This is a genomic window from Veillonella parvula (genome assembly GCF_002005185.1).
Lineage (GTDB): Bacteria > Bacillota > Negativicutes > Veillonellales > Veillonellaceae > Veillonella > Veillonella parvula_M.
Genome location: NZ_CP019721.1, coordinates 883,015 through 998,357, shown reverse-complemented (window position 1 = coordinate 998,357; position 115,343 = coordinate 883,015). Strand labels below are relative to the sequence as shown.

Annotated in this window: 102 protein-coding genes, 2 pseudogenes and 2 riboswitches (2 of these 106 only partly in view); of the genes and pseudogenes, 24 read left to right on the top strand and 80 right to left on the bottom strand. The window is 38.9% G+C overall.

What is annotated here, in order from left to right; translation table 11 throughout:
- The 3 genes in view from thiM to thiW are tightly spaced (at most 13 nt apart) and all read right to left on the bottom strand, a layout consistent with a single transcriptional unit that may run on beyond the window.
- Positions 1 to 1,353: the 5' portion of a hydroxyethylthiazole kinase gene (gene thiM / locus B1A77_RS04425; protein WP_077708082.1), read on the bottom strand. It extends 168 nt beyond the left edge of the window; 1,353 of the gene's 1,521 nt are visible here — the first part of the coding sequence; its start codon is at positions 1,351 to 1,353; its stop codon lies beyond the left edge, outside the window.
- A gap of 13 nt (positions 1,354 to 1,366) precedes the next feature.
- Positions 1,367 to 2,200, bottom strand: a complete 834-nt coding sequence (gene thiD, locus B1A77_RS04420) for a bifunctional hydroxymethylpyrimidine kinase/phosphomethylpyrimidine kinase (RefSeq protein WP_077708081.1) — start codon at positions 2,198 to 2,200, stop codon at positions 1,367 to 1,369.
- On the bottom strand, positions 2,200 to 2,679 hold the full coding sequence (gene thiW / locus B1A77_RS04415; RefSeq protein WP_077708080.1) for an energy coupling factor transporter S component ThiW: 480 nt from the start codon (positions 2,677 to 2,679) through the stop codon (positions 2,200 to 2,202). Before thiW ends, thiD begins: the two co-directional genes overlap by 1 nt.
- 63 nt (positions 2,680 to 2,742) lie before the next feature.
- Positions 2,743 to 2,837, bottom strand: a riboswitch (TPP riboswitch).
- An 81-nt stretch (positions 2,838 to 2,918) separates the two neighbouring features.
- A riboswitch (TPP riboswitch) is annotated at positions 2,919 to 3,024 on the top strand.
- A gap of 52 nt (positions 3,025 to 3,076) precedes the next feature.
- Between thiW and cytX the strand changes: the two genes are divergently transcribed.
- Positions 3,077 to 4,273: a putative hydroxymethylpyrimidine transporter CytX gene (cytX, locus tag B1A77_RS04410; RefSeq protein ID WP_077708079.1), complete on the top strand. Its 1,197-nt coding sequence runs from the start codon at positions 3,077 to 3,079 to the stop codon at positions 4,271 to 4,273.
- Positions 4,274 to 4,440: 167 nt separating this feature from the next.
- Here the strand turns inward: cytX and B1A77_RS04405 are convergent, their stop codons facing one another.
- The 3 genes from B1A77_RS04405 to modA form a co-directional block, all read right to left on the bottom strand.
- Complete coding sequence (locus B1A77_RS04405; RefSeq protein ID WP_077708078.1) at positions 4,441 to 5,070, bottom strand: ATP-binding cassette domain-containing protein; 630 nt, start codon at positions 5,068 to 5,070, stop codon at positions 4,441 to 4,443.
- 8 nt (positions 5,071 to 5,078) lie between these two features.
- On the bottom strand, positions 5,079 to 5,747 hold the full coding sequence (gene modB, locus B1A77_RS04400) for a molybdate ABC transporter permease subunit (protein ID WP_077708077.1): 669 nt from the start codon (positions 5,745 to 5,747) through the stop codon (positions 5,079 to 5,081).
- Positions 5,748 to 6,000: 253 nt separating this feature from the next.
- Positions 6,001 to 6,789: a molybdate ABC transporter substrate-binding protein gene (gene modA, locus B1A77_RS04395; RefSeq protein WP_077708076.1), complete on the bottom strand. Its 789-nt coding sequence runs from the start codon at positions 6,787 to 6,789 to the stop codon at positions 6,001 to 6,003.
- Between the two features lie 391 nt (positions 6,790 to 7,180).
- Here modA and B1A77_RS04390 point away from each other — a divergent pair, with 391 nt between their 5' ends.
- Positions 7,181 to 8,170, top strand: a complete 990-nt coding sequence (locus B1A77_RS04390) for an AEC family transporter (protein ID WP_077708075.1) — start codon at positions 7,181 to 7,183, stop codon at positions 8,168 to 8,170.
- Between the two features lie 57 nt (positions 8,171 to 8,227).
- Here the strand turns inward: B1A77_RS04390 and B1A77_RS04385 are convergent, their stop codons facing one another.
- The 10 genes from B1A77_RS04385 to glmS form a co-directional block, all read right to left on the bottom strand.
- The gene (locus B1A77_RS04385; protein WP_232054999.1) at positions 8,228 to 9,103 is read right to left on the bottom strand and encodes a DMT family transporter; all 876 of its coding nucleotides are present in this window, start codon (positions 9,101 to 9,103) and stop codon (positions 8,228 to 8,230) included.
- A gap of 119 nt (positions 9,104 to 9,222) precedes the next feature.
- Positions 9,223 to 9,513, bottom strand: coding sequence for an ArsR/SmtB family transcription factor (locus B1A77_RS04380; RefSeq protein ID WP_004693850.1), 291 nt, complete (start codon positions 9,511 to 9,513; stop codon positions 9,223 to 9,225).
- 185 nt (positions 9,514 to 9,698) lie between these two features.
- Complete coding sequence (locus tag B1A77_RS04375) at positions 9,699 to 10,145, bottom strand: universal stress protein (RefSeq protein WP_004693853.1); 447 nt, start codon at positions 10,143 to 10,145, stop codon at positions 9,699 to 9,701.
- A gap of 169 nt (positions 10,146 to 10,314) precedes the next feature.
- Positions 10,315 to 11,586, bottom strand: a complete 1,272-nt coding sequence (locus B1A77_RS04370) for a hypothetical protein (protein ID WP_077708073.1) — start codon at positions 11,584 to 11,586, stop codon at positions 10,315 to 10,317.
- Between the two features lie 8 nt (positions 11,587 to 11,594).
- A complete protein-coding gene (locus B1A77_RS04365; RefSeq protein WP_077708072.1) occupies positions 11,595 to 12,350 on the bottom strand; it encodes an amino acid ABC transporter ATP-binding protein in 756 nt (251 codons plus the stop codon).
- A gap of 153 nt (positions 12,351 to 12,503) precedes the next feature.
- Positions 12,504 to 13,160, bottom strand: coding sequence for an amino acid ABC transporter permease (locus B1A77_RS04360; protein ID WP_077708071.1), 657 nt, complete (start codon positions 13,158 to 13,160; stop codon positions 12,504 to 12,506).
- A 123-nt stretch (positions 13,161 to 13,283) separates the two neighbouring features.
- Positions 13,284 to 14,096: an amino acid ABC transporter substrate-binding protein gene (locus B1A77_RS04355; protein WP_004693860.1), complete on the bottom strand. Its 813-nt coding sequence runs from the start codon at positions 14,094 to 14,096 to the stop codon at positions 13,284 to 13,286.
- A gap of 259 nt (positions 14,097 to 14,355) precedes the next feature.
- Positions 14,356 to 14,832 carry a hypothetical protein gene (locus B1A77_RS04350; RefSeq protein ID WP_077708070.1) on the bottom strand — a complete coding sequence of 159 codons (477 nt, stop codon included), beginning with the start codon at positions 14,830 to 14,832 and terminating at the stop codon, positions 14,356 to 14,358.
- Between the two features lie 36 nt (positions 14,833 to 14,868).
- The gene (gene trpS, locus B1A77_RS04345; protein ID WP_077708069.1) at positions 14,869 to 15,855 is read right to left on the bottom strand and encodes a tryptophan--tRNA ligase; all 987 of its coding nucleotides are present in this window, start codon (positions 15,853 to 15,855) and stop codon (positions 14,869 to 14,871) included.
- A gap of 58 nt (positions 15,856 to 15,913) precedes the next feature.
- A complete protein-coding gene (glmS, locus tag B1A77_RS04340; protein ID WP_077708068.1) occupies positions 15,914 to 17,746 on the bottom strand; it encodes a glutamine--fructose-6-phosphate transaminase (isomerizing) in 1,833 nt (610 codons plus the stop codon).
- Between the two features lie 524 nt (positions 17,747 to 18,270).
- Between glmS and B1A77_RS04335 the strand changes: the two genes are divergently transcribed.
- Positions 18,271 to 19,791, top strand: a complete 1,521-nt coding sequence (locus tag B1A77_RS04335; protein ID WP_077708067.1) for a superantigen-like protein SSL4 — start codon at positions 18,271 to 18,273, stop codon at positions 19,789 to 19,791.
- 119 nt (positions 19,792 to 19,910) lie between these two features.
- Here the strand turns inward: B1A77_RS04335 and B1A77_RS04330 are convergent, their stop codons facing one another.
- The 13 genes from B1A77_RS04330 to B1A77_RS04270 all read right to left on the bottom strand — a co-directional run bounded on the left by B1A77_RS04330 (position 19,911) and on the right by B1A77_RS04270 (position 33,261).
- On the bottom strand, positions 19,911 to 20,933 hold the full coding sequence (locus B1A77_RS04330; RefSeq protein WP_077708066.1) for a tetratricopeptide repeat protein: 1,023 nt from the start codon (positions 20,931 to 20,933) through the stop codon (positions 19,911 to 19,913).
- Positions 20,934 to 21,168: 235 nt separating this feature from the next.
- A complete protein-coding gene (gene glmM, locus B1A77_RS04325) occupies positions 21,169 to 22,521 on the bottom strand; it encodes a phosphoglucosamine mutase (RefSeq protein ID WP_077708065.1) in 1,353 nt (450 codons plus the stop codon).
- A gap of 186 nt (positions 22,522 to 22,707) precedes the next feature.
- Positions 22,708 to 24,306, bottom strand: a complete 1,599-nt coding sequence (locus tag B1A77_RS04320; protein WP_077708064.1) for an NAD(P)/FAD-dependent oxidoreductase — start codon at positions 24,304 to 24,306, stop codon at positions 22,708 to 22,710.
- A gap of 216 nt (positions 24,307 to 24,522) precedes the next feature.
- The gene (locus B1A77_RS04315) at positions 24,523 to 25,449 is read right to left on the bottom strand and encodes a CdaR family protein (RefSeq protein ID WP_077708063.1); all 927 of its coding nucleotides are present in this window, start codon (positions 25,447 to 25,449) and stop codon (positions 24,523 to 24,525) included.
- Positions 25,446 to 26,258, bottom strand: a complete 813-nt coding sequence (gene cdaA / locus B1A77_RS04310) for a diadenylate cyclase CdaA (protein WP_004697909.1) — start codon at positions 26,256 to 26,258, stop codon at positions 25,446 to 25,448. Before cdaA ends, B1A77_RS04315 begins: the two co-directional genes overlap by 4 nt.
- A 117-nt stretch (positions 26,259 to 26,375) precedes the next feature.
- A complete protein-coding gene (locus tag B1A77_RS04305) occupies positions 26,376 to 26,690 on the bottom strand; it encodes an XdhC family protein (RefSeq protein WP_004693881.1) in 315 nt (104 codons plus the stop codon).
- Complete coding sequence (locus B1A77_RS04300; protein ID WP_004697774.1) at positions 26,680 to 27,408, bottom strand: XdhC family protein; 729 nt, start codon at positions 27,406 to 27,408, stop codon at positions 26,680 to 26,682. The genes B1A77_RS04305 and B1A77_RS04300 overlap by 11 nt, the downstream gene beginning before the upstream one ends.
- Entirely contained in the window at positions 27,392 to 28,204 is an 813-nt protein-coding gene (gene yqeB, locus B1A77_RS04295) for a selenium-dependent molybdenum cofactor biosynthesis protein YqeB (protein WP_077708062.1), read from the bottom strand. The genes B1A77_RS04300 and yqeB overlap by 17 nt, the downstream gene beginning before the upstream one ends.
- Positions 28,201 to 28,923: a nucleotidyltransferase family protein gene (locus B1A77_RS04290; RefSeq protein ID WP_077708061.1), complete on the bottom strand. Its 723-nt coding sequence runs from the start codon at positions 28,921 to 28,923 to the stop codon at positions 28,201 to 28,203. The genes yqeB and B1A77_RS04290 overlap by 4 nt, the downstream gene beginning before the upstream one ends.
- Before the next feature lie 6 nt (positions 28,924 to 28,929).
- The gene (yqeC, locus tag B1A77_RS04285) at positions 28,930 to 29,688 is read right to left on the bottom strand and encodes a selenium cofactor biosynthesis protein YqeC (protein WP_077708060.1); all 759 of its coding nucleotides are present in this window, start codon (positions 29,686 to 29,688) and stop codon (positions 28,930 to 28,932) included.
- A 41-nt stretch (positions 29,689 to 29,729) separates the two neighbouring features.
- Positions 29,730 to 32,027 (bottom strand): xanthine dehydrogenase family protein molybdopterin-binding subunit, encoded by a 2,298-nt coding sequence (locus B1A77_RS04280; protein ID WP_077708059.1) that lies wholly within the window; start codon positions 32,025 to 32,027, stop codon positions 29,730 to 29,732.
- Positions 32,027 to 32,479 (bottom strand): (2Fe-2S)-binding protein, encoded by a 453-nt coding sequence (locus B1A77_RS04275; protein WP_004693892.1) that lies wholly within the window; start codon positions 32,477 to 32,479, stop codon positions 32,027 to 32,029. The genes B1A77_RS04280 and B1A77_RS04275 overlap by 1 nt, the downstream gene beginning before the upstream one ends.
- Positions 32,479 to 33,261 (bottom strand): FAD binding domain-containing protein, encoded by a 783-nt coding sequence (locus tag B1A77_RS04270; RefSeq protein WP_004693894.1) that lies wholly within the window; start codon positions 33,259 to 33,261, stop codon positions 32,479 to 32,481. Before B1A77_RS04270 ends, B1A77_RS04275 begins: the two co-directional genes overlap by 1 nt.
- Positions 33,262 to 33,416: 155 nt before the next feature.
- Here B1A77_RS04270 and B1A77_RS04265 point away from each other — a divergent pair, with 155 nt between their 5' ends.
- Positions 33,417 to 34,301: an epoxyqueuosine reductase gene (locus tag B1A77_RS04265; RefSeq protein WP_004693896.1), complete on the top strand. Its 885-nt coding sequence runs from the start codon at positions 33,417 to 33,419 to the stop codon at positions 34,299 to 34,301.
- A gap of 194 nt (positions 34,302 to 34,495) precedes the next feature.
- On the opposite strand, the gene yfbR is transcribed toward B1A77_RS04265, so the two are convergent.
- The 3 genes from yfbR to B1A77_RS04250 are packed head-to-tail and all read right to left on the bottom strand — an operon-like array spanning position 34,496 to position 36,924.
- Positions 34,496 to 35,086: a 5'-deoxynucleotidase gene (gene yfbR / locus B1A77_RS04260; protein ID WP_004693898.1), complete on the bottom strand. Its 591-nt coding sequence runs from the start codon at positions 35,084 to 35,086 to the stop codon at positions 34,496 to 34,498.
- A 25-nt stretch (positions 35,087 to 35,111) separates the two neighbouring features.
- Positions 35,112 to 35,969 (bottom strand): D-alanyl-D-alanine carboxypeptidase family protein, encoded by an 858-nt coding sequence (locus tag B1A77_RS04255; RefSeq protein ID WP_077708058.1) that lies wholly within the window; start codon positions 35,967 to 35,969, stop codon positions 35,112 to 35,114.
- 25 nt (positions 35,970 to 35,994) lie between these two features.
- Positions 35,995 to 36,924 carry a mechanosensitive ion channel family protein gene (locus B1A77_RS04250; RefSeq protein WP_077708057.1) on the bottom strand — a complete coding sequence of 310 codons (930 nt, stop codon included), beginning with the start codon at positions 36,922 to 36,924 and terminating at the stop codon, positions 35,995 to 35,997.
- A 175-nt stretch (positions 36,925 to 37,099) separates the two neighbouring features.
- On the opposite strand from B1A77_RS04250, the gene B1A77_RS04245 reads away from it, so the two are divergent.
- A complete protein-coding gene (locus B1A77_RS04245) occupies positions 37,100 to 37,876 on the top strand; it encodes an adenosylcobinamide amidohydrolase (protein WP_004697710.1) in 777 nt (258 codons plus the stop codon).
- Positions 37,877 to 38,151: 275 nt separating this feature from the next.
- Here the strand turns inward: B1A77_RS04245 and B1A77_RS04240 are convergent, their stop codons facing one another.
- The 3 genes from B1A77_RS04240 to B1A77_RS04230 are packed head-to-tail and all read right to left on the bottom strand — an operon-like array spanning position 38,152 to position 41,395.
- Positions 38,152 to 39,129 carry an asparaginase gene (locus tag B1A77_RS04240; protein ID WP_077708056.1) on the bottom strand — a complete coding sequence of 326 codons (978 nt, stop codon included), beginning with the start codon at positions 39,127 to 39,129 and terminating at the stop codon, positions 38,152 to 38,154.
- Between the two features lie 38 nt (positions 39,130 to 39,167).
- Entirely contained in the window at positions 39,168 to 39,935 is a 768-nt protein-coding gene (gene nadE / locus B1A77_RS04235; protein WP_077708055.1) for an NAD(+) synthase, read from the bottom strand.
- A gap of 8 nt (positions 39,936 to 39,943) precedes the next feature.
- A complete protein-coding gene (locus tag B1A77_RS04230) occupies positions 39,944 to 41,395 on the bottom strand; it encodes a nicotinate phosphoribosyltransferase (protein WP_004697792.1) in 1,452 nt (483 codons plus the stop codon).
- A 301-nt stretch (positions 41,396 to 41,696) separates the two neighbouring features.
- Between B1A77_RS04230 and B1A77_RS04225 the strand changes: the two genes are divergently transcribed.
- From B1A77_RS04225 to B1A77_RS04210, 4 genes are all read left to right on the top strand, one after another.
- Positions 41,697 to 43,145 carry an aminoacyl-histidine dipeptidase gene (locus B1A77_RS04225; protein WP_021147705.1) on the top strand — a complete coding sequence of 483 codons (1,449 nt, stop codon included), beginning with the start codon at positions 41,697 to 41,699 and terminating at the stop codon, positions 43,143 to 43,145.
- A 424-nt stretch (positions 43,146 to 43,569) separates the two neighbouring features.
- A complete protein-coding gene (locus B1A77_RS04220) occupies positions 43,570 to 44,439 on the top strand; it encodes a CobW family GTP-binding protein (protein WP_008602960.1) in 870 nt (289 codons plus the stop codon).
- Complete coding sequence (locus tag B1A77_RS04215) at positions 44,436 to 45,971, top strand: permease (RefSeq protein ID WP_077708054.1); 1,536 nt, start codon at positions 44,436 to 44,438, stop codon at positions 45,969 to 45,971. Before B1A77_RS04220 ends, B1A77_RS04215 begins: the two co-directional genes overlap by 4 nt.
- Positions 45,972 to 46,029: 58 nt before the next feature.
- Positions 46,030 to 46,794, top strand: a complete 765-nt coding sequence (locus B1A77_RS04210) for a TIGR03943 family putative permease subunit (protein WP_008602964.1) — start codon at positions 46,030 to 46,032, stop codon at positions 46,792 to 46,794.
- 199 nt (positions 46,795 to 46,993) lie between these two features.
- Here the strand turns inward: B1A77_RS04210 and B1A77_RS04205 are convergent, their stop codons facing one another.
- The gene (locus B1A77_RS04205) at positions 46,994 to 47,560 is read right to left on the bottom strand and encodes a biotin transporter BioY (protein ID WP_077708053.1); all 567 of its coding nucleotides are present in this window, start codon (positions 47,558 to 47,560) and stop codon (positions 46,994 to 46,996) included.
- Between the two features lie 394 nt (positions 47,561 to 47,954).
- Here B1A77_RS04205 and B1A77_RS04200 point away from each other — a divergent pair, with 394 nt between their 5' ends.
- On the top strand, positions 47,955 to 48,542 hold the full coding sequence (locus tag B1A77_RS04200; RefSeq protein WP_008602968.1) for a PepSY domain-containing protein: 588 nt from the start codon (positions 47,955 to 47,957) through the stop codon (positions 48,540 to 48,542).
- A 482-nt stretch (positions 48,543 to 49,024) separates the two neighbouring features.
- Here B1A77_RS04200 and B1A77_RS04195 read toward each other — a convergent pair whose 3' ends face one another.
- From B1A77_RS04195 to B1A77_RS04165, 7 genes are all read right to left on the bottom strand, one after another.
- Positions 49,025 to 50,296: an O-acetylhomoserine aminocarboxypropyltransferase/cysteine synthase family protein gene (locus B1A77_RS04195; RefSeq protein WP_077708052.1), complete on the bottom strand. Its 1,272-nt coding sequence runs from the start codon at positions 50,294 to 50,296 to the stop codon at positions 49,025 to 49,027.
- A 291-nt stretch (positions 50,297 to 50,587) separates the two neighbouring features.
- Positions 50,588 to 51,547 (bottom strand): homoserine O-acetyltransferase MetA, encoded by a 960-nt coding sequence (gene metA, locus B1A77_RS04190; RefSeq protein WP_004697897.1) that lies wholly within the window; start codon positions 51,545 to 51,547, stop codon positions 50,588 to 50,590.
- 43 nt (positions 51,548 to 51,590) lie between these two features.
- Complete coding sequence (locus B1A77_RS04185) at positions 51,591 to 52,775, bottom strand: MalY/PatB family protein (protein WP_077708051.1); 1,185 nt, start codon at positions 52,773 to 52,775, stop codon at positions 51,591 to 51,593.
- Positions 52,776 to 52,785: 10 nt separating this feature from the next.
- Positions 52,786 to 53,919, bottom strand: a complete 1,134-nt coding sequence (locus B1A77_RS04180; protein WP_077708050.1) for a trans-sulfuration enzyme family protein — start codon at positions 53,917 to 53,919, stop codon at positions 52,786 to 52,788.
- Positions 53,920 to 54,071: 152 nt separating this feature from the next.
- On the bottom strand, positions 54,072 to 54,575 hold the full coding sequence (locus tag B1A77_RS04175; RefSeq protein ID WP_077708049.1) for an ECF transporter S component: 504 nt from the start codon (positions 54,573 to 54,575) through the stop codon (positions 54,072 to 54,074).
- Positions 54,576 to 54,633: 58 nt separating this feature from the next.
- Complete coding sequence (locus B1A77_RS04170; protein WP_077708048.1) at positions 54,634 to 55,038, bottom strand: PACE efflux transporter; 405 nt, start codon at positions 55,036 to 55,038, stop codon at positions 54,634 to 54,636.
- A 398-nt stretch (positions 55,039 to 55,436) separates the two neighbouring features.
- Positions 55,437 to 56,903, bottom strand: coding sequence for a DASS family sodium-coupled anion symporter (locus B1A77_RS04165; protein ID WP_077708047.1), 1,467 nt, complete (start codon positions 56,901 to 56,903; stop codon positions 55,437 to 55,439).
- Between the two features lie 208 nt (positions 56,904 to 57,111).
- Between B1A77_RS04165 and B1A77_RS10230 the strand changes: the two are divergent.
- Positions 57,112 to 57,333: pseudogene (locus B1A77_RS10230) on the top strand (hypothetical protein); the annotation flags it as partial.
- Between the two features lie 59 nt (positions 57,334 to 57,392).
- Here B1A77_RS10230 and B1A77_RS04155 read toward each other — a convergent pair.
- The 6 genes from B1A77_RS04155 to B1A77_RS04130 all read right to left on the bottom strand — a co-directional run bounded on the left by B1A77_RS04155 (position 57,393) and on the right by B1A77_RS04130 (position 62,653).
- On the bottom strand, positions 57,393 to 57,602 hold the full coding sequence (locus B1A77_RS04155; protein WP_012863840.1) for a hypothetical protein: 210 nt from the start codon (positions 57,600 to 57,602) through the stop codon (positions 57,393 to 57,395).
- A gap of 312 nt (positions 57,603 to 57,914) precedes the next feature.
- Positions 57,915 to 58,739 carry a MetQ/NlpA family ABC transporter substrate-binding protein gene (locus B1A77_RS04150; protein WP_077708045.1) on the bottom strand — a complete coding sequence of 275 codons (825 nt, stop codon included), beginning with the start codon at positions 58,737 to 58,739 and terminating at the stop codon, positions 57,915 to 57,917.
- A 54-nt stretch (positions 58,740 to 58,793) separates the two neighbouring features.
- A complete protein-coding gene (locus B1A77_RS04145) occupies positions 58,794 to 59,393 on the bottom strand; it encodes a methionine ABC transporter permease (protein ID WP_423837869.1) in 600 nt (199 codons plus the stop codon).
- Between the two features lie 71 nt (positions 59,394 to 59,464).
- Entirely contained in the window at positions 59,465 to 60,487 is a 1,023-nt protein-coding gene (locus B1A77_RS04140) for a methionine ABC transporter ATP-binding protein (RefSeq protein WP_077708043.1), read from the bottom strand.
- A gap of 253 nt (positions 60,488 to 60,740) precedes the next feature.
- On the bottom strand, positions 60,741 to 61,607 hold the full coding sequence (locus B1A77_RS04135; RefSeq protein WP_077708042.1) for a DMT family transporter: 867 nt from the start codon (positions 61,605 to 61,607) through the stop codon (positions 60,741 to 60,743).
- A 173-nt stretch (positions 61,608 to 61,780) separates the two neighbouring features.
- Positions 61,781 to 62,653, bottom strand: a complete 873-nt coding sequence (locus tag B1A77_RS04130) for a helix-turn-helix domain-containing protein (RefSeq protein ID WP_077708041.1) — start codon at positions 62,651 to 62,653, stop codon at positions 61,781 to 61,783.
- 519 nt (positions 62,654 to 63,172) lie between these two features.
- On the opposite strand from B1A77_RS04130, the gene pflB reads away from it, so the two are divergent.
- From pflB to pflA, 3 genes are all read left to right on the top strand, one after another.
- Complete coding sequence (gene pflB, locus B1A77_RS04125; RefSeq protein ID WP_077708040.1) at positions 63,173 to 65,290, top strand: formate C-acetyltransferase; 2,118 nt, start codon at positions 63,173 to 63,175, stop codon at positions 65,288 to 65,290.
- Positions 65,291 to 65,365: 75 nt separating this feature from the next.
- Complete coding sequence (gene grcA3 / locus B1A77_RS04120; RefSeq protein ID WP_004693956.1) at positions 65,366 to 65,602, top strand: autonomous glycyl radical cofactor GrcA3; 237 nt, start codon at positions 65,366 to 65,368, stop codon at positions 65,600 to 65,602.
- 12 nt (positions 65,603 to 65,614) lie between these two features.
- Entirely contained in the window at positions 65,615 to 66,391 is a 777-nt protein-coding gene (gene pflA / locus B1A77_RS04115; protein WP_004693958.1) for a pyruvate formate-lyase-activating protein, read from the top strand.
- A 119-nt stretch (positions 66,392 to 66,510) separates the two neighbouring features.
- Here pflA and B1A77_RS04110 read toward each other — a convergent pair whose 3' ends face one another.
- Positions 66,511 to 68,406 carry a heavy metal translocating P-type ATPase gene (locus B1A77_RS04110; RefSeq protein ID WP_077708039.1) on the bottom strand — a complete coding sequence of 632 codons (1,896 nt, stop codon included), beginning with the start codon at positions 68,404 to 68,406 and terminating at the stop codon, positions 66,511 to 66,513.
- 200 nt (positions 68,407 to 68,606) lie between these two features.
- Here B1A77_RS04110 and B1A77_RS04105 point away from each other — a divergent pair, with 200 nt between their 5' ends.
- On the top strand, positions 68,607 to 69,170 hold the full coding sequence (locus B1A77_RS04105; protein WP_077708038.1) for a TetR/AcrR family transcriptional regulator: 564 nt from the start codon (positions 68,607 to 68,609) through the stop codon (positions 69,168 to 69,170).
- 14 nt (positions 69,171 to 69,184) lie between these two features.
- Here B1A77_RS04105 and B1A77_RS04100 read toward each other — a convergent pair whose 3' ends face one another.
- Positions 69,185 to 70,135: a 2-hydroxyacid dehydrogenase gene (locus B1A77_RS04100; RefSeq protein WP_077708037.1), complete on the bottom strand. Its 951-nt coding sequence runs from the start codon at positions 70,133 to 70,135 to the stop codon at positions 69,185 to 69,187.
- 299 nt (positions 70,136 to 70,434) lie between these two features.
- Here B1A77_RS04100 and alr point away from each other — a divergent pair, with 299 nt between their 5' ends.
- The gene (alr, locus tag B1A77_RS04095; RefSeq protein WP_004693964.1) at positions 70,435 to 71,547 is read left to right on the top strand and encodes an alanine racemase; all 1,113 of its coding nucleotides are present in this window, start codon (positions 70,435 to 70,437) and stop codon (positions 71,545 to 71,547) included.
- Positions 71,548 to 71,948: 401 nt separating this feature from the next.
- Here the strand turns inward: alr and B1A77_RS04090 are convergent, their stop codons facing one another.
- From B1A77_RS04090 to B1A77_RS04080, 3 genes are all read right to left on the bottom strand, one after another.
- Positions 71,949 to 72,227: a PepSY domain-containing protein gene (locus B1A77_RS04090; protein WP_004693966.1), complete on the bottom strand. Its 279-nt coding sequence runs from the start codon at positions 72,225 to 72,227 to the stop codon at positions 71,949 to 71,951.
- A 158-nt stretch (positions 72,228 to 72,385) separates the two neighbouring features.
- Positions 72,386 to 73,006 (bottom strand): ribonuclease E, encoded by a 621-nt coding sequence (locus B1A77_RS04085; RefSeq protein WP_077708036.1) that lies wholly within the window; start codon positions 73,004 to 73,006, stop codon positions 72,386 to 72,388.
- Positions 73,007 to 73,522: 516 nt separating this feature from the next.
- Positions 73,523 to 74,086, bottom strand: coding sequence for a PepSY domain-containing protein (locus tag B1A77_RS04080; protein ID WP_077708035.1), 564 nt, complete (start codon positions 74,084 to 74,086; stop codon positions 73,523 to 73,525).
- 160 nt (positions 74,087 to 74,246) lie between these two features.
- On the opposite strand from B1A77_RS04080, the gene fliB reads away from it, so the two are divergent.
- Entirely contained in the window at positions 74,247 to 75,158 is a 912-nt protein-coding gene (gene fliB, locus B1A77_RS04075) for a flagellin lysine-N-methylase (RefSeq protein ID WP_077708034.1), read from the top strand.
- A 54-nt stretch (positions 75,159 to 75,212) separates the two neighbouring features.
- On the opposite strand, the gene B1A77_RS04070 is transcribed toward fliB, so the two are convergent.
- The 4 genes from B1A77_RS04070 to B1A77_RS04055 form a co-directional block, all read right to left on the bottom strand.
- Complete coding sequence (locus B1A77_RS04070) at positions 75,213 to 75,842, bottom strand: hypothetical protein (RefSeq protein WP_077708033.1); 630 nt, start codon at positions 75,840 to 75,842, stop codon at positions 75,213 to 75,215.
- A 72-nt stretch (positions 75,843 to 75,914) separates the two neighbouring features.
- The gene (locus B1A77_RS04065; RefSeq protein WP_021147683.1) at positions 75,915 to 76,598 is read right to left on the bottom strand and encodes a hypothetical protein; all 684 of its coding nucleotides are present in this window, start codon (positions 76,596 to 76,598) and stop codon (positions 75,915 to 75,917) included.
- A gap of 299 nt (positions 76,599 to 76,897) precedes the next feature.
- Positions 76,898 to 77,569 carry a hypothetical protein gene (locus tag B1A77_RS04060; protein WP_077708032.1) on the bottom strand — a complete coding sequence of 224 codons (672 nt, stop codon included), beginning with the start codon at positions 77,567 to 77,569 and terminating at the stop codon, positions 76,898 to 76,900.
- A 351-nt stretch (positions 77,570 to 77,920) separates the two neighbouring features.
- The gene (locus B1A77_RS04055) at positions 77,921 to 78,835 is read right to left on the bottom strand and encodes a metal ABC transporter substrate-binding protein (protein ID WP_004693983.1); all 915 of its coding nucleotides are present in this window, start codon (positions 78,833 to 78,835) and stop codon (positions 77,921 to 77,923) included.
- 147 nt (positions 78,836 to 78,982) lie between these two features.
- Between B1A77_RS04055 and B1A77_RS04050 the strand changes: the two genes are divergently transcribed.
- The 3 genes from B1A77_RS04050 (at position 78,983) to B1A77_RS04040 (ending at position 81,262) form a co-directional block, all read left to right on the top strand.
- Positions 78,983 to 79,810 (top strand): metal ABC transporter ATP-binding protein, encoded by an 828-nt coding sequence (locus B1A77_RS04050; protein WP_077708031.1) that lies wholly within the window; start codon positions 78,983 to 78,985, stop codon positions 79,808 to 79,810.
- The gene (locus B1A77_RS04045; protein WP_004693987.1) at positions 79,803 to 80,621 is read left to right on the top strand and encodes a metal ABC transporter permease; all 819 of its coding nucleotides are present in this window, start codon (positions 79,803 to 79,805) and stop codon (positions 80,619 to 80,621) included. Before B1A77_RS04050 ends, B1A77_RS04045 begins: the two co-directional genes overlap by 8 nt.
- A gap of 230 nt (positions 80,622 to 80,851) precedes the next feature.
- Positions 80,852 to 81,262: a Fur family transcriptional regulator gene (locus B1A77_RS04040; protein WP_077708030.1), complete on the top strand. Its 411-nt coding sequence runs from the start codon at positions 80,852 to 80,854 to the stop codon at positions 81,260 to 81,262.
- 81 nt (positions 81,263 to 81,343) lie between these two features.
- On the opposite strand, the gene B1A77_RS04035 is transcribed toward B1A77_RS04040, so the two are convergent.
- The 4 genes from B1A77_RS04035 to B1A77_RS04020 form a co-directional block, all read right to left on the bottom strand.
- Positions 81,344 to 82,684 carry an anaerobic C4-dicarboxylate transporter gene (locus tag B1A77_RS04035; RefSeq protein ID WP_008603031.1) on the bottom strand — a complete coding sequence of 447 codons (1,341 nt, stop codon included), beginning with the start codon at positions 82,682 to 82,684 and terminating at the stop codon, positions 81,344 to 81,346.
- Positions 82,685 to 82,871: 187 nt separating this feature from the next.
- Positions 82,872 to 84,260, bottom strand: coding sequence for an adenosylmethionine--8-amino-7-oxononanoate transaminase (gene bioA / locus B1A77_RS04030; protein WP_077708029.1), 1,389 nt, complete (start codon positions 84,258 to 84,260; stop codon positions 82,872 to 82,874).
- A 201-nt stretch (positions 84,261 to 84,461) separates the two neighbouring features.
- Positions 84,462 to 85,214: a dethiobiotin synthase gene (bioD, locus tag B1A77_RS04025; protein ID WP_077708028.1), complete on the bottom strand. Its 753-nt coding sequence runs from the start codon at positions 85,212 to 85,214 to the stop codon at positions 84,462 to 84,464.
- Between the two features lie 515 nt (positions 85,215 to 85,729).
- Positions 85,730 to 86,275: a beta-class carbonic anhydrase gene (locus B1A77_RS04020; protein ID WP_012863820.1), complete on the bottom strand. Its 546-nt coding sequence runs from the start codon at positions 86,273 to 86,275 to the stop codon at positions 85,730 to 85,732.
- A gap of 347 nt (positions 86,276 to 86,622) precedes the next feature.
- On the opposite strand from B1A77_RS04020, the gene B1A77_RS04015 reads away from it, so the two are divergent.
- Positions 86,623 to 87,663 (top strand): YeiH family protein, encoded by a 1,041-nt coding sequence (locus tag B1A77_RS04015; protein WP_077708027.1) that lies wholly within the window; start codon positions 86,623 to 86,625, stop codon positions 87,661 to 87,663.
- Between the two features lie 135 nt (positions 87,664 to 87,798).
- Positions 87,799 to 88,413, top strand: coding sequence for a LysE/ArgO family amino acid transporter (locus B1A77_RS04010; protein ID WP_004694005.1), 615 nt, complete (start codon positions 87,799 to 87,801; stop codon positions 88,411 to 88,413).
- 139 nt (positions 88,414 to 88,552) lie between these two features.
- Here B1A77_RS04010 and B1A77_RS04005 read toward each other — a convergent pair whose 3' ends face one another.
- The 10 genes and pseudogenes from B1A77_RS04005 to B1A77_RS03960 all read right to left on the bottom strand — a co-directional run bounded on the left by B1A77_RS04005 (position 88,553) and on the right by B1A77_RS03960 (position 101,362).
- Entirely contained in the window at positions 88,553 to 89,437 is an 885-nt protein-coding gene (locus B1A77_RS04005; RefSeq protein ID WP_008603042.1) for a LysR family transcriptional regulator, read from the bottom strand.
- Between the two features lie 204 nt (positions 89,438 to 89,641).
- Positions 89,642 to 90,837 (bottom strand): annotated as a pseudogene (locus tag B1A77_RS04000) (MFS transporter).
- Positions 90,838 to 91,127: 290 nt separating this feature from the next.
- Positions 91,128 to 91,733, bottom strand: a complete 606-nt coding sequence (locus tag B1A77_RS03995) for a hypothetical protein (RefSeq protein WP_012863818.1) — start codon at positions 91,731 to 91,733, stop codon at positions 91,128 to 91,130.
- Between the two features lie 138 nt (positions 91,734 to 91,871).
- Positions 91,872 to 93,143: a putative porin gene (locus tag B1A77_RS03990; protein ID WP_077708026.1), complete on the bottom strand. Its 1,272-nt coding sequence runs from the start codon at positions 93,141 to 93,143 to the stop codon at positions 91,872 to 91,874.
- Between the two features lie 253 nt (positions 93,144 to 93,396).
- Positions 93,397 to 93,999 carry a ferric reductase-like transmembrane domain-containing protein gene (locus B1A77_RS03985; protein WP_077708025.1) on the bottom strand — a complete coding sequence of 201 codons (603 nt, stop codon included), beginning with the start codon at positions 93,997 to 93,999 and terminating at the stop codon, positions 93,397 to 93,399.
- 321 nt (positions 94,000 to 94,320) lie between these two features.
- Positions 94,321 to 94,992 (bottom strand): respiratory nitrate reductase subunit gamma, encoded by a 672-nt coding sequence (gene narI, locus B1A77_RS03980; RefSeq protein ID WP_004697658.1) that lies wholly within the window; start codon positions 94,990 to 94,992, stop codon positions 94,321 to 94,323.
- Entirely contained in the window at positions 94,989 to 95,513 is a 525-nt protein-coding gene (gene narJ / locus B1A77_RS03975) for a nitrate reductase molybdenum cofactor assembly chaperone (protein WP_077708024.1), read from the bottom strand. Before narJ ends, narI begins: the two co-directional genes overlap by 4 nt.
- Positions 95,513 to 96,940 (bottom strand): nitrate reductase subunit beta, encoded by a 1,428-nt coding sequence (narH, locus tag B1A77_RS03970; protein ID WP_077708023.1) that lies wholly within the window; start codon positions 96,938 to 96,940, stop codon positions 95,513 to 95,515. The genes narJ and narH overlap by 1 nt, the downstream gene beginning before the upstream one ends.
- On the bottom strand, positions 96,930 to 100,604 hold the full coding sequence (locus B1A77_RS03965) for a nitrate reductase subunit alpha (protein WP_077708022.1): 3,675 nt from the start codon (positions 100,602 to 100,604) through the stop codon (positions 96,930 to 96,932). The genes narH and B1A77_RS03965 overlap by 11 nt, the downstream gene beginning before the upstream one ends.
- A 71-nt stretch (positions 100,605 to 100,675) precedes the next feature.
- Positions 100,676 to 101,362: a Crp/Fnr family transcriptional regulator gene (locus tag B1A77_RS03960; RefSeq protein WP_077708021.1), complete on the bottom strand. Its 687-nt coding sequence runs from the start codon at positions 101,360 to 101,362 to the stop codon at positions 100,676 to 100,678.
- Between the two features lie 356 nt (positions 101,363 to 101,718).
- On the opposite strand from B1A77_RS03960, the gene B1A77_RS03955 reads away from it, so the two are divergent.
- Complete coding sequence (locus B1A77_RS03955) at positions 101,719 to 103,056, top strand: MFS transporter (protein ID WP_077708020.1); 1,338 nt, start codon at positions 101,719 to 101,721, stop codon at positions 103,054 to 103,056.
- Between the two features lie 701 nt (positions 103,057 to 103,757).
- Here the strand turns inward: B1A77_RS03955 and hemQ are convergent.
- The 6 genes from hemQ to B1A77_RS03925 all read right to left on the bottom strand — a co-directional run bounded on the left by hemQ (position 103,758) and on the right by B1A77_RS03925 (position 112,736).
- Positions 103,758 to 104,489, bottom strand: coding sequence for a hydrogen peroxide-dependent heme synthase (hemQ, locus tag B1A77_RS03950; RefSeq protein WP_077708019.1), 732 nt, complete (start codon positions 104,487 to 104,489; stop codon positions 103,758 to 103,760).
- A gap of 229 nt (positions 104,490 to 104,718) precedes the next feature.
- Positions 104,719 to 106,335, bottom strand: coding sequence for a protoporphyrinogen oxidase (gene hemG, locus B1A77_RS03945; protein WP_077708018.1), 1,617 nt, complete (start codon positions 106,333 to 106,335; stop codon positions 104,719 to 104,721).
- A complete protein-coding gene (locus B1A77_RS03940) occupies positions 106,332 to 107,336 on the bottom strand; it encodes a ferrochelatase (protein ID WP_077708017.1) in 1,005 nt (334 codons plus the stop codon). Before B1A77_RS03940 ends, hemG begins: the two co-directional genes overlap by 4 nt.
- Before the next feature lie 4 nt (positions 107,337 to 107,340).
- Positions 107,341 to 108,384 (bottom strand): uroporphyrinogen decarboxylase, encoded by a 1,044-nt coding sequence (gene hemE / locus B1A77_RS03935; protein WP_077708016.1) that lies wholly within the window; start codon positions 108,382 to 108,384, stop codon positions 107,341 to 107,343.
- A 208-nt stretch (positions 108,385 to 108,592) separates the two neighbouring features.
- On the bottom strand, positions 108,593 to 111,475 hold the full coding sequence (locus B1A77_RS03930; protein WP_077708015.1) for an ATP-binding protein: 2,883 nt from the start codon (positions 111,473 to 111,475) through the stop codon (positions 108,593 to 108,595).
- Positions 111,465 to 112,736: a metallophosphoesterase family protein gene (locus B1A77_RS03925; protein WP_077708014.1), complete on the bottom strand. Its 1,272-nt coding sequence runs from the start codon at positions 112,734 to 112,736 to the stop codon at positions 111,465 to 111,467. The genes B1A77_RS03930 and B1A77_RS03925 overlap by 11 nt, the downstream gene beginning before the upstream one ends.
- A 326-nt stretch (positions 112,737 to 113,062) precedes the next feature.
- On the opposite strand from B1A77_RS03925, the gene bioB reads away from it, so the two are divergent.
- Positions 113,063 to 114,091: a biotin synthase BioB gene (gene bioB, locus B1A77_RS03920; protein ID WP_077708013.1), complete on the top strand. Its 1,029-nt coding sequence runs from the start codon at positions 113,063 to 113,065 to the stop codon at positions 114,089 to 114,091.
- A 120-nt stretch (positions 114,092 to 114,211) separates the two neighbouring features.
- Here bioB and B1A77_RS03915 read toward each other — a convergent pair whose 3' ends face one another.
- Both B1A77_RS03915 and cooS read right to left on the bottom strand, forming a co-directional pair.
- Positions 114,212 to 114,574, bottom strand: coding sequence for a hypothetical protein (locus B1A77_RS03915; RefSeq protein WP_008603073.1), 363 nt, complete (start codon positions 114,572 to 114,574; stop codon positions 114,212 to 114,214).
- 594 nt (positions 114,575 to 115,168) lie between these two features.
- Positions 115,169 to 115,343, bottom strand: the final stretch of a protein-coding gene (gene cooS, locus B1A77_RS03910) for an anaerobic carbon-monoxide dehydrogenase catalytic subunit (RefSeq protein WP_077708012.1). 1,985 nt of this gene lie beyond the right edge of the window; the window shows 175 of its 2,160 coding nt (coding positions 1,986-2,160); the start codon falls outside the window, past its right edge; it ends in the stop codon at positions 115,169 to 115,171.

Sequence of the window (115,343 nt, the reverse complement as noted above, 5' to 3'; positions counted from 1 at the left end):
GCCTTCTGCTCGTAACTCAGTAATACAATCTGGTCCGCATGGCTCTTGTGCATCAGGTTTGCTACTTGTAGCATACATAGGACCTACACCGACACAATCTGCATACACTACATCAGTCTTATGAAGTTCCTCCACAGAATGAATGGATATACCAACAACCTTATTTCCTACAAGATTACGAACGTCTTCTAAACGCATATCCTCTTGTCCTACGTGAACACCATCAGCATTAACAGCCACTGCTAAGTCTACATCGTCATTAATAATATAAAGCACATTATACATAGCACAAATTTCTTTTAACTGCTGAGCTAATTCTAGTTTCTGTTGTCCTTCTAATGTTCCTATGCCCTTCTCTCTAAACTGAAAGCATGTAACGCCACCCCGACAAGCAGCTTCAACAGTGTCCAATAAATGTCTTTCATTAAATCCTACATCCTGTGTACCACTAATAAAATATACCTTTAATTGATCAGGTACAACTACGGGGCGTATTCGATTTTTAGATAAAAGCATCGCATCATCGAATTCATATAAGGCATCCATAAATGCCACACTAAAGATGCCAGGTTTTACACCGCTCACCTTAACCGCACTTTCACCAGCAAGTCCATAGTAAGCCAGTGCATACGCAAGAAACTCACCGATAGACAGGTTATCCATAAATGGATAATAGGAACTAAAGAATGCAGCTAAGACAGCTCCTAATAGACAGCCGGTCCCTGTTACCGCTGTCATGATTGAGTGACCATGAGGAACTGCAAATACGCGAGTTCCATCAGAAACGTAGTCCTCTTCCCCCGTTGCGACGACAGGACAGTTAATTTGGCGTGCAAGACGATACGTTATAATTGCGCTATCCTCAACTTGTTCTCCATCTACACCCTTACCCGAAAGAGAACTATCAATCTTATGATTTGTATTAAGAGCATCATAGATGGCTTTAATTTCACTTTGGTTCCCTCGTAGCAACGAAATAGCACCAGTTTTAATCAAGTCTAAAACAACAGATAATCGATAAGCCCCGGCGTGACAACCCACAGGGTCTAGTATAATGGGTACCTCATGAGCCTTCGCTAATTTAACAGCCTCTTTGTAATAAGTAACCTTATCTGGTGTAACGGTCCCAATATTGATGAGCAGTGCAGAAGCATGAACGATAAGGTCTTTTAAGTCTTCGCTACACTCACTCATCACGGGTGATGCACCGATGGCTAGCAAACCGTTAGCTGTAAAGGTCCGCACCACATCATTGGTAATACAAATAACAAGAGGATTTTTTTTGCGTAGAGACTCTAATATATTCAGTTCGGACCAATTTGAACCATTTATATTTGGATTGTTGTAGGTCATATAACTATCTCCTCTAGTCATTTTTCAAAAGTTCATCCATCGTTTGAGGGCCATTTACCAATAACCCATAAGCCATATGATTAACAGGTCCACAGCCATTTCCAAGTGCTGGATTATGCTTAATCGCAAGGGAAATATAGTTCTTTGCAATGCCAATTGCATCCATTACATCACGCCCTTTGGCGAGCTCTGCCGTAATAACCGCCGAGAAGGTGCAACCCGTACCGTGAGTATGAACAGTATCATATTTAGGACTTGTCCACGTACGCACATCTCCATCTTTGGTGAAAGCATAATCCGTTGCATCATCTCCAATATGCCCACCTTTAATGATGACCACTTGAGGTCCTAATTCACGTAAAATACGGTTAGCAGCTGTTGTGATGTCACTTTTACAAGAGATAGACATGTCCGCTAACACCTCTGCCTCGCTACGATTAGGTGTAATGACTGTAGCGACCGGAATGAGTTTAGATTTTAAGAAATCGACAGCCTCATCCGATACAAGTCGATCACCGCTGGTGGCAATCATAACTGGATCCATCACATAAGGGATGTTCTTACTCACATACGGATAAATGAGATCCATCATCTCTGGTAAAGCAATCATGCCCGTCTTAACGGCTTGTGGTGTAATATCTGAATATACATCGTGTAACTGTTTTTCTATGCTTTCTAGCGATAGATGTTCTACGTGGTGCACCCCCGTTGTATTTTGAGCCACCACAGAAGTAACAACGGCCATGCCATATACATTTCGGCTTTGGAAGGATTTCAAATCGGCCATAATGCCAGCGCCACCACTAGGGTCGGTACCGGCAATTGTTAATGCAGTATGTAGTTTCATTATGCCTCCTTGTGTAACAGATTACGTCGAGATAAGATTTGTAATACTACGAAGCCAATGCAAGCACCTCCGATAGAGCTCATAGAAAAGGATGTAATCAAGATCAACAATGCCAATGGTTTGCCTAGTAGGAAATGAGCAATTGGATAGCTTACAAGAGCACCAATAAGTCCAGTGCCAATGATTTCGCCTAAAGCCGCTGCCCAGATGGCGTTGTATTTTTTATATAAATACGCAGATAACCAAGCGCCAATCATACTACCTGGAAAGGCTAAGGGAGAACCTAGTGCTAGTACATTACGTAAGCAAGAAGTACTAAAGGCAGCGCCTACAGAGAATCTCGCCCCAACTATAACGGCTAAGATTACATTTATCATATGTTGAAATGGAAAAATACGAGCAGGGCCAATAGGTATCGACGTAGTCGATAAGACGACACCTAAGGCCACACATATGCTAGCAATAATCATTTTTTTCATAATACCTCCAAGTAAATAAAAATGAGACCACCTCAAATGGAATGGTCTCGTAATAGTTTGGTATCATGTTTCATTCCACTTCCCTACGCCAGTATTATCTGGATCAGGTCTAGGGTTTTGAATGGTCAATCTCAGCAAAAGCACCCCTAGTGGCAATATATTTTTATAATCTAGTTATAACATTATTATACAATCTATGCAACAAAATAATTGACGGTTCCCGTAGCACCTCGTATAATGAAGCCATAATGGGGTGCTCACACAAGTGGGCTGAGAGTAAGCTAAAGCTTTAACCCATAACCTGATTTGGATAATGCCAACGTAGGGAACATAGAGGATTAATGGCCGAGTTCCTGTGAGCTCGGCTTTTTCTATGACTTCCTGGCAAGGAGGACGTATGAAAAATACACACATCACGCAACCACAATTTGCCATGATATGGTTCGGTGCCGCTCTATCGATTGCAGAAATTATGACCGGTACCTATCTGGCTCCCTTAGGACTTACACAAGGTCTCTATGCCATCATCTTAGGTCATATTATCGGCGGCATATTACTCTTTGGGGCTGGTCTCATCGGTGGTCGGCTCCGGCAAGGTAGTATGAATACTACCGCTTTTAGCTTTGGACCATTAGGAGCAAAGGGCTTTGCTGTTTTAAATATGCTCCAACTCATCGGTTGGACCAGCATCATGATTTACGATGCCATGTTAGCCTTACAAGCACTGGCACCTCTATCACCTATGATTTGGACCATTGCCATCGGAGCCCTCGTCATTTTGTGGCTCTTCATCGGCCTCCATAATACGGGTTATGTGCAAGCCATCGTATCTCTTTTATTACTAAGTCTTACCTTTTATATGGGGATGCATATGATCGCTCAATGGCCTAGTGAAAGCAACCTTGTTTCAGATGGCTCAATGAGCTTTATAGCCGCCCTCGAATTATCGATTGCTATGCCATTATCTTGGCTGCCCCTCATCAGTGACTATACGCGTGAAAGTAAACATCCTTTCACCGCATCACTTACAAGTGCTACAATCTACACTATAACAAGTATCGTCATGTATACCTTAGGTCTTAGTGAGGCCATCTTTGGTGGTGGAGACTCTATTATTACCATTATGATGAATGCAGGCCTTGGCCTAGCAGGGCTCCTCGTAATTATCTTCTCTACTGTCACTACAACCTTTATGGACGCTTACTCTGCAGGTGTTTCTAGCACCACAATCTATAATAGTGCATCTAGTAAGGGCATTGCAGTTATTGTTACAATCGTTGGCACTATTGCAGCTATCTTGTATCCGATGGACGATATTACAGACTTCCTATACCTCATCGGCTCTGTATTTGCGCCGATGATTGCCATCTTATTGGCGGACTACTTTATCAATCGCCAACAAGTACAAACACTATCGGCTTATCTCGTACGAGGTCTTATTTGGGCGGTATCTGTTGGTTTATACCACTATATGTTACATAGTGAAAGCACAATAGGTGCTACATTACCAACCTTTACAATGGCATTTATCGTTACAGCTATCATTGGATTTATAAGTAAAACAGCACACACATCTGCAGGAATTAAACAGTAACAACAACCAAAACGTAATGTACATATACTAAATCAATAATAAAGATTATAGTAATAGCAAAAACACCTTCACAAATAGTCATCAAAATGAGACCCTATTCAAGTTGAATAGCATATATCATATGATAACGTTTATGAAGGTGTTTTATATTTTTATTAGACTTCTCCTTATTTAGGAATTGTAATGATTCCTTCTTCACAGGTCCAGTGCCGATCTCCAACCATTTCGGCTTCGCTTTCATCATGGGTAACCCATACGCAAGGTACATCCCACTCGCGAATAATGGACACCAAATCTTCGCGCACATGCTTTCGCAAGTTCCAATCTAAAGCAGATAAAGGCTCATCAAGAAGCAAGATAGTCGGTTTAGAGTAGAGCGCACGTCCCAAAGCAACTCGTTGCTGTTCGCCACCAGACAGACTGCCAGCCTTCGTTTTGCGATATTTCTCAAGGCCTAAACGCTGCAATAAACTATTGCACATGTCAGGTGTGCCTCGTTTGCTATAGGTAATATTATGTTCCACAGACAAATGCGGGAATACGATATTGCCTTGTGGCATATAGCCTACCTGACGTTTTTGAGCGGGAACCCAAATCTTATTATCTCGATCCACCCACGTTGTTTCATTACAGTGAATACTACCTGTAGTGGGTTTTACCAGTCCTGCAATGCATTTAATGAAAGTACTTTTACCACTGCCAGATTGACCTGTCAAAACGGTAATACCAGAAGGAAGTACCCCATCGGCTTTCACAGTCACAGAAGGTCTAGCTACGGTAAAGGAAAATGTAATCATCGGACCTCCTAATTATTATCAATGTGACGGAACAAGGACCCCTTTGTGATGAGGTGAATCCCACTCAACAATGCCAATGTGAGCACACAAATATAGATAACTAATTCAAAAGCATCCATGTACTGTCCTGCCTCTACGTAAGAGTAGATAGCAAGTGGCATGGTGCGCGTTACCTTTGGAATATTGCCTGCAATCAAAATGGTAGCACCGAACTCGCCCATAGCACGACAGAAGGCTAAGATACTGCCCGTCAAAATGCCTTTCCAAGCGAGTGGTACGGAGATAGTAAAAAAGATACGTAACTCTGAAGCACCCAATGTGCGCGCTACGTCCTCCATATTATGATCGACAGATTGTAATGCAGAACGCACCGTCTGATAAAATAATGGAAACGCAATAACTGAAGATGCTACCACCGCACCAGATGCCGCAAACACAACGCTCATACCATGCGTCTCAAGCCATGCACCAAAGGCATAGCCTGGCGTAAACACCATGAGAAGAGCAAAGCCAACAACAACTGGTGGCAATACAAGCGGCAAGGTAATAAGTGCATCAATAATAGCCATGCCACTCCATTTACAGCGATTCATCCAATAACATGCGGCTAAACCACTTACAATCACTATGATAAGAGCTATACTTGCTACCCATAATGATAGCCAGAATGGACTCATGTCACGCCCCCTTTCTATACACAACAACTCTACAATATGTGCTATATCCATTAATCCCAAAATATTTTTAAGCAAATTATATGCCTAAAATCATATCATATACTAGATTATTTAACAGTCATCACTACAAATGAGCTAGAAATTACATACAGTTAAAAATAGCATACCCTTCGAAATAATGTTATTAGTAATACCAATAATGTCTCTATTGTATCATAAGAAAACGCTAGCCCTGAAAGCTAGCGTTTTACTCTTATTTAGAAGTAGAGAAACCGTATTTTTCTAATACTTTTTGGCCTTCTGGGCTCATTACGTATTGGTAGAAGTCTTTTGCCAATGCGTTGTCATATTTTTTAATAATACCAATTGGATAGATAACTGGATCATGGGAATCAGCCGGTGTTACTGCAGAGATTTCAACTGCATCGCCCGCTGCGATAGCATCAGTTTTATAGATGAAACCAGCATCTCCAGCACCTTGGCTAATGGAAGCTGTTACAGCTTTTACATCTTTAGCGTATACTACATTAGGTTCTACCTGTTCCCAAACGCCTAGTTTTGTTAATACTTGTTTACCATAGTTACCAGCTGGTACTGTTTCAGGATTGCCCAATACGATACGCTTTACTGTAGCGATTTGATTTAGCTCAACCTTAGGTTGACCTTTTGGAACTACGAGAACGAGTTCATTAGTTACGAATGGTTTTACATCAGTTACCAAATCTTTTTCTTGTAACATTTTCATATTTTTCTCGTCAGCAGAAATAAATAAACTAGCTGGTGCACCTTGTTCGATTTGTTGACGTAATGTACCAGAACCAGCGAAGTTAATAGCGATTTGATCATCCGCTAAGTTATGGCTTTTTTTGTAAGCATCAGCCAATTCTGTAAGAGCACCTTTAAGGCTTGCTGCAGCTTGTACAGTAATCTTTTCAGATGTACTTGGTTTAGCTGACTCAGTTGGTTTACTTGCATCATTACCACAACCTACTAAAAAAGCAAGCATGAAAACGCTTATTAATACTAATAAAATTCGTTTCATAATTCCTCCTGTGCATCCCTTAAAACGCCATACTGTAAACGCCATGGTAATACCTAGAGACACTTCGCGTACTAACAAACTGAAATATACAACATATACAACATATACATATTATACTATAAATCAATGATTGAAATCGTATACTAAAATCACATTCTACATAGATATTTCTGATGATTATGATAAGTAATAATAATCAATAAATTTTTAAGCCCCAAACAATAGATACTATGGTATGATAATACTATAAAGGATAAAAATATTTTAGAAAACTTATTCACTTACAGCTTATATAAAACAACTGTATATTTACTACATATAGTTATACGATAAACTAAAATTATGCCTTATATATTAACTAATATATTAAAGAAAAACTCTAGGTGAGATGATGAATCTATTCGAATTAGTAGGCCATATTTTTATGAATTCTATGGTCCCTATCTTAGTACTTATAGGCGTGGGATTTATATTAGATAGAAAATTTAAACTCGATCTATATACGCTGAGTAAACTAAACTTTTATATATTGTTACCTACCTTTATATTTCGAGCGATGTATGAAGCTAAACTTAACTCAGGTACTTTGGAGATTGTATTCTGTGCGCTCTGTGTACTCATACTAAACTCCATCCTTTCAGATGTGGTAGGTAAGATACAAGGATATGATGTGGCTAAGATTGCAACCTTAAAAAACTGCGTTATGTTTAATAACGTTGGGAATATGGGTGTCGCCCTTGCTATCTTTGTATTTACTAACATTCCATATGTCATCGATGGTGCTACCCCCTATGCTAATCTAGGTTTAGTGAGTGTTGTATCTATCATGATCATACAAACTATTAGCAGTAATACCTACGGTTTCTACCAAGCGGGAGCAGGACGATTAACCCCTCGGGATGCACTAAAAGTCGTATTCCACATGCCTATGGTATATGCCATCCCACTGGCACTACTTTGCCACCTACTCCCTTTCGATTTACACGGTCTCTTCTTCTTTGCACCGCTCAATATATTTGCCAATGCCTTCGTTGGCGTCGCTATGATTGCCTTGGGTGTTCAAATTAATAGAACACCGCTAAACTTCTTTAAGATGGATGTCATGCTTGCTACCACATTACGGCTCGTTGTGAGTCCACTCCTAGCAGCTGGTATTACTATATTATTCATTATGTTCTATGGACCTATGCATCCAATAGCGGCGCAAACTATCATCATAACCTACAGCGTACCTACCGCTATCAATATGTCTCTTATTGCTATTGAAATGAAGAATAATCCAGAATATGCTACACAAATCGTAATGGGCACAACTATTTTATCCGCTATAACAATGCCACTGTTTATTACTATAGCCTATTATCTATTCCCATTATATTAAAATAAAAAATCATAGTTATAAAAAATCACTCATAGCCATATGACTATGAGTGATTTTTTATGCCTTAGCATTTAGCCTTGTTAAACAAGTTACACAAGCTGTAACAATTATAGCACCAATAATTTCATTCAAGGCTAAATTATGATTAAGAATAACTACATCTAAAGCTAAAGTAACTATTGGTCCCATTGCACTAATAACGGCTGCAAGAGATGCATTAATTCTTTTAAGACCAAAAGACATCAAGTATGAAGGAATGATAGAACAAAAAATGGCCAAAAATACTAAATAAATCATAGTATGCGTTTGGAGTGTTGAAAATGTAGTAAAATTTTTGCTATCAATTATAAAGCCGAGAAGTAAAAGTACTGTAGTTATACACATATAAGTACTGGTAAAAATAGTAGAACTAATATTCGAAACAGCCCTCTTACTATAAATAATAAACAACGCCCAAAAGATTGCAGAAAGCAAGACTAGTGAAATGCCTATTAAAGTATCTGTAAGGTGGTTATCAACGGTAGGATTAAACATAATTGCTAATCCTAGCACAGTAGATACAATTAAAACTACTTTTGAAAATGTAATGCGTGATAAATCTGATGATAACAGAAAAACGTAAATTGGAAATGTAAATAGAACAGCACGTTCTAATGAGGCAGATATATATAATAATCCTATGAAGTCCGTTATAGATGAAGATACATAAAGAATAGCCCCCAAAAATGAGTATTTAAAAACCTTACTTTTATTCACGCTATTCCAATCAAAGCGAATCATTGGTATAAGAAAAAAAGGTAATGATAAAACAGCCCTACACACAAGAACATTCAAAGGGCTCAGTGAATCTAAATAAATTAGTTTTGCCCATATAGATTTTGTTGATAAGAATACAGTAGCTAAAAACACCACTAATATTCCTATATTTTTCATTAACAGATTCACTTTATATACTTCTCCATAATCAAATACAACTCAAATAAAATATATAAAATATAAAAACACAATTCATCCTAAGTAGGACGAAATGTGTTCATTATAAAAAATTTAAATTATTGATGAGCTACGTGTTCCATCCCCATGCGAACTAAACATTCAACATGATCATCGTTTAGAGAATAATATGCTGTTTTCCCATCTTTACGATATGTAACAAGACGTGCTTGGCGCAATACACGCAATTGATGAGAAATAGCAGATTGTCCCATCTCCATGGTTTCTGCAATGTGATTAACACACATTTCATTTTCTAGTAATAGCTCTACTATTTTAAGGCGTGTAGGATCACCCAAGATTTTAAACAGTTCTGCTAGCTTCAGCAATGATTCTTGTTTGTCGGTCATATAATCCCCCTTTTTTAATCCTATCCATTCTTTTTTGTAGCTCTTCTATGTCACTAATCGATACGTCTTAACGTATAACACCAATATGTATGGCACACATATAGACATTATATCATTTTTAACATAAAAAAGAGACTTTGAGAAACCAAAGTCTCTTTTTTTATCATATCTATATAAGATATAAATTATTTAATGATTAATACAGGGCAAGTGGAGTGGCTAGTTACATAGCTACTTACGCTACCCATGAATAAGCCTTTCAAAGGGCCAAGACCACGGCTACCCATTACGATGAGATCAGCATTATATTTTTTTGCCACTGCAAGTAGTGCAGGTCCAGGGGAGCCAACTTCAAATACGCTTTTAACTTTTACGCCTGCAGGAATTTCTTTCACTACATCATTAAGAATTTCCTTACCAGTTTCTTCCATATCCTCAGCAATTTGCTCAGATACATATCCACCAGAAATTGGTGTTTGATCAAAATTGGAAATAGCAGACACAATATTTGCAACGTGAACAACAATCAATTCAGCTTGGTTGCGATCCGCTACAGCGAGAGCATGTTCCAACGCACGTTTAGCATTTTCAGAACCATCAGTAGGTACGACAATAGTTTTGTAGGTAACCATAATAACCCCTCCTATTCCTAATCCCTCAAAGGGGATATGATCAAATATCGTTTAGCCTATACTAATATATTCTAGACCATCAAGGAAAACTCCTCTTTTTTCTGAGGATTTATTACATTATAGCACAAATCGTACAGAATTATACAAATAAAAGAATATTATGCGTATATTAAAGAACCTGAGACGATTGGTTTGTATTAAGTGTAGTAGTCAATCTAAAACCATCTAATACATCTATAAGTTCCTGAGTAGCAAGATTACTACCGGATGGACCAATCATTCGAGCTACTGCTACATTACCTTCATTGCCAAGAATAATTGTTGCGCCAAAGGATACTGGTTCCGCTACAGCTGTATCAGACGTATTTGGATTTTTCATATGGCCCGCCAAATAGAACATTACATTACCGTCAATGATATGCGTTTCATAACGAGTAATCGTGGCCTTGTTCACATCAACCAATTGTTTAAGATAATAGTCACCAAGCATTTGCTTGCCCATCATTGTCGGCATACCGGAGCTGACAGCTTGTACTGGGATTGTAAAGGACTCAATGTCGAGGCGTATATTATGTTTAGTGAAAGCAATCTTACCCTTTTCATTAAGACGGGTGAAACCTTTTGGATAGGTAAATTTGATACCTTCTGCAACACTGATATCGCTTGTGCCGGTTAATATTTTTTTTACCCCTTTAATAGCATTAGAACCGCGCTTATTGATCAATTCAAAGGATGGAATTGTATGCTCCATCAAACCTAGCTCCATAAACTCTGCACGAACAGGTGCATACGTACTAGACAAATTGTACCGATGAGTTGGATCTTTCTCCATGATAAATTCTGCTTCAAATACAGACTGAACCGGCTCTGTAGATGTCATATCTGCATAAGATTTTGGTGTACTCTTATCCCAGCGTGCGGAAACTGCACCTTTCTTAGCAAAGAACCCACCAACAATATCATTATGCTCAAAGTTATTGCTATGTTGGCGCCAGATATTTAAATACTCCTCATTAGACATGCCCTTAATAGGTACACCATACCAAGTCGTATTCCATTCTTTTTGAGATATTCCTTCTTGTGGTGTATTATTGCGCTTAGTAAAAGATACTGTATAGGAATCCTCTTGCGTAGGGCCCGCTAAATTGAAGGAATACCCTTGAATATGTTCACTTTCACTACGCACATCCATATCTAACATAACGCCATCAGCTACACGCCAAGGAATCGAGAACATATAACCATTTTTGTAATCCTTCACCACCGTGTTCATCTTAGTAGCATAGGATTTGTATTGTTCTGGCAAAATAGATGCGGAATCCTTCTGAGATTCCACAATAGATAAAGGTGTATCAGGCGTCTTCTGTAAATCTTCTGCCATAATAGAAGTCGTTCCCAAAGCCATGACAGCTAAGGTTGCCGCAAATAAACGTAACTTCATAGAACCTCCTATAACATATTATCCAAGAACGCTTTCGTTCTTTCGTTCTGCGGATGACTAAAAATTTGTTCTGGTGTTCCTTCTTCTTGAATAACACCATCAGCCATAAAGATAACACGATCCGATACTTCACGAGCAAAGTTCATTTCATGAGTTACGATAATCATCGTCATGTGATCGTCCGCTAATTGTTTGATTGTCTTAAGAACCTCACCAGTAAGCTCAGGATCAAGAGCAGATGTGGGTTCATCAAAGAGCATAATTTCTGGATTCATCGCTAGCGCACGGGCAATAGCTACACGCTGTTGCTGACCGCCAGACAAGCGAGATGGATACATATCTCGTTTTTCCCATAATCCTACTTTATTGAGTAATTGCTCTGCAATCGGTGAGATTTCGTCATCTTTCATACCTTTTACCATACGTGGAGCAATCATAATATTATCTAATACCGTCATATGCGGGAACAAATTGAAAGATTGGAATACCATACCCATGCGGAGCAATAATTCATGCTGAGTTTGAGGAGAAGCGTATTTTACAACCCCATTTTCAGTACTAGCAAGAATCGTACCATCAACGGTAATAGAGCCTCCATCAATCGTTTCTAACTGACCTAAGCAGCGCAAAAACGTGGATTTACCAGAACCAGAAGGTCCGATAATAGAAACAATTTCTCCTCTATTCATTTTGAGCGACACATCGCGCAATACGGTTTGATTATTAAAGCGTTTTTCAATACGCTCCATATTTACAAATGTCATAAGTACCTCTTACATCGTCATATTAAGTATATAACTAGCGCCTCAAGTAAAGATATCTCATCTATAAAATCGCATCTATAGACATCAAATAAAAGTATCTCACCTATAAAACTAGCTACATCATTACATATGACAAACTACCATAGAATTAGATTAATCTTCGTATACAGCAAATCTTCGTTCTAAGTAGCTGAAGATATTCGTCAAAATAAAGGTAAAGATTAAGTAGAATAATGCTGCCACGAGGAATGCAGAAATATCAAAATCACGTTGTACGATAGATTTTGTAATACGCAAGATATCATTCATCGCCAATACATACACGAGAGATGTATCTTTCAATAAGTTAATCGTCTCATTCGCAAGAGGAGGCAATACACGTTTAAACATTTGTGGCAAGATGATCTTACGCATAGTTTGTGCATAGGTAAAACCAAGAACCTTTGCCCCTTCATACTGACCACGAGAGATAGATTGAATACCACCGCGGAATATTTCACATAAATACGCTGCGTAGTTTAATACGAAGGTAAGAACTGCTGCCGTCGCATCATCCATTTGAATGGCACCGTCTGTGATGATTGGCAATGCATAATAGACGAATAAAATTTGTAGCATCAACGGTGTGCCCCGCATCAAATACACGAAAGCATCAACAAACTTATCTACTAAAGGCAATTTAGATAGACGTAACATAGCCATTAAAATGCCACCAGGAATAGATAAAATCCATACAATACAGAATAGCGATACGGTTACCTTTAAGCCATCAGCGATGGTTGGGATAATCTGCAATAAATAATCTAACATGAAAGACTCCTTCAAACCACGACTAGAGAAGGGCCATCTGGCCGCTTCTCTAGTGTACATTTCGTTCTTTAATTATCAGTTGTACCTACTGACCATAGTACTATTAGTATATCACGAATTGTACTATTTAGCATCGCTCTTATCTAAGTCTGCGCCTGAGCCTAACCATTTTTCAGCAATTTTATCAGCAGTACCGTCTTTTTTCATTTCAGCTAAGATACCATTAATTTTGTCACGCAAAGCAGTATCATCTTTACGGAAGCCAACAGCGAAATTATCAACACCGTAGTCAGTACCTTCTACGATTTTGTATTTACCAGGTTCTTTTGTCATAAGATAACGAGCGATTACACCGTCAGCAATAACCGCATCAACACGACCAATACCAAGATCCATGAAGGCACTTACAAAATCCGCATAGGATTTTGTTTCTTTAACAGTCTTACCGCTTGGATCGTTTTGCAATGCTGCTTCACCAGTACTAGCTTGTTGCACGCCTACTACCTTACCAGCTAAATCGGCTTTACCTTTAATGGAATCATCGTCATTACGAACAATGACATATTGTTTATCCTTCATATATGTATTGGAGAACAAAATATTTTTCTCGCGCTCAGGAGAAACTGTTAAGCCATTCCACAACGCATCAATTTTTTTAGATTTTAGTTCCGCTTCTTTACTAGACCAGTCGATAGCTTTGAACTCTACATCCATGCCAGCACGTTTAGCTGCTTCTTTAGCCATGTCGATATCAAAGCCAACGATTTCACCTTTTTCATCTTTAAAGCCCATTGGAGGGAAACTATCATCTAAACCGATAACAACTTTCTTAGGCAATTCTGTATTAGCTTTTTTAGCGTCACCACCACAACCTGTTACAAATGCCATCATAGACACGGCTGCAAGGCCAACGGCCATCATCTTTTTCCAATTCATAACTATCCTCCACGGCGATTATCGCCCATTTACTACTTAATAATATGTTCAATACAGATTTAGATTCTGTACTTAATGATTGTATTATACTTTAGTTCATTAAAGTTGTAAATAGTTAATTCGATGAATTTTGCATTTTTTATTTTACAGACTCTCCACATATATAGTTTATGATTCTAGATTCATTTGCTTTATGTTTCTGTAGTCCTATATTTATATTTCTGTATGCCTATATTGTATGACGCTACGTACTTATACTTTATGACTGCGTATGTTTATGAATGGCCTCAATCATCGCCATTTTATCCTTGTACGCCACCTGATGCAGATCAAGTGGTATCACATAGATCCCACCATGACCATTCATTGCTTGCAACTCACGCCATTCCTCGGTGAATCCAATAATATGCTCATAATCAACAAAGACGAAATATTCATCCCCATAGAATAAACTGTGAAAGTATTCTTTCACAGAAAAAGGCCTACGTTTTAACACGAGGCCCTTTTCACAGATAAAAGCTTGACTTTCACCTAATCTATGAAGGGTCCATAATATCACGAGCAACAACAGATAATACCATACACGTTCCGCCCAGTCTGAGGGCATATATTTTACAATCAACGCACACACAACTAGGCCGATGATGCGACCGGTCCACTGTATACCGCGATGTATTTCTAAGCTCTGTTGTACGGCACCTGATGAAAAGCGTTCCATCGCCTCTTGTTTCGTCATGGCTTACCTCACAAATTGAAAGTCTACTATATGATTTTATTTACGGCACAAGCCCATAGCTTGTTCTACCTTACGATACATTGCACTTGCTTTAGCATGCGCCTTAGCAGCCCCTTCATCAAGGATTACATCCAGTTCAGGGCTTGTAATCAATTCATTGTAACGTTGTTGAATTGGTTCAAGGGTTGCTACTAAAAGGTCGGCAATATCGGATTTGAACACGCCATAACCTTTGCCTGCGTACATTTCTTCGATAGCTTCGTAGCTATCTTTTGTAATAGCACGGTAGATTCCCATCAAGTTAGAGATGCCTGGTTTATTTTCTTTATCATAGCGAACTGCATTATCAGAATCAGTTTGAGCTCGTTTCAACTTTTTCACGATTAAATCTGGTGCATCCAAAAGACGGATTGTAGCATTTTGGTTATCATCAGATTTACTCATTTTCTTAGTTGGTTCTTGCAAGCTCATAACGCGAGCGCCACCTTCGCCGACCTTGATATCAGGTACTACAAAAGTTTCACCGAATCTACGGTTAAAACGCTCTGCTAAATTACGAGTCAACTCGAGATGTTGCTTTTGGTCTTCCCCTACAGGAACATAATTCGTACCATATAGCAAAATATCTGCCGCCATCAACGGTGGATACGTAAGCAATGCAGTTGGAATAGAATCCCCTTGCTTTTGAGACTTATCCTTGTACTGAGTCATACGCTCTAATTCGCCAACATAGCTAATAGATTGCATAACCCAACCGAGCTTAACATGCTCAGGTACTTCGGATTGAACAAACAATGTTACCTTTTTAGGGTCAAGGCCAACCGCAAGGTACAATGCAGCCAAATTACGAGTGTTTTGAAATAATTCTTTTGGATCTTGCGGTACCGTAATCGCATGTTGGTTAACGATACAATAGTAACATTCTTCAGTATCTTGATAATCTAAGAAATTACGTAAAGCCCCCAAATAGTTACCAAGTGTTAACTCCCCACTTGGTTGGATGCCGGAAAATATAACTGCCATAATAGTCTCCCTATATTGAAATAAACCAACAGTGCCAAAGCACTGTTGGTTATATATATTATTCTACGGTTACAGATTTAGCCAAGTTACGTGGTTTATCTACATCTGCGCCGCGTGTAATCGCTGCATAGTACGCTAATAATTGCAATGGTACAACTGCTAAGATTGGAGCGATGAATTTATTCGCACGAGGAACATAGATTGTATGGTCTACGTGTTTAGATAATTCTTCGTCACCTTTCATACCAATACCGATTACAATAGCTTCACGAGCTTTTACCTCTCGGATGTTGCTGATCATCTTATCGTACACATCCTCTTGTGTAGCCAATGCGATAACAGGTACGCCCTCTTCGATAAGAGCCAATGTACCATGTTTCAATTCGCCACCAGCATATGCTTCAGCGTGGATGTAAGAAATTTCTTTCAACTTCAAAGCACCTTCCATCGCTACTGCATAGTCGATAGCACGGCCCAAGAAGAATGCATCAGATTTGAAACCATAATGTTTAGCAAAGGCTTTCATATCTTCGTCTACTTCAAAGATTTCATGAATCAAGGATGGTAAGTTTTTAACGCCGCTAAGAATTTCTTCGGCTAAGGCTGGATTTAATTTACCATTTAATTGACCTAGGTATACGGCGAACAACAATCCCGCTACTAATTGAGTAGTATACGCTTTTGTGGACGCTACAGAAATTTCAGGGCCAGCCCATGTGTAAACTTTGTTATCTGCTTCACGAGAAATGCTGGAACCAACAACATTGGTAATGGCCAATGATTTGGCGCCAAGGCGTTTAGCTTCTTTCAAAGCCGCCAATGTATCGGATGTTTCACCAGATTGACTAATAACGATACATAATGTTTTATCATCAGTCAACGGGTTGCTGTAACGGTATTCAGATGCTATTTCCACATCAACTGGAATACGCGCCAAGTTTTCAATATATTGTTTTGTTACAAGACCTGCATGGTATGCAGTACCGCATGCAACGATGAGAATTTTATTGAAAGCTGCCACATCTTCAGCAGTCCAATTCAACTCATCAAAGATTGCTGTTTTACCATCTTCAGAGATATGTGTACCGAATGTATCGCGTACAGCCTTAGGTTGGTCATGAATTTCTTTCAACATGAAATGCTCATAACCACCTTTTTCTGCTGCTTCCGCATTCCAGTTTACATGGAATACTTCTTTATCAACAGGGTTACCTTCACGGTCAAATACGGATACATTATCGCGAGTAACGATAGCTAATTCACCATCGCTCAAGATGTATGTATCGCGTGTGTAGTTAATGATAGCTGGAATATCGGATGCTACAAAGTTTTCACCCTTGCCAAGGCCGATAACCAATGGGTTTTCTTTTTTAGTACAAATGATTTTATCCGGTTCATCGGCACAGATGATTTCGAGAGCATACGCACCATCAACACGAGCTAGCATGCGGCGTACTGTGCCCACGAAATCGCCATCGTACATATCCTCTAACAAATGAGCTACAACTTCTGTATCAGTTTCAGATTTGAAATGGTACCCTTTTGTAATAAGCTCTTCTTTTAAAGGCATGTAGTTTTCAATAATGCCGTTGTGTACAACAGCAAATTTACCATCTTCAGATGCATGAGGGTGGGCGTTCATGTCGGATGGACGACCATGTGTAGCCCAACGTGTATGACCAATACCTACAGTTCCCTCATTAGGATCTGCTTTCACAACTGCCTCAAGATTAGCAAGACGGCCAACCTTCTTTTGAATTTTAATTACATTTTCAGGGCCGATAACAGCAATACCTGCAGAGTCATAACCACGGTATTCTAACTTTGCCATACCGTCCAACAAGAAATCAGATGCTTGATTAAAGCCAATGTATCCTACGATACCGCACATACGTATATCCTCCTATAACTGGGGGTATTTCTAGCCCCAGCAAAAACTAAGGCTAACTAATTAATGTTCTAGATTAATATTCTATTTAATGTATTAAATATTAGTTCAATACAATTCATTCAGATATACTTTGTCCCCATCGTTACCGATGGGCTTTTTAATACCTGTTACGACATGAATATGCCGGAAGAGCATCCGCTGATGACTCGATCACTCTTCACCTCGTCTACCCTAACGACTGCCTTCGCGGGTACTTGCGCTATTCGCCTTTACGAATTCGGAATTCCTTTCTGTGATATATGGCAGAATCAGTACAAAATAAAATATGTACTGACGTATATTATACTAAAAAAATCGATAAAAAGTAAACCACCTCAGATAATTCAAAAGGAATAAAAAAGATTGTTTCTATGCTTCACATCCTTTTCATTGTAAGAAATTATACTTCTATCATTCTAAATTTTACGCAATTAGATTTTGTTGTATTTTCAAAATGTATGTATATAATTTGGGAGATATTAATCATGAATAAAACAACTATAAAGAAACAACATAAAACTAAAAAGAATAGCTTATCATATAGAAAATTACGTCGTTGGGTGTTACCTGCAGTCCTTGGTGCCGCTTTATCGACATTAGCAGTTATCCCAACATTAGCTGCAGAGACTCAAACTAATACCAACGTAGCAGTTGTAACCACAACAGAACAAACTAAAACAGTACCATCTGCACAAGGAAGCACACCTCCAAACGGCGCACCTCACGGCAAAGCACCTGCGGGTCAATCACCTACAGGCACGTCTAACCAAATGCCTCCAAATGAGACTCCACCTTCTGGTACTCCTAACGATATGCCTCCAACAGCTATGCAGAATGGAGCCCCTAATGGGATGACACCACAAGCTGATGTAGATCCTAGTACTTTCAAAGGCACAACTATCGTTACAGAAAACAAATCCATTGCACATGAGTTGATGACAAACACAACGGCCGATCAGAATGCTTTCATCGGTAAAAATAAAGCGGTAATTGATATTGAAAATAGCGTTTTCGACAAAACAGGCGACACTACAAGCGATGACAACAGCAATTTCCGCGGTCAAAATGCAGTAGTCCTCGGTATCGAGGGTAGCCAAATTAACATCAAAGGTAGCAATATTACATCTAATTCTAAAGGCTCTAACGCAGTCTTTGCCACTGGTGAAGGCTCTGTTATCAACGTAGAAAACACTAATATTCACACAAAAAGCGATTCCTCTCGTGGCTTAGATGCCACTTACAAAGGCACTGTAAATGGCAAAAATCTAACTATCACCACTGAAGGTGCTCATTCTGCCACACTTGCTACAGATCGCGGAGAAGGCACTATCAACGCAGAAGCAGCCAAACTTACGACATCTGGCGAAGGCAGCCCTGTTATCTACTCCACGGGTAATATTATAGTGAACAATGTCAACGGCATAGCGAATAACAGTGAAATTGGCGTCGTAGAAGGTAAGAACTCCATTACCCTTACAAACTCCAATGTAACAGGCTACAAAGATAATGGTTTCATGCTATATCAAAGCTTCTCTGGTGATGCTGAAAGCGGTATTGCTCGTCTGAAAGCAGAGAATAATACACTTACAACTCACGCTACGGGTGCGTTCCTCTATGTAAACAACACTACTGCTGAAGTAGACCTGTCTAACAATGCCATCTCTATGCCGAACACTTCTACCCTAGTGAAAGCAGCTGCCGACTCCCGTTGGGGAAAAACTGGTGAGAACGGCGGTCATCTTACACTCCGCACATCTAATCAAGAACTAAGCGGTAATATTATGGCTGATTCAATCAGTACCATCGCACTAGACATGACAAATGGATCTAGTCTTGTAGGCGCTGTAAACACAGACAATGCTGCTAAAGAAGTAACTGTGAAACTCAGCAAAGACTCCAATTGGATATTAACAGGCGACAGCTATGTAAAATCCTTGAACAACGAAGACACAACAGGTAGTAACATTCACTTAAATGGATACAAACTCGTTGTGGCTGATAAATAATAATAAAAGCACTACTTTGAATTATTCCAATCCAAAGTAGTGCTATTCTTTTTCAATCAAAACTATAAAACTTCAACTATATAAATATTCTTTAGCCCTATCACTATGAAGTTAGCGTATTATAAGTTATGAGTTAAACGGTCTATCAAATAGCATCCATATTCTGGCCATAGTTGCAATTCAATTATAGGTATAAAATTTTCATTTTTAATCTTATACACCAATATATCTAAATCTTCAATATCCTCTTCCCAACTTTTTATACAGTTTTGTTTTTCTTCTTCATTAGAGAAATCTTCATCTACTTTTGTTTCCTCAAGAGACAATATTAGTTCTTCTCTCTTTTCAGCAATTTCTTTCTTAAAATAATCATGCTGATTATTAAGCCAAAGAGCAAAGTAATACGGAGGTCCAGAAACAATACAATCTACTTTTGCCTTTTCACATTCCTCTAGAAATAAGGTATACTCACCTAATACATAATAAGCTTCATATACTTGAAAATCATGAATAATGTCAGAATCATAATATTTGTCTTTATATTGTTCATCCTGACCAAGCTTAATTTGTTTTAAACGATTCATCGCTTGATCTTTATAGCCCAAATACACATCACAATAAGCAATAGAGAGTAATAATCGCATTCTATTTGGGTAGTCTTTTAATAACTCTTCAAAAGTAGTCTTTGCTTTCTCATATTCCTTAAGCTCAAACAAACACACTGCATAGCCAAAGTTCATTTCATAATCATCGGATACTGTTGTTCCCTTTTCAAAGGTATGTAAACTTTTCTTTAATTCCTCTACAGAACCCTTCTCTCTATAAGCTGAAAAATGATATAAAGCCAACCCTCTGTAAGTCTCTATATATGGAGACTTTAATTTTACAGCTGCAGATAGATAGTTATATTCTTTTATATTCTCCTCATCGCTATAATAAAAAGCTAGATTGGTATAAACTTTAGCTTTTTCAACATCACTCAATTTATCTCTATATTTTTCTAAGAAGGCCTCTAATATAAGCTGTGAATTTCTTTCTCTCCTTGATTGTGACTCAGCATATGCAAGCTCACAAGCAGAATTTACACTATTTGGACACTCATTAAGGAGATTTCCAAGTTCCCGTTGATTTACAATCTTCATACGACACCTTAACTATTTACCAATAAGACTTAAACTATATAGCTATAATAACATATAGTGATGGTTCCATTCGGTAACCATCCTAAATAAATATAAAATAAATACCCTCCTATATATGTTCCTGCAGTGACTTTACGTAGGACGGAGCAAAGGGACATATATAGGAGGGTATACCTTTAATATAAAAGTTGTAGAATGGAACCAAACGGAATGGTATCAAACTACTCATCAAGAGTTATTCAGCTAACCCTTGTTCTCTACCGATAATATCAGCGATTTCTTCACATAATGATTGTAATGTTTCTTGGTCTGGACCTTCTGCCATAACGCGAATGAGTGGTTCTGTACCAGAGGCACGTACAAGTACGCGACCTTCGTCACCAAGTTCTCCTTCAGCTGTTACGATAGCAGCTTTGATGAGGTCATTGTCTTCCCAGCCAGTTTTTGTAGCTACACGAACATTTACAAGAACTTGTGGGTATTTTGTCATAATGCCGGCCAACTCAGAAAGAGGTTGCTTTTTCTCCTTCATAAGAGCTGCCACTTGAACAGCTGTTAACATGCCGTCACCAGTGGTGTTGTGATCTAAAAAGATTACGTGACCAGATTGTTCACCACCAACGGAAAGATTATGTTCACGCATATATTCCAATACATATCGATCACCAACAGCAGTAGAAACCGTTTTCATACCAAGTTCTTCTGCTGCTTTATGGAATCCGATATTACTCATAACGGTACCAACTATGGTATCACCTTTAAGTTTGCCTTCTTCTTTCAACTTAAGGGCGCATAGCAACATGATTTGATCACCATCGAGGACTTGACCTTTTTCATCAACCAATAAACAGCGGTCAGCATCGCCATCATTAGCAATACCAAGGTCTGCATTATGTTGTTGCACAGCCACTTGCAAGCCTTCAATATGCGTGGAACCACAGTGATGATTAATGTTCAAGCCATCTGGATTTACATTAATATTGATGACTTTTGCCCCTAGTCCAGACAAAATTTCTGGACCTACACTGGACGCAGCACCATTGGCGCCATCATAAACGATAGTCAACCCTTCAAGAGACGTATCGATTGTGTGACGTACAAAATGAGCATAGAGATGAGCCAAGTTACTGTTGAACTCAATTTTACCAATACCATCACCGGTAGGACGAGCCAATTCATTATCTGCGCTTTGACGAACATATTTTTCTAATTCATCTTCCACTTCATCAGGTAATTTATAGCCATTACCATCAAAGAATTTAATGCCATTATCTGGATATGGATTGTGAGATGCAGAAATAACAGCACCCGCATCAAAACCTTGTTGCCGTACAAGGTACGCTACTGCTGGAGTTGGAATAACGCCTGCAATTACTACATTACCACCAACAGAGCAAATGCCCGCCGCTAATGCACTTTCAAGCATAGAACCAGAAATTCGCGTATCGCGACCAATCAAGAACGTAGGATGATCCTTTTTCTTACCAAAATGCGTTCCTGCCGCACGACCTAAATGATAGGCTAATTCCGGCGTTAAAAACTCATTAACAACACCACGTACACCATCTGTACCAAATAAACGAGCCATAATTATCCTCCTCTAAGGATTTGTGAAAGTTTCACAAGTCTATATATCTACCGTGTGTATCTTTTCAATAATTACTGTTGTGTATTATATCATAATATAGAAAGCATACCTACTATAAAGTCACATCTATATTACATAAATAGTATGAATCTATACTGTAATTCAATTCATCAGTATAATTCCCCATTAATTAGGTTTTGCATATTTTGCCATACATAAAATGGCCGTTTCCGCACCATCAAGGGCAGCACTCATAATTCCCCCTGCATAGCCAGCCCCCTCACCCATAGGATAAAAACCTCCTACAGTAGGAGAAATGCGTTCTTCATTGCGTCCCATACGAAGCGGTGCAGAGGTACGCGTTTCAACACCTGTCATACACACCGCAGGATCATCAAATCCTCGGATGCGACGCCCCCAGTATGGCAAGGCCCGCTCTAATACGGATGTGACGAATGATGGCAAGCAATCATGTAAATCGCAATTTACAACACCTGGCTCGTAGCTATATATACTATTTTGTACGCTAGGTGCTTGTGAAAGTCCTAAAAACTGTCCTACAGTTTGTGCAGGTGCATGGAAGTTAGAACCGCCCAACTCATAGGCCTTGCGTTCCCATTCTCGTTGAAATGCGACGCCATCTAAAGGATGAGTACCAAAGTCATCTGGACCTACGTTGACTACGATAGCACTATTAGCAACACCGCTATCCCGAGCGTATAAACTCATGCCATTTACGACAACGCCACCATCTTCAGAGGCAGATGCTACTACTTGACCTCCTGGGCACATACAGAAGCTATATGCAGTACGACCTGATTCTTTATCGTGGTATACGAGAGAATATTCTGCTGCACCGAGGCCCAAACTAGATGGTTCTACACCATATTGGGACTCATCAATTACAGCCTGATCATGCTCAATACGAACACCGATAGCAAATGGTTTTGCCGTCATTTCCACATTGCGTTTATAAAGCATTTCATATGTATCACGTGCACTATGGCCTACACCAGACAAAACAACAGTCGTATCAATACGCTCACTACCATTAACTTCAACGCCTACGATACGGTCATTTTCAATAAACAAATCCGTTACCTTTGAACCAAAGCGAACTTCACCGCCCCATTCGATGATGCGCTCACGCATGGCTTTTACCATGGTACGCAATTTATCAGTACCTACATGAGGTTTATGTTTATATAAGATTTCTTCAGGCGCACCAAACTCTACAAAGTATTTAGATATTTCATGTAAACGCGGATGAGTAATGCGAGTTGTCAACTTACCATCGGAAAAAGTTCCTGCGCCACCTTCCCCAAATTGTACGTTGGACTCAGGCTTAAATATGCCCTTTTTCCAAAATGTCTCTACATCATGACTACGTGTATCTACATCTTGACCGCGTTCAAGCACGATTGGGCGATAGCCTTCACGAGCTAAGTAAAAGGCTGCCAGCATCCCCGCAGGGCCAAAGCCCATAACAACAGGACGATGTGCTAAGGGTACAGACCCCAAAACGATAGGTTCTGGATCTTCTGCAGCAAATATAGATACATCCTTTTCTTTACCAAGTTTTTTCATGACTTGAGCTTCATTATGAACCTCAATGAATAGGGTATATACAAAAACAATGTTTGGCTTCTTACGGGCATCTACGGCACGTCGAACAACATGAATCGTTTCGATAGCACCACGTAACGGGGGATATCTCTTTTCTACAATACTTTTGATATCCGACTTAACCGTAACAGCCACGCGGAGATTTATTATTCTAATCATATCTTTCCTATTAAAGCCTCCCTTTTAGGTGAGCCTACTTCTTTAATCTTTGACCAAAATTCTTTACCACTTGACCAGTAAAAAAATAGTCATACATCTTTATTATACAACACTACTATAAAAGCTAATATATAAATCATAAAAAGGCCCTAATAGAGAAATATTCGCTCTATTAGGGTCTTTGTCGCAAGATTTCAAAGCCTCACAAAAAACTTATCATCCATTAAGTACTTTCTTTTGTATTTCTACTTTCACCCGTACCGTTGTAGTATTGCTATTAACTCCATTCGGTAATACTAAATTATAGTTACCCTGTACAGTTTCAGTAGCACCCGATACATCGATAGGTTCCGTTTGTATTTCTGTAACGGAATCAATCATTTCTTCACGACCTGTAACTGTTAATTGCGTTGGTGTAGCAGACGTGGATTTAACTTCATAACCTTCTGCTACTGTACCAACAGTCGGAACAGTAATAGGAACCGCCTTTTCTTTACGTAATAAGTTAAGTTCATATTGTGCTTGGCCTTGGTTTGGATTAATATGTACATCCAGTACATTACCTGCCGTATCCCAAGCTTCTAAAGTACTAACAGCGCTAAAGTTCTTCGTTTGACCAGCCACATTGACTTTCATCACAACCTTGCTCACTGCATTAACTTGTTGCTTACGACCAGAAACAGTTACCTCTTTCGGCACAATCGTTACCGATTTCAAAGCAATATCATCAGAGAACTTGCCGATTGGAACTATTTCAACAGGAATCGTTTTCTCTGCATATTCATCAACATTGATGGTGATGGTATCTGGTTTAACCTCTACAAGATTCATTCCTGCAGGAGGCGTAAAATTAATAGTTACATTATTTTGACCTGGTTTTACACCAGATGCATCAATATAAGCCCGTAAATTATCTGATTTCATAGACATAATGGTATCACGTGGGCCAGCCAGAACAACACGGACCACATCTGGTGCATCTTCTATGATATAGCCAGAATTGAGATTTTGAACCTGTACAGGTATTATGTAGGTTACTTCCATCACAGGGTTCTGATCGCGCATAATAAAGAACCACATGACGATAGCTGCTAACAAGGATAATAATTTAGCAGGCCAATTGCGTTTCAAATGAATCATCATTTATTTGCCCTCCATTTCCACATACTAGTAATGGTTTGACGAGGGCGTTCCATAAAGGTACGCAATGCCTCTTTAATTTGATCCTCTGGTAAATGGCGATAAATATGACCGCCATATGTATAAGAAATGGTCCCTGTTTCCTCACTAACAACGACTACGACAGCGTCAGTTTGCTCAGACAAGCCAATAGCTGCACGGTGACGTGTACCTAGTTCAGTACTCAATGTGCGGTCCTCAGTCAACGGTAACAAACAGCCCGCTGCACGAATTCGCCCATCACGAATAATCAAGGCCCCATCATGAAGCGGTGTACTAGGAACAAAGATATTTTTAATCAACTCGCGGCTCAATACAGCATCGATAAGAATACCAGTATCTACAAAGTCATTGAGACCTACTTCACGTTCAAAAACGATAAGTGCCCCCGTATGTTCGCGAGACATAACGCGAGCCGCAGCCATCACTTCATTAATGGCCATATCCATTTCTTCTTCGTTTACATTTTGTGCCTTGCTGAAGATTCGTCCACGCCCCAATTGTTCTAGAGCACGACGCAATTCTGGTTGGAATACAACGGGTAACGCAAAGAGAAGAACGGTCATACTTTGTTGCAAAATCCAGTTGATAACGTATAGATTTAACAGATGACTCAATAAATTTAAAATTGCCAACATAACGAGACCTTTTAAAAGAGAAACGGCCCGTGTATCTTTAAGCAATTTATATAAATAGTAAATACCAATAGCAACGATTATGATATCAACGATATCAAGAAGCCTAAAGGTATGTATAAGTGCGTCAATATGCATAAAAATAGCTCCTTATACAAAATAATAAGGTACAATCAATTCTTTGACTGTACCTTATATTTTAACTCATTTTGAGAGTACTGTAAATTTATAAACAAACGCTGAATGAGATTTTTATTAGATGTTTTGTGTTTCAATCCAAACATCCATTTGGCCCCCACAAACCATGCCTTCTTTAACAGCTACGTCATCATCGAGATGAACATCGATACGACGGTGAGCTTCTTTTTTATTCAAAGAGTCCACCGCACTTAGGCGGATTTCATTTTCCGCACGGCCACCGCCGATAGTACCAAAAATAGATCCATCAGGAAATACAACCATAGATGTACCAGCTTTACGAGGTGTGGATCCACAGGTATATAAAATAGTGGCTACTGCTAAGGTTTCGTTTTTACGTTCACTAAGGTATTCAATAAACTCACGATTCATGGATCACTCTACCTTTCCGCAATGAGCCGCCTTTTTTACCACGCACCACTGCCAAATATTCACTAACGATAGATAATGCAATTTCCTCAGGCGTTTGAGCTCCTAAATCTAGACCAATAGGCGCATATACCATATCTAACTCATCTTGAGTCCATCCTTGCTCACGCAACACTTCAAAAGCATGATGGATGCGTTTTTGGCTGCCCATAACGCCCATATAGGTAGGCAAGTACCCTCGTAATTGTTCTAAGCATATATTATCGTACTCATGAGCACGTGTCACAATGATAAAACCAGTATATTCATCAAGAGGTAAATCGTTCTTGAAGTTTTCTAAAGGTAAGCACTTACGTGTAACACGTTCATCAAAGAATTCAGGCACTACATATTCTGGACGGTCATCTACGACTGTAACGCGACAGCCAATAAACAACAGCAAATCTGTAATAGCTCGGCTAACATGACCTGCACCTAATACGAGAACTGACGGATCATTTTCTACAGGTTGTACGAAACACTCCATTTCGCCTACCATACAGAGAGAATTTAGTTTTGCTTTATCTACAGTAAATCCTTCAATAGGAGTTCCGTATAGAACCCTTCCATCTTCAGCATAAATAGTCTTATCCCCTTGACGAGGACCGGATAGAACAGTAACCATCACAGTAGTTTCAGTAACCTGTAGACGATCTTTCATCACATCATAAATTGTTTCCATCTAGATTCCTTTCATAATCCCAAGCGGTAACAGCCTCTAATACACCTCCACCGACAGCAAGGGATTTATCTGAAATACTATAGCAATGAGACTCTTCACAACGAGCATCCACATCAGCCAACTTAAAATGATCTGATACGATAAGCCCACTTTTTAAAATGCCTCGTAGAATACCTGTAATTTTTGCTCTTACTGGTTCTTCATCAACATAACCAATTACTTCATTAGCTTGTACAGAATCCCCAATATGACGTTTTGCTGTAAATAGTCCAGCCTTTGGAGAATGAATAACGCGCTCATGAGTGTAGCCACCTACATTTCCAGGGATACCTGTATTAGGTTGAGCTGGTCCATCATAGATACAGCGACCTAATGAATGACCACGCATCGTTTCAATGACCACATCTACATCTTCTCCAGCAGTAAATCCAGGGCCCACACCGATAACGAGATCTGCATCATCCCGTTTTGTACCAAGATTCTTTTTACTCAAAATAGCATCGACTACAATCTCTGGTTTTAAAGTGTCCAATAATTCCTCATATGAGCTAGTGACAACGGGGATGATTTCCTGTGCCAATGTATCCTTCACTTCACCAAGAGACACATGACGAGCAACAAAACGTTCCAAAATCATTTCTCCACGATGAACCGCATTACCGTAACATACTTCGCGGCGAATCATGGTAGGAATCGCTATTTCACTAATTACAACGGGATAGCCCGCCCGTCTCAATCTATATACAGCGCCGGAAGCAATGTCTCCGCCTCCACGCATGAGTACCAATGGTTTCATAATGCCTCACTTTCACGATGTTTCAAACGCTCAAAATCATCGGGTGTATCGATATCGTCGCCAATATCATCACTAATCCATAATTTCACGACATGGGCTTTACCATCACCATGAATAATGGTCTTCCCCCCTTGATCCCCTTGAATCTGTTGTAAATAATCAAACCAATGAGAACCAAAGAGAACGGGATTTCCCGAGTGATAATTTGCCCCATAATGTGGAACGACGATAGTTTTCGGATGAAAGTTTTCATTAAACGCACGAATGACCTCGTGTACAACAGCACTCGTCAGAAGTGGTTGATCTCCTACTGAACAGAGAATACCGTCTAGCGGTAAGGATGACGTATTCATCAAATGACGTACTCCCATCGCTATGGATACTCCTTGCCCTAGTTCAGGATGGTCATTTCGAATGGCTTCAAAACCATAGTTTGTGACAATTGGTTCTAATTTCTCATGATCATCACCAGTAACCGCCACAAAAGGTAGCTTACACGATACAGTAGAAGCCACCTGTCCACCCCATCCACCTTGAAGAGCCCCACAGACCGCATCTAGAACAGTCTTACCACGCCAGGGCAAGAGTTGCTTATTACATCCCATACGCTTGGATTGTCCTCCCACAAGGAGGACAATACCAATATGCAAAGGATGACGGTCTATGGGGTCTCTCATGGGACTAAAAGCGGTGTTACAATTTGCCTTCATAATAGTCATGAGTACCTACCGACATTGAATAATGCGACGGATTTCACAACTTGCTTTATATCCATCAGCCAAAATGATAGCCGTAATATCACTATCAACAATATGATCAATAAAATCATCGATAATGCGATGTTGCACTGTTTCATAACCAGTACAGAATAATATTTTCTTACCTTTACTGTATTGGAATAAACCTTGCCTATGCAAAACAAGATCAGCCAACATACGAGGAGTTACAATAGCCCCCATATCGCGTTTTACAATATCTTGAACAAGCTCGATATTATGTACGTGCTCATCATCTAATGGGGCCCCTAGCATTTGTAGATTCACGAGGCCAATCGTAGTCTTTGTAAGAGATGGAATGACAGGTTCAGTCGTCTTAGGTGCCTTGAGCCATTTTTCCTTCGCCCCATCTGCTTCTACAACAATTTGCCAATTAGGATGTAACTTAGATAAACCATCGATAAGATCACAATCTAAGGAGTCTACTTTTGTTCCTGTAATTCCAGCGAACCACGCACCACAATAGCCATGTAAAAGTCGGTCAGTACAATACTCATCAGCTTCATTAATATTACGAGTATAAATCAGTTCATAATGAGCCACCTGAGACTCATAAAGTCGAGTCGTAGTCGTAACTACGATAGGCTGACCTTTCAGCCGTCCATATTCTACTAGTTTTGAAAGCACAGTCGTTTTACCGCCTGCCCCAACAAGGGCAACGATTCCCGGCTGAATCAATCGATTCCAATAGGATGTTTGTGATGTCATAGAACCAGGCCTCCTTAGAAAGTAAAAGGAACTAGAAATCTCTATACTTTATATTTCTCGTCCATAGCCATAAATACCTTCTCAGGTGTCATAGGTAATGTACGAATATCCGCACCAACTGCATTTTTAATGGCATGTTGGATAGCAGGGCACCCCGTATTGATAACAACCTCACCAATAGATTTAGCTCCGAAGCCACCTGTAGGCTCGTAAGATTCTACAAAGTCTGTATGTAATTCACCAATATCCTGACGGGTTGGGATTTTATAAGACATAAGATTGTTTGTTTCTAAACGACCATTATTGGAATAGCGTACATCTTCATATAAAGCCATGCCAATAGCTTGTACCACACCACCCTCAACTTGAACGCGAGCCAATTTAGGGTTGATAACAGTACCGCAATCAACACAAGAATAGAAATGAAGAGGAATAACCTTACCTGTTTGTTTATCTACCTTCACCTCAGCAATAGATGCCATAAATGGAGGTGGGGATGTATGACTCCCCCATGTAGCAAAACCAGACAATTGCTCCGCATTAACACCAACTAATAATTTTGGTGCCAATTGATGGATATCCATTGTTTTAGCACCATCTTTTGTGGTAGCTACAACGCCGTCAAAGTCAACGTTTTCAACGTCAGTTTCAAAGAATTGAGCGAATTTAGCAATAATCTTAGTGCGCAATTCTTCTGCCGCCATCTTAGCAGCAGTACCTGTTACATAGGTTGTACTAGATGCGTAAGACCCTGGATCGAATGGTACGATATCTGTATCTGATTCAATAACAGTCATATATTCCATAGGACAGCCGATTACTTCACAGGCCATTTGAGTCAATACGGTATTAGACCCCATGCCCATATCAGAAGACCCAGTATACAATGTATAATTACCATCGTCACCAAGGCGAATTTCAACAGACGCCACATCGATATTCGCGACACCAGAGCCTTGTAATGCTAACGCCATGCCCAGTCCACCGCGATAACGCTCATCAATGTCCCAAGAATGAGGGCGTTCATCCCAACGAGCCATTTCTTTTACGCGATTTACAGTATCTTGGAAAAGACCAGAATCAAGATATTCATCTGGAGCATATACTAAGCTTTGTTCACCTTCCGCTATTAAGTTCTTCTGACGTAATTCAGCTGGATCAATCCCCATCTTATCAGCTAACTGGTTTACTGCACATTCTAATGGCCACAATGCTTCTGTTGCACCATACCCACGGAAAGCACCACCAGGAGTTTGGTTAGTATACACACCCTCTGTACCATAATGAACAGCAGTCGCTTTGTTGTACAACGGTACAGATTTATGTTCACCAGCCGTTGTAGTAGTGAAGCAATGAGTTGCATGTGCACCAGCGGCTGTGATGGAGTCCATATCAATAACTTTAATAATGCCATCTTTTGTAGCACCTACGCGGATTTTCCATTCACGAGCATGACGTGTAGTGGAGCAAGTTTGTGCTTCTGTACGATCGTATAAGAGATAACAAGGTTTTTTCAATGTCCACGCTACAAAGGCTGTCATAATTTCTGTACAAGCCGTTTGTTTAGAGCCGAAACCCCCGCCGATACGAGGCTTAATAACACGGACTTTTGTAGCCGGAATACCGAGTGCACGAGCGATGTGACGACGTACATGGAATACGATTTGCGTAGAGGATACGATAACTACACGACCTAGCGCATCTATATATCCAAAGCTTTGGAATGGTTCCATCGCTGTTTGGCGTGTGGCCTGGTCAAAATATGTACCTTCTGCCACGTAATCACATTTAGCAAGTTCTGCTTCCACATCTCCTACCCGTTTGTGATAGGATACGCAAATATTACGTTTGTAATCTTGACCTACAGGGATATTGTTATGAATATCATCTTCAGAATGTACTATAGTTTCATGATCGATAGCAGTGTGCATATCAAGTACAGGTTTCTGTACTTCGTATTCAACTTTGATAAGCGGCATTGCTTTAAGCGCTGTAGCTTCATCTTTTGCTACGATAAGAGCTACTTCGTCTCCAACATAGCGAACTACAGGGTCCAAAATGAGCGCATCATAAGCGGATGGCTCTGGATATGTTTGGCCTGCTAATGTGAATCGCGTATTAGGCACATCTTCATAAGTAAAAATAGCTTCTACGCCAGGAATCAATTTAGCTTTAGATGTATCAATAGATTTGATGCGCGCCTGAGCATGAGGGCTACGAAGAGCCTTAATAACGAGCGCATCTTTGGGAACAAAATCGCCAGTATAAGACGGTTTACCAGACAAAATACCTTTGGAGTCAACTTTGTCATAGGATTTTCCAATATGCTTATTCATCATTATAGGCCTCCTTCTAAGAATTTACGAACTCCTCGAAGTTGTGATTCATAACCAGTACAGCGACACAAGTTACCTATGAGGTATTCGCGAATCTCATCATCGCTAGCCTTTGGATTTTTGCGTTTCAAATTAATAGCACTCATCATCATGCCAGTTGTACAAAAACCACACTGATCTGCGCCTTCACTTGCGATACAAGCCGCTAATAATTCAGCTTCCTCTTGTAAGCCTTCTAATGTAGTAATTTTATGGCCTGGCGCACGAAATGTAGGGTATGCACAGGACAAAATAATTTCGTCATCCACCCATACAGTGCAAAGGCCACAGTTTGTAGTGTCACAGCCACAGCGGACACTGTAATAGCCAAGATTACGCAATGTATCTAGCAACATCTCATCAGTTGGCACATTAACGGTTACATTTTTGTTATTAATATTAAGTACGAGTTCCATTATTGTGCCACCTCCTTAGCTAAGCGTTGAACCATTGCTTTTACCATTTCCATGCGATATTCTTTGGACGCATGAGAGTTAGATTGATACACCAGTTCTTCAGATGCCAATTGACCTGCCTCTTTTGCGGCAGATAATCCTTTTTCTGAAAGCAAGGCACTTGCTTTAACAGCTAATTGAGGTACACCAGGTCTTGTACCGATATACAATTCAACCCCTTTTTCATCATGGCGAAGAGCACCTGTCAATAACGGGAAATCACCACGAGAAATGCGAAGGGCTTCAACAGCTACAGGTACATCTACCTTAGGGATGCGAATCTCCATGAGAATATCACGTTCTCTATATGCCATATAATCTTGCATGGACATACGACCGCCTTTGAAGGTAACGATGTCTGCATGCACTGCCAATAGCGCAGGGATGATATCAGAGAAGCCAAACTTACTTGCTACAGAACCGCCCATGGTAGCAGTATTTCTAAATTGAACGCCAAGAATCTCCTTAACGCCTTTAACTACGGCACCGCCGCAGAATTGTTGTAAAGGCTCAAAGCGTTCCACATCTCCTTGTGTCGCCATAGCGCCAATTACAAACTCCTTATCTTCTTCACGAACATAACGCAAATCAAGACTCGCCATATCAATCACTGATGGCCAAGTACGTCGTCCTAGACGCAGCCAACAGCCGCCTGCTAGCATAGGAGCAGTTTTGTTCTTTGTGGCTAATTCATAAGCCTCTTCCACCGTCTTCGGTTGTAATACTTTCATAAATGCTAACATAATCTGTCCTCTCAATGGTATACTAATACTAACAGAATTACGGTGCTAACTATAAAAATACAGTTCTCACCAAACTACAAACTTAACAAAAAACTATAAAATCTCGTGCATTTCTTATACTTTTATTTTACCAATTATTTACCACTAAATCTACGATGAAAGATATAAATTTACAGGAAATTTGCAAAGAATTACATATTTATGAATTTGGAATTGCCTCATGGCCACTACCTGAACAGGCCAAAACTATTTTATTTGAAAGCAATCCATGCCCCTTTACTACGGAAGATGTGGAGGCAAGACTACTAGGAACGACTCAGTTTATGCCCAAAAGTGCCATCGTTTGTCTATTCCCGTACCATGTACAACACAAAGGCCATGCCAATCTATCGCGCTATACATGGTCAACAGATTATCACCTGGTCATTAATGAATATTTAGAACGTCTTATTGAAAGATTACAAATAATTGATGACTCGGCTCAGTTCTCCATTCATTGTGACACCTCGCCTTTAGCAGATCGGTACATGGCCTACTTAGCAGGTCTCGGCTTTTACGGAAAGAACAACTGTTTTATCAGCCCTAAATGGGGTTCTTATGTCGTTATTGGTACGATTTTAACAACACTAGAACTCAAACCAAATGCCCCTCTTGAGCAGTCCTGTATAGGATGTAATCGTTGTATTACAGCATGCTTAGGCCAATGTTTGGGCCATGACGAATTTAAATTCGCGACTTGTAAAAGCTACTTAACTCAGAAAAAAGGAGAACTCACCGATGAAGAGGAGCAGATTCTCGCTAAAACACCACTCGTATTTGGTTGTGATGTGTGCCAAGAGGTGTGTCCTCACAACAAAGATATTCCAACTACGCCCATCCCAGAATTCCAACAGATAGAACCGTATATTAATATAGACGAACTAGAAACACTAACGAACAAAGAATTCAAAGCAAAATACGGTCATCGAGCCTTCTCGTGGCGAGGTAAAAAAATACTAATGAGAAATCAAGAGATTATAGATAGAAAAAGCAAACTATAATATTCAATAAGGCATAATAATTAACAAATACGCTTATAATAATTATTATTAAACAAACTAACAAAATTTGATAAAGCATTAGCAACATAATCTACAAATCTTTAAAATCAAAAAAAGACGGCCCAAATGAACTATACCTTCAAAATTGTGTCCAATTTTTGGGGTACAGTTCAAGAAGTCGTCTCTTTTAGTAGTTATTTAATTTCGTAATAGTTCAACTCATCCAAGCTTTTACCAAGAGCAGGTAGATATATTTCAAGAAACATATCTACCTCAGGCATATTTAGAGTTTTCAACTTGGCTAAGATAGAGTCATGTGCCTCTTTAAACTCATCATTTCCTGCCTTGAGCTCTTTGACGCATTTCATATAGGCTGAAATTGTATCGGCAGCCTTAACAATAGGCCATTCTGGACTAGCCTCTGCATCAACAAGTATAGGCTTATAAACAGATTGTAACCGGTCTGGCAAGGTTGATAGCATTTTTTCTTGCGCCAAAGTTTCAACCTCACCATACAGTTCACGCAACTTTGGATCAAAATACTTGATTGGTGTCGGCATATCTCCTGTAAAGATTTCACTCACCTCATGATACATGGCGATGACAGCTACCTTATTAATATCTACATTTCCACCGAAGTATTCATTTTTTATAGCTCCCAAATTGTGGGCTACCATAGCCACTTCAAGGCTATGTTCTTGAATATTTTCTATTTCCGTATTTCGCATGAGGCTCCATCGATTGATAAAGCGCATGCGTTTTAAAAATGCAAAAAATGAACTCATATATCCCCCATTACACAATAGGTCCTTAAATTACCCCACAGAGTTTAAAGCCATAATCAAGGAATTGCACCGCTTCATCCCAACGGTTATCATCGTTTAACATGACTACAATCATAGTATGGCCCTTACGTGTGGCAGACGCAATCAAACATTCTCCTGCTGCATTTGTAAAACCTGTTTTCAAGCCATTTGCACCAGGATATTTGTTGCGAATGAAGTGGTTTGTAGTACGAATTGTTTCTGGTGCGCGGTTTTGGTACGGCACCTTATAGTAATCATTGGCAACCTTGTCACGGAACATTTGATATTTCATACCGTACGCGGCAATCATCGCTAAATCACGAGCCGTAGAATGGTGACCCTTTTGTGTTAATCCATGAGGATTCAAGAACACACTATTCTTTGCCCCCGCTTTTGCAGCAATGCGAGTCATATCTTTAGCAAATTTATCCACAGAACCACTTACATTTTCGGCTACTACAACGGCCGCATCATTACCACTAGCAACCATCATACCTTCAAGAACACCTTCCAATGTAATCTGATCGCCTACGCGAACCCCAAGGTTTGATTCTTCCATGCTCGTTGCATAGCTACTTATAGTAGCTAATTCATCAAGCTGTGTGCCCTTTAATTCTAAGGCAGTTAACAAGGTGACCATTTTTGTAGTACTAGCTGGATGCATCCACTTATCTGGGTTCTTTGCAAATAAAATTTCTTTTGTATCTGCATCAATTAGGACTACGGCCTCACCAACAGTAGAAGGAGGTGCAATGTATGCAGCTTGAGCAACACTAGCACCTATAAATATGATTCCTATAAAAGTTATGGCCAATACCAATTTCTTATAAAACATATGAATATTCGTCGTTAAAAGTGTCATCACTCTCGTTCTACCTTCCAGTATCTTAACTTTCAAGACTATCATCTAGTGTTACATTTGTAGTAGTTGCTTTCTTTTTTGTCCCTTTAATTTCACCTGTCGATGTATCTACATTTTGAATATATACTACACGTTGAGGATATGGAATATCGATACCATATTTATCAAAGGCATCTTTTACATCAGACATAATGCTATATTGAACATCGAGAAAATCATTCGACTTAACACGAGCATAAGCGGCGATTCGTACAGAATTATCTCCAAATTCAGAGATACCTATTTCCATATTCTTCGGATTAAGGACACGTTTATCTGCTGCAAAAATATTTTTTAAGATTTTTATTGCCTCATGATGATCATTATTATAACCAATGTCAAACGTAAATGGGATAACCCGTTCTGTAGTATAAACAATGTTAGTTACAGCTTGTGATGTAAGAAGAGAATTAGGTATGTATACATTCTTTTGATCTTTTGTAGTAATAACTGTATACATAAATTGAATTGATTTAACACTGCCAACTACATCACCTACCTGAATAACGTGACCCGCTCTAAAAGGTTTGAAGATAAGAATTAATAAACCAGATGCTAAGTTAGAAAGGTTATTCTGTAAGGCGAGACCAATACCTAAACCAAACGCACCAAAAGCAGCTATAAAGGATGTTGTAGGAATACCGATTTGGTTTAAGCAAATCAATACTAACCCTACTAGCAAGGCATAATTAATAATTTGAGTGATAAAGCTCATTGCTGCTGAGTCATAGGAAGCTTTTGTCATAATGCGGACCGCAAATGCTTTTACCCATTTAATAGCATATCGCCCAATCCAAAATAAAATTAATGCTAATAAGATATTTCCAGCTTGTGCAAAAAACCAGTCCCTTATTTGAATTAATATATTAGCGTCTTTAAAAAGAAATTCAGAAACAGCACTTAAGAAATTAGCCATAGTAACCATCCATAATATAAATCGATACAATAACAAATATCTATCACAACATAATAGCAATATAATAACGGTAAATATATATGCTATAATTTTACATATGCATTTGCAATACGATAATAAAGATATTATATCGTTATATTCCATATATAACAATCATAAAACTAGGGAGACTTACATGTTCAAAAATCTATACGAAGCACCCCAAGAGCTTGCTACTGGAGGCTATGTAACTAGAGAGTTACACTCCGTTACGGTACACTTTGACGATATCCACTATTCTCTTTCGAGCGGACAATTAAATGGTGGCTATCACCATACGCTAGCGGTACGCAACCAACAGCTAACATATCAAATCGAAACAGAAAAAGATTTACCCGGTGGCTCTGTAGCCGATTATTTGGCTCAAGAATTTGAACATATTGATACTCCTGTTCATTTTAGTACAGCACTTCTCACGTCTGCCACAATGCATCTACACGCCTATGCCAAAGTTGAAGAACATGATACTATTGTGGAAACTATCGTGACTGCAGGCTATGAAAAAACGGCACATCGCGCAGGTACAGGCTATTGTTACGAAGAGCGTGATGGAGACTTCATAGTGCCAGGCACAATCAATATCCTCGTATTTACAAATAAAGCTTTAACAGATAGCGCTATGGTAAAAGCTGTTATGACTATTACCGAAGCAAAAACCGCAGCCCTACAAGATTGGAATGTTGAAAGCGTACGACTTCATCCGTTTATTAATGAAGACATTCCTGACGCAATCACAAAAGAACGCAAAACATCTGCCACAGGTACCTCTACAGATGGTATCATCCTCACCATCGATACAAATGGAGATATCTTAACAGATGCTGGTTCCTTCTCATTATTTGGAGATACCTTAGCCAAGGCTGTCTATGTAGGCGTACAAAGAGCACTAGAAAATGCTATCGGCGCTGAATAATCCTATTTTGTAATATACAAAAATATCTAGAATGATACCCCAAAAATTATCAGTCAATACCCCACTCATATATGAAAAATATAATACAAATGAAAAACCGCACATCCTAGGCGATCGGAATGTGCGGTTTATTGCATATAAAACTGTTAAACACAGTATAATTCTTGAAAATGAATATCAAATTAAATTTTGAGATATCTTCTCAAATTTTTCAAATTTATTATTAGATTCAAAGAATTATTATGTTTCATACGTTCCATGAGTATTATGTGTCTTTAATATTCATGGAAAAATTGTTGTAACTTTTTAAGATTTTTAGTTTTTGTAAGCCCTAACATCAATAGAATACGAGCTTTTTGTGGACTTAAAGTATCACATACGAGATAGTTTGCCAGTGCATCTTGTGGCACTGCAGATACCATGCCACTACCGGTACGAGAAGCACGTACCGTTGGAAACTTTGTATTCTGTGTGATTTGACGTACATTTTGTGGGATTGTACCATGACCAAGCCCTGTTAAGATCAAACCGTCAGGATTTGTAGCAACTACACTCATAGGCACCATATCATCCATACCACCGTAGCAAGTCATTATAACTACACGAGGCAACTCAGATAATTTACTCACATCAAATACAGAGTCTTGCGTATGGCGTCGAGTAGACGCTTTATAATAGTGGGCAATACTATCTTGTACAATACCAAGATGTCCCACTAATGGACTATCAAAAGTCGCTACATTAGTAGTGTTGCATTTAGATACATCCCTTGCCCCATCAATATAGCCATTTAATACGACTACCACACCTTTACCTACAGACGATGGCGTTCTCGCTACTTGGATAGCTTGCAATAAATTAATTGGCCCGTCTGCACTAATAGCACCTGCAGGTCTCATAGATCCAGTAATAACAATTGGCTTGTCTGTATGAACTGTCAGATTCAGAAAATATGCTGTCTCCTCCATGCTGTCTGTGCCGTGAGTAATGACAACACCACCGATATCATCTCGATTAACCAATTTTTGCACCAACTTAGAAAGTTCTAACCAGTGATTTACGGTAATATCGGAGCTTTCAATATTACTAAACTGAGTATAAGTATAAGGACCATACGGTTTTGTGCCAGGTACAGAGGCTAAAATTTCGTCAAGGCCTAATACCCCTGCCGTATAACCTGTTAAATCCGTATTTGAAGTACCTTTTCCAGCAATAGTTCCTCCAGTACCAATCAAAGCGATTTTTGTCTCCATATTGCCTCCACTATAAATCAAGATTTTCACCCTATCAATTAAAGGTTTGGGTCAAATGACGGCATCAACTCTAATTTATGCTTATTAATTCGATTCAGATGGTCGATTCGCTCTTTTGTTGCTTGATCTTCAATTTCCCCAGTTCTAATATAATGATCCAATACAGCATAGGTAAATCCTAATTTATCCTCATCGGACTGACCGCTGAGACCATCACTTGGCACCTTATCAACTAGGTGCAATGGAATATCAAGAAGTTTTCCTATTTGACGAACTTCTTCTACTACGAGTTGTGCGAGAGGGCTAAAATCACCTGCACTATCTCCGTATTTTGTAGAGTATCCTACGTAGTCTTCAGATCCATTACAAGTATTTGCTACACGAGCACCATTTGGTAAATTTTGTCCTACTGCATAGAGAGTTGCCATCCGGAGACGAGGCGGGGTATTAATGGCAGCATCTTTAGATAAATCGGTTCTCCCCGTTACAACATCATACCCCTTAGCCTGAACGATAGCATGAGTTAGCGCCTCATAGGCAGCACCAATATTGACCGTCATGTGCGGAATTCCTAAATGATTTACCACTGTCTGAGCATCATCAATATCCGATTGCACTCCATTTGGCATAAGAACACCAACTACGCGATCTGCACCGAGAGCTTCTTTGCAAAGAGCTGCCACGATAGTCGAGTCCTTACCACCTGAAATACCAACTACAGCACTACAGTTAGGACCATTTTTACCAAAATAATCTCGAATCCATTGAATGAGGGCATCCTTTGTAGCTTGTGGATTTTCTAACATAGGCCCTCCTACTTTTTCCGATAAATACGGTTCAATAAATCCATCTTCAATTGATAGTAGCTAGGACTCATATCAAGATAGTGACGATGTGGATTTTCAAAGCGTTGCTCTTCAGGCCAAATTTCATTAGCTAATTGATCTTGCACATATGCTCGAATTTCCTCTAGTGTTGGTAAGTCCACAACTAATTTACCATCCTTGATAATAAGCTGCTTCATCTCTTTAAAAGTACAATTTTCAAAATATAATTCACGCCAAGGTTGCTCAGGATCGATATAACGATATGGTTCCTCTGTATCAGGTACCTCTCTCAACAATGTTAATAGATCTGCAATCGCACGACCTTTATCATTATAAACACGATATACCTTTTTAAGACCTGGATTAGTAATTTTCTCTACACTTTCAGAAATCTTGATACGAGGTTCCCACATACCATCTTTCTCGATGCTAGCAATTTTATATACCGCACCAAATACGGGGTCACTCTTAGAAGTAATGAGGCGTTCCCCTACACCAAAGATATCAATAGGCCCACCTTGTATTAGCAAAGATGTAATTGTATACTCGTCTAGGCTATTTGATGCCATGATTTTACAATCCTCTAAACCTGCATCATCTAGCATGCGCCGTGCTTTTTTAGCCAAATACGCAAGGTCACCAGAATCTAGGCGAATTCCTTTTAAGCGTTTCCCCATTGGCTCCAATACATCCTTTGCTACCTTAATAGCATTGGGCACGCCAGAGTTTAACACATCATAGGTATCAACAAGGAATACTGCATTATTTGGATACACTTCGGCATAGGCTTTGAAAGCATCGTATTCAGAGCCATAGTACATGACCCAACTATGCGCCATAGTCCCACTGACAGGAATGCCAAATTGTTGACCTGCCAAAACGGTTGCAGTGGACTGAACACCGCCAATATAAGCGGCTCTTGCACCATATACAGCAGCGTCTACATTATGTGCACGACGAGCACCAAAGTCAGCCACAATACGCCCATCCGCAGCGCGAACGATGCGATTAGCTTTTGTGGCGATAAGAGATTGATGGTTCATCATAGTAAGTACTGCAGTTTCTATGATTTGTGCATCTATGAGAGGCGCCACAATTGTAATTACAGGTTCATTAGGATAGATGATAGAACCTTCTGGGAAGGCATATACATCACCGGTGAAAGAGAAATCTTTTAGATATGCTAAGAATTCTTCACTAAAAATACCCTGACTCCGTAAATAAGAGATATCACTTTCATCAAAGTGTAAATTTAAAATGTACTCAACGATTTGTTCGAGACCACCAAAAATAGCAAAACCGCCCTTGTCTGGATTACGTCTAAAGAAAACATCAAATGCGACGCGATCCACATTTTTTAATTTTGTAAAGTAGCCATGTGCCATAGTCATCTCATAAAAATCCATAAGCATGCTAATATTGCGGCTTTCATGTTGCATTAGTTCACCAACCTTCTAAAATCTATAGAAATTTAGTTAATTGTTATTCGTTATTCGTATACCCTCATTATACAATATTATTCCTATATAGCTAGCACCTATCATAAGCTATCCTAATAATCCTTATTGTGATATAACTATATATATACAATAATAATTTATATAGTTCGTATGTATGAAAGAAGCTAGTCTAGACTGTAAAACAAGCGACCATTACGCTATAATATTTTATTTTATATTGTTTTAAAAGCTTTCAATAATACATACATATCTATTTTACATGAGAATGAAAGGTACCATTATGGAAACAATCGTTCAAGCAAAACGCGTATTAGAAATTTTTAAAGAAATGAGCCAAATCCCTCGTGAGTCCGGCAATGAAAAAGGCATCAGCGATTACATCGTGAACTTTGCTAAAAATTTAGGTCTTGAAGTTCATCAAGACGAAATCTTTAATGTAGTTATCAAAAAAGCTGCATCTCCAGGTTATGAAAACCGTCCATCCATCATTTTACAAGGTCATATTGATATGGTTTGTGTTAAAGACCATGACTCTAACCACGACTTCTCTAAAGATCCAATTGCTAATATCATCGAAGGCGAATGGATGCACGCAGACCATACAACATTAGGTGCTGATAATGGCATGGGTGCTGCTATGATGCTTGCTCTCCTTGAAGATGAAAGCCAACAACATGGACCAATGCAATTATTATTCACTACCAACGAAGAAACTGGTATGGATGGTGCCTTTGCCATTAAAGAAGGTCAAGTAACTGGTGACTACTTACTCAACCTGGATACAGAGGTAGAACATGACTTCACCGTTAGTTGTGCTGGCGGTTGCCACGTACATGTAAAAATTCCATTGTTACGCGAAAACAATTTACCAGGCTATGATGCGGGCTTATCCATTACAGTAACCGGTCTTAAAGGGGGGCACTCCGGCATCGAAATCAACGAGCAACGAGCTAATGCAAACCAAGTACTAACCCGTGTACTCTATGATATTCAACAACAATATCCTATTAGCTTAGCGTCTTTCGAAGGTGGCGTAAAACATAATGCAATCCCGTCTAAGGCAGTAGCTGTACTATCCGTACGCTCTGAAGATGTGGCAGCCATTAAAACATTGCTCGCATACCAAGAAAAACAATACCAACACGAATATAGCGTACAGGATCCAGGCCTTACATTTGTAGTTGAAGATGTTCCTACTCCTGAAATAGTATATGCAGAAGACACAACAGAAGCACTTATTACATATATCTATCTTGCACAAGATGGGGTTCATTCTGTAAGTAAGTCTATCCCAAACCTTGTAGAAACATCTAATAATATTGCTATCGTACGTGAAAATCAACATACCATTGAAATACTCATTTCTATTCGTAGTTCCAATAGCAATAGTCTTGAATTCTTAACGAAAAAAATGATGCTTCTTGCAAAAGCACTTGGCGTAGCTGCAGAGCGTACAGGTGGATATCCAGCATGGGAATACGACAAAGGCTCAAAATTGGAAGAACAAGCGATTTCCTTGCATAACGAAATGTTCGATACACCAGCTAATGTAAATGCTATTCACGCAGGTCTCGAATGTGGTTTGTTAAAAGGCGTATTGCCAAATACACAAATGATTAGCTTTGGGCCTACTATCGTAAGTCCTCATACACCATCAGAACGCGTTCATTTACCTTCTGTTGAAAATGTATATGTGTACCTCAAAGCATTATTAGCAAAATTACAATAAAATAAATAATTACTATATTTTTGATGTATAATTTGTTATACTATAAGCAAATAACACATCAAGTTACGAGACCCATGTAATAGTGACTCTCCAACCCTCCTACAAGTAATTCAGCCATCTCTCCAACTGAATTATCTTGTAGGAGGGATTTTTTTCATAAAAATTTTTCAACTACATAAATAAATATTTATTCATACAGGAGTATTCTTTCATATATGAACAACATGGAATGCATCGTTTTATTTATAAATAATTATGAATATCAACTACATGTGCCAGTATACTCATATATAGTATATAATCTATAAATTTCAGAGAAGGCTGTTAAACTCTGATAAACTTGCTAGTTTCCATATACCCCATAGAGTATTTTCTGTGTTATCCTATAGGTGTATACTGTGTTTACATTACGCAGGAGGTATATATGATTCCAATAGTTATCATATCCGGATTTCTAGGTTCTGGAAAAACAACATTCTTACAACATATACTAAAAGAACATACATCGAAAGATAAAATTCTTATTATAGAAAACGATTTTGGTGAAACTAGCCTCGATGCTGCTAATCTTGCAAAAACAGGGGCCACAGTCCGTGAAGTAACATCTGGCTGTATTTGCTGTAGCTTACAAGGAAATTTCCAACAAGCACTACTTGATATTCTGCAAAATTACAAAATCGATATGATCTACATCGAGCCATCAGGTGTTAGCAAGCTCAGTGAAATCATCCATACTTGTAACGACGAGGACATTGCAAAATCTGCTTACATTCACGCATCAATAACGACTGTCGATGCTATGCAAGCACCAATGTTTATCAAAAATTTTGGTCTTTTCTTCAAGGATCAAATCACTCATAGTGATGCGATTTTTTTGAGCCATACAGAAGATATTCAACAGACAAGCATTACAAAACGTATGATTCGCGACCTCGCGCCACATACACCAATTCATGAAGAAGCATGGGATACCATTGGTTTGCGTGATTACATCAAGCGCCTGTATCATTGTCATGATGATCACTGCTTACACGATGAACATTTATTTATGAGTCATACCTTTAAGGATTTGCGCACCCTTAGTCTTGCACAATGGAAAACCATTTTAGAAGGCATGCCTGATACAGTGCTTCGTGCCAAAGGGATTGTACCAACCACGGAAGGTCCTCACGAACTCCAATACGGCACTCATTACTGTTCGCTTTCACCTAGTGAAACTAATGACTATAGTTTAGTCGTTATCGGCACAGATTTTAATGTACCAATGGTACATAACGAAGTGTGTCAATCATGATACCTGTTTATATCGTTACAGGGTTTATTGGATCCGGTAAAAGCACGTTCATAAACGAACAATTACAATACCGTAAAAAGCTAGGCGGTACCGCAATAATCAGCGCCGAAGAAGGCAGTGAACGCCTCATCAAAGAGCCCTTACAACTCAATGCGGATGAACTCAGTGCCATCGTTCCTAGCGATATCAAGTCTTACGAATTGATAGCCTGTAAAATCGGGGATTATTTAAAACGACTACAGCCAAAAGAGCTATGGATTGAGTGGAATGGCATGGTAAGCTTTCATCAACTAGAAGCCTTACTATATAGCGATATATTAAGCCACCTAGTACAAGTAGAAAAGGTATTGTATATTTGTACCGATCAATTTGTTTCAACCATACTCCCTGGTTTAGGTAATGATGTAATGAGTCAATTGTATAGTTCAGATTGTATTATCACAGAATCCAATACACATCACGCTTTACTACGTACCTACAACGGAGAGGCTAAAATTATAACAGCTCCTACACCAGAAAAAGTAGAACAACTGTGCCGGAATTCCACATGGGGACTCATTCCTAATCTATTAGTTATTGGTATTACAACCTATATACTGTTGGTCACAGCTTTTCGCCATGACATCCCCTATTCCATTCACCAATGCTTCGCCATAATCACGGGCCTAATCATCGAGGCCATTCCATTCCTTTTATTAGGCACGGTAGGCTCGACGATTATTCGCTATTTCGTGCCACAACGAGTGCTACTAAAACTGTTAGGTGATCATTCTTTGAAAAGCTATGGAGCTGCTATGGTCAGTGGCTTTGCCTTGCCAATTTGTGACTGTGCCATCATTCCTTTATTCAAGGCGCTAATAGATCGAGGCATCCCTTTATCAGTAGCTCTTTTATTTATGCTCGCTAGCCCGATTATCAACCCTATCACCATTCTTTCTACATGGTATGCGTTTCCTGACAATCCCATGCTCTCCGTATGGCGTATCGTTTTAGGATTAGGTGTTGCCTTGTTAGTAGCCCTATCGTTCCGATTCTGGCCTCCAGCCACATCTATTTTGAAAGCAAGAACACCACAGAATCTTAGCTACGAAGAAATCGTTTTAGAAACAACTAAAACTAAACATATCGATAAAAAAAGATTGTTAGTCCATATGGAACAAGAGTTTTCTCAACTCTTATTCTATTTTTCCATGGCGGCAACTGTACTATCTATAGTTCAAGTGTATGGCAAGCCTTGGCTTCTCAACGCAGGATTAACCTTGCCAGAATTTACAGCCATTCCAATTTTGCTGATGTTAGCATTCTTCTTTTCAGTCTGCTCTACATCAGATGCCATCATCGGTAAATCCTTGAGCACCTTATTTCCTATTAGCTCCGTAATGGGCTTTCTCATCTTAGGTCCGATGCTAGATATCAAAAACGTATATATATTAAAGCAATATATGCCTACCTCATTTATCATACGATTAAGCATAACGATTGCTGTTATGTCCTATATGGCAGCATTAGTATTCAAATTCTTTCTTAGCTAATTTACAAATTTTTATAATCATTATCTCAGTTCTTAATTAATTAAAAGGAGATGATTTCATGACATTAGGACTGAAAGATCGCTTTTCTATCGTGAAAGGTCTATTGTATCTCATCTTAGGTATCTGTTGTATTTACCTCATTGTGACAGGTCGTTATTTGAACTATATTGCACCGCGTTATGAACTTTTACTAGGTATTAGTGGCGTTGCCCTTATTTTAGGTGGTCTAGCGACGATTATTTGGGCACCCTCAAAATACTACAAGCATAACTGGAAATCTATCGTTCCGATTATTATTCCTATTATGTTGCTCATCGTTCCTCCCGTTCTTGTACCATCAACAGGCGTTCATGGTGCCGCTCGTGTAAACGATGATACTAACAATTTTGACTTTACAAACGATGCTATTGGAGAGGTTGTCACTGTTAACAGTGAAAGCAAAGAGCCAGGAATTTCCAAAGACAAAAAAGAAATCGTTTTGAACTCAGACAATTTCTATCAAACCATTGTAAAAGTTGGATCAAATGCTGATCAATATAAAGACTACACAGTTTATATGACAGGCTATGTGAACCGCGAAGATAATACATTAAAATCTAACGAATTTACTATTTCTCGTATGGCTATGGCTTGTTGTATTGCTGACGTTGCCCCTATTGGCATGACAGCCTATAAGACAGACGGTGATAGCTTACAAAATGAACAATGGGTATCGATTGAAGGTAAGGTTTCTACCCGAGACTTCCACGGTCGTAAACAACCATATGTAGAGATTACAAAAATCAAATCGGCAGAACCTATATTAGGCTATGTATACCCTTAAGAATTACAAAAAAACGAGGCTTAACGCCTCGTTTTTAATAGGAATGATTCTGTTGAATAAAATAACGTATATTTCATAATTCAATATCTATATGAATCTACAATAGATTGATTCCTTATAATAGTTATTATATTTATTATATTTTTTCTAGTTATTCTAATTATAATAGTTATTAAAAAATAGTTATTAAAACGTTCTATTAGTACTGTAATTCTTTAATAATTCTCTTGCCAAGAGATGCTGCTACAGCGCACAAGAAAATATCTGGGCCAACTGGGATTAGGAAGCAAGTAATAATGACAGCTTCCACACCAATCGGCTTACCTAAATACAGATTCATAATAAAGTATAGGTACACCATGCCAAGACCATATACAATTAACAGATTTAATATAGATCCGGCTAGCAAACGTTTAGACGATAGTGTATCCATTGTCTCTGCAATGCGTCCTACTACATACGCACCAACCATAAAGCCAATTAAATAACCAAAGGTAGGTTGCAAAATATAACTAGGACCACCACCAGATGTAAAAATAGGAACCCCAACAAGGCCTAGTACAATATAAATGCCAACACTAGCGGCACCTAAACGACTACCTAAAACAATGCCCGCTAATGTAGTAAATAAGATTTGCAATGTAAACGGACAATTCGGTAATGGGACCCGTATGAAAGCACCAACCGCGATTAGCGCCACAAAGAGTGCTGTCATCGTTAACTGACGGGTGGTAATGCGAGTTTGTTTTGATACAGTAGAGCTCATGGTATACCTCCATTCATAACAGACCTAAGCAGGAATTTGTGCTATCAATGGAGAATAAAAGTCCAAGATAACACGGAAACAAACTACTAACTATCTAAATTAAAGCACTTGTATTTTTAATTGTCAACTATAATGGTTGACTTTTAGTTTACTATATAGTCTAATACTATATATACTATGTTTTTAGTACTTTTTAATTTTGACTATAGCTAATAGTTATTATCAATAGTTCATAATAACTAAAAGATATACTCATCTTCATACAAAAATCATCTAATTTCACCTTATTTTCATATAACAAGATTAAATTATACATAAGTAGATTGAGTAAAATCTACTTTCACAAAATCGTAACTAAACGAAAATTATAATTTGGTATCAGGAGGCATTGCTTATGAAAAATGTTAAGAAAGTATCCAAAGTACTATGTGCATTTGGCGTTAGTACAGTATTATTAGCAGGTGTAGTTGGTGCAGCTAGCAACCATGGTTACAACAACCATAGCAACTGGAATGGTGTTGGTAGCGTTGCTCCATCCGCACAAGCTAACTATTCTGTTGACTATATGGGCGCTGTTACAGTATTCCAACAACAATTCCCTGGCGCTACTGTAAAATCTATTTCTTATGACGCAAAACATAATCCTTACTATGAAGTAGAAGGTTATTATGGCAACCGTGAAGTAGAGCTTAAAGTAGACGAAGCATCTGGTCAAATCGTTGGTAAAGAAGTAAAAGGTTACTCCAAAGCTTCTAAAACAATTAACGTTCAAAACATCATCATTCCTGAAGTAGCTGAAACAAAAGCTATGGAAAAAGTTGGTTCTGATTTCCAAACTATGGATTGGACCGTTGAACGTGAAAACGGCAGAGTTGTATATGAATTCGATATGACAACTGGCGGCGGTAAAAATGCTGAAGTAAAAGTAGACGCTACATCCGGTAAAGTTATTAGCGCTAAAGTTAAAAACACAAAATACTAAGATTTTCATTTCATCAAGTGAAACCCTATCCTAACCCACTTAGATGACACACTACACATATAACACACATACTATACACACTGTATCCTTTGGATACACTCTCTAACACACTCTCAGAGAGCCCGTAACACTAACCACGGACTCCCTAAATCCTATCTCACACAATAGGAAAACGGTCTGTGCTCACACACCACAGACCAAACGTTACACACACTATACTCCCTTAAAGACCTTGGATCATTAAATCCAAGGTCTTTTTATGCCCATTCTATCAAGATTATATTACACCTACACAACATTTCATTCTTATAAAGACAACAACACACTAATAACAAAAAAGCCTCCCTGCGGGAGGCCTTTTGTATAAGTTTTATAGGTTTGATAGTTATGTGTTCTATTTCTTAAGCAAAGTTCAGCTTAAGGATGTCATTTGTAAGTTTTAAAGGTTTGATCTATAGTTTTCCAAACAAGAGGTACGAAAATTATGCTTTATCTAAAGCTTGTGCCAAGTCTTCGATGATATCATCGATATTTTCAAGGCCGATGGATACACGGATCATATCTGGTGTTACGCCAGCAGATTTTTGTTGTTCTTCGTTAAGTTGTGCATGTGTTGTGGATGCAGGATGGATAACAAGAGATTTAGCATCTGCTACGTTGGCAAGGTTGGAGAAGATTTCCAAGGAGTCAACAAGTTTAATACCTGCTTCTTTACCACCTTTTACACCGAATGTGAATACTGCACCAACACCTTTAGGGAAGTATTTATCAGCTAATGCTTTGTATTTGCTATCTTCTAATTCTGGATAGCTTACCCATGCTACCTTAGGATGTTTGCTCAAGAAATCTACTACTTTACGAGCATTTTCTACGTGACGTTCTACGCGCAAGGACAATGTTTCAATACCTTGTAAGATTTGCCATGCTGCAAGTGGAGTAATGCATGCACCAGTATCACGAAGTAATTGAGCACGAATTTTTACAGTGAATGGGATTGGCAAATTACCAAATACTAATCCATTGTAGTGTTCGTCACCTTCGGAGAAGCCAGGGTATTTACCAGAACCTTTATAGTCGAATTTACCAGATTCTACAACTACGCCAGCCAATGTTGTACCGTGACCACCAAGGTATTTAGTAGCAGAGTGTACAACTACGTCAGCACCATGTTCTAATGGACGGAATAAGTATGGAGATGCAAATGTATTGTCTACAATCAAGATGATATTGTGTTTATGTGCAATATCAGCTATGGCTTGTACATCGATAAGATTAATACCAGGGTTACCAATAGATTCGATATAAACGGCTTTAGTCTTTTCATCGATAGCTGCTTCAAATTCTTCCAAATGATCCGGATTTACGAATTTAGTTTGAATCCCCAAACGAGGCAATGTAGCAGTAAACAAATTATAAGTACCACCATACAATGTGGATGCAGCAACAATATTATCACCAGCATCTGCTACATTTAAAATAGAGTACGTAACCGCTGCAGAACCAGATGCTACTGCGATACCAGCTGCACCGCCTTCAAGTTGTGCTACACGAGCATCCAATACATCTGTAGTAGGATTGCCAAGGCGAGAGTAAATACCACCAGGATTAGTCAATGCAAAACGGCCTGCTGCTTCTTCTGCATCTTTAAATACGAAAGATGTAGTTTGGTAAATAGGTACTGCACGAGAACCTGTTGGATCCACGGTATGACCAGCATGTAATTGTAATGTTTCAAATCTGTATTGTTTGCTCATTATAACAACTCCTTTATATTAACTGTGAATTGAGTTCATTCTTTATGCCTAGTATAGTACTATGTTTTAAAAAATATGTCTACTATTTTTTATATGGTCTTCTCCATAACTTTAAACTATGGTAAGCAAAGGACGATAAAAACTTTTACCAAAGACTCTAATGCGAACTAAATCATTTTATGAAAAATAAAAATCCCCTAATTACTTCCAAAGAACTAGTTCCCTTGAGAAATGTTAGAAGTAATTAGGGGTACATATTACTATCAATAGATTAGAAATAAGTACTTACATTTAGATGTAAGCGCCTAAATTTTTATCCCGTTCAAATTTCATTTTTTGGATTTGTTCAATGATGTACGGTGTTTCTTGGTATACATAGTAGTTCAACCAGTTTGTAAATAATAGTGTACTTACAGAGCGCCAGCGCACGATGGGACGTTGTTTTGGATCATTATCCGGGAAGTAGTTTTCAGGAACTGCAATATCCATACCTTTTTTGATATCCCGCACGTACTCACGGTTAAGTGTGTCCCAATCGTATTCGGCATGACCAAATACAAAGATATGCTTATTATCTAAACTACGAACGATAGCAGCACCTGTTGGTTCAGACCCAGCCAAAAGTTCCAAGTCACGATTTTCCTTAATTTGTTGCAAAGAAACTGTAGTGTGACGAGAATGTGGCATCCAAAACTTTTCATCAAATCCACGCATGAGCACTGGTCGATCATTATAAATATCGTGTTCATAAACACCGAATAATTTCTCATCCATAATAGATTTGTTAATACCAAAGTGATGATATAAACCAGCTTGAGCCCCCCAACAGATATAGAAGGTCGAATATACATGTTCTTCGCCCCAGTTCATGATTTCTACGAGTTCAGACCAATAGTCTACCTCTTCAAAAGGCATTAACTCAACAGGAGCACCGGTAATAATCATACCGTCAAAGAACTGGTCTTTTACCTCATCAAAAGTACGATAGAAAGTTTCTAAATATTGTTCATCTGTATTTTTAGCCTTACGAGATGCGGTATGCAACAATGTTAAATTAACTTGCAATGGGCTATTACTGAGAGCACGCAAAATTTGCGTCTCCGTCACTTCTTTAGTAGGCATCAAATTGACTAGCAAAATTTGCAAAGGTCGGATCTGTTGATTTTCCGCCCGCTCAGTATCCATAACGAAAATATTCTCTTGAGCTAATTTCGTTATGGCCGGTAAATTTTTTATTACTTTAATAGGCATAATGTCACCTCTACATATTCTACAATTTGATAACCTAATCTAATTAAAAGCCCTTAGCCTCATAGGCACGGCGCCAAGATTCGAGCCCTTCTTCTAATATTTTACGAGGACAAGCAACATTAATGCGTTCAAAGTCCTCCCCATCGATGCCAAACATAGAACCCGTATCGAGCCATAACTTGGCATCATTAACGATCCATTCATCTCGCTCTTTAGGGCTCAGCGGCAATTGAGAACAATCTAGCCACATGAGATATGTCCCTTCAGGCCGATACACATGGATTTTTGGCATATATTTTGCTATATAGTCGATGGTAAATTGAATATTGTCTTGAATATATTCTTTCAATTCATCAAGCCAAGGAGCCCCTACTTTGTAGGCCCCTTCACAGCCCACAATCCCCATCGTGTTCAATTGGCTATAACCAGCACGATCGATTTCTTTGATAAAACGGCGGCGTAAGGAATCATTAGGAATGAAAATATTACTTACTTGTAAGCCTGCAATGTTGAAGGTCTTACTAGGTGCTGTACATACAATACAGTGTTCTGCATAGCTTTCACCAAGAGCGGCAAAGACCTTATGCGTATGCCCTTTCCATACAAAATCTGCATGGATTTCATCGCTCACAATGAGCACATTATGTTTAATACAAATATCGCCGAGGCGTTTCAACTCGTCCTCAGTCCACACGCGTCCTACCGGATTATGGGGGTTACACAAGAGGAATAATGTAACATTTTCCTCAACGATAGCTCGCTCAATGCCTTCAAAGTCGATAGTATATCTCTCTTCGCCTTTGATGAGCGGCACATTGATAAGATGCCGATTGTTGTCATCAATAACCATGCTAAATGGGTAGTACACTGGTTGGTTGATGAGCACACCTTCACCCTCCTTGGTGAAAGCTCGCACCGCCATCGCCAAAGCAAATACAATCCCAGGCGTTTTAACAAGCCATTTTTGTTCTGGAATCCAGTTAAAACGAGTGCTAAACCAATTTTGTAACACATCAAAGTATTCGTCGTCGGACTCGGTATATCCGAACACACCATGGTTTACGCGGTCTAATAAAATTTGCTTCAATTCAGGGGGAATTTCAAAATCCATATCCGCTACCCAGAATGGCAACACATCCGCAGGTTTGCCTCGTTTTACAGCAAAATCATATTTTAAAGATTTCGTGTGCGTTCTATCTAAAATTTGATCAAAGTTATATTGTCCCATAGGAACTCCTTTATTTATTAAAAGCTTGTTCCAAGTCTGCAATCAAGTCTTCTGTATCTTCAATCCCTACAGATAAACGCAACAAACGACGTGTAATACCTTTACGTTCTGCATCTTCCGGTTTTAAATCTGGATGTGTTTGCGTTACAGGGTATGTCAACAAGGATTCTGTACCACCAAGACTTTCAGCGAATTGAATAAGCTCAATACCTTCTAATACTTGTTTAGCCGTTTCTTCGCTATCTACTTCGAAGGATAACATGCCGCCAAAGCCTGTTGTTTGAGCTTTATTGATTTCATAGCCCGGATGTTCAGGAAGTCCTGGGAACAATACTTTTGTTACCTTAGGTTGTGTCTTTAGCCATTCCGCAAGAGCAATGGCATTCTTTTGGTGTTGCTCCATACGAAGTGCCAATGTTTTTACGCCGCGAATAACGAGCCAGCTATCCATAGCAGATAAACATGCACCTACGGTTTTGTACGTTAAACGCAATTTTGCGGCGATTTCTTCGTCTTTTACAATAGTAAAACCAGAAATTACATCGTGATGACCACCGATGAATTTTGTACCACTATGAACGACAATATCGGCACCCAAGGTCAATGGCTTTTGGAAATATGGACTCAAAAATGTGTTGTCGATAATCACTAGCGCATTACGTTCATGCGCCAATGCACAGAGTGCACGAATATCGGTAATCTCCATCATAGGATTTGTCGGTGTTTCAATATAAACAGCCTTTGTATTCGGTTTAAAAGCAGCTTTCACCGCATCAAGATCAGAGGTGCCTACATAAGTGAACTCAATGCCGTTCTGTTCGTAAATATTTGTGAACATACGGATAGAACCACCATATAAATCATCACCTAAGATGATGTGATCTCCAGGAGAGAATAGGTGGAATACTGCGTCCACAGCTGCCATACCGGAGGAAAATGCCAATGCATCTGTACCTTCTTCAAGGCCAGCTATCAATTGTTCCAAACGGTCGCGCGTTGGATTAGACTCGCGCGAATATTGATAACCTGTTGTATCCCCCAACTTTGGATGAGAAAATGTACTAGACATATAGATTGCAGGGGAAATTGCACCAGTGCTATCTGGTTTACCACTGCCGTGAACACATTTTGTATTAAATTTCATTCCTATCAACTCCTCATATTTGTATACAATATGTTAATTATAAAAGTAGACAATGACTAAGGTCAACAAAAATGGGCACTCATACTGCCTGAGTGCCCCGAAAAAGTCATATCTATTTTGAATGGGTTGTCATAACTCTAAGTTAAGTTAGACTAATTTTTAGTACGTTTTGTAATAAGTAATGCCAAAATAATACCTAAAGAAGATGTTACCAATTGAGGCCAACTAGCTACAAAAAGCATGGTATTTACAATCTTTGGTGGAAATTGGAACAAGGAGAAGAACAAGGAGTACCCTCCAAAGAGTACGCCGGCTTTTACCAAAGCCGCCACAATGATAAGCAATGCTTTTGGTTTATGTTGTAACCAGTGGGCTACGAATACATACGCTGTCGTTCCTAGGGCCGTAATCAAAATGAACGGTGGCAACGGCAACATGCCTTGTAAATGCGCCACTACTGGTGCAATCCAAGCAATAACAAGACCATTCTTCCATCCATAGCGCCATGTGGCGAGTACAAAGGTTGCAGACGTAATGGAACCGATGAGGAACATGCTCACCTGATTAGGAATAAAGGGGAAAATAAGGCGCAAGCTTTGCGCCAATAAGGCAACGGCCAACAAGAGACCTGTGCCCGTAATAGATTTTGTAGACATAAGAACCTCCTACTATACGATATAGATTTTACAAGAGGTACCTACCTCACATTCAAAATTAAGCCTCTACAAAATATAGACGTGCTCGATCATATACCCAATTATAAATATAAGTATAACCTAATATGACTAATGTCATCGTTATATCTGTAGCAAAGGCCATCCAAAAGCTCATATGCATCATGTACATAATAATAGGCACTGTGGCAAGCATAAACAAACCTTCAAACAACACTGCATGAATTGTGCGGATTACAGGCCCTCGCGCTAATCGGTCACCTAGTACTAGTTTATCAAATATCCAGTTAAACACAAAATTCCAAACCATCGCCAACAAGGAAAAAATAATCATCAAGACCAAAGGCTGCCCCTCATGCGGAACAAACTGCATCACCAAACAGCCAATCAAAACACAGCCCAGCTCATATAAAATCGACTGTACAACACGCTCTGTAGCAGACATAATAATAAACCACCTCCATCAGAAAACCCAAAAAAGATATTTACTATCACATCAATATTATATTTATTATTTTAGATTTGTCGAGTTCTGTCGAGTTTTGCCATTTTCGGATATAAAGGAAGCTACTCGTAGTGTTCTTTAAACTCGACTTGCTTTTCCCAAAGTGAGTATTGCCATTTCAGGATAAAAGAAGCCGCCATATGTCTGTCCAGCGACTTGCCCTCCCGAAGTGAGCTATGCCATTTTCGGATATAAAGGAAGCCCCTCGTAGCGTTCTGTAAGCTCGACTTGCTTTTCCCAAAGTGAGTATTGCCATTTCAGGATAAAAGAAGCCGCCATATGTCTGTCCAGCGACTTGCAGCGAATGGAGCGCAGAGAGACATATGGCGGCGGAAAGCCTATCCTAAAAGTGGCATTACGAACTGAATCCATGGAATACCCACCACAATAAATATCGCAAGGTAGATAATCCCAAAGATAGCACCTAATTTCCAGAATTCAGGGCCTTTATTATAACCACTAGCAAACCAAATTGGGCTATGACCAGTACCATATGGTGTAAGGATACCCATAATACCCATTGGTACTAAAAGAATCAACATAACTTGAGCTGGATCAACACTAGGAATCTGAAGAATTAGAGTAGCAAATAAGCCTACCATGGCAGTTACATAAGCGGTGCCAGAAGCAAAGAAGTAACGAAGCAAGCAGAATGCTAATAACAAACCAAGAACTGCCATTGTGGGATCTAAGGATACTAAAGAACCACCTGCAGATTTAGCAAGCCACTCCAAAAAGCCTACGTTTTTAAGACCCGCAGCCATAGGTACGAGTGTAGCGAACCAAGTCAAAACATTCCATGCTGGTTTGTTAGCAAGGAAGTCTTGCCATGTCATAATCTTGGTGAAAATCATCAAGATAATAACAATCAAAGCTGTTGTAGTTGGGTTCACTTTAAATGTAGAAGCACCAGTCCACAACACAAGAGCCAATACAGAAATCAAGGCCATGAAGATTTCACTGCGTGTCATGGAACCTAATTTCTTATATTCATCCCTTGCCCATGCTGCAATTTCAGGGGACCCTTTTACCTCCGGTTTACAGAATACATAGGTCAATAATGGTGTGATGATAAATAGTATAATACCCACTGGCAAGAATGCTAGGAACCATGTGCCCCAGTTGGCAGCTACGATACCCGACTTTGCAGACAATTCAAGAGCCAATGGATTTGGCGCCGCACCAGTCAAGAAAATAGAGCTAGATACACAAGTTGTTGCCAATGCTACCCAGTTCAAATAGGAACCAATTTTACGAGGATTCTTATCGGGGTAAGAATCGAACATCGGACAAATACTAGATACAATTGGATAAATCGTACCACCAGAACGAGCCGCATTACTTGGAATAAATGGAGCCAACACAAGGTCAGTAATAGCAATAGCATACCCAAGGCCTAAAGAGGACTTTCCAAGCTTGGCTACGAGGAACAATGCAATACGTCGACCAAGACCAGAATTTTCATAACCGATACCGATCATAAATGCTGCGAATATCAACCACACGATAGCATTAGAGAAACCGCTAAGTCCCCAGCTGATAGCTTGGGCATCCGTAATAGCCTTTGCTACACCAGTTGCTTTGTCTATAATAGGTGCTGGACCAACCTTAAATAACATAGATACGGTAACAGCAATGATACCGATGAAAGCTGGTGGCATTGGTTCTAAAATCAACCCCACCACAAGGCCTGCAAAAATACTTACATAAATCCAAGAATTTGCGCTAAGACCTTCAGGAGCACCGATGAGCCATACAAGAATAGCTACTACAAGCGGTGCAAATAATTTCCAATTCAACTTCATTAAGAACACTCCTTACTAAAAATAAAACTGCAAAATTGCTAATACAGTATAGCAGAATTTTTTTAGTGAGAATATAATATTCGTCATAATACTTATTGATTAATACTAAACTTTTAGTAATAGTTTTTACTAGATATTTTTGGTTTTATACAATACAATATAAATATCGAAAATTATTAATTTAACTAAAATTACTGAAAGGATTTAAATGAAACCTTTTATACGCTATATAAAATCTTTATGGTTTCCAGTCATTATCGTATCCATTCTTTCGTTACTCACCGTGGCAGGCACATTATATATACCAACCTTAACGGCCACAATCATCAACGATGGCGTAGATATTCGCGACGTATCTCGTGAAAGCTTACACAACACGGTAGGCATGGTACTGCAAGATACTTGGATTTTTACCGGCACTATCACAGAACAAGGAACACACCACGAACTCATCAAACGCGGTGGTCACTATAAAGAACTATACGAAAACTATGTGGCAGGAATAAGTATATAAAATTCAGGATTGCCATTAACATCAATGTGAAGGGTTCCATATCCATCATTGATATCTTTCGTCATTTCATATATAGTAACCATAGAAGCAGAATTACTGGTCTGACTACCTGTACCTTTATGTACAGCAGCAGCAGTAATTCTGCTTTTTATTATAATATATAATTTCATATAAATTAAAATCATTAGGTGAAACCCTTATTTTATTCAAACCTTGTTCCGTAGTTAACCTAATAGCACCTAAATCAAACAAATCAAAATCATGTGACGACCCATGACACGCAGCTTGATAGTACTGATAATTATATTGTTTTTGAAGCTTGTCTAAATCTTTTTCGTTTAGTATACTATTGTTAATCATAAACTGATTAACACTCATTTGTCCGCTTGATTGGACGTTATTGACTGTTAATTGGTTTATTTTTTGTATTACCATACAATAGAATTATAGGAAAAAAGAACCACCGATAAGCTGCAACTTATCGGTGGTTCTCTTATTTATTCACCTTTTGGTACAAACCATAAACCGTTATTATTTTTTTCCATGTAATCCTTAAATTCTTGAGAATGATAAGCTGCTACAATGTCTTTTGCCCATTGTGCATCTTTATTTTTCTCGTTAACTACTACTTGTAACAACCATTGTGGCAATACATCTTCGTTAGCCAACGCTGATTTTGGATCAATTTTTGCATTATAAATGATAGCACCGGTAATAACAATATAGTCGAAATCAGTACGTACAGAAGGAATTGTAAGAGATTTCATTTCAGTAAATTTAAGATGTTTAGGATTTTCAATGATATCAGCTTGTGTTACTGTTGCTAAATCTTTGTTAGGATCAAGTTTAATCCAACCGATTTTTTGCAACAACGCATAGGCACGAGCCATGTTAGACGCATCATTAGGAACTGCAATAGTATCGCCATCAGCTACTTGATCTAAAGATGTCTTAGAACCACTAAAGATACCAGCTGGCACTGTTGGAATTGGGGTCAATGCTACAAGATGACCATTTTGTTTTTCGTTGAAGTTTTTCATGTATGCTGTATGTTGTTCAACATTAAAATCAACTTCACCATCACTCAATACTTGGTCTGCTTGTACCAAGTCAGACATATCTACACCTTTGAAGGTATAGCCTTGTTTTTCTAAAATTGGTTTTACACCTTTTTCAAACAATTCAGAATAAGGGCCTTGAGATTTACTATAGGTTAATTCTTTTTTAGCACCATTATCGCTATTATTAGAGCCGCAACCTGCGATAAAAGCTACGCTAAATACTAATGCCATACCAAGGGCAAGGAATTTTTTAAATTTCATAGTACATTCTCCTATACTTTCACAATCCATATAACTAAAATCTATTTCATCAAATTAGGAACGACGCGCACGACGTGCAAAGTAGTTACCTATTGTTTGAATAATTTGAACAAAAATAATTAAAATAACAACGGTAAATAGCATCAATGGGAAGTTCAACCGTTCATAACCATAGGTAAGAGCCAAGTCACCTACACCACCTGCACCAATGGCACCAGCCATAGCAGTAGCACCGATAAGACCTATAGTACCTGTTGTAATGGATAAGATAAGCGATCCCTTTGCCTCTGGTAAAAGGAAATGCCAAATCACCTCAAAATGAGAGGCCCCCATAGACTGTGCAGCCTCAATAATGCCTTTATTGACCTCTAAAATAGAGTTTTCAAAGAGTCGAGCAAGATAAGGCGCAATGAATATAACAAGCGGTACAATAGCCGCCGTTGTGCCCACACGAGTACCAACAATCATCTTAGTCAACGGTAAGATAAACACCATCAAGATGATAAATGGTACGGAACGCACGATATTAACAATTGTATTTGTAATGGTATAAACAACACTATTTTTAACAATCCCATTAGGATTTGTTACCACCAGTGTAACTGCAATAATTAACCCTAGTATTGTACCAATGAATAGAGATAGGAACACCATATATAATGTTTGTTCTGCAGCTAGTAATAACTGCGAACCGGGAACGCCAAGTTCTTGCATAAAGAAATCCATTATAGTGCCACCTCCTGCCATTCAATGCCTTGTGTCACAAGATACTCTTTTACCTTGCCCACTTCAAGATCATCACCAATGAACTGAACGATGAAAATTCCAAGTACCGTATGCTCTAACTCTGTTACCGTAGCAAACAACACACTCGTTTCTAAATCAAAAGTTTTATTAATATGATATAGCACATTATCAGTTGTATTATTTCCTAAGAAGTGCATTTTAAGTATTGTGTAAGGCCTTTTATCACAAGCCAAGGTATGTTTAACTGTAGATGGGATTTCATCAGGAATAACAGTCCTAACAAATCGTTTTGTTGTTTCATGCTTAGGTTTACTAAACACCTCAAGTACAGAACCTCTCTCGATAAGCTTCCCATGTTCCATAACTACAACGTGATTACATATCTTTTGGATTACATCTATCTCATGAGTTACGATAACGACTGTTACCCCTAGTTCACGATTAACGCGTTCTAATAATTGAAGAATAGACTCTGTTGTATCTGGATCAAGAGCACTTGTTGCTTCATCGCAAAGCAGAATTGATGGATCTGTAGCCAACGCACGAGCAATACCAACGCGCTGCTTTTGACCACCAGATAATTCTCCTGGATAGGCATTTGCTTTATCACCTAAATCAACAAAGTCTAACAAGGTTTTAACCTTATTATCAATCTCTGATTTAGGAACTTTATTTAGAATTAATGGAATCGCCACATTATCATACACAGATTTAGCATTCAATAAATTGAACTGTTGAAACACCATGCCGATGCGCTTACGAACCTTTCTGAGCTCGTTAAAACTTAAACCATTGATATTCACACCATCTATTTCAACATGACCAGAGGTAGGTACCTCTAAAGCATTAATCATGCGTAACAGTGTAGATTTACCGGCTCCACTAAAGCCAATAATGCCAAATATGTCGCCTTTTTCTATGGTAAAGTTTACATCAGATAATGCAGTAACCTTTTGCTTATTAACATCAAACTCTTTCGTTACATTTCGTATAGCAATCACTGTACCACCTCTTTTCCTACAATTCAGTAGGAATTAATTTTAAATTTAAAACATATCTATAAGGTATGATTTAATTATGTACTTAGATTACTACAATTTATAAGGACTGTCAAACCAAAAAAGAACCTCACCAGTTAAAAGGTTGAGGTTCTTTTATTATATAGCTCTTATCTTATAAGGGTTCACATCCCTATTTATCTAATTTTATTTTTTTACATCAAGCTGAACCAATTCAAACACTAACAAAAATAAATTATCTATATCGATTAAAGAGATATAGGGATCCTAAAATGACAGGCGCCCCTATATAGAGACCCATATTAGGTATTTCCCCCAATAAGAAGGCTGCTACAATAGCTGCCACTATAGGCGAGATATACATAAAATTAGTTACATCAGAAACCTTTTCAGCATGTTCCAAGGCATAGCTCCAGAATACAAAGCCTAACGCACTAGATAGGAATGCTAAATAGGCCATAGCAAATTTTGCACTAATCGGTGCCACCACAATCAATTCAATAGCATGTTCCGCAAAGGGCAATGCCATAATAGCCCCCGTAAACATAGACCACATAGCAATGGTAATAGGCTTATGTCCCTTTAAACTAAGTCCACGATTTAGAATATTATACACTGCAAAGAGTATCATCCCTAACAAAGTCCACAAGGCTCCTACAGGAATAGTAAGGGCGGAATTCCATAGAATAATTATGGCTACACCTATAAATGCAGTTATGGTAAATAGCCATCCTATAGGTCGTATTGTATCCTTATAAATAATCGTGGCCATCAGTGCTGTCGTCATCGGAGTCAAGGCCATAATAATACTGGATGTGGCCGCTGGAATTGTGCGCAAGCCTTCATTAAAAACAACTTGGTAAACAAAATTCCCTGTAGCGCCTAACAGAATATATAGTCCCCACTCACGCCATGTTGTCGGTATATGTAGCCCTTTTACAACGCCGATTACTAGCATAAGTAAAGCGCCACCCATGACCCTTGCCACAGACAATGTCAACGAATCTACTGACTGTAATGCGATTTTACTGAAAGGAAATGCAGTAGCCCACACCGCAATAGTAGCAGAAGCACCTAAAAGTGCTTTCTTTCGATTTGTCATTAACATCCACCTTTCAATAGCATTCGCCTATACAATCTATTATACCTTTTACCTCCTATGTAGGAAACGGTTTCTTCCTTATTCGTTCTACAAAATGCACAACAAAATTGTGGGAACAAGTAATAACGCTTTATGAAAACTATGTAGCAGATATGTCTATGTAGTTAATGCAACTATTCACTTAACTTGACTATTGTAAGTTCACTATTGATTCCATTGATTTCAATTTGATTTTCTGATTCAGACACAGAAAAATCGTCTACAAGATGTCCACGATTTTCAAAGAGCAATTTAGTACGAATACCTTTTTTCACCGCTTTGAAAGCATACTCATGAGAGACATATAGACGAGATTTCGCCGATATCTGATTCACATCAATTCGCCCCGTATAATCTGCTACATATATCTCCATTGGAGAGTTATTATCCAGCTCTATATGACTGTTACCGCCGGCAATATAAATTTCTTTAGCCTCTCCATCTAGCTCAAACTTTTCACTAATAATATCAAACAGCTCTAGCTTTTCACAATGGGTCGCTAGCTCCGTATCTCCCATATATTTTTCAGGCAAATTTATAAAAATCGACAGATGTTCTTTTACAAGCTCTTCACATAAGGATTTGGAACGATTTACATCCACATCGATACGCCTTTTGATATCATCGATTTTTACTTTCACCAGTTCCGTCAAATTTTCAATAGTATCACTGACCAGTTGAACCTTTATCTTCTCACCCTCTCCAGCTCTCATTTTTACGCGATTAACAGAACCCAGTTTAATGTCGAAATGTTTTATCTCATCGATATCGTATTCTACAATACTTTCATAAGGATATCGCGTTTTAACCGCTTCTTCTGAAAGCAATTCATCCACAGAGACATGGAATACAACTGAAAGAGCCTTTAAATTTGAAATATCCGGCATCCCACTGCCCGATTCCCATTTTGTTATGGCCTGTCTCGACACATTGAGCGTTTCAGCTAATTTTCCTTGAGATAATCCAGATTGTTTTCTATACTCCCGTAATCTTTCATTAAAATTCATAATGTAACCTCCTATTTTAGGCAATATCAGTTACTCTTCAACAAGAGCTGCTCAGAGTATAGTATATGATGTCATTGAAGAAAAGAAACGCTTGTTTTCCTTGCCGGCAACGTTCCGTAGCATTGCAATATGTGTGCATTTATAAAGACTTACAGGCTGATTCTGTACAAGATATAAACGGCCTCCGAACAGTACACAAATATAAACTATCCGATCATACTATTGAATAATCCGCCTTCATCCTCTTTAATGAAATTTTTATTTCCCTAAATAATATTGATATGCAATTTCATATTATTATGTATGCATCAAGTGAGATCACAAAAAGAAAAAACTTATATAATCCTCTATATACAAGTAAAATTCAATAATTCGACTTATGGAAATTTATAAGATACTTCACAAAATCGCATAGTATGTATTGAAAATCTATATCATCTATTCATTGTGGAATTGTTACAAACATTGTACACTATAGGCATAGAAATCTATAGTTATATCCTTTTATGGAGGTGCAAAATGCAACATACTGCATGGAAAGATTTTAACACAGGTGTGTGGGATAAAGCCGTTGATGTACGCGACTTTATTCAAAGAAACTATATCCCCTATGAAGGGGACGATTCCTTCCTTGCTGGTCCTACAGAACGAACAACAAAATTGTGGGAACAAGTAATGAAGCTTTATGAAGAAGAACGTGAAAAAGGCAGCATGCTCGATGCTGATACTTCCGTGGCCACACACATTACTGCCCATGCGCCAGGATATATCGACAAAGAACTTGAAACAATCGTTGGTTTACAAACTGACAAACCTTTAAAACGCGCTATGTTCCCTTATGGTGGCTTGCGCACAGCAAAATCCGCTATTGAAGAATACGGCTTCAAAATGGATCCGCAAACAGAGGACTTCTTTAAGAAACATCGCAAAACTCATAATGATGGCGTATTTGATGTATATACTCCAGAAATGCGTGCTGCACGTACCGCTCACATTGTAACTGGTTTGCCAGATGCGTATAGCCGTGGTCGTATTATCGGTGACTATCGTCGTATCGCTCTTTACGGTGTTGATTATCTCATTGAAGATAAAAAAGAACAATTTAGCATTACAATGGGTGACATGCTAGCAGATGTCATTCGCGACCGTGAGGAAATACAAGATCAAATCCGCTCTTTGAAAGAATTGAAAGAGATGGCAGCATCCTATGGCTATGATATTTCCAAACCAGCTAAGGATGTTCGTGAAGCTATGCAATGGATTTACTTCGGCTATCTTGGTGCTATTAAAGAGCAAAACGGTGCTGCTATGTCCATTGGTCGTAACTCCACATTCCTCGATATCTATGCGGAACGAGACCTTCGCAACGGCACATACACAGAGGAACAAATCCAAGAATTCGTAGACCATTTCATTATGAAATTGCGCATGGTTCGCTTCGCACGTATCCACGAATACAACAATTTGTTCACAGGTGACCCTGTTTGGACCACTGAATCCATCGGTGGTATGGGTACTGACGGCCGTACATTGGTTTCTAAGATGTCCTTCCGTTACCTACATACATTGACTAACCTTGGCCCTGCTCCAGAGCCAAACCTCACTGTATTATGGTCCCCTCGCATGCCTATCGGTTTCCGCCGTTTCTGTGCGAAATTATCCATTGAAACATCTTCCATTCAATACGAAAATGACGAATTGATGCGTCCTAACTCTGGTGATGACTACGCCATCGCATGTTGCGTATCCCCAATGCGTATCGGTAAAGAAATGCAATTCTTTGGTGCTCGTTCCAACTTGGCGAAATGCTTGCTTTACGCTATCAACGGTGGCGTTGACGAAAAGTTGAAGAAACAAATTGGTCCTAAATACCGCCCTATCACTTCCGAATACTTAGAATTTGACGAAGTATGGGAAAAATTCGACGACATGATGGAATGGTTGGCAGGCGTATATGTAAATGCCTTGAACATCATTCACTACATGCACGATAAATATGCTTATGAAAAACTAGAAATGGCATTGCATGACCGCAAGGTAACTCGTTGGTTTGCAACTGGTATCGCTGGTTTATCCGTAGTAGCAGACTCCTTATCCGCTATTAAATATGCTAAGGTAAAACCTATCCGTGACGAAAATGGCATCGCTGTTGATTTCGAAATCGAAGGTGACTTCCCTAAATATGGTAACGATGATGACCGTGTAGATAGCTTGGCAGCAAAGGTTGTTTCCACATTTATGAACAAGATTCGTAAACATCCTACATATCGTCAATCCGTTCCAACTATGAGCTTGTTAACAATTACTTCCAACGTAGTATATGGTACTGCTACAGGTTCTACTCCAGATGGCCGTAAAGCTGGCGAAGCTTTCGCTCCTGGCGCGAACCCAATGCACGGTCGTGATTCTCACGGTGCTGTATCCTCGTTGGCATCCGTAGCTAAAATGCCATGGCGTGATTGCTCCGATGGTATTTCTAATACCTTCTCTATCATTCCGGACGCATTAGGTAAATCTGGTGAAACATTTGTTTCCGTCAGCGATTTTGATATTGAGTTAGACCCTTCTCAATTGCCTAACAGCAATACAAACTTCGCATGCAGCGAACCAAATGTTACTATAAAGGAAGATAAATAAAATCTTCCACAGTATCGGACTGCTTTCACCGGCACCGATACGAGTGTTAGTCTTGGTTGAAAGGAGGTTATACCCATGAGCAACCAACAAGTTGATAACTTGGTAGAGTTATTGGATGGTTATTCCCAAAAGGGCGGCCATCATTTGAACGTTAACGTGTTTACTCGTGAAACATTGTTAGACGCTCAAAAACATCCTGAGTTGTACCCTCAATTGACGATTCGTGTATCCGGTTATGCGGTGCACTTCAACAAATTGACAAAACAACAACAGGACGAAGTTATTTCCCGTACATTCCATCAACGTATCTAATCGAGGTTTCCTATGACTGGACGTATTCATTCGGTTGAAACGATGGGTACGGTTGATGGTCCAGGCATGCGCATGGTGGTATTTCTTCAAGGATGCCCCATGCGCTGTGCTTATTGCCATAATCCTGATACATGGGATGAAACTAGCGATAATGCTAAATTCATGACCGTAAAGGAATTATGGGACCAGTACGAACGTAACCGCCAATTTTATACTAATGGTGGTATCACCGTCACAGGTGGGGAAGCTCTTATGCAAATCGACTTTGTTATTGAGCTTTTCACATATTTCCGTGAAAGAAACGTCCATACCTGTTTAGATACAAGTGGAATTTGTTTTGACCCCCACCAAGAGGTGGCATACCGTAAATTACTCAGTGTAACTAGTCTCGTCATCCTAGACATTAAGGAAATCGATCCAGCCAAGCATTTATGGTTAACGGGTAAACCGTTAGAGCCCATTCTCGGGTTTGCTCGATTGACGGCAGACGTGGAAGTTCCGATTTGGGTTCGTCACGTAGTAGTCCCTACGATTACAGATAATGCCGATCGTCACTATCGTCTAGGCTTTTTCCTAGGATCTCTGAAAAATTTACAAGCCGTTGATTGCTTACCTTATCACGTTATGGGTATTGCTAAATATAAGGAGTTAGGTATTCCCTATCGCCTAGAGGGCATCCCAGCTGCAACGAAAGATATTGCAGCTAAAGCGACAAGAACCGTGGTGGAAGGCATCAAGGCCTATAGACGCCATTGGTGGAGTCCCATCAAAACACAACATCAATCATAATCAAGTTTGAGGATAACTACCTCCCTTGATATATATAAATATATATACCAAGACTTGATCTATGATAGCCCTAATCAATAGAGCCGCCCCCATACAACCGGGGACGGCTCTTATTGCATTTAAATAAACTTTCTATCATACAAACGGGCAGCGATGAGGACCACTAAACAAGATCCCACATTATGCACTAATGCACCTGTAGTAGGCGTCAAAACCTCAAGCAATGAGAGAATAATAGCGATACAATTAATGACCATTGATAAAGCAATACTAAATTTTATAGTTTTAATCGTAGCATCTGATAATCGTTTAATATAAGGAATTTTACTAAGGTCATCACTCATCAAAGCAATGTCTGCTGTTTCTATGGCAATATCACTACCAATAGTCCCCATTGCAATACTCACATCAGCAGTCTTCATAGCCGGTGCATCGTTAATTCCATCGCCAACCATACAAACCTTATGATGTTTCCCTTGCAATGATTCGATAATACTTACTTTTTCTCCTGGTAAAAGCTCCGCATGTATTTCGGAAACGCCAGATTTCTTTCCAATATATGTAGCTGCTGCTTTACTATCACCAGTAAGTAATACTGTTGTCATATCTAAGCTTGAGATAGCAGATATCATATTTATCACATCATTTCGCATTGTATCAGATAATGTAATGATACCTATAATATGCTCTCTATCTGCAATAATGACAGATACCTTTCCTTCACTTCGATATACATTAATGGCTTGTTGAATAGACTCACTGACAATAATATTATGCTCTTCAAGGAATCGTTCATTTCCACAATATAATTCTCGACCTTTTATTACGGCTATAATCCCTTTACCTACGAACATCGTAAACGAAGTAGTATCAAGTATTTCTAAATCTTGCTCTATGGCATGAGAAACGATAGCTTTACCAATAGGATGCTCGCTCTTAGCCTCTGCAGATGCAGCTAATTGAAGAATATCGGTCTCACTATAATCTGTATCAACGGCTAAAATAGATTGGACCGCTAACTGACCACGTGTTAATGTGCCGGTTTTATCAAATGCCATAGTATCTACTTTTCCCATAGTTTCAAGAATTTCACCAGATTTAATAATAACTCCATGTTTAGTAGCTTGACCAATAGCAGCCATAACTGCAGTAGGTGTAGCGAGCACCAATGCACAAGGACAAAACACTACCAACACAGTAACACCGACGATGATATTACCAGTTATTAAATAGCCTATACATGCAATCATCAATGCAATAGGAACCAATCGACTAGCAACAATATCAGCTATACGCTGAATCGGAGCCTGTTTCTGTTCCGCATTTTTAATAAGTTGAATCATTTTTTGAATAGAACTATCTTCGCCCACTTTAGTAGCTATAATATCTATGGCACCAAAACAGTTAATCGTTCCGCCAAATACATCATCATCAATTATTTTATCAACAGGTATAGACTCGCCTGTCATAATGGATTGATCTACCGTTGTTTCACCATTAATAATGCGTCCATCTACAGGTATCGTTTCGCCCGGAAGGATTCGTAAATAATCACCACTTTGTATAGACTCTACAGGAACCATCATTTCTTTGTTATCTTGTATTTTACGACCCTTAACAGGTGCTAATGAAATTAACTTCTTCAACCCTTTTTTTGCTCGCTCGGTAGTTGATTCTTCAAGGAGAGCGCCTAAAGCCATAATAAACGCTACCTCACCAGCCGCAAATATATCTCCGATGGCAACGGCTGCAAACATAGCCATGGAAATCAATAGAGCTGATGAGATTTTACTAATTCCCTTATTATATACAATCCTTCGTATAGATAAATATACAAGAGGAAAACCACAAATAATAACGGTAATCCAGGAAGGTTCAAAAGGGAATATATTTTGAAATGGTCTCTGTCCACCAAACTCCTCTATCAAATGCGGAATCCCATCAAGCAGTAAAAATAGCCCCGCTAAAATCGTCATATATAAACCAGATAATATATCATGTATTCGATGTACCATACAACAATCCCCTTATCAAACTTTCACTACCAATATGAATTGAATTATGACTACACTTACAGTACAATAATTACGATAGCGAACACCTTGTTCACTTTAATTGTATCAACCTATAGTTTTAATACAATATATAAAACATCTTATATGTTCATTACGGAACATATAAGCTATTCTGTACTAAAAGAACGATAGGAGTTAATATGGATCGTAGACAGAAAAAAACTCGCAAAGCCATATTTATAGCTTTTAACGAATTATTATCTAATAAGGCGTATGACAAAATCACCGTTCAAGAAATCATTAGTGCCGCAGATATTGGCCGCACCACCTTTTATGCTCATTTCGACACAAAAGAAGCATTACTAGAAGCACTCTGCGAAGACTTATTTTTACATATAAAAGATAGTATTAATCATTTACCTCATGCTCATGGGCTTTATCAACAAAGTATTTACCCAGTCTCAGTATTTGGTCATTTATTACAACATTTACAGCAAAATGAAAATAAAATCCTAGAGCTACTAGCTAGTGATAATAACGAAATCTTTTTGCGCTATTTCAGGGATCATCTAAATGAGTTGGTACAAGGATATTTTATCAACCAAGACCGTAAAGCAAATACAAATCTACCAGATGACTTTATTATCAATCATATTTCAGGTAGTTTTGTGGAAATGGTGTTATGGTGGGTAAAAAACGGCATGAAAGAATCGCCTACAGAATTAGACAATTACTTTCATGCCGTTATAGAACCTATTATATAATTATTTTAAATCTATTAGGATACAACATTGATTGGTTCACCCTTAAAGAAGGCTTGTACATTGTCACGAATGATTCCTACCAAGCGTTGACGTGTTTCAAGGCCTTTCCAACCCATGTGTGGAGTAATGATAACATTATCTAGGGTATAAAGAGGGCTATCCTCAACTGGTGGTTCTACCTCTTGTACATCGAGACCGGCCCCAGCGATACGTTTAGCGGCTAATGCTTCACAAAGATCCCTTTCATTAATGAGAAGTCCACGGCCCGTATTCACAATGACCGCATTAGGCTTCATCTTACCGATTGTTTTTTTATTAATAAGATGTTTAGTTTGGTCATTTAGCGGGCAATGTAAGGAAATATAGTCACTATTTTCTAGCAGTTCATCAAGGCTCACATAACGAATGCCATCACCATCAGCCTTTGGTGTACGTGTATGCACTAAGATGTTCATACCTAGCGCTTTTGCAACTTTGATGACTTCCATACCGATGTGACCAGCTCCGACAACACCTAAGGTTTTACCATTCACTTCTGTATGGCTCACTTGAAGGTATTTCGTGAAATTGCTGCGATCACCTTTAGCCAGCATACCAATTTGTTGCTGCATGGTAGAAGCAAAATTGAGGATCATCATGATCACTGTATGTGCTACACGCTCTGTGCTATACGCAGGAATATTGCACACAGTGATGCCCTTTTTCTTTGCTGCATCAAGGTCAATATTATTATAGCCAGTACCTGCTTCTACGATAAGCTCTACAGTATCAGGGAATTGTGAAAGCAGATCGGCACTTACAGGCAATTCTTTTGTAACCACAACACGAGCACCTTGAATCCGTTCAATAAGCTCAGCATTCGTACTATCTTCGTAGACCTGCACATCATTAGATAATATGGAGAAATCCAATGCATGGTCATAATTCATTTTGCCTGCATTTACCACTACTACACGTTCGCTCATGAGAACCTCCTAAATTGAATAGCTTTAAATATATGTAATACTACTTCTATATAAATTATACTATTATTTATATAAATTTATACTAAAATAACTTCCATTATATATCAACTACCTATACCAATTAATATACTTTCACAACTAATTAGTATTCTTTCACAATTATTGTATATAATATATGCAGAAGAGCTATAAAATTAGAAATATAACTAATTTTTCTGTATAAAACTTTCACAAAAGTATTGTGTAATTCCCCAAAAGTTATAAAATAAGAGTAATGTTATATAGAATTGAGGAATACCATGAGACCCACCTATTTGACCATAAATACAAGTCTCGTTCGCGAGAATTTGCGTAAAATTAAAGATAGTTTGCCTGAGTGGAGCACATCTACAGCTGTTATCAAGGCCAATGGCTACGGCCACGGCAGCGTTATGATGGGCCGTATTGCTGTGGAGGAAGGTTACGAATCCTTAGCCGTTGCTATTCCGGAAGAGTCTGTACCTCTTCGCAACGCAGGTATTATGGTGCCTATTTATCTATTAGGTCTCACAAGGCCACAATCTTTTGAGCTTGTGGCAGATACGAATTCCATTCCTGCTGTTTGTGAATCTACAGACTTGGAAGCACTCGATAAAGTAGCCGATAATCACGACATGATTATTCGCGTTGCTGTTGCCGTCGATACAGGCATGCATCGCATCGGTATCAAGCCTGAGGATGCCATTGAGTTTATCAAACGCATTGAGTCCTACGAAAATTTGGAAATAGATGGATTCTTCTCCCACATGAGCAATGCTGATGCGGCGGATCAATCACACGCCCATAGCCAAACGCAAAAATTTCATCACATGGTAGATGAAATACGAGCATTCCGTCCAGAAGCAGATTACCGTTTCTCCCTCGCCAACAGTGCAGGGCTCTTATCTGTCAAAGACAGTTTATTTACAGATGCTCGTCCTGGTATTATTCAATACGGTATCATGCCATCCCTTGATGTGCCAAATCGATTGGGCTTAAAACCAGTTTTATCTTTCCATAGTGAAGTTGTTCATGTACAACACATACCTGCTGGCGAAGGCATTGGATATGGATCTACCTATATCACAGCTGAGCCAATGACGATTGCTACCATTCCTGTAGGATATGCGGATGGCTATCCTCGTAGTCTATCCAATCGAGGCACCGTACTGATTCATGGCACTCGTTGCCCCGTAGTAGGTCGCATTTGTATGGACCAATTCATGGTCGCCGTTCCAGATACAATTACCGTAAAGCCAGGCGATAAGGTGGTTCTTCTAGGTTCCCAAGGTCATGAAAGCATTTCTGCTTTAGAAATTGCAGCCCTTGCTTCCACAATTCCTTATGAGATTTTTTGTGGATTCTCAGAGCGCGTACCACGACAATATATTTAACCTATGTAAAATAAAGAAAGCCCGTATCACATGTAGAATTCTACATGTGATACGGGCTTTCTTGCTCTCCTATACCCAGCGTGCTGTAAAGCAGTTACGTTCTTATTGTGAGAGAGAGTATATATACCAAGTATATAATCTTATGATTCGGAGGGAACCACAATTCATAAGGGGCCCTCTGAATGATAGACGGCATAGGAGAGAGTCAATGTTTATCTATCCAATCCAGAGGGCTGTGTGTAATTGTTTAATGTGTGTGTTGTTTATTGTGTGTTTTTGTGTGTTTTATGTGTTGTGTATGTGTGTGTAAGTGTACTTATGTTATGTGTGTATAGTTTTGAGTGCTTAGTGTTCGTTTTTGAAAGGGTTTACTTTACAGCGCTATAGAATAGGAGATCAACTTATTTTGCTACCGTCCCTGTTTTAGCATCCAATACAACGGATATCGGTTTATTTTGTGCATCATGGAACTCTATGGTATATAGTGATTTTCCATTTTGATTAGCAAGAGACCACGCATTAATACCAGTCGCTACCTTGCCAGACTGTACAAAAGCTGCATTAATTGCCACATGTGGAGGTATTACTGTTCCGGCATCAATAGCACTAGCTTCCATAGATGCGTCATATGCTTTAGGAGTACCATCCGTTACATTACCAGTAGCCACATCTAGAGTCATAGAATGAGCACCACTAGTATTAAAACCAGCTACTTCATAGATGGCAGTTTTACCTTGAGTTTTGAAGGATACATTAGTGATTTTGGAGTTTCCAAATTTACTTTCGAATTGGTCAATTAAATAATTAGCACCAACTACGAAAATACTATTTTGGTCTACTACGCCTTCTTGCTGATTGGTTGTGCTAGGTTGTGATTTTCTACTTTTAGAGTTTTTTTTTCCTCTTTAGTAGGCTCTTCTTTATCAGCCTTTTTTTCGTCTTTCACAACTTTTACTTTAGGCGCTTTGTCTACTGCAGCTTTTTTAGTATTTTTAACTTCTTTATCATGCTTTGCTACAGATTCAGATTTTTTATCGCCACCGCGTACTACTCTTGTTTCACTAGGAGCTTTAGCTACAGATGCAGTTTCAATAGTAGGAACTGCTGCTGCAGGATTTTCTGTACTAGGTACTACAGTTTCTTGAGCTACTGGTGTTTTAACATCTTGTGTAGCTGTTGGAACTGGTGTAGTATTACGAACTGCTGTACCTACTTGATTACCGTCTGCTACAGGAGCTACCGGAGTTTTAGGTGCAACTGCAGTAGTAGCCACATCTGGAGCCACCGCTACAGTAGGAACTACTGGATCAGTAACTGGTTGTGCTGGAGTCGCTGTACTCGCTGTTTCTTGCGTAACAGGCATTGGAGTTACTGGTTCAGCTGCTGTTACAGCTACAGTGGCACCAAATACACCAGCCACTGCTAAAGCAATACTACTTTTTAAAATAGATTTTTTCATATTGTCCTCCTTATTAATTCATATACATGCAACTTTACGCATGTATATTTCCAGTCAACTCAATGTCATCATGTAAGTTCCAAAACATATATCTAGCATGGACTTGTAGATATATAGTTTGGAAATTTCAGATATAGTTGAGTTTGTCTTTCGACTGGTACACATACTATCGATAGTCTATGAAGTCAAAATGTAGAAGAACCATTAAATGCTTATTTTATAGTGAGTTTAGAATGAATTTATATATAATTCCTATAAAATCCTATGGGATTTACTTTATACTTAAAAATTCCATGAATAACATATCAAAAGCCGTTTACCCCATATATAAGGGATAAACGGCTTTCAAAATACACGTATTGATATCTAAAAATTCACATTCATGAGCAAACTTTCACAAAAAATACTTCAATACTAGTTATTTTTTTAAGAAAAACAGTATTAATGTATTTAATTATTATATTCAGAATAAAATAACTAAGCACTATTAAGATATAATAACTAGTCAATCATATATTAGTCATCAAATTTAACAGATAGCAATTTACCGTTCATTGCATCCATACGTACATGTACCTCTTTATTATCTTCTGTACCAAAGCTAACTTTGTACACGATTTTATCTTTATCATAGCCCACAGCCCATTCGTTGAGGCTCACAGCTTTGCCTTTTGTTTGGGCATAAGCAAAGTTCACCACTGCTGCAGGAGGTAAAATTTCTCGTGGATCAAAAGATTTTTTCTTTAACGATTTATGGAAGTCCCCTTCGCGTTTTTCAAAGATTTGATTAGTAGCATAGATATACGTTAACTCATATTTGCCAGTTTCATCAAAACCTTCTACATCATACTTAATTTGACCTCCATCTGCATCAAAGGCGATTTCCGTAATTCCAGCATTTGGATGATTTTGGATAAAGGCATTCAATAAACCATTAGCGCCTACAATTGCCGCATGGTTGCCATCAACAACTGCCACAGTTGGCTCTACAGCTACTAAAGGGGCTGCACTTGCATTTGGCATGCCAAATGCCGCTGCCAAGGCCAATACAAGGCTACCTTTTACAAAAAATGATCTCATTGGTTCCTCCATATCTCAAACAGTTATCATAACAATATATATACAATTATACACTAAATCAACGCGGTTTATAATCTTTATTTATATAATTAGTGCATGTACCTACGCCCTATGATACAATGCACATAGATTCATTTTTGTAACTACATGTGAGCTAACTATGATTTCAATTTACCCCACTATATATCACGCATTTCAATGCAAGGCCGATCAATGCGAAAATACATGTTGTCAGCTGTGGACCATCGATATAGATGAGCCTACTGCTAAACGTTACCATGCTATGACTGGCTCTCTTGGTGAAAGCTTACGCCAAGCCATCACTGTTGATGATGAAGGCAGTCATTTTATCTTTTCTAAAGCACAACCTATGTGTCCCTTACTCAATGAAAAAGGTCTATGCAAAGTAGTTCTTGAATTAGGAGAAGAAGGACTTTGTGACACCTGTCATATGCATCCACGCTTTTATAAATACATTGAAGACTTAGAACTATGTGGCGTTGGATTATCTTGTGAAGCATCGGTTGAACTATTAGCCCAACAAGAACCGATGGACTTTCTCCTCTTTACAATTGAAGATGACCATAATGAATTCAACTCTGAGGAGCGATTAACACTCCACAATATTTTTGAATTATTAGCCTTTGATTTAGATCCTAATCTATTCCAATATACGCCAAAGCCCTCAAAGCAGTCTTTCAAAGAACTATTAGACCTATATAAACAAACGGAACCCATCGATGAGAATTGGACAGCACAAGTTAATACATTATCTAGTAAACTAGACCAACTCATCGCATCCGTACAGACCTATATACAGCAAGAGGATATGAGCCTATTTAACAAAGTGTACCAATATATATTGTATCGCCAAATCGATATGCTATCAGATTATTCCTTGGAATCTATCTTAGCCTATGCAAAGGATGGTACTGACTATATACTTATAGCCAGCGCCTTAGAGGGACAACCATTAAAACAAATTGCTAGATGGTCACAACAAATCGAATACGACGAAGATAATGTGGCGCTATTATTACAACACTACGAAGCCCAACTTATTATAGAGTGAACAAAAACCGCAAGAATTTTATCTTGCGGTTTTTTTAAGTCTTATTATAATACATCATTTGAAGAAAGTATGAACAAAGCGAATCCATTGAGGTAATACAGAGACAGATAATAATGCCACAATAAAGATAACAATATAGGTTTTAATGATACCTAATTCAACATAACGTCTCATTAATTGGGCTACAATGAACACGGCATAATACTGGCTGAACATCGTAATAAGATAAGCCATATCCCCTACATATTTTTGAAGAGACAAAGAGAAAAAAATAATCCCTAGTATATGAATTAATACTAAGACAACCGTGCGAAGTGCATTTGTATAAGCTAATCCATATATATAATTGCGCAATACCCCACCATAAGTACCACGACCACCTAATAAAACAAGTAAGCGCCATATAACAAATGAACCGATGATAATTTGAAAAATTAAAAATACAGAACTTGCTAAAATACTAATTACATCAAAATGAGTTAACCCAGTAATCCGTTTAATTCCGAGCATTGGAGATATAACTTTCACCATAAACGGTAAGCTATAGGTCATTATATATAATACAATAGTAGATACGACTAGATTCAGAATGGCTCTTGTATGAGATCCATAATTGATAATATTCTGAAAAGATTGTTCGCTAAGCCTGGTAAATAAATGCAATATATCCTTATTCCATGTCATAAATGCTCCTTTTAGTTTAAAACTAGTAAAAAAGGACGAGCCATGTCTCGTCCTAGATATATCATATGTATTTTATCGAGTCAACATATAAATCCATTCAAACACGTGTGCTACCAAAAGAGCAATCAACATTAGAATCAAACCTTCATAAGGGGTCCCATTAATACATGCTCCCACAATACGTCCCATAGTTTGTAACAATAATACGGTACTTAAAACACATAGCACAATCATACAGAAGCCAATGATTGCTTGCAGTATTAATGGTACCGAAGTTAAAATCAGCATAATCCCTGCTGTAAAAGTAATCAATGCCACAACAAGTTGAGCAAATGACATGATATGCAAAATACCGGTTGTAACAGTTCGAACATAAAATTTACGCTGTTGAGCAACCGCATAAACTATAATGATACATGCCATGAAAATAACTTTTCCGATTACCCATGCAAAGCGACCCATATTCCAAAATTCTCTAGGACTACCCATCTGTTCCAAAAAAAGTTGTATTTCATGTTGACCTACTGGAAGAGATAGCGATTCCCACCTTACTAATAACGAAGAATTGCGTATAAACGCACGTATAGCATCTAAATATACGCCTTCACCTACAATAGTAAATTGATAACATATGAGTGTTAATAGCAGCATTCCTATGAGTTGCCCATAGGCAATATCAAAGTGATACATACGAGGATTATTCTCTTCAATAGGGTTTAATAAACGATAGATAAACTGCATTAAACCCACCATCATAGGTATCACCACCTTTTACACAATATACATACACAACATTTAAGTTTGAATACTATAACATACAACACACAATAAGGAACTATAAAAAATAGTTCCTTTTCATTTTCCGTTCATCATTATAGCACAAAACACATATCTTTTCATACTTTAATTATCCCAATGTAATGGGTCTTTCAAGCCTTTTTCCTTATAAAATACAGAGAAAAGCTATTAGAAGATTATATATAATCAGCTAATAGCTTTTTAGTAGAAAAGGGCTGTTTTATTACAGCCCCTTTCATATTTTTCATGTTATGTAATTATCTGGAACTAGCAAGTACTACCATACCAATCAAGATACCTAAAATGATTACAGGAATTAAACTCGTAATAATAGAAATGCCAAAAGTTGCTAAATGGGATTTATTAATTTGGCGACTCAATAATGTTAAGCATACCCAGAATGTATAGACTGCAAAAGCTATCGTTGCGAATATAATAATAGTTATCCATACAATACTACCTACTATAGAGTCAGGATTAGAGCCTAGTAGCAACAAAAATGGCAATGATAGTAATAGGAAGCCAATGAAATATACTAAGCCCATAATCTGATTATAAGCTTGTTCGTACCACATGATTTTTAACACAGACTCATATGTAGTATGGGCATCAAATTTATTGGCGACCCAAGAGAAAATCGCAGAATAAATAGCAATACCAATAAAAGCAAATAGCAAGCCAACCGCTAGGCCTAATATACCGGCCCCAGAAAGAGCCGCCGCACCAGTAAGTGCAACACTAAGTTTATCCACAAATATCATACTCAAAAAAGTAGGTAGAATATTTGAAAATACGAATGCCACCAATGCCAAAGCTACTGTAGCATAGAACCCTTTTCGACAAGATCCATGCTCTACAATCTGTGGAATACCGCGTTTAAAGGGAGCTACCACAAGCTGCCAAATATCTGAATACCATTTTGTTTCCATAGAACCTCCAAAACACCTATATTTTTCTAATCGTAACACAAACTATATTTAAACCGTCATGGACAACATTATACCTCCCACACCAAAGATGAAGGATATTATGTAAAAAGAAATTCCCGTTATCCAAAGATTTAGACCAAATTGCTTATAGGTAACTTGCCCCTTCAAAATAATAACTATGGTCAAGCCCTTTCATCAGCAACCCCTGATTTATTAATGATAACCATATTAGGTTTCCTTTTTATTTCATCTATTAATATATTATACTATATAATTCAAATTTTAAGACATTATTCTAACCTATTATAACGCAAAAAAGCAGCCCCACTAGGGGCCGCCTTTTCGTTTATCTTATTGCAAAGATGCTGCAATTTTTGTAAGGTTTTCATCCATACGTTCTAAGTATGTTTTATTATCTTCGTTACTTTCGATAGTGTAAATAGTTTCTACCTTAGCGCCTACTTCTTGTGCCAAAGTTTTGGATACTTCTGGACTAGCCATTTCTTCTGCAAAGATAGTAGTAATATGGTTTTCTTTAGCGTATTCGATGAGTTTAGCCAATTGTGCTGCATTAGGTTCACCTTCAGCAAATACATCTTCCACACTGTTTTGTTCTAAACCAAAATCACGGCATAGGTACGCAAACGCTGCATGGCCTGTAACAAAGTTTTTATGCGGAGCTTTAGCGAATTGCTCTTCATATTTTTTAATCATTGCATCTAATTTAGCAACGTATTCAGTATAATTCTTTTCATAATAATCCTTGTTTGCTGGGTCAACTTTTACAAGGGCATCCTTGATATTTTTCACTTCAATTTTAGCATTTTTCAAAGATAACCATGCATGAGGATCTTCTGCACCATGTTCTTTAATTTCTTCTGGGTCAGTATTTTTAATAGCTTCAACACCTTCAGTAGCTACAACAGATACGAGTTTATCATTTTTAGCTGCTTCGATAGCTTGTTTTGCCCAAGGCTCCATACCAAAACCGTTATACACAAATACTTGAGCTGTTGCCAATTGTTTCATATTTTCAGGCTTCAATTCGAAATCATGTGGTTCTACGCCATCTGGTATAATAGTAGATACCTCTACCTTGTCACCACCAATAGCCTTAGTAAACTCAGCCATTGCATTAAAGCTTGTTACCACTTGGATTTTTTTACTTGCTTGTTCCTTCTGTGCATTCGGTGCATCGTTGCCACAACCTGCAAATAAAGCAGCCATCATAATACCTACAACTAACAAAATCAGTTTCTTGATCATCGTAGTCCTCCTTTGTAAAAACCTGATCGCTATGCCTATACAGAATATAAACCATTCTTTAGTTGCAGTTGCGACTCAGTTGCATTTGTAATATAGTTATAGTATAAACTTACTTAGAATTTTGTCAATCAGAAATGTGGTTTTCATATGTTATCAATAGAACATCTTTATTTTTCCTATCAAGGTCAACCGCCTTATGTGTTAAATGACCTTAATTTACATATTCACAGTGGTGATTATATATCCATCGTTGGGGATAATGGGTGTGGTAAAAGTACCTTGCTCCGTCTCATTTTAGGTTTTCTTACCCCTGTAAAAGGCTCTATCAAGCGAAGCACCAATAATATTCGGTATGTGTCTCAAAAAAATGACTTCTCTCACGCAGGCTTTCCTATTACGGTAAAAGAAATCCTCGATTCCTACCGTAAACTTTTAAAGATTAAGGATAAACAGGAAGTCAATCGCGTATTAGAGCTTACCCATATGACGGAATTTAAAGACCGTCTCATCAGCAAACTTTCAGGTGGACAAGCTCAGCGTGTATCTATCGCCCGCGCCCTCATCGGTAAGCCTGACCTCATCATCCTCGATGAGCCTTCAACAGGTATCGATAGAAAAAGCCAAGAGGGCATCTATGCTCTACTTCGAAATTTGAACCAAGAGCACCATATTACGATTATCTCTGTTGAGCACAATATCGAAATGGCTCTCGCCAACTCTACCAATATCTACCATATTGCAAATGGTCAAGGTCACCTTTGCTCCCCTGAGCAATATGCTAGTGAAATCATGCACAGTACAGGTCGCAATCCAATAGATCACAAAAACTGCTCCTGTTTCACAGATGTAACAATAGAAGCTCAGGCTCAGGCTCAGGCTCAGGCTCAGGCTCAGGCTCAGGCTCAGGCTCAGGCTCAGGCTCAGGCTCAGGCTCAGGCCGATGATACCACAGTTGAGGAGGTGCGCCATGTTTAGTTATGATTTCATGCAAAATGCCTTCTTCGTAGCAATTTGTATTTCTCTTTTATGTCCATGTATTGGTATCTTCATGGTGCTACGCCGTTCCAGTATGATTGGCGATACCATGAGTCACGCATCGCTAGCAGGTATTACACTAGGTTTATTAACGAATACTAATCCAATTTTAGGAGCCTTTATCTTCACTGCCATCTGCGGTGCACTCATCGAGTTCTTGCGAAAATATTTTTCACACCATCTCGATCTTATTCTTACTATCATCTTATCCCTCAGCATCGGTACAGCTATTACACTTATTAGCTCAGGCAAACTAAAGGCTAACGCAAATGTATTCTTCTTTGGTAGCATCCTAACGGTAAACGCAACCGATATGATTAGTATTGCAGTGCTCACCATTTTATCAGTATTAACGCTATACTTTTTGTATAACTCCTTACTCTACATCGCTTACGATGAAGAAGCGGCTCGTGTAGCAGGTGTTAAGGTAGATTTTATCAACTATATCTTTGCTATCTTAATGGCTGCCGCCGTATCCATTTCTATTAAAATCGTTGGTGTTCTCGTATTGAGTGCCATGATTGCATTACCAGTAGCATCTGCATTACAATTAGAAAAAGGATTTAAAATAACTTTATTATGCTCCATTGGATTTAGCTTACTTGCCATGATTATCGGACTTTTTGGATCCTACTTCCTTAACGTAGCACCTGGTGGCTTCGTGTCCCTAACGTCGGTAGGTATTTTATTGGTAGTGTTAGTCATTAAAAATATTCGCACCATCATACGACGCTTTCAGTTTAGTAGATAAGCTAAAACAATAATTTATATATTTAGGCATAAATATTATAGCTAGTTAGAGTAATATAACTAGTTAGAGTCAAATAATACAGCTAGTAGATTAAAAAATATAACTAGTTAAATATAAAAATATATCTAACCAAATGCGATAGCATATTTGATATTCTATTAGCCATATAAGTCATTTAACTATACAGGTGTATAGCATGTTTAGTATTAAAATAGAATCGAAAGAGAGCTATGAATACAACAACTTGGCCAGAAGGCATAAAAAAGACCAAACAGCGCGAAGCCATTTGGTCTGTATTAACAACTACAGATAAACCCATTACAGCCCTTGAAATCGCAGAACACTTAGGTGACGGTAGCACTACTTGGATGTCTACTATCTACCGTACACTTGAACTATTAGAAACTAAGGGTATCGTTACACGTACCACGCTCATGGGTAGTGATATGGCATATTATGAAATCACCCCTCATACACACCGCCACTATGCTGTATGTACGAGCTGTGGTGCTATGATACCACTCCATACCTGTCCTGTCGTAGAAATGCCTAAAGAACTCAGCAAAGCAGGATTTACTGTGACGGAACATCACTTAGAGATTGCTGGAATCTGTAGAAACTGTAAGGATAAAAATAAATAACAAAAAGGACGTAACACTGTAGTTACGTCCTTTAACGTTTTAGCGTATACTTTGGAATTAACCGTATTTAGCTTTCACCAATTACAGCATCAACGGAGCCACTAAGAAACCGAGTGCTACGGAGATGGCAATAGCAAGTACGCCAGGTATGAAGAACGGATGGTTAAATACGAGTTTACCAATTCGTGTAGAGCCCGTATCGTCCATTTGTACAGCCCCCAAAAGTGTTGGATATGTAGGCAATACAAAGAGTGCAGATACAGCTGCAAAGGATGCGATAATAATATAAACGGATCCTGTGTTCTCTGGTGTAATACCGAGAGCTAGAATTACAGCTGGTACCAAAGCTTGCGTAGTTGCCGCTTGACTATACAACAATGTACTTGCAAAGAAGAACGCTACCGCCAATAGGAACGGATATGCTGTTACCATGCTAGAAGCGAGCGCTTTGATTTCAGGGATATGACCTTTTACAAAGGTATCACCCAACCATGCTACGCCTAGTACGCAAACACAAGCGGATAAGCCGGATTTGAATGTACTTGTATTAACAAGTTCTGCTGTATCAAGCTTACAGAAGAATGTGATAGCAGCCGCAATAATCATCATAAAGCCGATGATAGCATCATTTCGACCAAAGATAACTGGTTTAATAATACCAATGTTTTTGGAAATTGCTGTTGCGTAGAATACGATACAAATGATACCAATCAAGAAAATCAATACTGAAGTTTTTGCACCAGGTTTTAAGTGGAAATCAGTGCTTTTTTCACGAGGTGGCGCCACGTGACCTGCCGCCAAACGTTCTTGATACACTGGATCAGAAGATAAATCATTATTCGCAAAGGTAGACATGATAAATGCCGTAATCATAACCCCTACAAATGTTGTGGAAATACAGATGGCGAGCAATGTAGGATAGTTAACACCATATGGCTCAAGGAACCCACTCATAGCAACTACTGCTGCCGATACAGGACTCGCTGTGATACCAATTTGGCTTGCTACAACGGCGATAGATAATGGCACAGATGGCTTAATGTTTTCACTTTTCGCCACCTCTACGATTACTGGAATCATAGAGAATGCTGTATGACCAGTACCCGCTAGAATAGTTAAGAAATACGTAACAGTTGGTGCCAAATAGTTGATATGCTTAGGATTTTTACGCAAAATACTTTCAGCAATGCGCACCAAATAATCAAGACCGCCGGCTAACTGTAAGGCACAGATGGCTGCGATAGCAGACATGATAATCAGAATTACATCCCATGGAATCTGTCCCGGAAACATCCCCATACCAAGGCTTAACAACACAACCCCAAGGCCGCCAGCGTAACCGATGCCCATGCCACCTAGGCGAACACCGAGGAAGATGGCACCAAATAAAATAATAACTTGCATAATTACATAAATGTCCATACGATGACCTCCTTTATACATATATAGTATCATAGATATGCTAAATAATCATCGAATTTTGGCAATGTATAGTCTATAGTTTAAAATATGACGAAATTTCGATATGTTATGCAAAAAAACTACACCCCATTGCCTTAAACTACTAACAAAAGACAATAGGTGTAGCTTTTCAATAATTAATTTAGCATTATAAAATAATTGGGCGCATATCTTTAAGTATCCCCTCTTCCTCAGTGGCACGTTGGATACTTTCACCTACAATACGAACCATGTCCTCTAATTGTTCCACAGCGGATGCCAATGGAGGCATGAGGATAACCACGTCGCCAATAGGGCGGCAAATAAGACCTTGTTCACGGGCAAGGATTGCCACCTTAGCACCTACCGCATCATTCGGGCGATACGCTTCGTGGGTGGACACATCTTTTTCAAGTTCAATACCTACGATGAGGCCCCGCTGACGAACCTCTTTAACATGTTTCAAAGATTTAATAGGTTCTAGAGCCTTTGTGAAAGCGTCTACTTTAGCAGGCAATTGTTCAATTACCTTTTCATCACGGAATACTTTCAAAGAAGCCAACGCAACGGCACAGGCCAAGGCATTACCAGTATAGGAGTGACCATGATAGAATGTTTTCTTTTCTTCAAAGGTGCCGAGGAATGCATCGAATACGCGTTTTGTAGTCAATGTTGCCGCTAATGGAAGGTACCCACCAGTGATACCTTTGGATAAGGTCATAAAATCTGGAGATACCCCTTCATGTTCGCAAGCAAAGAATTTGCCAGTTCGACCAAAGCCAGTAGCTACTTCGTCAACGATGAGGAATACATCGTGTTGTTCTGTTAATTCACGAACGCGTTTCAAATAGCCGTGAGGCATTACGAGCATGCCTGCCGCTGCTTGCACCAATGGTTCCATAACAAGAGCTGTGATTTCATCACCTTCTTCGTTAAGGATGCGTTCCAATTCAGTCAACGACTCTTCAAAGGCTTTATCTCGATCTGCCAAATCTCTATACACACCAGGGCTTGGCAATGTTAATGGTTTAAATAATAGATTATGGAATACTTGGTGGAATAATTGAATACCACCTACGGATACAGTACCTAATGTATCCCCATGATATCCTGCATTGAGGGCAATAAACTTAGTCTTTTTCGTTTGCCCTACTTGTTGACGGTATTGGTACGCCATTTTAATAGCCACTTCGATAGCCGTACTGCCATCATCAGAGAGGAATACTTTATCTAAGCCTTCTGGAGCAAGCTCTACAAGCTCTTTACACAATTGTGCAGACGGAGGACTTACGAGGCCTAATAACGTGCTATGCGCGATTTTATCGATTTGATCCTTCAATGCTTGGTTCAATACAGGATGGTTGTGACCATGAATATTAACCCACAAGGAGGATACGCCATCGTAATACTTTTTACCGTTCTCATCGATGAGGTATACCCCCTCACCGCGTTCAATTACTACTGGTTCTTGTGCTAGCCAATCTTGCATTTGTGTAAATGGATGCCATACAAACTCGTGGTCCCATTGTGCTGCTTGTGAAAGCTGTTTCTCTGTCATTTCGTCACCTCATACTTACTAAGTTTACAAACTATAACTCTCTATCACATATACCTTATATAAACTAAATTAAGTTGCCCAATCTAAGGTATGCTAAATTACAAATTTAATACGTCTCAAAATTACTGTTAACATGTACTCAATATCACTTCTAACATATATAAAATTGCTATAGCTAATATAAAATCAGCCAATTATTATTTATAGACCTAATACTGTGTTCCATAATTCCTTAGAATCAATAAAAGATCGAGCCCAACCAAGTTGAACCTTTTGAATATCCGGACCTTGGTATGGCGGCACTACAGCTACTACAGGAACACCTGTGTAACGCTTCATATCTGCCACATTTGTTTTCAACAAAAACAGATCTACAGCTGTTGTATCATTTACGATAATAGCTTTCACCTCGATACCATGCAACTTAGCATATTCGCAAGTCAAAACGGCGCGATTAATAGATCCAAGACGACCATCTGCTACAACAATTGCTGGTAATTTGATATCTTTCATAAAATCTGTGAAAGTTTTATCTCCATAGAGAGGGGTCGTGATACCGCCTGCACCTTCTACAAAGGTTATGTCATAGCGACTCACTACATCTAATGTATGTTCTACAAGGCCATCATAGTCAATCTCGATACCAGCCAATTCCGCTGCAAGGCGAGGTGAAAAATCACCGGCAATAGCATAAGGATTCACTTCATGACGACGAGATTCAGGAATACCTGCCGAGCGCATCAAATGTGTTGCATCTTTACTCTCAAGGCCAATATTATAATTATCCTCATCCATCGTCACACATTCAGGGAAAGGAACTGCACTAGAAGACACAGGTTTCACCATACCAACAGCAAAGCCATCGTCTACAGCCATCGCCCCCAATAACCCTGTCACAAACGTCTTACCTACATCTGTATCTGTACCAATTATAGAAATACCTAACTGCTTCATACAAAGCTCCTCTCAAGCGAATACTTACTGCCGCATAGGTTAACTAATGTATATGATTAAGTTTACAATCTAATTACAATATACAGCGAAAAGGAATATATAGTCAACCTATTATTACTGTTCAAGTTTACGATTCTATGACTCTATGGGGCCCGAATACATCGCTACATTTTAGCTAAAAAGCTGTGTCCCTAACCTCCGCGCTCCATAGTAAACTAAGTCGCACTTCGATTAGGAACACAGCTTTTTATAACATTATCGCAGTATTAGTCCCATAGAGTCACAGACCGCTATTTTGAATACGATAATAATAGGTTGGCTATATGGGAAAAGAGAAAGGGAATTTTGTTTTATTGATTTATGGATAGACTCGATTGGACAAGTTCACAAATACAGTTATAAAAAGAGTAATGACTAACCGATTAGCGACTTAGCTCGCTTTGGAGCGTAGAGGTTAGTTATCGTTCTTTTTCACCTAAATGTACAAATCAACTTGGGCCCCATCAAATCTTAGCCTAGATTTCAAGGTAGCGGAATTCGCCTGTATCAGGATCCATCATGCCCCCATAGAAACCCATCCCTTTTGGAAATAGTGGATGGTGGCGTAGGAAGTTAACTGTATAAATTACATTGTCTTCAGAGATATGGAATCGATCCATCCAGTCGATAAGGCCCGGTTCGATCATGCGAATAGCATCTTCACTGATACCTTTCGCTTTCATAGATTCCATGAATGTAGTAGCAGAAAAATCGATCATACCGCAGTTTTCATGACCGATGATTAGCACATCTTCAATTTCCATACCATAGGTAGCAACGAGCAAGCTTTGCACTATGTTATCGATAGGTTGTGTTACACTATTTCCTGCAGTTTTGATGACAATTATCTCACCTCGATTAAAGCCTAGTGCTTCTTCTAGCATACCTACTAAGCGGGTATCCATACAAGTTACGATGCCTAACTTTTTTGTAGGATGGCTTGTTAGCCCCGCCTTTGGTAGCTCAGGGTGTTGTTTCACATATTCTTTATTGGTTTCAATTATTTTTGTAATATCAATCATAAGGGTCCTCACTTTATATACTCTATTTCCACCTGAAATAGATTCTATTCATTATATACACCTTATTCATCACAAAACAAGTTTAAATTTCAACTTATAAATTATTATTATGAATTTTACGATTATATAAAATCTTTAACTCAATAATATTAACTCCTATCTTATAATTTGTTTTTATTTATATTAATCATATAAAAACTTCAAAAATGCGATGAATATTCTGTATAATTCTGACATATATAGTAGATTTTAAAACCCTTCCTATGGTACTATTAACACTATAGAAAGCAAACGCCACATGATACCGCATATGACGTGAACTGTATGTACAGTAAGGAGGTTTTATAATGGGTATCAATCAAAAAACGTTGCCAGGCATTTTGCTCTGTGCCATTCTCGCTATTCCTTGTTGGCTACTAGGACAGCAATTTCATCTAGTAGGTAGTCCAATCTTTGCCATCATTTTAGGTATAATTATCGGTTCTATCTTCACCTCTTGGAAACGGGAAAAAACAGGTGCTGGCATTGGATTTACATCCAAAAAGATTTTACAGTGGGCCGTTATTTTGTTGGGCTTTGGTCTTAACATTACACAGATTCTACATGTAGGTTGGATTTCTTTACCTGTCATCATTTCTACCATCGCTACATCGTTAATCGTATCCTATGTTATTTATCGATTAACCCATATTGACTCTAACTCAGCTGTTCTCATCGGTGTTGGTTCATCCATTTGTGGTGGTTCCGCTATTGCTGCAGCGGCACCAGTTATTAAAGCAGAGGATCATGATATTGCACAAGCAATCTCTGTTGTATTCTTCTTCAATGTGGTAGCCGCCTTCGTATTCCCTCAATTAGGCGACGCCATTGGGCTCTCTAACATGGGCTTTGGATTGTTCGCTGGTACTGCAGTTAACGATACTTCTTCTGTAACAGCAACAGCTGCTGTATGGGATAGTATGAAAGGTACGGGCACTCAAGTTTTGGAATATGCTACTATCGTAAAGCTAACACGTACCCTAGCTATTATTCCTATATGTTTAGGCCTCGCTAGTTATCAAGTATACAAAGCCAAGAAAAATGCCTCTCAGACAGATGGTGCAAACGTTAGTATTGCTAAGATTTTCCCAAGATTTGTTTTATACTTTGTACTTTGCTCCCTTATTACAACAGCATTATCCTATGCTAATGTAGATATTCAATTCTTGAGTATCTTCAAAACAATTTCCAAATACTTTATTACAATGGCTATGGTAGCAATCGGCCTTAATACAAATATTGTAAAATTATTAAAATCCGGCGGCTCTGCTCTAACCTTAGGTGCTTGTTGCTGGATTGCTATTTCTGCCGTAAGCCTTATGGCACAACATATGATAGGTTTATGGTAGAAAATATACATATATTGTATATTATGTTATAATTATATATGAATAGAATAGTAAGGACCCCTCCAGTAATGGAGGGGTTTCGTGCTACTATTCACCTTATTAGTACTTTATCATACCATAGTCAGGAGGGTTAATATGTACTTCTTACAAGGACTTCTTGTCGGCCTCGCTACGTTTGCCCCTGTTGGCATGCAAAACCTCTTCATTATTAATACGGCCTTGGTGCAACCTGTCCGTCGCATTATATTGACGCTAATCATACTAGCGTTTTTTGACATGAGTTTAAGTGCTGCCGCCTTCTATGGTATTGGTGCCGTTCTTGAAATGTGGCCACTCACAAAGCTCATAGTTCTCCTCTTTGGGGGCCTCCTCATTGTTTATATGGGCTTTAATATATTTAAAACTGAACCAGACATGCGCAATGTGGACACACATATTCCAATTAGAAAAATTATTGTCTCAGCCATTGCGGTATCATGGGGCAATCCTCAAGCCATTCTAGATGCGACAATGATGCTCGGTGCTTTTCAAGCTAATATTCCAAAAGAAAGCATCTACCACTTCTTCGCTGGTTTCTTAGTTATGACACCAATTTGGTTTGGTTCTCTAGCTACTACAATGCATCTACTAGCTAAAAAAATTAAAATTACTCATATGGCATGGATTAACCGTTTCTGTGGTTCGGTTCTCGTCATTTACGGTATCAAACTATGTATTGATGGCTTCATGATGTTAAGAGACTTTTTGTAAGGTTATAGTCATAGATACAAAGAAAAGTCTAAATCACTAATACCATCATAACTATATAAGAAAAATACAAATAGATGATGTACAAAAAAGAAAAAAGTCGTTAGCAAGTTGCTAACGACTTTTTCATTTATAATCTCATTTATAATTCTTCAAGTACCTGCCGGAACATATCTCTAAGAGCTACAATATACGAATTATTTTGATTTCGTTGCGATATAAAGTAGTAGTGGCGTTCCATAGGTTTACTATGATTCGTCAACACCTTACGTTCGATACCTGGCATAGGATCTGTTAAGTATTTAAAACAATCTAATAGTAATAGCCCTTGCTGCCCTGCAACCAGGTATCGTGCTTCTTCTAACGTACGAGCATAAGCGAAGGCACCATTATAACCTATGGCCTTACGATAGTGTTCCTCTTCAGACAAGGTATATTTCCCGCGACACAATAAAATAAGTGGTAAATCATCGATATGCTTTAGTTCTACACAATCTTCATTAGTATATCCTTGTGGTACCTCTATAAATGTAGTGGCTTTATCAATTAAATGACTTTCAAAATCATCAGACAAAATTTGCCATTGATCATTAAATACTACATCTACACGACGATCGCTGAGCATGCCATATAGCTCTTCATGACTGCCGCTGTACATACGAATATCTAAATTTTTATAACGCTTTGCCATGCGAATCACAGTTTGCTGCATAGCAATCCCACTATAACGGTTCAAATAGCCAATGCGCAAACTCACCCGTGCATCTGTACCAATGCGCGTCGTTTCTACCTTAATATCATGGAACCGTTCTAATAACTTCTTACCAGATCGATATAAATATTGTCCTGCTGGTGTTAGATGAAAGCTTCGTTTCTCTCGAACCATTAATTCAACACCAAGGCTATTTTCAAGAGCCTTGATTTGCTGAGATATAGCAGATTGAGATACATATTGCTCTGTTGCAGCTTGTGTAAAACTGTTATTATCTACTACACATACAAAATACTCTAATTGTTTTAATAACATAACGATGCACTCTCATCTCTCTTACGGATTAGACAAATCAATACCTTTGAAACATTTCGCAACATATAGCCCCATATTGGAGTTTGCTATACGTTTTCTCTACATAGTATCTTACATAGAATCTATAGTATCTATCGATTCTCTACATAATACTAAATATATTTAACTATGTCTAAAACGGTGAAAGCAGATCAGCTATGATGATTAACTTTCACTAGGAATAACTAAACTACGATAAATAAACAGGGCCGCTACAAAGAATATAGCTGCTGTAGACCAAAAGACCGCCCCATACCCAAAGGCGCGAGCAATCATACCACTAAGGACAGGCCCCAATACATTTCCCATCATGGCTACACTCGACACCGCACCAAATACGATACCTCGGCGCTCAATAGGAACAGCCTTGGATATGAGCGTATTGGCAATCGGTGTAATAAAGCCCATGAAGAATCCTGCAATGGCACGGAATATGCCAAGGCCCCATATACTAGGCATTATATATTGAAGTATAAACAAAGACCCTACAGCCCATGTAGCAGTAAAAACAATACGAGGCATGGTTAAACGTTCTGTTATCTTGCCAATGGAGATTGAAGCTAAAGCACTAAACAAACCGGCGCCAAAAATAATTATACCAACAATGGTGGCTACAAACTCATCATTCATATGCATATAGTGCTTAATGTATAGTGGTAAAATAGGACCAATACCGGTAATACCAAAATTACATAAGAACAATAGCCCTACCAAGAGGCGAACACGAGGTATGACCAAAAAGGATTTAATTAGAGACAGCTGCGACTCTCTAGCATCTACCTTATGCTCAAACTGTAGATTAGGCATGAATAGATAAATTCCCAACATACAAAGCCCTGTTAAGGCTGAGAACATAACAAATGGCGCGCGATAACCTAACAAGTCCGCTGCCAAACCACCCATAAGCGGTCCAAAAACGAGGCCCATAACCATGGAGGCTTGATATAAGCCCATCGCCCAAGGCACCTTATCCTCAGGGGTTATGAGAATAATAATAGCCAAGCCTATCGGAACATATCCCCCACCACGCCTTGCAAAATACGTAACATCAATAACTGCCATGGTGTTTGTGTAAAAGCACAGGCACCAACCGTAACCATCAGGGTAAACAAGATAAACATCATTACCTTACGCGGACCAAGCTGATTTGCCTTACGCGACCAATAGGGAGCACTAAGAGCCACCATACAAGGCGTTACACCTGATACAAGGCCTGCCCACATGGCCGCTTCTCCTGGATCATGAAGACCTAGCTCAGCTAAAAATAACGGAAGGAAGGATAATACACCGATAATTGTTATACCCCCACCAACCTGTATAGTACAGATTAGGTATATAATTCGTTTCCAAGAAGAATCCATAATATCCTTCTTTCCTATTTGAAATTACCTATAAAGGTAGTAATATACATATCGATATGAGCTAAAGTATACTATAATACAAAAAAATGTTTATAGAACAGATTTTTACTCTTACCTCAAAAGAATGCAATAGCATATATTTACATAAATCCATAGAATATATACTTATGATTCTATTGTATCGCAAACGACAAAAAAAGACCATCGCTTATACCCATTAGGGCCAGAGATGGTCTCTTTTATCATGTGGTTCCCCTACTTTTACTAAAGAAAGAGATGCCTACGATATATTATTTTTGTTTGAACATCCAATAAATATAGTAAATAACAAGCGCATAAGTTACTACGTCAAATACAGGCAAGAATGGTACCATTTTAGATAAACGGCCAAATCCATGAACATGGATATTTGCCGCAATAATGGCAATTAGATTCAAGCGATGAATCCAGATTGCTTTTTTACGGGATACAGATTTTGCCATATTGCCTACCCAAGGTGTTAAGTATAATACCGCAAAGATAAGAGCAATAAACATAGCCACAAGAGAAATATAGCCGCCCCAGAAGCCTAAGAAGGATTTCAAAGCTTTCAAGAAGTATACATACCAGTGTGCACATACGAGAACAACACTAACAATACCTACGATGCGATGAACTTCAAACATTTCTTTTGGATTATATCGTTTGATAAACCATTTTGGTTTTGTTGCAATGTATGTTAATACAAGCCATGCCACATAAGGAATAAGTCCTAAGTGAACCTTCCAGTTGCCGAATGGTCTACCACCTGTTACATAACCATATTCCACCATACCCATAAATATTAGGGATAAAACTGCAATCCAAATTAAAATATGGTATTTACTCTTAAACTGTTTTTTTACAACTTCTGCCATAATAAACCTCTCTATGTCCTATACGATCTACAAGTATACATCTAGTTTGGCCTAATGTAGCATGCTAATAAAACACTCTCACCCTATAGCATTCTACTTAGAACTAATTACTGATTAAATTAGAATCCAATTATTACATTAGAATTTGAAGTTAAGATCCGCACGATAGTAATCATTTACGCGATTGCCTTCTTGTGTTTTAGCATTGAAACCGTAGTATGCATTAATGCCAATATTTTTCTCTGGTGCATAAGATGCGCCCAACTCCCACGCCTTATAACCTTCAAAACGCGTTGTTTTTTGTAAATCATTAGATTCGTATTTTTGTGTTTTGAAAATCGGTGCATTTTTAGCTTGATCGTAGTAATCTAAGCCTACTGCCCAAGAATTCTTTTTATCAATTTTGTAGTTGCCCCATTTAGCGCCTACATTCCAAATATCAGAATCACTCAAGCCTGATGCTTTAACCCACTCACCGTGAACATCAAGTTTACCTACATTATATTTCGCATTGAAGCCATATACATTATCAAAGTCATTATTTTTCTTGCCATTACCCATGCGTACATTCGCTGTACCTACATGAGCAAGCATACCACCAAAGCTAAAGTGATTATTTACAGCCACATTAGCATTCACAATGCTCACATCACCGTTATTTTCCTTGGAAACTTTTGCAAAACGGCCTGCTGTCATATAACCATAAGCACCATTCAAAGTAACTTTTTTACCAAGTTTAGCTGTAGCACCTACACCATCAAAGTTTGAACTATAAATCAAGCCACCACCAAATTTTTGGGTATAACGACCAGCATCAACTACAACATTTTTACCAAATTTGTGCTCTACATAAGCTAAATCCCAATTAGCTTGTGCTGTTTTAGAGCTATCACCTAACTCGATAGCACCTGTTGTAATACGAGCTTTCACAGATGTATTTTTATTAACCTTTGCATCTAGGCCTAAACGTACACGGGCTGTGATTTTATCTTCGTAATCATAACCATCGCCACCCTCTTTGCCGATGTAGTTGATACGAGCATCACCAGTAACTTTAACATTACCTACACGGTCTTCCAATTTAGCTACACGTACGCCCAATGTATTTAATTCATTGGAAAACTCATCTGCTAAGCGATTCAACATAGCTTGTTGTTCTGCATTGGCACGATCTTGATTAGCCATACCTTTTGCAATCATTTGAGCCATTTCATAACGGGTAATGTTATTTTGACCTTTGAAAGTTCCATCAGGATAACCATTAATAATACCTGCTGTAGCCAATTGATCTACAGCTTGATATGCCCAACTATCAGATGGAACATCAGAAAATGGGTTAACAGCAAAGGCTGTAGCCACACCCATCATGGCTGCTACTGCAAAAGCACTAGTCATTTTACGTTTAATCATAATAAACCTCACACACGAATAATAACAAGAAATAAAATGAATAGATAATGAATATATGACTCTGATTATCATTATCATATTTAACATACAGATAATATCAATTTTCATTAAGGTAGTAAATAGAAAATGTATATCAATCTCACAATCATTTATGCATCAAACTGATAATATAGAATATTGAATTCCTTAGAAACTAAAAATATAACAAAAAAATCCCCTCTGTATAACACAGAAGGGATTTTATCAATTCATATTATTTCTTTTTTAACATCAAGTAAATGCAGTAAAGCACAAGTCCGTATGTAATGATATCAAATACTTGTAAGAATGGTACCATTTTGGAAATGCGATTAAAACCATGAATATGTATATCTGCTGCAACTAATGCTACAAGATTTAAACGGTGTAGCCAAATGCCCATATTACGACCAGAAGCGGTAACTTTTCTAAGTTTTGGCGTTAAGAACGCAAGGCCAGAAATAGTGGCGATACTAAAGGAAGTAAGAGCTACATAACCACCCCACCAACCTAAGATTGATTTAGCAGCTTTACCAAAATAAAGGTATAAATGGAACGCAATAACAGCTACAGTAGCAATACCCAATGCACGGTGCACCTTATACATGTCACCTAAATTATAGCGGCTTGTAAACCATTTAGGGCGAGTCGCTAAATAAGTCATAACAATCCATACACACCATGGCACAAGGCCTGTGTAAACTTTGTAGTTACCAAAAGCACGGCCACCAACCATGTAACCCCACTCTAATAAACCGATCATAATTAAGGAGAATACAGCAATCCATATAAAGATATGGTAAATACTTTTTTGCTGTTTTGTTGTTACTTGATCCATCATATACCTCTCTAAATAACATCTAAAAATTAATCTATACGATATAGTTTATCATTTAAATCGAATTTTGTAGATTACTTATATTAGATAGATAGTATTTATTATAAGAATAATTCTAAAATAAAATATCTATTATGGTAATTCTAAGCTTATTACAATGAATAAATTTCTTCTCTACAGGGAATACATTGTAATCTACTAATACAGAATCGGTAAATAAAAAGCCCCTCATAGTTGTGAGCATATGCTTTCACCACTACAAGGGGCCATAGATTAATGAATCCTATTATATATAGGCATACAAGTTAATCATCATCCTAATTATTTTTGATCCCGTTTACGATATACGATGAACGGACGTGTTAAGTAGTTGAGTGGAACACTCAAGCAGTGTACCAAACGGCTGAATGGGAAGATAATAGCAACCACCATCCATGCCAACATGTGGAATTTAAACATGAATGGCACGCCTTCCATCAAGGATGGATCAGGCATAAAGGATAATAAGCTACGGAACCATGGGCCGATGGATACACGGTAGTCAAAAAAGCCAGATGCATTAAGCAATGTACCAGCCATACCACTAAAAATAGCTAATGTTAAGAATAAATATAACCATTTATCAAGGCCAGATGTATTTACTTTCATAGCAGGTACAGTAAAGCGACGTTTCATCAAAAGCAAGAAACCAACGATGAAGATGATACCCGCTACAGCACCCATATATAATGCACCTTCATGGTACATATGGTCATTGATACCCAAAGCTGCAGTCCAAGCTTTAGGTACTAATACACCTACTACGTGACCGCCGATAACGCATAGCAAACCAAAGTGGAACAATGGATTGGCAATACGTAATTGTTTTTTCTCTAAAAATTCACTTGATTTTGTAGTCCAGTTTCTTTCAAAGTAGAAGAAACGAACAAGTGTGCCTACGATTAAGAAGGTAAACGCAATATATGGCAAAGCGCCCCATAAAAATAGATTCATCGTGCACCGTCCTCCAATCCATTTGCAACCGACAATATGATATCAAATAAGAATGCATAGGTCAGTTTTGCTTCGATCAATCGATCCCTAATATATTCTAGCTTTGGTTTACAATAATCATACACTTCACGAGCCTTTTCAGGTTCGATAACAGCGCATAACTCTAGAATAGCTGGAATATAGTCAGGCATCTCCTTTGGTAAATCATAGCCATTTTCTAGGAAGAAGGCTTTATATTTAACGAGTTCCTCTGCTTGTTCCCCTGTACCTTGTAACTCATACGTCGATAAATACATAGTTGTATTTTGACTAAAATCAAAGGTACGAACATATTGGTCTTCAAATTCTTTTTTATCGGATTCCTCTACATAGTCGAAGAATTCTAATAAACCTTGGCGAAGTTGAGGATGCCCAACGGATTGGGCGTCCTCTCTCCATTCAGGTAATTCGTTATACCATTGTTCATCAGGATAGCGTAGAAGAAATGACGCAATAAGAGCGATTTTCTGAGCATCCTTCATTATTGACATCCCCCTGTAGGGCAAGCAAAGCCGCGATTTTGTTGCATTTCTAGGCGACCTTCGCGAGATACTTTAACATCAGATGGGATAACAAAGCGATCATTGTATTTGGACAATGCCAACAATTTATACATAGCGTACATTTGATCTTCTGTTAAATCAACTTTGTGTTCGATAGGACCATCACCTGTTTCACGACGGCGCATGTATTCACGCATGTCGAGAACACGTTGCAATGTACGAGCTAAGATTTCTGTGTTACCTGCTGTAAACAGATTAGCTAAGTACTGTACAGGCACGCGCATTTCGTGTGCATCTGGCAAGTATACATCAGATGTTACACGTTGCAAGATTGGGCTGAGTGGTGGCACATACCAAACCATTGGCAATGTACGGTACTCAGGATGCAATGGCAATGCCACGCCCCATTCTTTTACAAGTTTGTATACAGGAGATTTTTGAGCTGCTTTAATCCATGCTTCGGAGATACCTTCTGCACGAGCTGCTTTGATAACCTCAGGATCATGAGGATCCAAGATTAACTCTACTGTATTTTCGTAAATATCTTGTTCATTTTTTGTAGCTGCCATTTCTTCGACTTTGTCCATGTCGTAGAATACAACACCTACGTAGCGCATACGACCTACGCATGTTTCAGCACAGATTTGAGGCAAGCCATTTTCCAAACGTGGGTAACAGAATACGCATTTTTCAGCTTTATTTGTTTCCCAGTTGTAGAAGATTTTTTTGTATGGGCAAGATGGAACACAATGTCTCCAACCGCGACATACGTCTTGAGATACAAGAACTACACCATCTTCATCGCGTTTGTAGATTGCGCCAGATGGACATGCAGCTACACATGCAGGGTTCAAGCAGTGGTTACAAAGACGTGGCAAGTAACGCATGAATACTTCTTCGTAGTCAAATACGATATCTTCGCCCATCTTAGCCAAGTTCACATCGGAACGAGCATGTTGACCACCTGCTAAATCGTCATCCCAGTTAGGGCCCCAAGTAACTTCCATTTTTTGTTTAGTCACAAGAGAGCGAGGACGAGCAACTGGTTGGTTGTTTTTACGACCACCATGAATCAATGTTTCATAGTCATATGTCCAAGGTTCGAAGTAATCCTTCAATTCTGGTTGTTCAGGATGGAAGAATAATTTCATCAAACGGTTTGTTTTAGAACCTGTAGAAAGAGCCAATTTACCAGAATTATCTAATGTCCAGCCGCCTTTCCATTTTTCTTGGTCTTCCCAATGACGTGGGTAACCTACGCCTGGGCGAGTTTCCACGTTATTGAAGTACATATATTCCGCGCCTTCGCGGTTCGTCCATGTATTTTTACAAGTGATAGAGCATGTATGACAACCCAAACACTTATCCAAATTTAGGACCATAGATACTTGAGCCTTAATCTTCAAGCCAATCTACCTCCTTCATTTTACGAGCCACAATTGTCATATCACGTTGGTTACCAGTTGGGCCATAGTAGTTAAAGCCATAGCTCAATTGGCCATAACCGCCGATCATGTGTGTCGGTTTCATGTGAATATGAGTTGGTGCATTATGCGTACCACCGCGTTGTTTCTTAACCTTCGCGCCAGGAACGTTGATGTGACGGTCTTGGGAATGGTGCATATAGGAAATACCGCGAGGAATACGTGGGGAAACTACAGCACGAGCTGCAACGATACCGTTTTTGTTGAAAGCTTCTACCCAGTCGTTATCTTTAACACCAATTTCTGCTGCATCATCTTCGTTGAGCCAAATTGTTTGACCACCACGGAACAATGTCAACATTTGTTGGCTATCGAAATACATACTATGTGTAGACCACTTATGATGTGGTGTTAAGTATTTCAATGTGATTTCAGGGATACCTTCTTGTTTGTAGTCACCTTGTACTGGTTTATAGGACAATACAGGTTTGTACAACGCCATAGCTTCACCGTAATCACGCATCATTTCATGGTCACAATAGAAGGATTGACGACCTGTTACGGTACGGAATGGTACTTTATCTTCTGTAGATGTTGTAAATGGAGAGTAACGACGGTTTTTATCGTTCTTACCAGTACTTGTTACAGAGCTAATGATGAAGCGTGGTTGGCGAACCATATCATCGAAAGTAATTTTTTCTTGTTCGCGACCTTTTGCGTTCTTTTCAAGACCAGAAAGACCTGTTTTTTCTTCCATAGCTTTCCAAGAGCGAACAGCCAATTTACCATTTGTACAAGAAGATAATGTTAATACAACATTACAAGCTTCCTTACATTCGTAAATGCTAGGACGGCCATGAGAAATGAATTCTGGATTATCGATGATACCATTTTGATCATATAATGTCTTGTATTCATCAGATACATCCCACGCCATGCCATGAGCACCCATTTTATTTTCGATATTAGGTCCCAACGCAATGTATTTTTCAAAGATTTTACTGTAATCACGTTTTACATGAACAAGGTTCGGCATTGTTTTACCAGGAATTGGTTCACATTCGCCTTTGCTCCAGTCAAGAACCTTACCTTCTGGTTGTGCCACTTCACCTGGGCTGTCATGACCAAGAGGTAATGCTACGATATCTTCATATTCTGTGAAGCCAGACTCTTTCGCTACGCGAGATACTGTTTCTGCAAGGGTACGGAATGTATCCCAGTCAGATTTAGTTTCCCATGCGCAATCAACAGCTGCTTGGAATACGTGTACATATGGATGCATGTCTGTAGAAGACAAGTCTTCTTTTTCATACCATGTAGCAGCTGGGAATACGATATCAGAGTATAAGCCTGTAGAAGCCATACGGAAGTCGATATCGATTAAGAGGTCAAGCTTACCAGCTTCATCTGCTTCGCGCCATTTGATTTCTTCTGGTTTTACTGGTGCATCATCATCTTCAAGAACACCATGTTTTGTACCAAGTAAATGTTTTAAGAAATATTCATGGCCTTTAGAGGAAGAACCGATAAGGTTTGCACGCCATACAAACAAGTTGCGTGGGTGGTTTTCTTTAGCCGCTGGATCTTCTACGCAGAATTGTAATTCTTTGTTTTTCAATGCTTGCGCCACATATTGATTGATTTCTGCTTCTGTACCAGCACCTGCTGCACGAGCATCGTTAATCAATTCTTGGCTACCTTTATTGAAAGTAGGGTAAGATGGCAACCAACCTAAACGTGCAGCCAATACGTTGTAATCACCAGGGTGACGGTAACGAGGTTTAGCTAATTTAGACACGCGGTCTGCCAAATCGATGCAATCAGAACGATATTGTTCTGTAGCAAAGTAGAACCAAGATGTACCATTTTGCAAACGAGGAGCTTTACTCCAGTCGTTAGCTGTCATGATACCGCCCCAGCCTTCAACAGGACGAAGTTTTTCTTGACCTACGTAGTGAGCCCAGCCACCACCGTTAACACCTTCTGTACCACAGAACATGATGAGGTTCAAGATTGTGCGGTAAATGATATCTGCATGGTACCAGTGGTTAATACCACCACCCATGATAATCATGGAGCGACCTTTAGTTTTTTCTGCATTATCTGCAAATTCACGAGCTGTAGCAATAGCGATATCTGCTTTTACGCCAGTGATTTTTTCTTGCCATGTAGGTGTGTAAGGAGTGTCATCAGTGTAAGCTTTAGCCACTTCACCGCCGATACCACGATCGATACCATAGTTAGCAAGAATGAGGTCATATACAGTAGTTACTTTTACAGGACCATCAACAGTTTGTACTGTAATCGTTGGAATAGCACGTTCAATAACGCCTTCGTGTTCTTCATCGCCAAAGTATGGCAACTTAACAACAGTTACATCTTCACGTTGATCAAATACGGATAAACGAGGGTCAATTTTAGCCCCTGTATCGCGGTTTTCAAGACGCAAATTCCATTTTTGAGGGTTCGTGTGACGTTCACCCATCGTACCATTAGGAACAACGATTTCATTTGTAAGTTCATCGATCAATACCATTTGGAAGTCAGCGCCTTCTTCTTGGCGACCTAAGTCCTTAGCATTCAAGAAACGGCCTGGTTGTACAGTGCCATTGATATCTTCAACGCGTACAAGGAATGGCATATCAGTAAACTCTTTTGCATACTCTTTGAAGTATGGAGTTTCTTTATCGATGTAATATTCTTTTAAGATAACGTGACCCATTGCCATAGCAAGCGCCGCATCAGTGCCGGCTTTTACATTGAGCCATGCGTCGGAAGAAGTTGTAGATTCCGCATAGTCAGGGGATACGGATACAACTTTTGTACCTTTGTAACGAACCTCTGTTAAGAAGTGAGCATCTGGGGTACGAGTCAATGGTACATTGGAACCCCAAGTCATGATGTAACCAGCATTGTACCAGTCACCAGATTCAGGAGTATCTGTTTGTTCACCCCAAACTTGAGGGCTGGAAGGTGGTAAATCGGCATACCAGTCATAGAAGGACAATGGTGTACCACCCATTAAGTTAAGGAAACGTGCACCTGCTGCATAAGACAACATGGACATCGCTGGGATTACAGAGAAGCCTGCGTTGCGGTCAGGGCCGTATGTTTTCGCAGTATATAATAAGGATGCAGCAGTAATTTCTGTTGCTTCATCCCATGTGGAGCGCACAAAGCCACCCATACCACGGGCAGATTTGTATTTTTTCGCTTTTTCAGGATCTTCTACGATAGATTTCCAAGCTTCGATTGGGTTCTTAGCATGCTTTTTCGCTTCTCTCCAAAGCTCAGCCAACTCACCGCGTACATAAGGATATTTTACGCGCAATGGGCTATAGAGATACCAAGAGAATGTCGCACCACGAGGGCACCCACGTGGTTCGTAATCCGGCATATCATCTGGTGTTTCAGGGTAGTCAGTAGCCTGATTTTCCCATGCAACAACACCATTTTTAACGTAAATATTCCAGCTACAAGAACCAGTACAGTTTACGCCATGCGTTGTGCGGACAACTTTATCGTAAGACCAACGGTCACGATAAAAATTTTCCCACTCGCGACCGCCATCTTCAGTTATTTGATGGCCGCTTGGAGATACGTTCTTCTTGCGAAGAAACTTAAACTTTTGAGACAACAAGCTCATCTCGTGTCCTCCTTCAAAACTACAAAAAAATCCCTTATGCTAGCTGAGCTAACACAAGGGAGAGAATCCTGTTATTCGATATTACTAATATTAGGGTCTATATTGTCAACCTCTAAATCAAGCAATCCGATTAAAGCGTCAAAATCACAGATTACTAGATGGTGTTTATCATAGGCTACATAGCCCAACTTACGCAACTCACTTAGCATGCGATTTAAACTTTCTCTTGATGTGGCAGCAAATTCAGCCAACTCTTGATTTGTTAGGGCGATATCGATAAAGATACCATCCTCGCGCTTTACACCATAACTATTGGCTAAGCGCAACAAGGTAGAATAAAATGCTCCCTTCTTGCCATATAATAGCAAGTCTCGGTATTTTGCCTGTTGACGTCGCATATGTAATGTATAGATTTTCATCATTGCAATGGCCAATGAATGGTCTTTTGCAATAGCAGCCTCTAACAAATCATAGCGAATAGAATAAACAGAGCAATCCTCCCGAGCAATGGCGTTGAACACATATGTTTTTGTGTTCTCCTCATACAACGGAACCTCACCAATTACATTATTCGGCCCTACTAGACGCAATGCAAAAATGTGCCCACTAGCTTCGAACTTCTTAATGCTCATTCTACCTTTTACTACTACGTAAAAGTGTTCTGCCTTGTCCCCCTCATGGAAGAGAAAATCACCTTTTTTAAGATGGAGTTCCTCGCCCGGCAAAGCAAGCAATTGGTTAATTAAATTTTTATCCATACCATCACCACTCCATTGTACTTTTAATATAAAATCCATTAGTTATACTAATCTATTTATAGCAAAAGTACATGTATTATATACTTTTTTGTATATACAAGATTATTATAACTTATTAATTTCAGAATATGTGTGTTTTATGTCACATTCACAAAAATTTTTACAATATATAATATATTTGTGATATAAGACATTGCAAATTTTGTTGATACAATAATTATAACTCAGTTCTTTCACTTAATCGAATATTTTCTATAGTTTTTATTATAGATTACAATATTTATATACAAAGAACCCTAGTTGTATCTCCCTTGTCTTCATTGCATGTATAGTTTTTCAGTAAGGAGAAGTTCAAAATGAGCGAACTAAAAATGCCTCAAGTAGGGGCAAGCCGTAGCGAAATTGTAGCTAATTGGCAACCAGAAAATCCAGAATTTTGGGAAAAGTTTGGTAAGAAAATTGCTAAACAAAACTTGGTTATCTCTACAATCGCACTAACACTTTCATTCTGCGTATGGTACTTGTGGGCAACCATTGCAGCACAACTTAACGGCGCAGGCTTTAATTTCACAACAGATCAATTATTTACATTAGCTGCCTTGCCAGGTCTTGTAGGTGCTACATTACGTTTTGTATATACCTATATGCCAGCATTGATTGGTGGTAAAAACTGGACATTTATTTCCACACTTATTTTATTAGTTCCTGTTGTATGGCTTGGCTTTGCCGTTCAAGATACAACAACTTCTTATACGACATTCATGATTTTGACTGTCCTTATCGGTTTAGCGGGCGGCAACTTCTCGTCCTCCATGGCGTACATTGGCAACTTCTTCCCTAAATCCGAAAAAGGTACTGCTCTTGGTATCAACGGCGGCGTTGGTAACCTTGGTGTTTCTGTAATCTACTTCTTGGCTCCATTTGCTATGGGTTCTACTGCACTAGGTAGTGTATTTGGTGTAACACCAGCTATCATCAAAGGTAACGCAGTATACCTTGCCAATGCAGCTTTCATGTGGATCGTACCACTCGTTGTTATCCTTGCACTTATGACACGTTTCATGGATAACTTACCACTAGAAAAACCAAATCCTAAAAATCTTGTACAAATCTTTGGGAACAAACACACTTGGGCGTTTACATTACTTTATACATGTTCCTTCGGTGCTTTCTCTGGTTATGCAGCAGCACTTGGTCTATTAGTAGGTAAAGAATTCCCAGAAGTACCATTTGCTTCTATCGCATTCGTAGGTCCACTTGTAGCAGGTGCACTTCGCCCTGTAGGTGGTTGGTTAGCAGACAAAATTAACAGCGGTACAAAAGTTACCTTTGTAAGCCTTCTCGGTCTATGTGCAACAACAGCGCTAATTGCGGTTGGCGTAGATATGCACAACTTCCCATTCTTCTTTGCTATGTCCGTGTTGACATTCGTATGCTGTGGCTTCGCAACTGGTGCTACATTCCGTATGATTCCTCACGTATTTGGCAATCCATTGCTTTCCTCTTTAATTACAGGTTTCGTTGCTGCCGTAGCTGCATACGGTGCCTTCATTACTCCTAAAATCTTCGGCTTTGTATATTCCATGTTCGGCAATATTCACCCAGCCTTTGCTGTATTACTTGCGTTCAACCTTGTAACTGTATCTGTGTGCTACTGGTTCTATGTGCGTAAAGGTGCAAATATGAACGTATAATTTTCTGGAAACAGAAAATTTACGTTCACTCGACGGTACTACAAAATATAATTCACTTTCATAAACTAAGTGATAAAAGAAACCCCGCATCTTTCCTCCATACTTATCAGGTCTGCGGCCTAGGGCCTTGACCTCGTAAGTCGGATTGATGCGGGGTTCTCTTTTATAAAAATATAGCCATGAATAAGATAATCGAATATAGTGAATTATATTTTACACAGTACAGTACGTATACAAAATTTTCTGTTCAAAATTATAGCCTTCATTTTGAGGGAAAAAAATGGACTGCTAAGCAGTCCATTCATTCTAATTTGACGATATATATCTTTATCTCTATAATATAAATAGATAGTCAGACGAGTAGGAACGTCAGGCGCATCTCAAAAACTAATTATCTAGGAAATGGCCTTTCTGTTTATCTAATTACACTTGGTAACGGAGGGCTATTTGCTTTTTGTGAGGCAAATAAGCGCTATAAGTGCTCCAAAGGAAACGACTAATGTCAATATTCCAATGATAACTGTAATAAGTTCAAAGTCACTCATAAGCTCACCCCCTTCTATAACGAAGAGAGACCCAACCTCGCCGACTACCTTAAGAACATTATAAATCGAACGAATATACGATACAATAAGCAGTTATTTATCGATATATATGAATTAAATAATAACAAAAAGGGACTGCCAAGCAGTCCCTTTTTATTATCCAAAAATTTCTTCTAGTAGTGCATCGTCGATGATGGTACCAACGTAGAAGTCGCTGAAGATGCCGTATTTTGCACTGGCTACTTCGAAGCGCATATCGTATACGATTTTTTTGAATTGAATGTCGTCATTACTAAAGATGGTAATGCCCCATTCCCAGTCGTCTAGGCCACAGCCACCAGTAGTGAATTCAGATAATACATCCAAGTATGTTTTACCAAGTTCACCGTGAGCTTTCATCAAAGCACCGCGCTCTTGCGGTGGTAACATGAACCAATTGTCATCACCTTCGCGTTTTTTACTCATATTATAAAAACAGATATATTTATCGCGAGGTACATGAGGATATAATTTTTGATTAACCTCCTCTGTATCTAACTTGGCCTTAACATAGGTGCTTACTTCTGTTACAGAAGTATAAGAATAAGTTTGCACCAACACACTTGCAATAGCTAAACGACGGAATTTGCGTTCTACTTGAGCCAAGTATTCAAGGGATGGACCGAGAATCCATAAGATTAAATCCCCTTTTGCTCCATTACAATCATAGAATGCATAGCTACCTTCTTTAGCTTGATGTTTAGCTTCAAGGTCGGCTAAGAATGCTTTTAATTCATTGCGCGCTGCTGCTTTTTCATCCTCTGTGAAACAGTTCCATGCGCTGAAATCCATGGCGAATACCATGTGTTGGCTATGCCAACCTTCTACTGTAGGGATTGCTTTTCCCATTATGATCACTCCTATCTATGGTGATTATATCAAAATAATAATGTATATCTATAATTACGGAAATCAAAAGACTCCACTTACTATTATAGCATATAGAGTCTTTTCAATTTAGTTTCTATTGAGATTTTTTATTAGTATATTCTTTAGTTAAGACTAAATTACTGCTTTTAGGCTGAGATAATCCTATGTTGCTTAATACTGTACTAACTCTTTTAAGCAAGTCACTATTTTACTTGTCATTCACAAGTTTTTCTACGAGTTCTTTTGCTTGTTTTACACCGTCAGGGATCCCGATTCCATCAAAAGGTGTGCCGATGAGGTGTAGATTTGGATACTGCTCGGCTACATGTTCACGTACGACTTTAATACCTGCACGATGGCCTACATTATATTGAGGCATGCAGTGAATGAGACGATTGATGCGCACCCACTCTGGCTTGGCAGAAAAATTCATAATATGCTGAATTTCTTTGACTGCCAATTCTGAAAGTTCCGCTTCACTGAGTCGTTCTACTACATCATTACCTGGCTTACCAATAAAGACGCGCAAAACTACCTTATCATCAGGGGTAGTTTGAGGCCATTTTTGATTAAGAATAGTACACGCTGTAAGAGGTGTATCCGTATTACGGGTAATAAGCAGACCAGATCCTTTTAAATCACCATCAAAGGTACTTTTATCAAAAGACATAATAGCAATGGAGCAACTAGATTGCTCCATGGATCGCAAGAAATCAAAACCCGCATCATCCTTGAACCATTGAGTATATGTTGCCGGCGGTGTAGTGATAATCACATGGTCTGCCGTAGATTGACAGCCACAAGAATCGTTACACGACTTCACTACATCGATTGCATATACACCATCAATATATCGAATATCAGAAACTAGCGCACCTGTATGCAAGTGTACATTACTAGGCATAGCCTTGACGATAGCAGTAATCACGCTTTCAAGTCCACCTGTCAATTGACGAAACATGCCGGATTGAGCAGCAGTACCCTTTCGACTTTCCATATCCGCTTGTGTCTTAGCAGACTGATGATTAGAACTAGTCTTTGTCATTTGACTAGAATTGTTTACACTATTACCAGCAGAAGTATCTTGACTAGTCTTAGCTTCGTGACTTTCAAATTGACGGTCCGTCATAGTGCCTTTACCAGCTCGAGGCACATCGCCTTCTGCTACAACATCTTTAGCTGCTTTAGAGACACCTGCTTTGGAATGACTCATCTTAGCAGCCATCATACCTTTTACCATGTTCCCATACTTTTGTTCTACTTGAATAAAATGAGGGAATGTCGACAATAGGCTAATTTTATAAATATCGCCACCATAGATACCCGCTAATAGGGGCTCGATGAGTTTATCCATCATTTCTTGTCCTAAGTGGTATTTGAAAAAATGACCAATGGATACATCCCCATTTTTATCGAGTTGGTATGGTTTCTTAAAATAATCTAGGCCAGCACGCAATTTACCAGGCCATGAAATGAGTGTTGCTTTCACAAAGGGCATCATTTCCGTAGGAATGCCCATGATGGAGCCGCCCGGAATTGGGTGGATAGAGCCCTTATCATATACAAAGGCTTGACCTGTTTCATTAGACACAAGGGTATCACCTAGTCCAAGATCATGCACGAGATCTGTCATTTCTGTTTTACGCCCCAAATAGGAGTCAGGACCGAGTTCCACTACGAAGTCATCCACACGTTGCGTTTGTATTTTCCCACCAAATCGTGGTGCTTGTTCGAAAAGAGTAATGGTCCATTCCGGCTTTGCATGGCCTAAATAATAAGCCGCTGTTAGCCCTGTTAAGCCACCGCCCACAATTGTTACATTCACGAATGAATCCTTTCTATTATTGCACTCGCCATTGCTTGTAAAAATGTTTCATTACAATTTGGCATGGGTGCACGCATATATGTTGCGCCCTTTGCTTCAACGAGTTCTTTACACTCCACATCATTATCGTACAGTACCTCAACGTGATTGCTTACAAATCCAAATGGTACAAAAGCAATGCGAGTAGCACCAGTTTGTAAAGCTTCATTGATTGCATCCTCTACGGTAGGTTCCAACCATTGGCCATGAGGAGCCGCACTTTGCCATGCCACAGTCCAGTTCGGTAATTTACAATATTCAGCAATCTCTTTAGCGCTTTCCTCTAAAGCCAACGCATACGAATCGCCATCATGATTATTGATAAGAGGTATACTGTGCGCACTAAAAATAACGAATACATCTTTACAGTCCGTATCTACAACTGCGCACTCTGATTTTACACTATCTACATACACTGATTTAACACTATTCACACAATCAGCGTTAACACTATCTATACATTCTAATTTATCATTATTCACACACTCTGAAACTGCTTTCACCCAGTATTCCTTAAAAGTTGGTTGGTCCCACCAGGAACGGATAAAATCGAATGTCACATTATCATAATTTGAAATAGCTGCTTGTACTTGTTTTTCATAAGCTCCAGTACCGAGAGCGGTAAAGAATGGAGCCGTTACAATAGCGATAATATGCTCCACTCCTTCCTGGACTAAGGAGTCAACTGCATCTGCAATGGACGGTTTCATGTGTAAAAACCCGATAGCGGAAGGCATAGTTGGCAACAGAGTAAGCAAGGTTTTATATTGGCACTCTGCCATAGTTTGAAGTTCAACATTTTCCCATTGACCGATTGTATCATAACGCTTAGTAAGATTAGCAATCTCTTCTTTCGTTGGTACACGGCCACGACGAATACTCGTCATATAGGGTACTAAATCATCCTTACTTAAAGGGCTACCATAAGACAGGAATAATAATCCTTTTTTTTCTACTTTCACTAATTTACCTCTCTTGAGTCCAAATCTCACGACTACGTTCATGCACATAGTCCGTTAGCCAATGGAGTTTTTGAGGATCTGCCTCTGGGAATACGCCATGACCTAAATTAAAGATATGGCGACCATAGCGAACTCCTTCGAGCAAAATACGATCTACTTCGTGAGCCAATGTTTTTTCGTCTCCGAACAGATACGCTGGATCCAAGTTACCTTGCACGGTTTGCGTTACCCCCCGTTCATTCGCCATAACAATGGAACTACGCCAATCAAGGGCAATGACGTCTAATGGCAAATGAGACCAAATAGACACCAAATGGTCAGTGCCAACGCCATTCATCGCTATAGGTAAATGAGGATATTTAGCTTTTACAGCCTTAATGATTCGTTCCATATGAGGGTAAATCCCTTGTTTATACTGATCTGCATTAACAGCCCCTACCCAAGAGTCGAAGATTTGAAGTGCATTGGCACCCGCTTCGGCTTGCATGGATAAGTACGCAATGGACATGTCCGCCAGTTTAGTCATCAATGCATTCCACACATGAGGAGCACCGATGAGCATGCCACGAGTCTTATTGTAGTTCTTCGTTGGTCCCCCTTCGATAAGGTAGGATGCAATCGTAAACGGCGCACCGCAAAAACCAATGAGTGGCACGTCGAGCATGCCAGATGTTAAGAGTGTAATCGTTTTACCGATATACTCTACCTTGGTAGGATCAAAGGAATCTAGAGCCTCTACATCAGCCATAGAACGGATAGGCGTGCTAAACACAGGACCCACACCGGCCTTCAGCTCAACATTTACATTCATAGCCACCATTGGGCTCATGATATCTTTGTAGAGAATCGCCGCATCAACGCCGTATTCCTTAACAGGTAATTCCGTAACACGAGCACATAACTCGGGCTCTTTTGTAATTTCAAATAAAGTATATTTTTCTTTGATTTTGCGATATTCCGCTTGGCTACGACCAGCTTGACGCATATACCACACAGGCGTTACACCAGGGTTCTTCCCTTGGATCATGTCCAAATAAGCTGTGTTCAAGTACTCAACCCCTTTCGTTCTAAATGTATACTAACACACTATGGTAACTAAAACAGTTACTTTGGTTACAATCACACACAACAATGCCATTAATATTCCCTGTGAAAGCTTGCGGCGACCACAGGGATTATTTCATTACCTCGTTGATATCTATTTAATCTAATTAGTCTTTAATTCAACTAGTCTTTAATTCAAGTCCGAAATTCATTTAACTACGACTTAATCTATGGCAATCGATACCCATAATAGATTGAGCCATATCATATACAGAGCGTTGACAGGTAAAGAGCCAAATCTGTTGATTCTTTCCAAGCTCAGCCAACAGTTCCAAGGCACTACGTTGACGATTTTCGTCAAAGCGCACCAAAATATCATCCAAAATAATCGGCAAGGATTCTACTTGATAAGAGAATACCTTTGCTAGGGCAAGACGCAATGCCAAGTATACTTGGTCAGCTAGACCACTAGACCAGAATTTAAGTTCTAGTCGTTCCCCATTGTTGTTGATAAGTGCTACCCCTTTATTGATACCTAGAATATCAAGTGTATACCTCTCACCAGTTAGTCTTTCAACATAAGAGGATGCAAGTTCTAACATATGAGGTTGTTTTTCTTGTTCATATGATTGTTGAGCCTTATCCATACAATGGCTTATCAATACTTGCGTAGCCCAATCTTCAAGAGCAGACTCTAATTCACTTTGTAAAGCCTCTCGTTCTTGCAACATTTGGTGTTGTTCCTGGTCAGAACCAAGTGTACGCATGGCTTCAACGATTTGGCCGCGGCGCTCGTACAAGGTAGCCAATTTATCTTCGATAGAGGCTATTTCACGCTCAGAATGAGCCAATTCATCCAACCAGTTATCCTTGTTCCCTTCTCGCAAACGACGGTAGAACAAGTCTTTGTTCTCCGCATCAGGAGCAAGTAAATCAAGCTGCACCTGACTTTGCTTATAGATGGTTTGCCACTGTTTATATTGGTCCTCATCGATAAGATGTTGACGATACTCGTTAGAGCTTTCCATACCAGCTTTATGGAGCAGTTCTTGTTGACGAAGGAGTAGCTCTTTTTCCTTGCGATGCCAATTATCGTATTCATTGCGGAAGCTTTTACGTTGTGCTTCCTTTTGTTCCCATACAATCTTATTTTGTTGGAAGTTCTTATATTGGTTATAAATGCGTTTTAGCTCTGTTGGAGATACTGGCGCCTCTATCCCAAGGTTATACCACAAAGCCATCGCTTGGTCTTCAATAATACGTAGGCCTTCTTTATGCTCCGCTAAACGCTTTTCATAGCCTTCTATAGTACGTAGTTGCTCATGATATTGATCATATTCATGTTTGAGGCCAAAGAAATCATCTTCATCGAGACTCTTAGCCGCCCCTTGTGGTAACCAGTTTTGCCATGCTGCGAGAGCTTCATCGTAAATGCCTTGTAATGTATGACCTTCTTGAATCCAACGTTCAAGATGTGCCACCCCTTCTAAGGATGGTACAGGACTCGCTGTAGGCGTAGCAGCCTTGATCAAAGCCTCTAGCTGATGCTCTACATCGGATTTACGGGAGGATAAAATTTGTAACTCATAGTTTAATTTAGACACTTCAGAGTTACCATTATGAAGCCTCCAGGTAGCATACCAGAATAGCCCCATAGATAGAATCAAGAAAATAAAACCACCTATAGTATATAATGCAGATTCAAGAACCAACAGGCCTGCTAATACTACCAATACAGCAATAACAGCACCTATACCACTAATGCGTTGTAGCCATTTTGGCAGAATTGTAGGCTGTGCATCTGAACCAGAACTATTCCGTCTAGCCTCTACTCGATCTATATCCATTAAGATACGATCTAATTCACGTTCTAAATATTCTTTTTTAGCTAATTCTTCTTCACTAAAGTTAGGTAAGGATGCCCCTTCAAGGTTCGCCGTCGGCACCTCATCGGTAGCCTCTGCAGGTTTGCGGTCTTGCCAATGTAAAAGTTGTTCTTTTGCGGTGCGCAAACGACTTGCCAAACGTTCTCCATCAAACCAATTGATGTCTTCTGCCATTGGCTCATCATAACGCCACGCAGAATGTAGGGTGCGTGAAAACTCCAATTGTTCTCTAACCTTACGGATGTACGCATCGCCTTCTTCGCACTCACGGCGTAATTGCTCCCATTTAGCACCTTGTTGAATAAGATCTTCAATATCTTGGCCATAAGTTCCAAATGGGCTATCAGGACTAAAGTTAGCCGGCATCAATGCCGCTTCCTTTTCCTGCCATAATTGCATATTGTCACGAGCCCGTTTAATTTCTTCATCAAGGCGAAGAAACTCATCACGACTCAAGGCGAGCTCACTATTGTACTGCTGCATGTGCATACGTGCCTCTTCACTGCGACGATACGTATCCCACGCACGCAATACTACATCAATACCATCCCGATATTCCTTCCATTCTTTCAACTGATTTTGCAATTCCATTTCGGTTTGCTCCGTACTGTGAAAGACGGTTTGTAATTCTACATATTGCGCTTCATGCTCCGCTAACTGACTCAGCTTTTGGCGGTTTTCTTTAAGCTCATCCATCAATACATTGATGCGACGTTTACCATTCGAGGATGCTACAAGTAGGTCTGTAGCCCCTTTTTCAACATCCTTAACAGCGCCACCTAAGTGTTCTCCCCCTTCGGCACCAAAGAATCGGGAACGAACCTCTACCTCTTGTAATACATCAAGGCCTTGTAGGTCGTCTAATGTTAACGCAAATATGCGGTTATATGTTTTTTTATCGATACCATGCCACCAATATTGAGCCGGCTCTTCATGGATGGCAGGATTACCAGGACTGTAAAAGTCTAACTGCTTACCCTTACGACCGATATAGTAGCTTTCACCATTACGGTCCACATCAAGGGCCCCCGTCATAGGACCATAAGCCTTATGAGTACCACCAAACAACAAGGTGCGCATCCCTTCGAGCAAGGATGTCTTACCACTTTCATTAGGGCCATACATGAGTTGAACCCCATTGTCACCCGTAGTGAAAGACCAGTCGCGATACGGGCCAAATTCATCAAATCGTATGCGTTTAATGTTCATCATTAGCCCCCATCAATACAGTAACACCTTCAATTTCACAACGTTTCAAAGCTCGTGCCAATAATTCATCACTTAATAAATCTGCATATGCGCCTAAGCGCTTAAATTCAGGACGATCCGCCATGATTTGGCGCGCAGTCTGTATCGCATCCCCATCTACCATATCATCATAAGCACGCAAGTAATCACCTACTACATCTGTTAATAGACGTCGTTCGACTAGATTAATACTAGGTCTTGTATTAGAAATGATACGGTAAGGCATAACAAATATAGATTTACCTTTCTCTTCATTTTGAGACTCTTGCAACCATAGTTTTCGAATCCCCTCTTGCGTACATAGGCGATGTAGAGGTCCTGTACCGGACAAAACGATAGATAGCAAGATGTTTTTCTTATGCTGCTTTCGCAAGTTTTCTTTTTTACGGCGCAAAATCTCTAAGAAATCTGTTTCATTTTGCATGCCAGCAATATCGATTTTGATTTCCTCAAACCGGACAGCACAGGTGTCGATAAATCTCAAATCACAATGACCATTATGAGATACGGATACAAGATAACATCCTTTAGGTCCATGTTCTTTACGATGCAATCCTTGCGAATTACCCGCATAAACTACGAGAGGTTCCTCGCTAAGAACTTGAGATTTATGAATATGGCCCAATGCCCAATAATCCATGGCAGCCTCTGTTAAATCACTTAAGTTACAAGGTCCTGTTACATTATGATTTTCAGAGCCTACACTAGAACCTACAGTACCATGCATGACAGCAAGGGAAAACTCATCCCGTTCAAAAGCTCTGTATTGACGAGCATAGTTGTCGCTTTCATTACCATGACCACAACTAATGCCATATACGCCACCAATTTCTATATTATTAACGATGAGCGGGAAACGCTGTACCTGTTCGCTAGAAAATATATGGACATTATCTGACATCTGCAGTTGCGCTCTCCAGCTTTCAGCAGGATCATGATTACCTTGTACCATATAAACATCAATACGATGCTCAGCCAAGCGATACATGGCGCGCACAAAACGGACTTGAGCCTCTAAATTATGGTCTTCGCTATTATAAATATCCCCAGCTATTACGACAGCATGCACATGTTCTGTAATAGCAGTATCAATAATTTTATCTAAGGCTACATAGGTTGCTTCACTTACGGCGCGATCAACAGCATTGCTAATACCTGTAGCATATTGAAAGGGTGCCCCTAAATGCAGATCACCACAGTGTATAAATCGAAACGGCTGCATCTATATCCACTCCTCCATTAATATTTTTATTATAGTTATATATAGTAATTACAATAGTTTATTATACTACAAAACCTTAAAGATAAGTTAAAAATAACTATCATTTAGCATCAAAAAGATATAGTTAAACTAAACTTCTCTTAACTATTAATAAGTATAAATTATAAGATAAGCTCATATTCTTTTCTCATAAGATATGAACCATAACATGTTATTATTTTGTTAACCAATTCATGTATTAAGTTGACAATTTATACGCGAACGTTTACAATCAAATTGTCAATATATTATGTTTTTATTAAGTTAACAATTTCCTGGAGGCTATTATGGCTTTGCCTATAGATCAACAACCATCCCAAGTGGGTACATACGAAAAAATACTTACCATTGCAAACCGCATCATGAACGGCGGCGAAATTACAAAAGAAGAAGCAATCGAGCTAATTCATACTTCAGATGATGATACTATGATTCTACTCGCTATGGCTGATAAAATTCGCCAACATTTCAATGATAATTCTGTAGATGTATGCGCCATTGTTAATGCTCGATCCGGCAAATGTCCTGAAAACTGTAAATTCTGTGCTCAATCCGCACACCACAACACAGGCGTTCAGGAGTATCCTTTCATGGATGAAGAAAGCATTCTCCAAGCAGCACGTAAAGCTAAAAAGGCTGGTGCCATTCGTTTTTCCATCGTAACAAGTGGTCGTAATACTAATAACCCTGATGAATTTGATCAAATCATCCACGTATTAGGCCGTATCAAAAACGAAATTGGCCTTGAAATCTGCTGTTCTCTTGGGTTGTTAACTTACGAACAAGCACTCAAATTAAAAGAAGTTGGTGTTACTCGATACCACTCCAATATCGAAACGGCACCTAGTCACTTCCCAGATATTTGTACTACACATTCCTACGAAGATAAAATGTTTACCATAGATAATGCACAAAAAGCAGGCATCCGTGTTTGCTCTGGTGGCATTCTTGGCCTTAACGAAACATTAGAACAACGCGTAGAAATGGCGTTCGAACTTAAACGTTTACATATTGACTCCGTGCCATTAAACATTTTGAATCCTGTTAAAGGGACTCCATTTGAAAGCAACGAAGCTTTACGTCCATTGGATATCTTACGTACCTTCGCCGTATTCCGTTTCATCTTGCCAAATGCATTGATTCGTACTGCAGGCGGTCGCGAAGTAAATCTACGGGACTTACAAGCTTATGCTCTAAAAGGTGGCCTAAACGGTATCATGGTTGGTGGCTACTTAACCACTGGCGGTCGTTCACCTCAAGACGATCTCCAAATGATTCAAGACTTGGAGTTGACTCGCAATACAGCTCAAGTCTAAAAACCTCATATATACCATTCTCCATATCTAGAGGATGTAGTATATAAATTATTCCCTAATGCTTTATAAATATTTTACACATAAAAAGAACCATCTAGTTTGCTGTACTAGATGGTTCTTTTATTTCCATAATAAAATGTAAATGGCTTGACCATTTGTGTTACCCGCAATGGGCTCAGGATTCTCATTAAATTCTACATTCTCATACGGCGTCCCGTCTGACATGTACGCATCTACCTTCAATGTTTCCATGGTTCGATTATATCTACTGATATAAACTTTATATCGCAATTCGTCGCCACCCAGTTCATTAACTCGCAGCCACAAAAGTGCATCGTAATCACTCTTCTGTACACTGTCATTGTCAATAAATAATTGGTTTCCTGATGCATCTGGTCCAACATAGTACCAGTCCGTTGCGTTAGTAGTCCCCCCTATACTGAGTAGCCACAAAAGTGTTAATATGGTGAATATTTTACTCATATGACTGCCCCTCTCATGCTATCGAGCTGTATATTTTATAAAAGCTTAATGTGGATAAACCTTTATAAAATATACAACTTCTCCTTTATATAATACCAAAATTGTCCCATATTTATCAACAATAATTAAAATTAATTACCATGTTTTTTACAAATATAAGAAACTTAAAGAAATTTATTAAATTTCTTCATTTTTAACTCATTTACCCTTCCTATAATGATAATGTCAAATGATAGACAAAGGTAACAATTCCCTGGTTACCGTACGTGTATTTATCTCCCGACAAGTAATACTAACCCCAAACCTACTACTTGTTTAAATACATGTTTCATTTGATATTAATACTAACACTCCCCTTACATGAAAAAAGGACTCTATATAGAGTCCTTTTTTCGTTGCTTCATAAACTTATACATATTGTTAAGTCTATATACATATTACCATAAGGGTTAATAGTAAAGGGTTTGTAAGAACTCACGAATTAACAAGTAACACTATACTCTTATATAAAGAAAAAAGCTCAAAAGCTTAAGGAAATACGATAACCATTACGCTTTTGAGCGTTTCTTATTATAAACTATAATTTACTAATTACTATTTTACTTCAGCCCAACCTAAAGCAGCGCGTTTTTCATCGATATCTGCCAAGATTTTCTCAGCTACTTTAGCAGGATCTGTATTAACATACATAACAGAACCTAAGATGTCTTTAGTGTCCTCTTTCAACCATTTTGTTACAGCATCAGAGCCTTGTGTAGGTGGTTCAACG

Excerpts from the sequence above, each read along its gene's own strand:
- B1A77_RS03915 (WP_008603073.1), bottom strand. The coding sequence starts at position 114,574 with ATGAGTAAAATATTCACCATATTAACACTTTTGTGGCTACTCAGTATA.
- B1A77_RS04135 (WP_077708042.1), bottom strand. The coding sequence starts at position 61,607 with ATGACAAATCGAAAGAAAGCACTTTTAGGTGCTTCTGCTACTATTGCG.
- B1A77_RS04050 (WP_077708031.1), top strand. The coding sequence starts at position 78,983 with ATGTTATCAATAGAACATCTTTATTTTTCCTATCAAGGTCAACCGCCT.
- B1A77_RS04305 (WP_004693881.1), bottom strand. The coding sequence starts at position 26,690 with ATGAATCGTGAGTTTATTGAATACCTTAGTGAACGTAAAAACGAAACC.
- B1A77_RS04245 (WP_004697710.1), top strand. The coding sequence starts at position 37,100 with ATGTTCAAAAATCTATACGAAGCACCCCAAGAGCTTGCTACTGGAGGC.
- cdaA (WP_004697909.1), bottom strand. The coding sequence starts at position 26,258 with ATGCATATTGACGCACTTATACATACCTTTAGGCTTCTTGATATCGTT.
- bioA (WP_077708029.1), bottom strand. The coding sequence starts at position 84,260 with ATGACAGAGAAACAGCTTTCACAAGCAGCACAATGGGACCACGAGTTT.
- B1A77_RS04360 (WP_077708071.1), bottom strand. The coding sequence starts at position 13,160 with ATGTTAGATTATTTATTGCAGATTATCCCAACCATCGCTGATGGCTTA.
- B1A77_RS04145 (WP_423837869.1), bottom strand. The coding sequence starts at position 59,393 with ATGGTGTTCCTATCTCTATTCATTGGTACAATACTAGGGTTAATTATT.
- B1A77_RS04220 (WP_008602960.1), top strand. The coding sequence starts at position 43,570 with ATGATTCCAATAGTTATCATATCCGGATTTCTAGGTTCTGGAAAAACA.
- B1A77_RS04230 (WP_004697792.1), bottom strand. The coding sequence starts at position 41,395 with ATGCAACATGAAAGCCGCAATATTAGCATGCTTATGGATTTTTATGAG.
- hemQ (WP_077708019.1), bottom strand. The coding sequence starts at position 104,489 with ATGGGAAAAGCAATCCCTACAGTAGAAGGTTGGCATAGCCAACACATG.
- bioD (WP_077708028.1), bottom strand. The coding sequence starts at position 85,214 with ATGAAGCAGTTAGGTATTTCTATAATTGGTACAGATACAGATGTAGGT.
- B1A77_RS04275 (WP_004693892.1), bottom strand. The coding sequence starts at position 32,479 with ATGGAACTCGTACTTAATATTAATAACAAAAATGTAACCGTTAATGTG.
- B1A77_RS04200 (WP_008602968.1), top strand. The coding sequence starts at position 47,955 with ATGAAAAATGTTAAGAAAGTATCCAAAGTACTATGTGCATTTGGCGTT.
- pflB (WP_077708040.1), top strand. The coding sequence starts at position 63,173 with ATGCAACATACTGCATGGAAAGATTTTAACACAGGTGTGTGGGATAAA.
- B1A77_RS04105 (WP_077708038.1), top strand. The coding sequence starts at position 68,607 with ATGGATCGTAGACAGAAAAAAACTCGCAAAGCCATATTTATAGCTTTT.
- B1A77_RS04170 (WP_077708048.1), bottom strand. The coding sequence starts at position 55,038 with ATGTCTGCTACAGAGCGTGTTGTACAGTCGATTTTATATGAGCTGGGC.
- alr (WP_004693964.1), top strand. The coding sequence starts at position 70,435 with ATGAGACCCACCTATTTGACCATAAATACAAGTCTCGTTCGCGAGAAT.
- B1A77_RS04290 (WP_077708061.1), bottom strand. The coding sequence starts at position 28,923 with ATGACTATTATGAAGGCAAATTGTAACACCGCTTTTAGTCCCATGAGA.
- B1A77_RS04040 (WP_077708030.1), top strand. The coding sequence starts at position 80,852 with ATGAATACAACAACTTGGCCAGAAGGCATAAAAAAGACCAAACAGCGC.
- fliB (WP_077708034.1), top strand. The coding sequence starts at position 74,247 with ATGATTTCAATTTACCCCACTATATATCACGCATTTCAATGCAAGGCC.
- B1A77_RS04205 (WP_077708053.1), bottom strand. The coding sequence starts at position 47,560 with ATGAGCTCTACTGTATCAAAACAAACTCGCATTACCACCCGTCAGTTA.
- B1A77_RS04350 (WP_077708070.1), bottom strand. The coding sequence starts at position 14,832 with ATGACGAAACAAGAGGCGATGGAACGCTTTTCATCAGGTGCCGTACAA.
- B1A77_RS04215 (WP_077708054.1), top strand. The coding sequence starts at position 44,436 with ATGATACCTGTTTATATCGTTACAGGGTTTATTGGATCCGGTAAAAGC.
- B1A77_RS04300 (WP_004697774.1), bottom strand. The coding sequence starts at position 27,408 with ATGGAAACAATTTATGATGTGATGAAAGATCGTCTACAGGTTACTGAA.
- narJ (WP_077708024.1), bottom strand. The coding sequence starts at position 95,513 with ATGAAGGATGCTCAGAAAATCGCTCTTATTGCGTCATTTCTTCTACGC.
- B1A77_RS04330 (WP_077708066.1), bottom strand. The coding sequence starts at position 20,933 with ATGAAGATTGTAAATCAACGGGAACTTGGAAATCTCCTTAATGAGTGT.
- B1A77_RS04080 (WP_077708035.1), bottom strand. The coding sequence starts at position 74,086 with ATGAGATCATTTTTTGTAAAAGGTAGCCTTGTATTGGCCTTGGCAGCG.
- B1A77_RS04240 (WP_077708056.1), bottom strand. The coding sequence starts at position 39,129 with ATGGAGACAAAAATCGCTTTGATTGGTACTGGAGGAACTATTGCTGGA.
- B1A77_RS04335 (WP_077708067.1), top strand. The coding sequence starts at position 18,271 with ATGAATAAAACAACTATAAAGAAACAACATAAAACTAAAAAGAATAGC.
- B1A77_RS04055 (WP_004693983.1), bottom strand. The coding sequence starts at position 78,835 with ATGATCAAGAAACTGATTTTGTTAGTTGTAGGTATTATGATGGCTGCT.
- B1A77_RS04185 (WP_077708051.1), bottom strand. The coding sequence starts at position 52,775 with ATGGGACAATATAACTTTGATCAAATTTTAGATAGAACGCACACGAAA.
- thiW (WP_077708080.1), bottom strand. The coding sequence starts at position 2,679 with ATGAAAAAAATGATTATTGCTAGCATATGTGTGGCCTTAGGTGTCGTC.
- thiD (WP_077708081.1), bottom strand. The coding sequence starts at position 2,200 with ATGAAACTACATACTGCATTAACAATTGCCGGTACCGACCCTAGTGGT.
- B1A77_RS04195 (WP_077708052.1), bottom strand. The coding sequence starts at position 50,296 with ATGAGCAAACAATACAGATTTGAAACATTACAATTACATGCTGGTCAT.
- metA (WP_004697897.1), bottom strand. The coding sequence starts at position 51,547 with ATGCCTATTAAAGTAATAAAAAATTTACCGGCCATAACGAAATTAGCT.
- yqeB (WP_077708062.1), bottom strand. The coding sequence starts at position 28,204 with ATGAAACCATTGGTACTCATGCGTGGAGGCGGAGACATTGCTTCCGGC.
- B1A77_RS04150 (WP_077708045.1), bottom strand. The coding sequence starts at position 58,739 with ATGAAATTTAAAAAATTCCTTGCCCTTGGTATGGCATTAGTATTTAGC.
- B1A77_RS03955 (WP_077708020.1), top strand. The coding sequence starts at position 101,719 with ATGAGCGAACTAAAAATGCCTCAAGTAGGGGCAAGCCGTAGCGAAATT.
- B1A77_RS04060 (WP_077708032.1), bottom strand. The coding sequence starts at position 77,569 with ATGGAAACAAAATGGTATTCAGATATTTGGCAGCTTGTGGTAGCTCCC.
- B1A77_RS04180 (WP_077708050.1), bottom strand. The coding sequence starts at position 53,919 with ATGAAATTTAATACAAAATGTGTTCACGGCAGTGGTAAACCAGATAGC.
- B1A77_RS04155 (WP_012863840.1), bottom strand. The coding sequence starts at position 57,602 with ATGATTTTAATTTATATGAAATTATATATTATAATAAAAAGCAGAATT.
- narI (WP_004697658.1), bottom strand. The coding sequence starts at position 94,992 with ATGAATCTATTTTTATGGGGCGCTTTGCCATATATTGCGTTTACCTTC.
- yfbR (WP_004693898.1), bottom strand. The coding sequence starts at position 35,086 with ATGAGTTCATTTTTTGCATTTTTAAAACGCATGCGCTTTATCAATCGA.
- B1A77_RS04035 (WP_008603031.1), bottom strand. The coding sequence starts at position 82,684 with ATGGACATTTATGTAATTATGCAAGTTATTATTTTATTTGGTGCCATC.
- modB (WP_077708077.1), bottom strand. The coding sequence starts at position 5,747 with ATGAGTCCATTCTGGCTATCATTATGGGTAGCAAGTATAGCTCTTATC.
- B1A77_RS04405 (WP_077708078.1), bottom strand. The coding sequence starts at position 5,070 with ATGATTACATTTTCCTTTACCGTAGCTAGACCTTCTGTGACTGTGAAA.
- B1A77_RS04130 (WP_077708041.1), bottom strand. The coding sequence starts at position 62,653 with ATGAATTTTAATGAAAGATTACGGGAGTATAGAAAACAATCTGGATTA.
- B1A77_RS04375 (WP_004693853.1), bottom strand. The coding sequence starts at position 10,145 with ATGGTTACCTACAAAACTATTGTCGTACCTACTGATGGTTCTGAAAAT.
- nadE (WP_077708055.1), bottom strand. The coding sequence starts at position 39,935 with ATGTTAGAAAATCCACAAGCTACAAAGGATGCCCTCATTCAATGGATT.
- B1A77_RS04085 (WP_077708036.1), bottom strand. The coding sequence starts at position 73,006 with ATGAAAAAATCTATTTTAAAAAGTAGTATTGCTTTAGCAGTGGCTGGT.
- glmM (WP_077708065.1), bottom strand. The coding sequence starts at position 22,521 with ATGGCTCGTTTATTTGGTACAGATGGTGTACGTGGTGTTGTTAATGAG.
- B1A77_RS03925 (WP_077708014.1), bottom strand. The coding sequence starts at position 112,736 with ATGCAGCCGTTTCGATTTATACACTGTGGTGATCTGCATTTAGGGGCA.
- B1A77_RS04280 (WP_077708059.1), bottom strand. The coding sequence starts at position 32,027 with ATGATGAATAAGCATATTGGAAAATCCTATGACAAAGTTGACTCCAAA.
- B1A77_RS04370 (WP_077708073.1), bottom strand. The coding sequence starts at position 11,586 with ATGAAGTTACGTTTATTTGCGGCAACCTTAGCTGTCATGGCTTTGGGA.
- B1A77_RS04015 (WP_077708027.1), top strand. The coding sequence starts at position 86,623 with ATGGGTATCAATCAAAAAACGTTGCCAGGCATTTTGCTCTGTGCCATT.
- B1A77_RS04070 (WP_077708033.1), bottom strand. The coding sequence starts at position 75,842 with ATGACATGGAATAAGGATATATTGCATTTATTTACCAGGCTTAGCGAA.
- B1A77_RS03985 (WP_077708025.1), bottom strand. The coding sequence starts at position 93,999 with ATGGATCAAGTAACAACAAAACAGCAAAAAAGTATTTACCATATCTTT.
- B1A77_RS03995 (WP_012863818.1), bottom strand. The coding sequence starts at position 91,733 with ATGGCAGAAGTTGTAAAAAAACAGTTTAAGAGTAAATACCATATTTTA.
- B1A77_RS04355 (WP_004693860.1), bottom strand. The coding sequence starts at position 14,096 with ATGAATTGGAAAAAGATGATGGCCGTTGGCCTTGCAGCCGTGTCTATG.
- yqeC (WP_077708060.1), bottom strand. The coding sequence starts at position 29,688 with ATGACATCACAAACATCCTATTGGAATCGATTGATTCAGCCGGGAATC.
- B1A77_RS04255 (WP_077708058.1), bottom strand. The coding sequence starts at position 35,969 with ATGACACTTTTAACGACGAATATTCATATGTTTTATAAGAAATTGGTA.
- B1A77_RS04090 (WP_004693966.1), bottom strand. The coding sequence starts at position 72,227 with ATGACTCTAGATGTGGCTACTGGTAATGTAACGGATGGTACTCCTAAA.
- B1A77_RS04110 (WP_077708039.1), bottom strand. The coding sequence starts at position 68,406 with ATGGTACATCGAATACATGATATATTATCTGGTTTATATATGACGATT.
- cytX (WP_077708079.1), top strand. The coding sequence starts at position 3,077 with ATGAAAAATACACACATCACGCAACCACAATTTGCCATGATATGGTTC.
- glmS (WP_077708068.1), bottom strand. The coding sequence starts at position 17,746 with ATGTGCGGTATCGTAGGATACATTGGCTTTAATCAAGCATCTGATTTC.
- B1A77_RS04045 (WP_004693987.1), top strand. The coding sequence starts at position 79,803 with ATGTTTAGTTATGATTTCATGCAAAATGCCTTCTTCGTAGCAATTTGT.
- B1A77_RS04100 (WP_077708037.1), bottom strand. The coding sequence starts at position 70,135 with ATGAGCGAACGTGTAGTAGTGGTAAATGCAGGCAAAATGAATTATGAC.
- B1A77_RS03960 (WP_077708021.1), bottom strand. The coding sequence starts at position 101,362 with ATGGATAAAAATTTAATTAACCAATTGCTTGCTTTGCCGGGCGAGGAA.
- trpS (WP_077708069.1), bottom strand. The coding sequence starts at position 15,855 with ATGGCAGTTATATTTTCCGGCATCCAACCAAGTGGGGAGTTAACACTT.
- grcA3 (WP_004693956.1), top strand. The coding sequence starts at position 65,366 with ATGAGCAACCAACAAGTTGATAACTTGGTAGAGTTATTGGATGGTTAT.
- B1A77_RS04365 (WP_077708072.1), bottom strand. The coding sequence starts at position 12,350 with ATGACATTTGTAAATATGGAGCGTATTGAAAAACGCTTTAATAATCAA.
- B1A77_RS04390 (WP_077708075.1), top strand. The coding sequence starts at position 7,181 with ATGAATCTATTCGAATTAGTAGGCCATATTTTTATGAATTCTATGGTC.
- B1A77_RS04020 (WP_012863820.1), bottom strand. The coding sequence starts at position 86,275 with ATGATTGATATTACAAAAATAATTGAAACCAATAAAGAATATGTGAAA.
- B1A77_RS03965 (WP_077708022.1), bottom strand. The coding sequence starts at position 100,604 with ATGAGCTTGTTGTCTCAAAAGTTTAAGTTTCTTCGCAAGAAGAACGTA.
- B1A77_RS04270 (WP_004693894.1), bottom strand. The coding sequence starts at position 33,261 with ATGTTAGCATTTATGAAAGTATTACAACCGAAGACGGTGGAAGAGGCT.
- bioB (WP_077708013.1), top strand. The coding sequence starts at position 113,063 with ATGGCTTTGCCTATAGATCAACAACCATCCCAAGTGGGTACATACGAA.
- B1A77_RS04265 (WP_004693896.1), top strand. The coding sequence starts at position 33,417 with ATGAAAGATATAAATTTACAGGAAATTTGCAAAGAATTACATATTTAT.
- B1A77_RS04210 (WP_008602964.1), top strand. The coding sequence starts at position 46,030 with ATGACATTAGGACTGAAAGATCGCTTTTCTATCGTGAAAGGTCTATTG.
- B1A77_RS04225 (WP_021147705.1), top strand. The coding sequence starts at position 41,697 with ATGGAAACAATCGTTCAAGCAAAACGCGTATTAGAAATTTTTAAAGAA.
- B1A77_RS03990 (WP_077708026.1), bottom strand. The coding sequence starts at position 93,143 with ATGATTAAACGTAAAATGACTAGTGCTTTTGCAGTAGCAGCCATGATG.
- B1A77_RS04175 (WP_077708049.1), bottom strand. The coding sequence starts at position 54,575 with ATGTCTACAAAATCTATTACGGGCACAGGTCTCTTGTTGGCCGTTGCC.
- B1A77_RS04065 (WP_021147683.1), bottom strand. The coding sequence starts at position 76,598 with ATGATGGTGGGTTTAATGCAGTTTATCTATCGTTTATTAAACCCTATT.
- B1A77_RS03930 (WP_077708015.1), bottom strand. The coding sequence starts at position 111,475 with ATGAACATTAAACGCATACGATTTGATGAATTTGGCCCGTATCGCGAC.
- pflA (WP_004693958.1), top strand. The coding sequence starts at position 65,615 with ATGACTGGACGTATTCATTCGGTTGAAACGATGGGTACGGTTGATGGT.
- B1A77_RS04380 (WP_004693850.1), bottom strand. The coding sequence starts at position 9,513 with ATGACCGACAAACAAGAATCATTGCTGAAGCTAGCAGAACTGTTTAAA.
- B1A77_RS04315 (WP_077708063.1), bottom strand. The coding sequence starts at position 25,449 with ATGATGATTCATTTGAAACGCAATTGGCCTGCTAAATTATTATCCTTG.
- B1A77_RS04165 (WP_077708047.1), bottom strand. The coding sequence starts at position 56,903 with ATGAAGTTGAATTGGAAATTATTTGCACCGCTTGTAGTAGCTATTCTT.
- B1A77_RS04250 (WP_077708057.1), bottom strand. The coding sequence starts at position 36,924 with ATGGCTAATTTCTTAAGTGCTGTTTCTGAATTTCTTTTTAAAGACGCT.
- B1A77_RS04385 (WP_232054999.1), bottom strand. The coding sequence starts at position 9,103 with ATGAAAAATATAGGAATATTAGTGGTGTTTTTAGCTACTGTATTCTTA.
- B1A77_RS04010 (WP_004694005.1), top strand. The coding sequence starts at position 87,799 with ATGTACTTCTTACAAGGACTTCTTGTCGGCCTCGCTACGTTTGCCCCT.
- modA (WP_077708076.1), bottom strand. The coding sequence starts at position 6,789 with ATGAAACGAATTTTATTAGTATTAATAAGCGTTTTCATGCTTGCTTTT.
- B1A77_RS04320 (WP_077708064.1), bottom strand. The coding sequence starts at position 24,306 with ATGATTAGAATAATAAATCTCCGCGTGGCTGTTACGGTTAAGTCGGAT.
- B1A77_RS04005 (WP_008603042.1), bottom strand. The coding sequence starts at position 89,437 with ATGTTATTAAAACAATTAGAGTATTTTGTATGTGTAGTAGATAATAAC.